The organism is Streptomyces omiyaensis (genome assembly GCF_014650895.1).
In the GTDB taxonomy this organism is placed as follows: Bacteria; Actinomycetota; Actinomycetes; order Streptomycetales; family Streptomycetaceae; genus Streptomyces; species Streptomyces omiyaensis.
On sequence record NZ_BMVV01000006.1, the window covers coordinates 167,784 to 280,638 of the forward strand.

Genomic DNA, 112,855 nt, shown 5'->3' on the forward strand with positions numbered 1-112,855 from the left:
TGCATGAGAACCTGCTGGGCGGACCCGCGCCCACCCTGCTGCCCGACGACCCCGAGCCGCGGGAGCTCCTCGCGCAGGGGACCGCGCCGACCGAGGTCGCCGCGAAGTACCCGACCTCCTCGCTCGCGTGGGCGCAGCTCGCGGACGACGCCTTCGAGGCGGGGCGCGTGGTGGAGTCGTACGCCTACGCCCGCACCGGCTACCACCGGGCGCTGGACGCGCTGCGGCGCAACGGGTGGAAGGGCCACGGCCCCGTGCCGTGGGAGCACGAGCCGAACCGCGGCTTCCTGCGGGCCCTGCACGCGCTGGCCCGGGCCGCGGGGGAGATCGGCGAGCAGGCCGAGTACGAGCGGTGCACCACCTTCCTGCGGGACTCGTCGGAGACGGCCGCGGAGACGCTGGGCTGATCCTTTCCCCCCGGCCGGTACGATCCCCGGACCGGCCTGAACAGGGGGGAACTGTCGTGGGCAAGCGGGGGGCGCCCGACCGGCGCCGACAGAACCGACGGAGCGGGGGGAGCCGCCGCGGGGGGACGCGTGTCACGCGCCGCGGGCGGCTCGTCCTGTCGACCCTGGTCCTGATGGGCGTCTCGCTCGGCGCGGGCGTGGCGCTCGCGCAGTTCCGGGGCGGTGGCGGGGGCACCCCCGACACCGCCCGCGCCCCGGCGTCCGAGGCGCCGCCGGCGCCCGAGCCGACGACGCCCCCGCCCTCCCCGACCCGGGCGGCCGCGCAGAAGCCGGAGCCCGCCCCGAAGCCCACCGTCAAGCCGAAACCGAAGCCGACCGCGACGAAGAAGAAACCCGCGGCCGTGCCGCAGTCCGGCAAGGGCACCTTCACCACGGCCTCCGCCTCCGGCAGGATCACGGGCGCGAGCGGCACGCTGCGCCGCTACCGGGTGCAGATAGAGGAGGGGGTCGACCTGTCGGCCCGGGCGACGGCCGAGGAGATCGAGGCGATCCTCGCCCATCCGAGGAGCTGGGCCGCGCACGGCCGGGGCCGCTTCCAGCTGGTCGACGCGAACGCCGACTTCGTCATACGGATCGCGACCCCCGACACCGCGGACGCGCTCTGCGCCCGGCAGGGCCTCGACACCCACGGCGAGCTGAACTGCGAGACCACCGAGGGCGTGGTGGTGAACCTCAAACGGTGGATCCTGGGCTCGCCGACCTTCGCGGGGCCTCCGGAGCAGTACCGGCACCTGATCATCAACCACGAGGTCGGTCACGAGATCGGCATCCGGCAGCACCTGGGCTGCGGCGGCCCGGGCAGACCGGCACCCGCGATGATGCAGCAGATCAAGGGCCTCGACGGCTGTCGGTCGAACGCTTTTCCGTATGACGAAGACGGGGTCTACATCACCGGTCCGATCGTGTCATGATGCGCTTGGGACGGCGCGCGACGCAGCACGCCTCCTGAGGGGACCGGGGCTCCCGTGGCGCCTTCCGCACACCGCGGACGGACGCACGCGGTGGAGCAGACCGCTACCCGGTAGTTCGTATCGAGGAGACAGAAATGTCGACCTTCCCAGGTTCCCCCGATGCCACCGGAGTCGATGCCGTCACCGACGCGCCGAACCTCGACTTCGCCGGCACCACCCCGTACGAGGACTACGTCCAGGCGGACGTCCTGACCCACCTCCAGCACCTCCGCTCGGACGACCCCGGCGAGATGGTCTTCCTGGTCACCACCCAGGTCATGGAGCTGTGGTTCACCGTCATCGTCCACGAGTGGGAGACCGCGGGCCGCGCCCTGCGCGAGGACCGGATGCCCGTCGCCGTCGACGCGCTGAAGCGCTCGGTGCGCGAGCTGGAGGCGCTCAACCACTCCTGGCGCCCGCTCTCCCAGCTCACCCCCGCCCAGTTCAACTCCTACCGCGGCGCGCTCGGCGAGGGCTCCGGCTTCCAGTCGGCGATGTACCGCCGCATGGAGTTCCTGCTCGGCGAGAAGTCGGCGTCCATGCTCGTCCCGCACCGGGGCGCGCCCCGCGTCCACGCCGAGCTGGAGAAGGCGCTCCACGAGCCGAGCCTGTACGACGAGGTGCTCGCCCTCCTCGCCCGGCGCGGCCTGCCCGTCCCGCCCTCCGTCCTCGCCCGCGACCTCACCCGGCGCTACGAGCCGTCGCCGCAGGTCGAGGCCGTGTGGGCGGGGCTCTACGCGGAGCCCGAGGCCGAGGGCAACGCCGAGCTCGTCCGGCTCGGCGAGGCGCTCAGCGACGTCGCCGAGCTGGTGTGGCGCTGGCGCAACGACCACCTGGTGGCGACCCGCCGCGCGATGGGCTCCAAGACCGGCACCGGCGGCTCCGCGGGCGTGGCCTGGCTGGAGAAGCGTGCCCAGAAGAACGTGTTCCCCGAGCTCTGGACGGCCCGCAGCCATGTCTGACCTTCAGCAGGAGGCCCCGCGCCTCGACGCCGCGTCCTCCCTCCGCGAGGAGGCCCTGCGCCTCGACGCCGCCGACCCGCTCGCCGGCCACCGGGCGCGCTTCGCCCTCGACGACGACACCGTCTACCTCGACGGCAACTCGCTCGGCGCGCTCCCCGCCCACGTCCCCGCCCGGATGGCCGACGTCATCGGGCGACAGTGGGGCGAGCTGCGGATCCGGTCCTGGGACGAGTCGGGCTGGTGGACCGCCCCGGAGCGGATCGGCGACCGGATCGCGCCGCTGGTCGGCGCCGCCCCCGGACAGATCGTGGTCGGCGACTCGACCAGCGTGAACGTCTTCAAGGCGGTCGTCGCGGCGGCCCGGCTCGCGGGGGAGGGACGCGACGAGATCCTGGTGGACGGTTCGACCTTTCCCACGGACGGGTACATCGCCGAGTCCGCCGCGCGGATGACCGGTCACCGGATCGTGGCGCTCGACCCGGCCGACATCCCCGCCGCGGCGGGGGAGCGGACCGCGCTCGCGCTCGTCAACCACATCGACTACCTCTCCGGGCGGCTCCACGACCTGCCCGGCACCACCGCCGCCCTCCACGCGGCGGGCGCGCTGGCCGTCTGGGACCTCTGCCACAGCGCCGGCGCGCTGCCGGTCGGCCTCGACGAGCACGGGGTGGACCTGGCCGTCGGCTGCACCTACAAGTACCTGAACGGCGGCCCCGGTTCGCCCGCGTACCTGTACGTCGCCGAGCGCCACCAGGACCGCTTCGACTCGCCGCTGCCGGGCTGGACCTCGCACGCCGACCCCTTCGGCATGGACCCCGGCTACCGGGCCGCGTCCGGCGCCGTCCGGGGCCGCGTCGGCACCCCGGACATCCTGTCCATGCTGGCCCTGGAAGCGGCCCTGGACGTCTGGGACGGGGTCACGATCGAGGCCGTCCGCGCCAAGTCCCTCGCCCTCACGGACTTCTTCCTGGAGTGCGTGCGGGCGTACGTCCCCGAGGGCCGGGTCACCCCGGTCACCCCCGAGGCGCACGGCGAGCGCGGCAGCCAGGTCGGCCTGCGGTGCGCGGACGCCCCCGCCGTCATGCCCGAGCTCATCAGGCGCGGGGTCGTCGGCGACCTGCGCCCGGGCCTCCTGCGGTTCGGCTTCACCCCGCTCTACGTCGGCTTCGCGGACGCGGAGAAGGCGGCCCGCGTCCTCGCCGAGGTGCTCGCCGGCACGCCGGCCGGCCGGTAGCCGGCCACCGGCGCCGGCGGCCGGATCCGCCGGTGGGACGGCGGCCGGTCGGCCGGTGGCAGACGTCCGGTGACCGGCCGTCAGGTCGGATCATCGGCTGATCTGCGGGGCCCGGGACCCTGATACGGTCCCCGCAGGTCAGGGCCGATTCGGCCCCGTCACCGAGAGGTTGGAACCCATGCCGGACCCCGCCGCGCGCGACGCCGCCGAAGAGGCGTCGGCCTTCTCGCACCCGGCCGTCCCCCCGGACGCCACCGCCGCGTACGGCGAACACCCCGACCAGATCGTCGACTTCCACGCACCCCGGGACGGGGGCGACGGGCGCGTCCCGCTCGTCGTCGTCCTGCACGGCGGCGCCTGGCGGGCCCCCTACGACCGGCAGCACATCAGCCCCTTCGCCGGCTTCCTCGCCCGCCGCGGCTTCGCCGTCGCCAGCGTCGAGTACCGGCGCGGCCCCGGCCTCCCCCACCAGGGCGGCACCGCCCCGGTCGCCGGCCGCTGGCCGGAGACCTTCGACGACGTGGCCGCCGCCCTCGACGCCCTGCCGGAGCTCGCCGCGGCGCACCTGCCGCGGGCCGACCCGCTCCGCACGGTCCTCACCGGGCACTCGGCGGGCGGCCAGCTCGCCCTGTGGGCCGCGGCCCGGCACGTGCTGCCGGCCGGCTCCCCGTGGCGGCTGCCCGCCCCGCCCGCGCTGCGCGGGGTCGTCGCCCTCGCCCCGATCGGGCACTTCGAGCGGGCCCGCGAGCTGGACGTGTGCGGCGGCGCGGTGGACCAGCTGCTCGGCGGCGCGGAGGCGTACGAGGAGCGGGCCGCCGCCGCCGACCCGGCGCGGCTGCTGCCCACCGGCATCGCCACCGCCCTCGTCCAGGGCCGCGAGGACCTCACCGTCCCCGCCGAGGTCGCCGACGCCTTCGTGGAGGCGGCGGCGAAGGCGGGCGAGACGGTCGGGCTGACGCTCCTGGAGGACATCGGCCACTTCCCGCTGATCGACCCCGCGGCCGACGCGTGCGCGGTGGTGGCGGAGGAGATCGCCCAGCTCGCCTTCTAGGCGGCTCGCCCTCCGGGCCCGGCTCGTCTTCCAGGCGGGCTCGCCCTCCGGCCCGCCTCGCCTTCCGGGCCCGCCTCGTCTTCCGGGCCCGGTCCGGCTTTCCGGGCCAGGTCCGCGCTTCGGGCCCGGTCCGCGCTCCGGGCCGGTTCGCCCCCCCGGGGGGGCCGGTCCGTCCTCCGGCCCCGGCGCGGGCCCCGTAGTACTCAAGGGGGACGGTCCGGGATCCGTATCCAGCCGGACGCGGGCCTCCCCGGGCCTTCCGTACCGTGGTCGGCGTGAACCCGACACAGACCCCCGACACGGGCAGCCGCAGCCCCGAGCTCCGCATCGCGCTGGACGCGCTCGCGGGTCTTCGCGCGGACCTCGTGGAAGACGCCTCCGTCTACCGCCCGCTGCCCCGGCTCGCGCCGGACAGCCCCGCCCTGCGCTTCCTGCCGAAGTGGATACGCCGGCACAGCGGACTCCTGCCGCACGCCGTGGTGGGATTCCTCGCCTTCGTGACCTTCCTCCTCGGCTTCGACGGCATCAACGGCTCCGCCGGCCCGGTCGCGCTCTTCTACTGCGCGGTCCCGACCGCGGCCGTCCTGCTCACCCTGATCCGGCCGGCGCTCGCCTTCTGGCTCTCGCTCCTGTCGACGCCGTTCGTCGCCTACCTCGGCGGATACGACGGCTGGCCGTGGGCGCCGAACTCCTTCCTCGCGCACCTCGTCGTGCTGGTGGCCGTCGCCCTGCGGACCCGGCCCCGCACCTCCGGCTGGATGTGGGCGCTCACCGCGGCCTACGCGGGCTTCACCTCGTTCTTCCTCGGCATGCGGGGCTACTACAGCTTCAACGGCGCCGAGATGCTGTTCTTCTCGGCCCTCCTCCTGCTGGCCGTGTCGATGTTCCAGATCCGCCGCCAGGCGGCCCGGGAGGTCACCGCCCAGCAGACCGTGACCGCCGTCGAGCGCTCGAAGCGGACCCTCCTGGAGGAGCGGACCACCATCGCCCGGGAGCTGCACGACGTCGTGGCCCACCACATGTCGGTGGTCGCCATCCAGGCCGAGGCCGCGCCCTACCGGGTCGAGAACCCGCCGCCGGAGCTGGAGCAGGCCTTCCGCACCATCCGGGAGAACGCCGTCGCCGCCCTCACCGAGCTGCGCCGCATCCTCGGCGTCGTCCGCGCGGAGGACTACGAGGCCCCCGACGCCCCGCAGCCGACCCTCGCCGACCTCGACGGGCTCGTCGCCAACGTCCGGGAGGCCGGACTCGACGTGGGCCTGACGGTGACCGGCGCGGTGCGCGAGCTGCCGCAGGGCGTGGAGCTGTCCGCGTACCGGATCGTCCAGGAGGCCCTGTCCAACGTGCTCCGGCACGCGCCCGGCGCCGCCGCGAAGGTCGAGCTCGGGTACGTCCTCGGCGGCCTCGGCCTGCGGGTGGTCAACGGACCGGCGCGCGGCCCGGTGAAGCCGTCGCCGGGGGCGGGCCACGGCATCACCGGCATGCGGGAGCGTGTCACGATGCTCGGCGGGGAGATGACCGACGGACCGACGGAGGAGAGCGGCTACGAGGTCGCCGTCTTCGTCCCCGTCCAGCGCGAAGGGACCGACCAGTGATCAGGGTGCTGATCGTCGACGACCAGATCATGGTCCGCGAGGGCTTCTCGGTGCTGCTCGGCGCGATGCCGGACATCGAGGTCGTCGGCGAGGCCGTCAACGGCCGGGAGGCGGTGACCCAGGTCGCCCTCCTCCGCCCGGACGTCGTCCTCATGGACATCCGGATGCCCGAGCTGAACGGCATCGAGGCCACCCGCGAGATCGTCGCCGCCGACGAGGACGCCAAGGTGCTCGTCCTGACCACCTTCGACCTCGACGAGTACGTCTACCAGGCGCTGCGCGCCGGGGCCTCGGGCTTCCTCCTCAAGGACGCCTCCGCCCGGCAGCTCGCCGAGGGCGTCCGGGTCGTCGCCGCCGGGGAGGCGCTGCTCGCGCCGACCGTGACGAAGCGGCTCATCACCGAGTTCGCGAAGTCCGCCGACTCCGCGCCGAAGGCCCCCGCCGTCGCCCAGATCGGCGAACTGACCGAGCGCGAGACGGAGGTCCTGGTGCTGATCGCCCAGGGCCTGTCCAACCAGGAGATCGCCGACCACCTGGTCGTCGCCGAGTCCACGATCAAGACGCACGTCAGCCGCATCCTGGTGAAGCTGGGGCTGCGCGACCGGACGCAGGCGGCGGTCTTCGCCTACGAGGCGCGCCTGGTGCAGGTCGGCCGCTGACGCCGCCGCGGCGGTAGCGTCGGTCCATGGACGCCGCCACCGCCGCCGCCGCTTTCGACCCCTGGTCCCCGGAGTTCGTCGCCGACCCCTACCCGGCCTACGCGCGACTGCGCGCCGCGGGCCGCGCCCACTGGTACGGGCCGACCCGGCAGTGGCTGGTCCCGCACCACGCGGACGTGTCGGCGCTGCTGCGGGACCGGCGGCTGGGCCGGACGTACACCCACCGCTTCGGCCACGAGGAGTTCGGGCGCGAGGCCCCCGACCCCCGGCACGAGCCCTTCCACACCCTCAACGACCACGGGCTGCTCGACCTGGAGGGCGCCGACCACACCCGCATCCGGCGGCTGGTGTCGAAGGCCTTCACCCCGAGGACGGTGGAGCGGCTGGCGCCGAGGGTACGGGAGCTGGCCGCCGGCCTGGTCGGCGGCCTGGTCGCGGAGGGCGGCGGCGACCTCCAGGCGGCGGTCGCCGAACCGCTGCCGGTCGCGGTCATCGCCGCGATGCTGGGCGTCCCCGAGGAGGACGAGGAGCGGGCGATGCTGCGGCCCTGGTCGGCGGCGATCTGCGGGATGTTCGAGCCGGACCCGTCGGAGGAGACGGCCCGGCGGGCGGTCCGCGCGTCGGTCGAGTTCTCCGGCTACCTGCGGGAGCTGATCGCGCGGCGGCGGGCCGACCCCGGCGACGACCTGATCTCGGCGCTGATCGGGGTCGAGGAGCTGACCGAGCAGGAGAGGATCTCCACCTGCGTGCTGCTGCTCAACGCGGGACACGAGGCGACGGTCAACACCACGGTCGGCGGGGTGTGGACGCTGCTGCGGCACGGGCGGTGGGACGCCGTGTCCCCGGAGCCGGAGGAGTTGTCCACAGCTGTGGACGAACTGCTCCGGTACGACACGCCGCTCCAGATGTTCGAACGCTGGGTCCTCGACGACATCGAGCTCGGCGGGACGGTGATCCCCCGCGGCTCGGAGGTGGCGCTCCTCTTCGGCTCCGCCAACCGCGACCCGGACCGCTTCGGCCCCACCGCGGACCTGCTCGACCTCACCCGCGCGGACAACCCGCACGTCACCTTCGGCGCCGGCATCCACTACTGCCTGGGCGCGCCGCTGGCCCGCCTCGAACTGACCGCCGTCTTCGCCGAGCTGCTCCGGCAGGCTCCCGGACTGCGGCTCGCCGCGGACCCCGTCCGGAAACCCGGTTACGTGATCCGCGGCTTCGAGTCCCTCCTCGTGGAGGTGTGAGCCCGCCTCGGCCCGTCGGGCCCCCGCGCCCCGGCCCGTCGGGGTGCGGCCGGCGCCGGCGGGGGCGGCGGCGGGGGCGAAGGACCCGAAAGGGCGGGGTCAGGCCGGTGGGACCGGCTCCCGGGGCAGGGTCAGCCCCCAGCCGTCCGCCCGGACCGTCCAGGTGCGCCGGCGCACCGGGCCGGTGACGCGCCCGTCGGCGCGGTAGCGGAAGTCGGGGCCCGAGACCGTCAGGATCCCGGCGGCGGCGCGCCGCGGCGGGGCGGCCGCCGCGGCCGGGTGCACGGTCACCTCCGCCGTGCCGCCGTCCGCCGGGCGGGCCGTCACGGCCGACACCGGCGCGTCCACGTCGGCCAGCAGCACCCCGTCCGCCTCCACCCGCAGCCGGTGCGTCCCCGCCACCGGCAGCGGCGGCGCGGGCCGCACCAGGGTGCGGACCAGGGAGCGGCAGGTGCCCCAGACGGAGGGGGCGGTGCCGGCGGCGGGGACGGGCACCGCGGGCACCCGCAGGTCGCCCAGGACCACCCCGTCGCTGTCGTCCACCAGCAGGTCCAGACGGCGCACCGCCCCGTCCAGGACCGTCCTGGCGGCCTCCACCGCCGAGCGCGGCACGCCGAGGCCGTACGCGACCTCCAGGGCGTCCGGCGGGCCGATCGGGACCAGCGCGAGCGGCGCCCGGTCCCGGTGCAGCAGGGTCACCGCGCGCAGCAGCGCCCGGTCGTCGCCGAGCACGACGGGGCGGCGGGAGCCGCGCCGGGACAGGGCCCGGGAGAATTCCTCGGGGGAGTCCGGCAGGCAGATCTTCGCTTCCGCGCCCGCGGACAACACATCCTTCGCGATCCGTACGGACTCGCCGTCGCTTCGGCGGGCGACCGGGTCGACGATGACCAGCAGCTGGTCGTGATCCGACACCTCGGTCCTTCCTCGGGTAGTCTCTTTGTGCAAGAGCCCCTTGCGCTATTGCGCCAGGGGCTTCGTCTATTCCGGGGCACACCGGTGAGGCGGCGTAGGCCCCCTGACCTTGGAATGCCCCCTCCGGAAGGGGTGTACGCCTGTGCCCGCACTTGTGCTGCTCGGTGCTCAGTGGGGTGACGAGGGCAAGGGGAAGGCCACCGACCTCCTCGGTGGCTCCGTCGACTACGTGGTGCGCTATCAGGGTGGCAACAACGCCGGCCACACGGTGGTCGTCGGCGACCAGAAGTATGCGCTCCACCTGCTTCCCTCCGGAATCCTCTCGCCGGGGTGCACCCCGGTCATCGGCAACGGCGTCGTCGTCGACCCCGCGGTCCTGCTCTCCGAGCTGAGTGGGCTGAACGACCGCGGCGTGGACACGTCGAAGCTCCTGATCAGCGGCAACGCCCACCTGATCACCCCGTACAACGTCACCCTCGACAAGGTGACGGAACGGTTCCTCGGCAAGCGCAAGATCGGCACCACCGGTCGCGGCATCGGCCCCACCTACGCCGACAAGATCAACCGCGTCGGCATCCGGGTCCAGGACCTCTACGACGAGTCGATCCTGGAGCAGAAGGTCGAGGCGGCCCTGGAGCAGAAGAACCAGCTCCTCGCCAAGGTCTTCAACCGCCGCGCGATCGAGTCCGGCCGGATCGTGGAGGAGATGCTCCAGTACGCGGAGCAGATCCGCCCGTACGTCGCCGACACCACCCTGATCCTCAACGACGCCATCGACGAGGGCAAGGTCGTCCTCTTCGAGGGCGGCCAGGGCACCCTCCTGGACGTGGACCACGGCACGTACCCCTTCGTCACCTCCTCGAACCCGACCGCCGGCGGTGCCTGCACCGGCGCGGGCGTCGGCCCGACGAAGATCAACCGGGTCATCGGCATCCTCAAGGCCTACACGACCCGCGTCGGCGCCGGCCCGTTCCCGACCGAGCTCTTCGACGCGGACGGCGAGGCCCTGCGCCGCATCGGCGGCGAGCGCGGCGTCACCACCGGCCGCGACCGCCGCTGCGGCTGGTTCGACGCGGTCATCGCCCGCTACGCCACCCGCGTGAACGGCCTGACGGACTTCTTCCTCACCAAGCTGGACGTGCTCACCGGCTGGGAGGAGATCCCGGTCTGCGTCGCGTACGAGATCGACGGCAAGCGCGTCGAGGAGCTCCCGTACTCCCAGACCGACTTCCACCACGCGAAGCCGATCTACGAGACCCTGCCCGGCTGGTCGGAGGACATCACGAAGGCCAAGACCTTCGCGGACCTCCCGAAGAACGCGCAGAACTACGTGAAGGCGCTGGAGGAGATGTCCGGCGCCCCGATCTCCGCGATCGGCGTCGGCCCCGGCCGCACCGAGACGATCGAGATCAACTCCTTCCTGTAGGACGCGCCCGCAGGACGCGCGCGAAGGGCCCGCACCCCCGGGGGGTGCGGGCCCTTCGCGCGCGTCCTGCGGGAAGCGAGTGAGGCCGGAACTCCCCTTGCGCATCAAGGGAGTCGGCCCGCTAATGAGTCTCCCCGCACGCATCCGTGCCCATCCGTCACAGGGGGATCCATGACAGAGAACGGACCGCCGAGACCGCCCGTCCCGCCCGCGCCTCCGCCGGCCCCGCCGCCCGGCGCCGGCCCGCTCGAACTGCGGGTGGAGCGGAGACTGCTCTGGATCGGCGGGGCCTTCTACCCGCTGGAGAACGTCGTCCGCGTCTACACCTTCGTCCTGCGGCCCCGGCGCGCGGAGGCCGTGAAGCGCTTCGTCAAGCGCCTCGGCCTGCTCATGCTGGCCTCCCTCCTCGTCGTCCTGCTCGGCGAGCTGGGGGCGTTCGGCCGCCCCTCGTACGACGCCTACGGGAACGAGTCCGGCGGGAGCGGGCTCCAGGCCCTCGTCTGGGTGGTGCTCCTGGGCGCCCTGGCCTACTCCTTCGTCGAGATGATGACCGTCGTCGGGTCGACCTCCCACCTCACGCTGGCCATCGAGACCAACGGGGCGTCCACCGCGCTCGTCGGCGGCTCCCCGGAGCTGCTCCACCGGCTCGTCCACCGGATCGCGCACGCGGTCGAGCACCCGGACGCCGAACTCCTGGAGCGCGTCGGAGCGCTGGCGATCGGCAACCCGAGCAACTACTACTTCGGCGACACCGTCAACATGTACGGCGGCACCGGCAACAGGGGGATCTCGCGATGAGCGGCGACACCGTGAACATGTACGGCGGGGAGCGCAACACCGGCATCGTCCACCACCACGCCCCCGTCCCCGCGACCACCCCGGAGCAGGCGCTCGCGGCTGTCCGGGAGCTGGCGGAGGCGCTGCGCGCGCAGCTGCCCGACGCCGACCGGGAGGCACTCGACGAGGGCCTGGCCGAGCTCGACGGGGCCGCCCCCGGCCCCTCCCGGCGCCGGACGCTGCTCGCCCTCGCCGGGATCGCCGCGACCGTCGGCGCCGTCGGGCAGCCGCTGCTCGACGCGGTGCGGGCCGCCCTGGAGCTCCTGGCGGCCTGACCCCGGCGGTCAGTCCGCGCGGTGGTACTCGCCCGGCTCCGTGTCGTACATCGGGTAGACCTGGAGGATCTCCCTGCCCTTGTACGTCGTCAGCGTCAGGTAGCCGCCGGGGTCGTCGCGGACGCACTCCCGGTCCGCGCCGGGTTCCAGGTCCATGGGGCCGAGGACGTACGGGGGCGTGGTGCTCGCCAGGATCGCCGTCCAGGAGCAGTTGACCGCGTCGGCGAGCTGGTTGCCCTCCGCGTCCGTGCGCGGGTAGACGCTCAGCACGCGGAGGACGGCCGCGCCGACCGCGCCCTGGGTGACCGTCACCTCGTCGGTGTAGCGGTCCGCCTCCGGGCCCTCGACCAGCGGCTTCATCCTCCACCGGCCGAGGTACTCCGCGGGCAGGATCTCCGCGCCGGTGCGGGCCTTGCGGAAGGTGGCCTTCGCGGTGCCCGAGGACCATTCGAGGACCTCGGGGGAGCGCAGGGTGAGCGTCTGGTGGGCGGCGGCCATGCACCGCCGGGCGGGCACGCTGGTGGTGACGTCGGACTCGCCGAGGACGACCTTGTCCTCGTCGGCGGAGACGAGCCGCGAGCGGCCCATGCACAGCCGGTTGTCGCCGACGTGGGTGTAGACGGCGGTCTTGGTGCCGGTGGCGCCCTGGACGAGCTCGATGCGGACGGTCTCGCGGGGGTGCTCCTCGGTGCCCCGGAGGATCCCCTCCCAGGCGCCGAGGAAGGCGGCGGGCACGGCCCCGGCCGGCCGGGCGGAGGCCGATGACGGTCCGGTACCGGTGCCCCTGCCGTCGCCGCCGGGGGTGCCGCCCGCTCCGCCGAGCGGCCAGAAGGCGTAGCCGGCGCCCGCGGCGGCCGCGACGGCGGCGGTCGCGAGCGCGGCGGTCAGCACCCGCCGCCGGGAGCGCGGCCGGGGCGGCGAGGGCTCCGGTGCGGGCGCGGGCGCGGGCGTCGGGTCGCCGGGCGCCGCGCCGCCCGTCGTGCGCTCGGGGGCGGGCGCGGTGCCGGTGGCGCCCGCGCCGCCCCCGGCGGTCCCCTCCGTCGAGCCCTCCGCCTCCAGCAGGCGCGCCGCGTGCCGCCCGAGGCGGGCCAGGACGTCGGCGGGCAGCCACGGATCGGGGACCGGCAGGGTCTCGGCGATCTCGGCCGCCGTCGGCCGGGCCGCCGGGTCCTTGGCGAGGCAGGCCCGGATCAGTCCGGTCAGCGCGGGCGCCACGTCCGTCAGGTCCGGCTCGTCGTGGGCGATCCGGAACATCAGCGCGTGCACGCCGCTGTCGGAGGTGCCGAAGGGGGAGCGGCCGGTCGCCGCGTAGGCGAGGACCGAGCCCAGGCAGAAGACGTCGGAGGCGGGGCCGAGCTTCTCGCCGCGGACCTGTTCGGGCGACATGAAGCCGGGGGAGCCGACGACGGCGCCGGTGCTGGTGAGTCCGCCGTCGGTGACGGTGTCGACGGCCCGGGCGATGCCGAAGTCGATGATCCGGGGCCCGTCGACGGTCAGCAGCACGTTGGAGGGCTTGAGGTCGCGGTGGACGAGCCCGGCCCGGTGGATGTGGTCGAGCGCCCGGCCGAGGCCGGCGCCCAGGGCGCGGACGGTGGCGGGCGGCAGCGGCCCGTACTCGTCGCCGACGACCGCCCGCAGCGACGGCCCGGGCACGTACCCGATGGCCACCCACGGGGAGGCGGAGGTGGTGTCGGAGCCGAGGACGGGCGCGGTGCCGGTGCCGCCGACCCGCTCCAGCGCCTCGACCTCGCGGGCGAAGCGGCGCCGGAACTCGTCCTGGGCGGCCAGTTCGGCGTGCACCACCTTCACGGCGACGGTCCGCCCGCCGGCCGAACGCGCCAGGAACACCCGGCCCATGCCGCCGACCCCGAGCCGGCCGATGAGTCGGAACGGGCCGATGCTGACCGGGTCTTCCGCGTTCAATGGCTCCACGTGGCAAGAGGATGCCAGACCCGGCACGGCGGAGGGGGTCACGGTCCGGTGTCGGCCTCCCCGCAGATCCGCAGTCCCTTCGGGGTGGAACAGGGCAGGTGTCCGCGGGCGCGGACGACGTCCTGGCCCCGGCCGCGGGAGAGGTAGGCGAGGAAGCTCGCGGTGAGGGAGTCGGCCGGGGGATCGCCCCAGGTGTAGGCGTACTCGATCTCCCGGTAGGGGTACGGGGAGGTGCCCAGCTCCTCCAGGACCGGGCCGCGTCCGTCGAGGTCGACGCGGTGCAGGCCCTTCGCAGGGGCGACGGCGCCGATCTCGGCGTAGCCGAGGGCGCCGGGGAGGCGGCCGACGGCGGACAGCACCTGGGCGGTGGAGTCGAGTTCGCAGCGGACGGCCTTCGCCTCCGGGTCGTCGACGGTGGCGCAGTCGCGGGAGGACTGGGCGGCCTCGTTGCGGCCGAGGACGCGGCGCTGGAAGACCTCCCGGGTGCCGGAGTCGGCGTCGCGGCTGACGAGGAGGACCGGCAGGTCGGGGAGGTCCGCCGGCAGGCCGGGGCCCTCCAGCCGGTTCCAGCGGGTGACGTCGCCGCGGTGGAGGGCGCGGACCTGCTCCAGGGTGAGGGAGCGGACGGGGACGGAGTCGTGGACGACGAGGGTGAAGAGGGAGACGGCGACCGTGTGGGCGCGGAGCCGGGGGTCGGAGTCCGGGCCCCGGCCGTCGGAGAGGGCGACGACGGCGGGGGAGCCCTTCGTGCGGGCGCCGGTCTCGGCGAGCTCGCGGACGCCGGAGGTGGAGCCGTCGGCGTCGACGGTGACGGTGGCGCCCGGGCAGTCCTTCCCGTACGCCTTCGCCGCCTCCCGGACGACCGGCGCGAAGGCGGTGGAGCCGGTGACGGTGAGGCTGCCGCGGGCGCAGCCGATCGGGGGCGGGGTCCGCTCGCGGACGATGATCGCGGCGAGCGCGACCACGCAGGCGGTGAGGACGACGGTGACGGTGCGGGCGGTGGGGCTGAAGCGGCCGGCCTGGTCGTCGGGGGTGGTGGAGCGGTTGCGCCGGATGGAGCCGCCCGCGAGGGTGCCGTGGAGCTTGATGTCCCGGTCGGCGACGGGCCCGGAGAGCTGGACGAGCAGCTTGAAGTACTGGCCGGTGTCGAGGGCGACCCGGGGGACGAGGACGGCGTTTCCGGACCGGCCCAGCCGGGGGGCGGCGTCGAGGTCGTCGCGGACGCCGTTCCAGCCCGCCGGGACGGTGGCGACGACGCCCCGGACGGTCACCGCGGGGGTGCCGAAGGTGATGCGGAGGGCGTGCTCGGCGGGGACGACGCCGTAGTCGTCGATGCCGATGTCGAGGTCGCGGTCGTTCTCGATGCGGAGCAGGACGAGGGTGGCGCCGGCGGCGGCGCTGCCGAGGACCTCGCCGTCGCGGACGGTCATCACCCCGCCGTCCCGGTCGTCGCCCTCCTTGTGCAGCGGGGTGTTGAGCTGCACCCGGTAGCCGAGCCGCTTGCGCTGTGGCTTGAAGCGGTCGATCCAGACGGCGCCGAGCGAGACGAGGACGCCGAGCAGGGCGGTGGCGACGGCGACCACGTTCTCCGCGGTTATCCACTCCATGGCCGGGACGGTACGGACGGGTGTGCGAGTGCGGGGGCGGCGTAGCGGTCCGACACCTGGATTTCGCCGCTCGTTCAGCCGGGGCCGAGAGGGGGGTCGGCCGGGGTCGTCCGGGTGGCCCGGCAGGGGTTGCCCGGTCCGGAAGAGCGTGGATGTAATGGCCGTGAGGGGGCCTTCCGGAGGAGGAACCCCATGCGTGTCGTCGAAGTGACCGCCTACGGCGGACCCGAGGTCCTCAGGACGGCCACCCGTCCCGAGCCGGATCCCGCGGACGCCCCCGGCCGGGTCCGGGTGCGGCTCAGGGCGGCCGGGGTGAACCAGGCGGACCTCAAGATCCGCTCCGGCCGGCTCGCCCCGGTGCTCGGCGGCCTGAACCCGCCCTTCGTGCTGGGATACGACTTCGCCGGGACCCTGGTGGACCCGGCGCCCGGCCTTCCCGCCGGCACCCGGGTGGCCGGTTTCGTGCCCTGGGTGGCGGAGGGGACCGGCACCGGCACGTACGCGGAGACGATCCTGGCGGAGCCGGAGTGGCTGGCGCCGGTCCCGGACGAGGTGGACTTCACGGCGGCGGCCTCGCTGCCGCTCTCCGCGCTGACCGCCGCGCAGGCGCTGGACCTGCTGGCGCTGCCGGAGGGATCGACGGTGCTGGTCACCGGCGCGAGCGGGGTGGTGGGCCGGTTCGCGGTGCAGCTGGCGGCCCGGGCGGGCCACCGGGTGATCGCCCTCGGCGACGCCGGCGACGCGCACGAGCTGCGGGTCCTCGGGGCCGACGCGGTGGTGGCGCGCGGGGCGCCCGCGGAGGAGGTCGCCGGGGTGCTCGGCTTCGCGCCGGACCGGGTGGACGGCGTGTTCGACGCGGCCCTGATCGCCGGTCCGCTGATGGCGGTGGTCAAGGACGGCGGGGCCTTCGTCTCCGCCTCCGGCGAGCGGGTGCCGGGGCCCGAGCGGGGCGTCCGGGTGGACGCGGTGGTGGGCCGACCGGACCGGGCGCGGCTGGAGGAGCTCCTGCAACTGCTCGGCGCGGGCGGCCTCGCGACCCGGGTGGCCGACGTGCTGCCGCTGGAGGGGGCGGCGGAGGCGCACCGGCGGGTGGAGGCGGGGCACCGGCCGGGCCGGATCGTCCTGATGATCTGAGCCCCCGGCCCGGGGTCCGCACCCCGGCCGCCATGTCCTGACGCGTCCTCAATCTCCCTTTCCCCGCCCCCTGGTGGTCCGGCCACCCGGGGGCGGAATTCTGGTCTAGACCTTGACAGGTACAGACCAGTGCCGCTTCGCTGGCCTTCCCCCCACCGGAAGGACGACAGCGCATGCGACGTCTTCTCGCCCTGATCGCCGCCCTCTGTACGGCGGTCGGGCTCGCCATCCTGCTCCCCGCCACCGCCGGCGCGGCCCCCGCCTGCGTCACCGCCTGGAACTCGGGCCAGGTCTACACCGGCGGCATGACCGCCTCGTACAACGGCCGCAACTGGTACGCGAAGTGGTGGACGCAGAACGAGCGTCCCGGCTCCAGTGACGTCTGGCGTGACGAGGGCGCCTGCGGCACCGGCGGCGGCGGCACCCCCGACCCCTCCGGATTCGTGGTCACCGAGGCCCAGTTCAACCAGATGTTCCCGAACCGGAACCCCTTCTACACGTACGCCGGCCTGGTCGCCGCCACCAAGAAGTACCCGGCCTTCGCCGGCACCGGCAGCGACACCGTGAAGAAGCAGGAGGCCGCGGCCTTCCTCGCCAACGTCTCCCACGAGACCGGCGGACTGGTCCACATCGTGGAGCAGAACACCGCCAACTACCCGCACTACTGCGACGCCGGCCAGCCCTACGGCTGCCCCGCCGGCCAGGCCGCCTACTACGGCCGCGGCCCCATCCAGCTCTCCTGGAACTTCAACTACAAGGCCGCCGGCGACGCCCTCGGCATCGACCTCCTGAACAACCCCTGGCGGGTCGAGCGCGAGCCGGACGTCGCCATGATGACCGGCCTCTGGTACTGGAACACCCAGAACGGCCCCGGCACGATGACCGCGCACAACGCCATGGTCAACGGCGCCGGCTTCGGCCAGACGATCTGGGCGATCAACGGCAGCCTGGAGTGCAACGGCCGCAACCCGGCCCAGGTCCAGAGCCGCGTCACCAAGTACCAGCAGTTCACCCAGATCCTCGGCGTCCCGACCGGACCGAACCTGTACTGCTGATCCCGCACCACCCTCCTCAGCTCGCCCTGACCACCCAGGTCAGGGCGAGCGCGGGCGTGAACGAGGCGAGGAACGCGGGCAGCTGGTCGTACCCCGCCACCGAGAAGCCCAGCGCCATCGGCAGCAGCAGCACGAGCCCGGTGAGCAGGATGCCGAGCGCGGGCAGGTGGACCGCGGGCCGGAAGCGGCGCAGCCGGCGCAGGTCGGACGGCTCCATCTGCGACTTCATGATCACCCCGGCGATGACCACCCACGGCCAGACCCAGACGGCCAGCCCGAAGTTCAGGAACAGCGCGCCCTCCTCCACCTGGTCGTGCTCGGTCACCGGCCCGTCCGGCGCCCCCGGTGCGTAGTGCACCGCCACCTCGTCGCCCGGCGAGGGCGGCTCGGGCGCGGAGTACAGCTTCCGCACGACGGCCTCGCGGGGCCCGGCGGTGAAGGGCACCCGCACCACGACGTCGGTGAGGTAGTACGCGTCGTTGTCCTGGCTCTCGGGCACGAGCTCCGGCTCCCCGGCCAGCCGCACCACCGGCACCTCGAACTCCCCGTACCCGGCCGCCAGCATCCGCTCCTCCCACTGCCCCCGGGCGGTGCTCGGGGTGAAGACCGTCAGGAACGCGGCGATGGTGGCCAGCGCGACCCCGAAGCCGAAGACGTACGGCAGCGCGGCGTCGGTCCCGCGGGGTCCGGGCGGCCCGCCGGATCCGGATCCGCGGGGCCTGCGGTCCTTGCGCGGCCGGTCGGCGAAGAGGTCCCGTTCCTTCGGCCGGCGGCACGAGGCCCCCGCCCAGGCGACCGCGAAGAGCGCCGACGTCCCCGCGAGCGCCACCTCCGGCACCAGCGGCGGGTACGGCGAGACCCCGCCCAGCGAACACGCCAGCGCCGCGCCCGCGCTGACGACCATCCCCCACCCGCAGACCGTGGTGGCGGCCCTTCCCCCCGACGTGTACATGGCGCGCAGCATAGGCGGCCGGGGCGGCCGGATAGCCACCCTCCGGACGGCGGGCGGCTATCCGTCCCGCCCGGAGGCCTCCTCGACCGCCTCCAGCGCCGCCGACAGCCGGTCCAGCACCCGGACCGTCTCGTCGAAGGCGTCCTGGCCCCCGAGCGCGGCGGCCAGCCGGCCGGCCAGCTCCGCGTGGCCCGGGTCGATGCGGGCGATCGCCGCGAGGCCGGCCTCCGTGGGGGCGAGCAGCTTGGCGCGGCGGTGCGCCGGGTTGGGGGCGTAGACGGCCAGGCCGTCGCGGACGAGCAGGTCCGCGATCCGCTGGACGCTCTGCCGGGTGATGCCCATGGCCCGGGCGATCCCGGCCACCGGCAGCGGCTCGCGGAGCACCGCCCCGAGCACCTGCCACCACGCGGCGGTCAGTCCGGCGGGCTCGGCCAGCCTCTCGGAGACGGCGAGGAACTGCCCGTTGAGCCGGAAGACGCCGAGGGCGGTCCGGCTCAGGGCGTCCTGGGGGGCGCGGCTCATCCGTTCAGCTCGGCGAAGGCCGCCGGGTCGGAGTGGTGGAAGAGCCGGTACCAGGCGTCCCGCTTCCCCTCGTAGGCGCCGAGGCGGGCGAAGATCTCGCGGGCGAAGGCGACGGGCTCGGTCGGCCCGGCGGTGACGAGGTCCCCGTCGGTGACGGCGTCCGCCTCGACGTACCGCCCGCCGCCCGCGTACCCGGTCGCGGCGAGGTAGAAGGAGGCGGCGCTGGTGTGCGCCCGGTCGTCGAGCAGGCCCTCGCGGGCCAGTCCGGCGGTCGCGCCGCAGATGGCGGCGACCGGCACCCCGGCGTCGAGGAAGCCCCGGGCGGCGGCGGCGAAGGGGGCGAGCTCGTCGCCCTCGTCGTACTTCTCGGCGCCGGGGAGGATCAGCAGCGCGCTGTCCCCGGGGCGCAGCCCGTCCAGCGAGAGGTCGGGCACGATCCGGATCCCGGCGAGCGTGGTGACGGGCTTCCCGGCGTCGGCGCCCACGGTCCGCACGGTGAATCCGGCCCGGGCGAGCCACGCGGTGGCGTGCCCCGTCTCCCAGTCGGCGAGCGTGTCGTACACGGCGAGGTGAACGGTCCTGGAGGTCATGACAAGAGACTGTCATGATGACAGCATGCTGTCAATAAGGGGCGTGCGGCGCCGACGACGGAATCCGCAGCCGCCCGTCCCGTGGGGCGGGTCGCCGCGTCCCGCAGAGCAAGGTGTCGCGTCCGACGCGCTCTCGGTGGACAAGATGGTGATGGCCGTCCCACCTGGGGTTCCTTACCCTTCGGTGCATGACCCCTCATGTCGTACCCGACCCCCAGGCCGGCGCCGCCGTCAAGGCCGCGGACCGCGCGCACGTCTTCCACAGCTGGTCCGCCCAGGGCCTGATCGACCCGCTCGCCGTGGCCGGCGCGGAGGGGTCGTACTTCTGGGACTACGACGGCAACCGCTACCTCGACTTCACCAGCGGCCTCGTCTACACGAACATCGGCTACCAGCACCCCAAGGTGGTCGCCGCCATCCAGGAGCAGGCCGCGAAGCTCACCACCTTCGCGCCCGCCTTCGCCGTCGACGTCCGCTCCGAGGCCGCACGCCTCATCGCCGAGCGCACCCCCGGCGACCTGAACAAGATCTTCTTCACCAACGGCGGCGCCGAGGCCGTCGAGAACGCCGTCCGGATGGCCCGGCTGCACACCGGCCGCCACAAGGTGCTCTCCGCCTTCCGCTCGTACCACGGCGCCACCTCCACCGCGATCAACCTCACCGGCGACCCCCGCCGCTGGGCCTCCGACACCGGCTCCGCCGGCGTGGTGCGCTTCTGGGCGCCCTTCCTCTACCGCTCGGCGTTCTACGCCGAGACCGAGCAGCAGGAGTGCGAGCGCGCCCTCGCGCACCTGGAGGACACCATCGCCTTCGAGGGTCCCGGCACCGTCGCCGCGATCATCCTGGAGACCGTCCCCGGCACCGCCGGCATCATGACCCCGCCGCCCGGCTACCTCACCGGCGTCCGCGAGATCTGCGACAAGTACGGCATCGTCTTCGTCCTCGACGAGGTCATGGCCGGCTTCGGCCGCACCGGCGCGTGGTTCGCCGCCGAGCACTTCGACGTCGTCCCCGACCTGATGACCTTCGCCAAGGGCGTCAACTCCGGCTACGTGCCGCTCGGCGGCGTCGCCATCAGCGAGGAGATCGCCGCCACCTTCGAGACCCGCCCCTACCCCGGCGGCCTCACCTACTCCGGCCACCCGCTGGCCTGCGCCGCCGCCGTCGCCACCATTCGGGTGATGGAGGACGAGCAGGTCGTCCAGCACGCGGCCCGCATCGGCGAGACCGTCCTCGGCCCCGGCCTGCGCGAGCTCGCCGAGCGCCACCCCTCCGTCGGCGAGGTCCGCGGCATGGGCGTCTTCTGGGCGCTCGACCTGGTGAAGAACAAGGAGACGCGCGAGCCGCTCGTCCCCTACAACGCGGCCGGCGAGGCCAACGCCCCGATGGCCGCCTTCGGCGCCGCGGCGAAGAAGAACGGCCTGTGGCCCTTCGTCAACATGAACCGCACCCACGCCGTCCCGGCCTGCAACGTCTCCGAGGACGAGGTCAAGGAGGGCCTCGCGGCCCTCGACGCGGCGCTCACCGTCGCCGACGAGCACACGGTCTGACGCCGCCCGACGACGGCACGGCGCCGGCGTCACCCGTGTGACGGGGGCCTCCTCCCGGGGGACCAGGTCTGGACTAGAGTCTTCCGGAACCTCATGGAGGGGGCCCCGCCCGCATGCCCGGCACGTCCGCGAACAGCGCCGTCACCCGCAGCACCCTCAGCCGGCAGATCGCGGACGCGCTCCGTGACGAGGTCCTCGCGGGGCGTCTCCACCCCGGCCAGGAATTCACCGTCAAGCAGATCGCCGAGCAGTACGGCGTCTCCGCCACCCCGGTCCGCGAGGCCCTCGTCGAGCTCTGCGCCCAGGGCCTGCTCGACTCCGACCAGCACCGCGGCTTCCGCGTCCACCGGTTCACGGTGGCCGACTACCGGGACATGGTCGAGGCCCGGATGCTCGTCGTCGACGGCGTCTTCCGCCGCCACACCCCCCGCGAGCAGGCCGCGCTCCCCGAGCCGGACCCCGGCATCGGGGTGGTGCTGGTGTCGATACGCCGCCGCGGCGAGGCCGCCGCCCGCGCCGCCCGCGCCGGCGACCTGGACGTCCTCATCGGCTACGACATCCGCTACTGGCGCGAGCTGGGCCGGCTCATCGCCCGCAACGACCACATCGCCGACTTCCTGCACCGGCTCCGCGTCCAGGCCTGGGCCTTCTCCGTCCCCTACCTGCGGGCCGAGCGCGAGCTGCACGGCTGGCTCTGGGCCGGGCACGTGGAGCTCGTCGACGCGGTCACCCGCGGCGACGCCGAGGCCGCGGTGGCGGTCGTCCGGGCCTACAACGCCCACTCCCTGGAATGGGCCGACCGCCTGGAGGCCCGCCTCACCCGGTGACCCGCCGCCGGGTTGAGGCCCCCCTTCCCGGGGCAGGCCTCCCACGGGTGGGCGTCGTCGGCCCCGCCGACTACCCTGGCCCTCCCCGGAACTGACGGAGAGCGAGCCTCCCTTGGCCTGTGACCTGTGGCTGGTCCCCCTCGTCGACGTGCTGTGCCACAGCCCCGACAACCCCTTCGCCGAAGACCTCGCCGCCTACGACGCCGTGCTCAGCGCCTCGGGGCTGCCGACCGTGCCCGTGTACGCGTACATGCCCGGACTCTCCGGGGACGTGGCCCCGGTCGCGGGCTTCGACTACGAGGCCCTGCACTTCCTGCGCCGCGCCTACCTGCTGGCGATCTGCGGACTGCCGGTCGAGCCGGTGGGCGAGCTCGGCGGGGACTACGAGCAGCTCCTGGAGATGTTCGAGGCCACCGCCCAGCAGTCCCACCTGGTCTGGCACTACGACCACGCGGGCGCCTACGTGCCGGTCGACTTCCCGGTCCCGCTCTCCAGCGACGAACTGCTGGAGGGCGGCGGCCCGCTCGGCTCCTCGTACGGGCTGCTGAGGGAACTGGAGTTCGTCGCCCCGGCGCTCGGCATCGACCCGGCCAACCCGCCGGCCGCCCCGGCGCCGCCCGCCCGGCCCACCGAGCTGGAGGAGCCGGCCGCCCCGGCGCCGTACGACGACGGCCCCTTCGCCCGCGAGCGCCACGTCTGGCTGGGCCTCCACGCGGCGGCGACCCGCAGCCTCGCCCAGGGCTCGATGATCATGCTCAGCTGACCGGGTCCCGCCCGGAGCGGCCCCCGGAGAGCCGGGGGCCGCCTTCGGAAGCCCCCGGCGGGCCCGGAAAGGCCCCGACCGCCTCGGGAAGGCCCGGCGGGCCCGGAAAGGCCCCGGCCCGCCTCCGGAAGGCCCGGCGGGCCCGGAAGGCCCCGGCCGTGCGGTGGGCCCCGGCAGGCCCCGGGCCGGGGTCAGCGGGTCCCGGACCGGGGGCCGGGCGTCAGCGGGTCTCCGGAGGCCGCTGGCGCGGCATGTTCGGGCGGGTGCCCGGCGGCAGCGGGAAGCGGCCGGACGGATGGGCCGCCTCCGACCGGGCCGGCACGACCCCGACCGACTGGAGCGCCAGCGGCGCCGGGCCCGAGCGGAACTCGACCATCCAGTCCGCCGTCTCCGCCCGCACCAGCTCCGTGACGTCCTCCGAGAAGCGGCGCAGCACCCCGAGGCACCGCTCGGCGGCCTCGCTGGCGGTCCCCTCCGTCGGGCCGAGGACCTCCCGCACGCTCTCCGACGCCCAGTCGAACTGGAGCGCCTGGAGCCGCCGCTGCACGGCCTGGGCGGTCGCCACGTCCCTTATCCATCCCGAGGTCAGCCCGAAGTAGCGGTCGCAGGCCATGCAGGCCGCGCCGAGCAGCAGCGAGAGGTAGCCCCAGCCGGCCGTTCCCTCGGCCACCCCGGTCAGGTCGAGCAGCGGCAGCGCGGCCCCGGCGATGACGCCGAGCGCGGTGCCCATCCGCAGCGCCCGGGCGCAGCGGCGCTTCCACACCCGGTCCGAGAGGTACCACTCGGCGGTGCGCAGGGCATTGGCCTCCACCCACCGGTAGAGCTCGTCGAGGCGTTCGGCGGGCTCGCCCCAGTCGCCCAGGGGGAAGGGCTTCCCCGTCAGATCTCTCTCGACGTCTTCCCCGGGAGGCCCCGGCGGCTGCATCTCCGGCTGGTGGCTCACCGGGGGACTCCTCTGCTCAGCCCAGCGTTCGTGTCGCTCGTGTCCTTCTGTGACGTGCGGTGCACGTGGTGCCTGCCCTTCCTACCGCCGAATGGTGGGCGGCGGGCCCGGAATCCCGGGATTTCCGCCCGCAAGAGGGTCTTGATCAGGTAGAGGAGCCCGCAGTTTCTCACTCGAAAGAGTTGTCGCGGCAGTGCGGTCCACGACCACGTAGGCTCGGAACACCGGCACCAGACGTGACGGACCGAAGCTTCAACCACGAGGAGTGACCTTGATTCCCGGTGGCGGCCAGCCCAACATGCAGCAGATCCTCCAGCAGGCGCAGAAGATGCAGCAGGACCTCGCCCGCGCCCAGCAGGAGCTCGCCGCGACCGAGGTCGAGGGCCAGGCCGGCGGCGGCCTGGTCAAGGCCACCGTGACCGGCTCGGGAGAGCTGCGCGGCCTGGTCATCGACCCGAAGGCGGTCGACCCGGAGGACACCGAGACCCTGGCGGACCTGGTGATCGCCGCGGTCCAGGCCGCGAACGACAACGCGCAGCAGCTCCAGCAGGCCAAGCTGGGCCCGCTGGCACAGGGTCTGGGCGGAATGCCGGGCCTGGGCTTCTAGCGGGCACTTCCAGCCACTACCGTAAGAGGGCAAGAGCACACCCGGAAAGGGCGTTCCGTTGTACGAAGGCGTGGTCCAGGACCTGATCGACGAGCTGGGCAGGCTGCCCGGCGTCGGTCCCAAGAGCGCGCAGCGGATCGCCTTCCACGTCCTCCAGGCCGAGCCGACGGACGTGCGCCGTCTCGCCCACGCCCTCCTGGAGGTCAAGGAGAAGGTCCGGTTCTGCGCGGTCTGCGGGAACGTGGCGCAGCAGGAGCAGTGCAACATCTGCCGCGACCCGCGCCGGGACCTGACCGTCATCTGCGTGGTCGAGGAGCCGAAGGACGTCGTCGCGATCGAGCGGACGCGCGAGTTCCGGGGGCGGTACCACGTCCTCGGCGGCGCGATCAGTCCGATCGAGGGCGTCGGCCCCGACGACCTGCGGATCCGGGAGCTGCTCGCCCGCCTCGCGGACGGTGCGGTCACCGAGCTGATCCTGGCGACCGACCCCAACCTGGAGGGCGAGGCGACCGCCACCTACCTGGCGCGGATGATCAAGCCCATGGGGCTGAGGGTGACCCGCCTCGCGAGCGGCCTCCCGGTCGGCGGCGACCTGGAGTACGCCGACGAGGTGACGCTCGGCCGTGCCTTCGAGGGGCGGAGGCTGCTAGATGTATGACGACCGGGCGCGGGAGGACCGGGCCGGTGCCGGTGAGCTCTCAGGGAGGCTCCTCGATGTCTGACCCCACGCTCCACTCCATCACGCAGAGTCCCGACGACTTCGCGGTCCAGATCGCCGACTCCGTCGAGAGCTTCATCGTCGCCACGACCGAGGTCGCCAGAGGCGACGAGCCGGACAGCGCGGTGCCCTTCCTCCTCCTGGAGATCTCCCAGCTGCTCCTCGCCGGGGGCCGGCTGGGCGCGCACGAGGACATCCTCCCGGACGAGCGGTACGAGCCCGACACGGGCCCGGAGCCGGACGTGGACGAGCTGCGGGAGCGGTTCGCGGCCATGCTGGAGCCGGTCGACGTCTTCTCCGAGGTCTTCGACCCGTACGAGCCCCGCAAGGCGCCCGTCCCGGCCCGGATCTCGGACAACCTCGCCGACATCGTCGCCGACCTCCGCCACGGCCTCGCCCACTACCGGGCCGGCCGCACCTCCGAGGCCCTGTGGTGGTGGCAGTTCTCCTACTTCTCCAACTGGGGACCCACCGCCTCGGCCACCCTCCGCGCCCTCCAGTCCCTGGTCGCCCACGTCCGCCTCGACCAGCCCCTCGCCGCCCTCGACGGCCTCGACACCGACGAGGACCTGACCGAGGACGACCTCGCCGAGGAGGCCGGCCGCGTGATGATCCAGGAGATCGCGGGCCCGCTGGGGATGAAGGGCCTCTAGGTCCCGTCCTGATCATTCTCTGAACACCGCGTCTCAGGATGTGATAGCAGGTCGGCGTTTTTCGGTCGCTCGTTAGACTGAGCCGACCGCAGCGCGGGCTGCGGCACCGACCGAGCGAGGAGCGCACGTGGGCCTTGTCGTGCAGAAGTACGGGGGTTCCTCCGTTGCCGATGCCGAAGGCATCAAGCGCGTCGCCAAGCGGATCGTGGAAGCCAAGAAGAACGGCCACCAGGTGGTCGTCGTGGTCTCCGCGATGGGCGACACGACGGACGAGCTGATCGATCTCGCCGAGCAGGTTTCTCCGATGCCTGCCGGACGCGAGTTCGACATGCTGCTGACCGCCGGAGAGCGGATCTCCATGGCCCTGTTGGCGATGGCGATCAAAAACCTGGGCCACGAGGCCCAGTCGTTCACCGGCAGCCAGGCAGGTGTCATCACCGACTCGGTCCACAACAAAGCGCGCATCATCGATGTCACGCCGGGCCGCATCCGCACCGCCCTCGACGAGGGCAACATCGCCATCGTCGCCGGCTTCCAGGGCGTGTCCCAGGACAAGAAGGACATCACCACCCTGGGCCGCGGCGGCTCCGACACCACGGCCGTGGCGCTCGCCGCCGCGCTCGACGCCGAGGTGTGCGAGATCTACACCGACGTCGACGGCGTCTTCACCGCCGACCCGCGTGTGGTGAAGAAGGCGAAGAAGATCGACTGGATCTCCTTCGAGGACATGCTGGAGCTCGCCGCCTCCGGCTCCAAGGTGCTGCTGCACCGCTGCGTCGAGTACGCACGCCGCTACAACATCCCGATCCACGTCCGCTCGTCCTTCTCCGGACTCCAGGGCACGTGGGTCAGCAACGAACCGACAGGGGACAAGGTGGAGCAGGCCATCATCTCCGGTGTCGCCCACGACACCTCCGAGGCGAAGATCACCGTCGTCGGCGTGCCGGACAAGCCGGGCGAGGCCGCGGCCATCTTCCGGGCCGTCGCGGACGCCGAGATCAACATCGACATGATCGTGCAGAACGTGTCGGCGGCCTCCACCGGTCTCACCGACATCTCCTTCACCCTTCCGAAGGCCGAGGGCCGCCGGGCCATCGACGCCCTGGAGAAGGCGAAGGAGGCCATCGGCTTCGACTCGCTGCGCTACGACGACCAGATCGGCAAGATCTCCCTCGTCGGCGCCGGCATGAAGACCAACCCGGGCGTGACCGCGGACTTCTTCCGCGCCCTGTCCGACGCGGGCGTGAACATCGAGCTCATCTCGACCTCCGAGATCCGCATCTCGGTCGTCACCCGCGCCGACGACGTCAACGAGGCCGTCACCGCCGTCCACTCCGCCTTCGGTCTGGACAGCGACTCGGACGAGGCCGTCGTCTACGGCGGCACCGGGCGCTGACCCGCCGTCCCGCCCCACCGACCGCGCCCGGCCGCTCCCCAGCGGCCGGGCGCGGTCGTCGCATCCGAATAGGGCGACTTCGCGGGATCTGTGAACATCCTGTGAGAAATTCGGCGCCGGAACCCCCTTGAACTGCGGTGATGCAGTGTCGGACGATGCTCTCCCCCCTTCCTGCAACTAGTAGTTGGGTGGGGCGCGTCTCCGCGTTCACCCACGAGGTGACACGAGGTACGTGATGAAACGGGGCAATGGGGGAGAACGGTTACGGATGACGACGATCTGCGCACCGCTGAGAACGGCGGCGACGGCGTACAACCATTCCGGGGGAACACGAGTCAAACAGGCGTGGCAGACGTACTCGACATCCCTGTGCTCCCCCCGCTCCGCGCGGTCCGCACGGCCGTCCTCCCGCTCCGGGGGTCCGGCGGCGGCGCCGCCGCGCCCGGGCACGGCACCGCGGTCCGTCCGTCCGGGCGCCCGCGGCCTCTCGACGGGGCCGCGGTGACCACCGTCGTGCCCACCGAATCCCGCGTGAGCGGAGTCAGCGGCATCCCCGCCCCGCGCAAGGCCGCCGAAGCCACCGGCACCGGCACCACCGTCGACCACCTCACCGAGACCTACCGCGCCCACTACCGGTCGCTGCTCGGCCTCGCCGCCCTCCTCCTCGACGACACCGCCTCCTGCGAGGACGTCGTCCAGGAGGCCTTCATCCGCGTCCACTCGGCCCGCCGCCGCGTCCGCGACCCCGAGAAGACCCTCGCCTACCTCCGGCAGACCGTGGTCAACCTCTCCCGGTCCGCGCTGCGCCGCCGCATCCTCGGCCTCAAGCTGCTGTCGAAGCCGATGCCGGACATGGCCAGCGCCGAGGAGGGGGCGTACGACCAGCTGGAGCGCGACGCCCTCATCAAGGCGATGAAGGGCCTCCAGCGCCGCCAGCGCGAGGTCCTCGTCCTGCGCTACTTCGCCGACATGACGGAGGCTCAGGTCGCCGAGACCCTCGGGATCTCGCTCGGCTCGGTGAAGGCGTACGGTTCCCGGGGCATAGCCGCCCTGCGCGTCGTCATGGAGGCCAAGGCATGAGCGACCAGCGCGACGAGCAGCGCGACGACGAGCAGCGCGACGACCGCGCCGAGGGCGAGGAGCGCCACGACCCCGACGAACGCAGTGGACGCGCCCCCGTGGAGGGGCGCGGCGGACGTGACGACCTGAGTGGACGACTGATGACGGACTTCGAGCGCGGCCCCGGCGAGGACGACGGGGAGGACGAGCTCGCACTGCGGCGGCTGCTCCACGGCGCCGTCTCGGGAATCGAACCCTCCACCCGCTCCCTCGACCACCTGCGGCGCGCCGTCCCGGCCCGCCGCGCCCGCAAGCGGCAGGCGCTCATCGGCGCCGCGGCCGCCGTGGTCCTCGTCGGCACCGCCGTCCCCGCCCTCGTCCACGTCGCGGGGTCCCCCGGCCTCACCGCCGCCAACCCGGCCCTGGCCGGCCACGGCGAGCAGGCCCAGGGCGGCACCGGGAGCGACGCGGGGTCCGGCGACCCGTCCTCCACCAAGGCCCCCTCCGTCCGGGTCTCGCCCACCACCGACCCCACCCGCGGCGCCCCCGACAAGAACGGCGACCGCCCCGGAGACCCCAAGGGCGACCGTCCCGGCGGCGGCACCGCCGACGACGGCTCCGGCACCGTCCGGAGCTGCGGCCGCGGCATGCTGCGCTCCGCGGGCGCGTACAACAGCGGCCCCGACGCCACCGGCGTCGTCTACGGCGGCTTCACCATCGTCAACGCCTCCGACCGGACCTGCGTGGTCGACGGCGACGGCCTGGTCGGCGTCTCGACCGGCGGCGCGGCCGACCCCGGCCGGATCGCCGTCGTCCGGCACAGCAGCGGCGACCCGGCCTCCGGCCTGCCCGACCCCTCGTCGGAGTCCTCCTCGGTGCGGCTCAAGCCGGGCGGCTCGTACCAGGTGAAGTTCGCCTGGGTGCCGAGCGAGACCTGCCCGGTCGACGGCGGTGGCGGCGGCACCCCGACGCCGACCGAGCCGACGCCGGTCCCGACCGAGCCGACGCCCACGCCGACCGAGCCGACGCCGGTCCCGACCGAGCCCACGCCCACCCCCACCGAGGGCGGCGAGGGCACCCTCCCGGGCGGCGCCGACGTGGGCGGCGGCAGCGGGGGCGGCACCGGAGCCGGCACCGAGTCCGGCGTGACCACCCAGCTCCTGCGCGCCGAACCGGCGCAGGGCAGCGTCTCCGTCAGCCACACCGCGGAGCCCGGCGACCCCACCGTCACCACGGTGCTCACCGACGCCTGCGCGGGCACGGTCTACCGGACGGGCCTGCTCAAGGGCTGAGGCCCAGGCACGGGGGCCCGGTGCCCGGGATTCAGGCGCCGAGGCCCAAGAGCTGAGACTCAGGCGCCCAGGCTCACGGGCCGGGGCTCACGGGCCCAGGCCTCACGGTCCGGGCCTCGGGACGACGACGCGGACGACGTGCGGCGAGGGGGCCGGAGGAGAGATCCTCCGGCCCCCTCGCCGCACGTGTCCCGCCGGGCTTCCGGTGCTCGCGGCACGCGTCGCCCCGCGTCGTCCCGCGTCGCCCGTCGCCCCGCCCCGTCAGCTCCCGGACAGTCCCAGCGCCTCGTCCCTGGCCGCCTCCGCCTCCCGGCGGAGCAGCCGGAACCACATGAAGACGACGAAGCCCGCGAAGACGAACCACTCCGCCGTGTAACCGAGGTTCTGGAAGGCCTTCGCGTCCAGCCCCGTGCCCGCCGCCGCGGCCGCCGGCACCGGCGTGAGGCCGGCGGGCGAGTCCGTGAGGGTCACCCACGCGTCGAACACGTCGTCGTCCACCACGTTCACCAGCGAGGCCGCGCTGATCATGCCGAGCTGCCCCTCGGGCAGCCCGCCGGCCGTCCGCACGCCCTTCGTGCCCTGGTTCTCCGAGGCCTGGAGCGCACCCACGACCGTCACCTCGCCGGACGGCGGCGCCGGGGCACGCCCGCCCTCCGGCAGCCAGCCCCGGACGACCGGCAGCGACCGCCCCCCGTCCGTCCGCAGCAGCGTCAGCACGTACGAGCCCTGCCTGCCGTCGAGCGCGCGGTCCGGCACCAGGAACTGCTCCCCGTACCGGCCGGTGGCCTCGGCGGCCCGGCCCGAGGTCTCCTTGTCCACCGGCAGCAGCGACTCCAGCGGTTCGGCCCGCTGCGTGCTCGCGGCGGGCTGCCGCCCGGCCTCCTCGTGGGAGTCGACGCGATCCTCGAACTTGCCCAGCTGCCAGGTTCCCATGAAGACGCAGAACGGGATGGCGAGCACGACGAAGAGATTGATCCCCCACCAGCGGGGGGTCCTCAGGAACCGGTACACGCCCCCCACGGTACGGGGACGGGCCGGGCGCCCCGCCGGGAGGGCACCCGAATAACCGCGAGCGCCCTCCCGGCCCGCTGGCTAGCCTCGCCGCATGTACTCACCGATCCCCGAGGACTGGCACGAGGCGAACCGCGCCCGCTGGGACGAGCGCGTGCCGATCCACGTCGCCAGCGCGTTCTACGACCTCGCCTCCTTCCGCGCCGGCAAGGACGCCCTGCGCGACTTCGAGCGCGCGGAGGTCGGCGACGTCACGGGCCGCAGCCTCCTGCACCTCCAGTGCCACTTCGGCCTCGACACGCTCTCCTGGGCCCGGCACGGCGCCTCGCGCGTCGTCGGCCTGGACTTCTCCGAGCCGGCCGTCGACACCGCCCGCTCGCTCGCCGCCGAGCTCGGCCTCGGACCCGACCGGGCCGCGTTCGTCGCCGCCGACGTGTACGACGCCGTCGAGGCCGTCCCCGACCGGGCGTACGACATCGTCTACACGGGCGGCGGGGCACTGTGCTGGCTGCCCGACATCGACCGCTGGGCCGAGACCGCCGCCGCGCTCGTCGCTCCCGGCGGCTTCGTCTACGTCTCCGAGTTCCACCCGATCGCCGACTCCCTCGACGACGAGACCGGCGGCAGGGTCGTGCACGACTACTTCGTCCGCGACCCGTGGGTGGACACCACCCCCGGCACCTACACCGACGCCGACGCCCCCACCGTCCACAACCGCAGCGTCGAGTGGCTGCACCCGGTCGGCGAGGTCGTCACCGCGCTCGCGAAGGCGGGACTCCGCATCGAGTTCCTGCACGAGCACGACGCCACGCTCTTCCCCCGCTACGCGGAGCTGGAGCGCCACGAGGACGGCTACCACCGCTTCCCGGCCGGCCGCCCCCGGATCCCGCTGATGTACTCGGTCAAGGCCTCGCGTCCGGCCTGAGCCGGACCACCGCGCGCCCGCCCGCCAGATCCACCGTGGTCCGGTGCGGCGGGGCGCCGTCCTCCTCGTCGTCGCGGAGCAGCAGGGCGCTCTGCCGCTCCTTGAGCTCGCTCCGCTTGCCGGGCGAGAAGGTGGCGTGCAGCTGCTCGAAGCCGGTCGAGGAGACCGTGCCCCGGCGCCTGCCGCGGCCGGTCATGCGCAGGAACTGGTCGGCGAAGGCGACCACGGTCAGCAGGATGACGAGGCCGGGCAGCGTCACGAACACGGCGAACTCCATGCCCTCAGGAGACCACGCGGACCCGTGAGGCCGGAAGGACGGGCGGACCCTGTGCAGCGGCACCGGTCAGGCCTCCGGGCGCACGTGATGCGTCCGGCGCCCGTCCGGGCCGAGCACCTGCGCCCCGATCTTGTACGTGCGGAGGCTGAACGCCGTCCCCGTGATCCGCAGGGCCGGGGCGGCCCGGACGAGCCCCGCCGTGATCTCGTGCAGCTCGTCGACCGAGCCCAGCCACATCGCCAGTGCCAGGTTGTGCGGCCCGGTCACCGAGGTGATCACCTGGGTGCGGCGCACCCGGGTCAGCGCCGCCACCGTCGCCGGCTCGTCCAGCGGCGCCACCTGGGCCGTCACCATGGCCCACACGGGGCGCCCGGAGAACCGGGGCGCCGGCTGACAGTGGTGGTGGAGCGCGCCGCCGCCCGTCAGGACCTCCAGACGGCGCCGCACCGTCGACTCGCTGGTGCCGCACTGCCGGGCCAGCTCGGCGGCGGTCCTGCGGGCGTCCCCGGCCAGCTCCGCGACGAGCCGCCGGTCCAGGTCCGTCACCTGCGGGGCCACGCGCGCGCGTGGCCCGTCCCGCCGCTCCAGGGCGGTGACCTCGGTGAGCAGCCGGGCCTGCGCGGGGGTGAGGTGCTCGATCCGGGAGCGGTAGGGACGGTTGTGCAGGCGGGTGACGACCTGGGTGCGGGCCCGGAGCACGCCCGGGAGCCGGCGCACCCGGCCGGTGACGTAGGCCTCCAGGGCGGGCAGGTCGGGCGCGATCAGCAGGAGCACCAGGTCGGCGCCGCCGGTCACCGCGTGGACGCCGAGGGTGCCGGGGTCGCCGGAGAGGGCGGTGGCGGTCGACTCGGTGCGGTCGGCGGCGCACTCCAGCTCGACCCAGGCGTACAGCGCGGCGTCGTCGCCGCGGCGGGCGACGAGGAGCGAGGTCCAGGCGTAGCCGTTGGCGGTGAGGTGCTCCCAGCGGCGCGCGAGGGTGTCGGGTCCGGCGGCGAGGACGGTGGACAGCTGGGTCCAGCTGGCCCGCGGCAGGATCTGGAGCGCGTGGATCAGCGACATGTCCGCCTCTCCCAGGACGGATTCCCCCGTACGCATTTCCCTCCTTGGCCGATCCCCGGAAAACCTTGGCCGTGGCTCCGGGCACACCCCAGGATGTGGACCAGGGCATAGGCATTCAAGCCGTCTCGATGCCCGACGGCCACGGAATCGGCCGAACGTCACGGCGACGACATCCGGCGGCCTGCTGTATCCAGGGAAACGGGCACGCGCGGGGGACGAGGACCATGGGGCGAGTGGCGGGGGAACCACCCGAGTACGAGGTGCTGTGGGGCGAACCGGTCGGATCCGGCCAGCTCGCCGCCGCCGAGGAGGGGTACCGGGCGGCCGGCCCGGCCGAGCGGCTCCTCTGGGAGCGGCTCTCGGTCTTCGAGGGCGCCTTCGACCGGCGGGCGGTGGAGGAGGTCTGCGGGTACGGGACGCTGGCCTCCGCGGACGTCGGGGCCGTCCTGGACCGGCTCGCGCACCTGGCGCTGCTGCCGGTGGACGACCTGTTCGACGGGGAGGACGGCGGGCCGCGCCACTGGATGCCGCACGCGATGCGGGCGGTCGGAGCCCGGCGGCTCACCGCCCGGGGCGACCGCTGGGCGGTGGTCACGCACCACCGGAGGTGGTGCGTGAAGGTGGCCCGGCGGGCCGCCGAGTGGTGGCAGCGGGGCCGTCAGGTGGACGCCCGGGACCTGGCCCTGCGCGAACTCCCCGACCTGGCGGCCGCCATGGATCCGACGACGGCGCCGCTCGGGCCCGGCGACGAGGCCGGCGCGGCCCTGGAGATCGCCGTCTCGCTGTGGTTCCTGTGGCTGTCCTGCGGGCGGATCACCGAGGGCAGGACCCGGCTGCGGCACGCGCTCTCGCTGCACCCGGGGCCGCCGCCCGCCCGCGCGCTGTGGCTCGCCGCCTTCCTGGAGCTGGAGTCGGGCCGTCCCGAGGACGCCGATCCGCTGCTCGTGCAGGCGTGGGCGAGCGCGGTACGGGACGGGGACGAGCGGTGCCTGGGGCTGCTGGCCCATCTGCGCGGCTCCATCGCCCTCTACCAGGGCCGTGCCAGGGCGGCTGCGGAGGAGTTCCGGGCGGCGCTGGCCCGGATCGGGGACGCGCCCGACTTCGGCCCGACCCGGGAGGCGTGCTGGGCGGCGCTGGCGCTCTGCTTCAGCCGCACCGACCCGGAGGCCGCCCAGGAGGCGCTGGACCAGCTGGAGCGGGACGGGGCGGGACGGCGGACCTGGGCGGGCCGCGACCTCTTCGCCGACGCCTGGGCGGACCACGCCAGGGCCGAACTCCTCGCCTGGGACGGGGAGCGGGAGCGGGCCGCCGAGCACGCCCGCCGGGCGCTCCGGGAGCACCTGCGGCTCGGTTCCGCCGTCGGCGCCTCCTGCGCGGCCGAACTCCTCGCCCGGATCCGGCTGCTCGACGGCAGCCCCGACCGCGCGGCCCATCTCCTGGGCGCCGTCGACCTGTTGCGCACCTCGGTCTTCGACACCTCCTACGAACCGGCGCGGTACTGCACGGCGGTGCGGTCCCGGAGCGACGCGGCGCTGAGCGCGCTGCTCGACGATCCGGCGCTGCGGGAGGCGTACGAAGAGGGGGCGCGCAAGGGCCTGTTCGCGCTGTCGAAGGAGCGGTGAGGCTCACCCGCGGGGGTGGGGACGACCGGCCGGAAGGGGAGTCGTCCACAGCTTCGTCCGGCGCCCTTCCGGCGCGGGGCGCGATGTCTACGATGACGGCATGATCGCTTTCGCGGTGTCCGGTCTGTTCCTCCTCCTCTTCGGGGTCGGCGTGCTGCGCGACCGCCGCCGCTTCGGGAACGCGGTGTACCTCGGTCTCGCCGTCACCTTCCTCGGCCTCGGCCTGCTCTCGGCCGTCGACGACCTGCCGCACGGCCTGACGGAGACGGTCCTCGTGCTGCTCCTGCTGGTGCTCGGGCTCGGTCCGGTGGTCCTCGCGGGCCTGCTGTGCGCCAACGGCGTCAAGATGGTCCGCAAGGAGGGCAGACGCCCGGCGAACCTGCTCTCGCTCCTCGCCGGGCTCGGCATCCTCGGCGTGCTCGGGCTGACGGCGGTCGCGGTCCTCACCCGCTCCCGGGTCCTCGGCGTGGTCGCCGTCACCCTCCTCCTCGTCCTCGGATACGTCTCCTTCCTCTTCCTCTGCTTCGTGGGGTACGCGTTCCTGTACGGCAGCATGCGGCTGCGCCGGGACGCGGGCTTCGTGGTCGTGCTGGGCTCCGGGCTGATCGGCGGCCGGCGGGTGCCGCCGCTGCTGGCGAGCCGGCTGGACCGGGGGCGGGAGGTGTACGAGCGGCTGGCGGCGCGCGGCGGGGCGGTGCCGCCGCTGCTGGTCACCTCCGGCGGCCGGGGCCCGGACGAGGAGCTGCCGGAGTCCCACGCCATGGCCGCGTACCTGGTGGAGCGGGGCTTCCCGGAGGACCGGATCGTGCGGGAGGACCGGTCCCGCAGCACCGAGGAGAACCTGCTGTTCAGCAGGGAGCTGATGGAGGCGGAGCGGCCGGGAGCGGGCTGCGTGATCGTCACCAACAACTTCCACGCCTTCCGGGCCGCGCTGATGGCGCGGAAGGCGGGGGTGGACGGCCAGGTGGTGGGCTCGCCGACGGCCGCGTACTTCTGGCCGAGCGCCACCATCCGCGAGTTCGCCGCGGTCTTCCTGGAGTACCGGGCGGTGAACCTGACGGTCTGCGCGGTGCTGGTGGGCATCGGCTGCCTGGGCCTGGCGGTCACGGGGTGACGGGCGGGCCGGAGGGCGGTCCGGGCCCGGCGTCCCTACGCTGGAGGGGGACGGAGGTGTCCGCAGGCGCCGGTGGCGGTGCCCGGAGCCGTCCGCGGAGGTGACCCCATGAGGCGACGCCACCACTTCCACATCGACTACCGGGGCCATTCGGTCTCGGCGACCGTGGAGACCGGGCTGCGGCCCGTGGTCGAGGTGCTGGTCGACGGCAAGGAGACCGGACACGAGACGCCCCGGGGCGACCGCCCGGTGGCCGTCCCGATCGAGCTGCCCACGGATCCCCCGACCCCGGCGACGGTGCGCGCCACCCTGGGGCCCGGCGTGCCCCGCTGCCTCCTCGTCGCCGAGGACGGCACCGATCCGCACGTCATGCCGTCCCGGCCCTACTGAGCGGCACGGGGCGCAGAGCGGCGCGGCCGGCTCAGGAGAGCCAGGCCATGCCGATGAAGAGGAAGACGACGAAGGCGACGACCCCGGCGACGGCGGCCGTCTTGCGCGGTCTGCGGCGGGACAGCTCGGCGAGCGCGCCCCCGGCGGACCCGGAGCCCCCGGACCGCTCGGGCGCCCGCCGCCGGGACCCGCCCGCGGGGGCGACCGCGGACGTCGGCGCGGAGGCGGGCCCACGGGACCGCGAGGGGCCGGGAGAGGGGGCGGGGGGACGGGAGGCGGGCAGGGCTGCCGAAGACGCCACGGGCCCCGTGTGCGCCCCCTGGGACGGCGGTGCGTGCACGGCTCCGGGCATGGCGGCCGCGGCGGGCCGGGGGGCGTACTCCCGCCAGGCGCCGGAGCCGAACCAGTCGGCGATGGCCTGGGCCGGCGGGCGCTGCTCGGGCTGCTTGGCGAGCAGGCTCAGCAGGTACGCCTCGAAGCCGGGCGTGAGGACGACCCCGAGCCGGCTCGGCGGCGTCGGCGCGCTGTCGATGTGCTGGTACAGCAGGGCGGTCGCGGTGTCGGCGCGGAACGGCGGGTGCCCGGTGAGCAGCTGGTAGAGGACGCAGCCCAGCGAGTACACGTCGGAGGCGGGCGAGGCGGGCTTGCCGAGGGCGCGCTCCGGTGCCAGGTAGAGCCCGGTGCCGACGATCTGGCCGGTCGTCGTGAGGCCCGCCGAGGGGTCGTCGACGAAGCGGGCGATGCCGAAGTCGGCCAGCTTGACCGTGCCCTCGGCGTCCATGAGGAGGTTGCCGGGCTTGATGTCGCGGTGGACCACGCCCTGCCGGTGGGCGGCGGCGAGGCCGGCGGCGGCGTGCGCGGCGACCACGGCGACCCGTTCGGCGGGCAGCACCAGGGGCTGGGAGGCGGGGGAGGCGAGGCTGTCGCCCTCGACCAGCTCCATCACGAGGAAGAGCTTGTTGTCCCAGGTGCCGAAGTCGAAGACGCCGACGACGTGCGGGTGGCTGAGCCGGGCGGCGGTCTGCGCCTCCAGGCGGAAGCGGTCGGCGCCCGAGGGATCGGTGGACTGCGCCAGCATCAGCTTCACGGCGACGGGCCGGCCCAGGACCTCGTCGGTGGCCTGCCACACCTCGCCCATGCCGCCACGGCCGATACACCCGTGAAGCCGATATCGGTCCGCGACCAGCACCAGGAGACGCCCTTTCGACAATCGATCACTTGACGGCAGAGGACCAGGGTAGAGCCGCCGCCCGTGCGGCCTCGCCGCGCTCCCCCCGAAGCGGAACCGCCGCCGTACGCACGGACGTACGGGAGGGCCCCGGGGGTTCCGCCGCGCGCCCGCCGGGCCCTCCGGGTTCCTTCCGGGTTCCTTCGGGGTTCCGGGAGGGTGAACAATGGGTGCCGTGGGGTCGGCGTGCGTCGGCCCGTACGCGAGACCCGACCCCGACCTGGAACGGAGTGGACCGTGGCGCGACCGCGAGTGGGCGTGGCGGTACTGACGATGGGCACCCGCCCCGCGGAGCTGGGCGCGCTGCTCGACTCGGTGGCGCGGCAGGACGAGCCCGCCGCCCGGGTCGTCGTCGTCGGCAACGGCACGGGTTCGCTGCCCGCGCTCCCCGACGGCGTGACCGGCGTGGAGCTGCCCGAGAACCGGGGGGTCACCGGCGGGCGGAACGTGGCCATCGACACCCTCCGCTCCTTCGGTGACGTGGACGTCCTGGTCGACCTCGACGACGACGGCCTGCTGATCGACACGGACGTCTTCCGCCGCCTGGTCGACCTGTACGAGACCGAGCCGGAGCTCGGCGTGGTCTCCTTCCGGATCGCCGACGAGACGGGCGAGACCCAGCGCCGGCACATCCCCCGGCTCGGCGCGAAGGACCCGATGCGCGGCGGCGAGGTCACCACCTTCCTCGGGGGCGGCCACGGCCTGTCGATGCCGATGCTCGACCGGATCGGCGGCTGGCCGGAGGACTTCTTCTTCGCGCACGAGGAGACCGACCTGGCCTGGCGGGCCCTCGACGCGGGCTGGCGGATCCGGTACGAGCCGGAGCTGCTGCTCCAGCACCCGAAGACCAGCCCGGCCCGGCACGACGTCTACTACCGGATGACCGCCCGCAACCGCGTGTGGCTGGCGAAGCGGAATCTGCCGGCCCCGCTGGTCCCGCTCTACCTGGTGGTCTGGGTCCTCCTGACCGTCGCCCGCACCCGCTCGGTGCGCGGCCTGCGCTCCTGGTTCGCCGGCTTCGGCGAGGGCCTGCGGGCCCCGGCCGGTCCGCGCCGCCCGATGCGGTGGTCGACGGTGCTGCGCATGACGAGGCTGGGCCGCCCGCCGATCATCTGACGCCGGCTCCGGTCCGGGCCGCCATCCGGCGCCGGCTCCGGTCCGGGCTCTCGTCCGGCACCGGCCCGGTCCGGGCCGTCATCCGACCCCGGCTCCGGTCCGGGTCGTCAGGAAGCCCTCGACCAGGTCCGCCCAGCCCTCCGGGTCCTCCCAGAACGGCAGGTGTCCGGTGGCGAGTTCGGCGGTCCGGGCGCCCGGGACGGCGGCGGCGAGCGCGCGCTGCCGGACCGGGGAGACGAGCGGATCCTCGGCGGTGACGACGACCAGCGTCGGCACCGCGAGCCGCCCCAGGTCCTCCCGCACGTCGATCCGCCCGGCGAGCCCCAGCTGGGCGGGGATCCCGGCGGGCGGGGCGGGCGCGAGCATCAGCATGGCCCGCAGCCGGGCCGGGTCGGTCCGGTCCAGATAGCTCCCGCCGAGCCCGGTCAGCGCCAGGTACTCGGCGAGGAGCCGGTGGTTCCCGCTCTCGTGCAGCCCCCGCCACAGGGAGAGGCCCAGGCGCATCCGGTGGTCGGCGCGGGCGAAGGGCGCGGTGAGCACGAGGGCGGTGACCCGCTCCGGGTGCCGGACCGCGAGCCGTACGGCCAGCGGGGCGCCGAGCGAGTACCCGCAGACGGCGAAGGTGCCGGTCCCGGCGGCGTCCGCGGCGGCCACCAGGCCGTCCACGACCTCGTCCGCCCCCGGCCCGTCCTTGTCGGGCAACTCCCCCGGCACGCAGCGGAACCGGTCTCCGAGCCGGCGCATCACCCCGCCGAAGTGGCCCTCGACGGTTCCCCCGGCCCCGTGTACCAGCAGCAGCCCTGTCACTCCGACTCCCCACCCGTGACGACGACTCGGCCCCGCCCCTGCCTATCACGGCGGGAGCGGGGCCGGGCGTCCGGGTCAGTCGGTGATCTCGACCCTGCCGTTCACCGGCGGGGTCTGCGCCGGGACCGTCCTGGAGGTGAGGCCCTGGAGCAGCGCGCCGAGGTCGACTCCCGTGGTGGAGCTGAGGAGTTCCATGCCCTGGGCGACGTTGTCGGCGACCGCGCGGGGCAGCTTGGCGGCGCCGTCGGTGGAGATGACCGTCATCTTGTCGACGGCGGCGAGGGGCTCCGCGGCCTTGGCGACGACCTGCGGCAGGACCTCGACCAGCATCTGGAGGACGGCCGCGTCGCCGTACCGCTCGAAGGCGTCGGCCCGCTTGTGCATGGCCTCGGCCTCGGCGGCGCCCTTCACCGCGATGGCGCCGGCCTCCGCGTCGCCCTCCAGCCGGACGGCCTCCGCGATGGCGGCACGCCGGGCCCGCTCGGCCTCACCGCGCTTGGCGCCCTCGATGGCCTCGGCCTCCGCCAGGGCCTGACGGCGCTGCTTCTCGCCCTCGCCGGTGAGGCGGGCCCGCTCGGCCTCGGCCTCGGCGGCCGCGATGGCCGCCATCCGCTCGGCCTCGGCCTGCTTGACCCGGGCGGTGCGCTGGGCCTCGGCCTGCTGCTCGGCCTCGTACCGCTTGGCGTCGGCGGGCTTGCGGACCTGGGTGTCGAGCTGGCGGTCGGTCAGGGCGGCCTGCCGGGCGGCGACCTTCTCCTGCTCGGCGAGGATGTCCTGCTGGCGGGCGGCCTCGGCGAGCGGGCCCGCGGCGTTGGCCTGGGCGGCGGCCTCGTCGGTCTGCGCCTTGATCTCGGCCTGCTTCAGGTACAGCGTCCGCTGGGCGACGGCGATCTCCTCCTCGGCCTTCAGCCGGGCCTGCTCGGCGGCGCGCCGGGCCTCGGCCTCGGCGATGTCGGCCTCCTGCTTGGCGCGGGCGGCCTCGGGCCGGCCGAGGTCCTCCAGGTAGGAGCCCTCGGTGGTGATGTCCTGGATCTGGAAGGCGTCGAGGACCAGGCCCTGCCCGGAGAGGCTCGCCTCGGCCTCCTCGGCGACCTGCCCGGCGAAGGCGGCCCGGTCGCGGATGATGTCCTCCACGGACATCCGGCCGACGATGGAGCGCAGCGCTCCGGAGAGCACCTCCTGGGTGAAGCCGACGATGCCGTCCTGCTGCATCAGGAAGCGCTGGGCGGCGGCGCGGATGGAGTCCTCGGTGCCGCCGACCTTGACGATGGCGACGCCCTCCAGGTTGGCCTTCACGCCGCGCAGGGTGACGGCGCCGCGGACGGCGATGGGGATGTGCCGGCTGGAGAGGTCGAGGGTGAACTTCTGCTGCACGAACGGCACGACGAAGACCCCGCCGCCGACGACGACCTTCTGGCCGCTGTTGTCCGTGTAGACGCGGCCGGTCGCCGGATCGGTGGCCTTCTGGCCGCGCCGGCCGGTGATGATGAACGCCTCGCTCGGGCCCGCGACCTTGTAGCGGGTGACGACGGCGAGGGCGAGCAGGACGACGAGGACGACGATGCCCACCACGGCGGTGAGGACAGGGCTCATGACGAAACCCCCTTCGATCGGGTACGGCGGAGAGGACGGCGGCCGGCGGGCGGCCGGCGCGCGCCGGCGGTCGGTGCGGTGCGCGCGGGGACGGCGGTCAGCGTTCGACGGGCCGGACGTGGACGGAGGTGGCCGAGAGGACCGACTCGACCCACACCTCGGTGCCGCGCGGCACGGGCCCGGAGGCCTTGGCCGCGTACTTCACGGGCTGGCCGGCGAGGTACAGCAGCACCTCGCCGTAGCCGTCCGCCGGGACGGCGGTGACCACGGAGCCGGCGCTGCCGGTCAGCTCCTCGCCGCGCGGGGCGGCCGCGGTCGTGTCGCGGAGCAGGACCCGGCTGAAGCGCCAGGTCACCCATCCCACGCCGATCCCCGCGGCCGCGCCCGCGCCGGTGGCGGCCCCGGCCCCCGTGCCGGTCGTGCCGAGCACGAGCGCCCCCGTGAAGCCGAGCGCCGAGAGGAACCCGGCGACCACCGGCAGCGACAGGAGCCCGTCCAGCCCCCCGAAGCCGTCGAAGAGTCCTTCCAGGACCCCGTCGAAGACCAGGCTCAGGACGAGCAGCAGCAGACCGCCGATGCCGAGACCGAGAAACCAGACCATGTCCCCGCACCTCCGGAAGCCGTGTCCTGCGCGCCGTCCGGTGCATCGTTCCACCACGGGCGTCCCGCCCGCATTGCCGGTGACCGGCAATCTTTACGCGTTCTTGATGCCGGGCTTCCCGGCCCCGCTCACAGCTCCTCCTCCGGCCAGCCGAGCAGCCGGGCCCCGATCGCGGCGGTCTGCAGCGTGTACCGCTGGGTGGGGTCCCCGGGGTCGGCGCCGGTGAGCCGGTGGATGCGGTCGAGCCGGTACGTGACCGCCCGCACGCTCAGCGCGAGCCGGCGGGCCGCCTCGGTGGTGACGCAGCCCGCGTCGAAGTAGGCGTGCAGGGTGTCGAGCAGCGGCCGCGCGCCGCCCCGGGCCGTGGCGAGCGGCCCGAGCACGGTCCCGACGAGATCGGACATGGCCTGCCGGTCCCGCCCGAGGACCGGGTAGACGAGCAGGTCGGCGGCGTGGAGCACCGGCCCGTCGAGTCCGATGCGCCCGGCGAGGTCGAGCGCGCCCAGCGCCTCCTCGTAGGAGTGGACGACCCCGCCGGCCCCCGGGTGCGGCCGGCCCACCGCGACGAGTATGCCGTCGGCGGCCGCGTAGGCCTGCTTGGCGAAGTGGGTGAGGACCTCGGGCTCGTCGGCCGGGGCGACGCAGATCAGCCGCCCGTCCTTGGTGGTGAGCAGGATCCGGCGGGTGCCGAAGCGGGTGAGCAGCGAGGACTCGACGCTCCGCGAGGCGGGATACCCGTCCCCGAACGGCTCCGGCCCCTGCGCCACCGCCACCGCGTGGGCGTGCGCGAGCAGCAGTCCGAACCGCTCGGCCCGCTGGGCCAGCCGCCCGAGGTCGCTGCGCCCGTACAGCAGGTCGTCGACGAACTCGCGCCGCGCGGCCTCCTCCTGGCGGACCGCCATCGTCTGGGCCCGCTCGTGGCCCTCGGCGAAGGCGTCGACGGCCTGCTCGACGGCGGCGAGCAGCAGGTCAGGGTCGGCTCCCGGGCCCAGCCGGCCCCGCACCTCGCGCGCGGCGGCGAGGTGCGCCCGCACCAGCTCCCGCAGCCCGATCCCGGCCTCGGCGGCCCGCTCCCCGCGCTCCCGCAGCCCCTCCAGCTCCGGGCGGCTCAGCCGCCGCCCGGTCGCGCAGACGCCGGCCAGGATCGAGGCGTAGCCGTCGAGGTGGGCCTCGTACGCCCGCTGTTCCGTCACGGCCCACTCCCCACCCGGTCCGGTTCCTCCGGAAACGACTCAGGGCCCGATCCGCTTGCGCGAATCAGGCCCTGAACCTTCTGGCTGTCGGGGTGGCGGGATTTGAACCCACGACCTCTTCGTCCCGAACGAAGCGCGCTGCCAAGCTGCGCTACACCCCGATGTCGCTGTTTCGTTCTTCACGTCGCGGCGACATCGATTACTTTAGCCCACCCGCGCCCAGAGATGAAATCCGGTTTCGGCGCCCCGCCACCGCAGGTCGGAAGCGGTCCGCCGCGACGAGGAGGAGACCGACGGCGAGGAAGACGGCGCCGAGGACGAGGGCGTTGACCAGGACCCCGGCGTAGCCGTGGGCGGCGACGTCGAGGAAGGGGTAGGTGTAGCGGGTCCGGGCGCCGGCGGGGAGCAGCGCGCCGCGGACGAGGGCGAAGAGCAGGTACGCGCCGGGCGCGGCGAGCCACAGCACGGCGTGGCGGGGCCGGAAGGCGCCGGGCGGGGTGAGCAGCAGCCACTCCAGGGCGACGCCGATCGGCGTGACGGTGTGCAGGAGCTGGTTGGCGACGGCCCGGGCGCCGGAGAGGCGGGCGATGTCGGCGGCCTGGTTGAAGGAGCTGCCCGGGTTGTCGAGGACCAGGTGGAAGACGAGGCCGACGACCGTGATGCAGAGGAGCACCCCGCCGGTCCACACCGCGGGCACCGGCGGCCTGCCGGTCCAGGCGCGGGCGGCGCCCAGACCGAGGACGACGGCGACCGCGGTGTTGGTCCAGACGGTGAAGAAGCCGAGGACGACCAGGGGGTTCCCCTCGGCGCACTCGATCGCGATGCCGGTGGCCGCGGCCAGGGCGATCAGACCGCGGACGAGGGCGGCGGGGCGGTTCGGCATGGCCTCACGGTACGGGGGCGGGTCCGCCCCCGTGCGGAGGTCAGGCGCGTGCCGTCAGGGTGAGCAGCGTCGCCTCGGGCGGGCAGGCGAAGCGGACCGGGGTGAACCGGTTGGCGCCGCATCCCGCGGAGACGTGCAGGTAGGAGGTGTGGCCGCCGGCGGTGTGGGTCGAGAGGCCCTTCACGCGGTCGGTGTCGAGGTCGCAGTTGGTGACGAGCGCCCCGTAGAAGGGGATGCACAGCTGTCCGCCGTGGGTGTGCCCGGCGAGGACCAGCTCGTAGCCGTCGGCGGTGAAGGCGTCGAGGGCGCGCAGGTAGGGGGCGTGGACGATGCCCAGCGAGAAGTCGGCCGAGGCGTCGGGGCCGCCGGCCACCCGCTCGTACCGGTCCCGCTTGATGTGCGGGTCGTCGAGGCCGGTGAAGGCCAGGTCGCCCTGGGGCAGCTTGAGCCCGCCGCGGGTGTTGGTGAGGTCGACCCAGCCGGCCGCGTCGAAGGCGTCCTTGATGCCCTCCCACGGGTTGTGCACGGCGCCGACGACCGGCTTGTTGCCGTTGAGCCCGTGCCGGCCCTGGGCCTTCTCCAGCAGGTAGAGGGCGGGGTTGCGCAGCCGGGGGCCGTAGTAGTCGTTGGAGCCGAAGACGTAGACGCCGGGGAACTCCATCAGCGGGCCCAGGGCGTCGAGCAGCTCCGGCACGGCCTCCGTGTCGGAGAGGTTGTCGCCGGTGTTCACGACGAAGTCGGGGCGGAGCCCGGCGAGCTTCTGCAGCCAGGCGCGCTTCTTGTCCTGCCCGCACACCATGTGGATGTCGGAGACCTGGAGGACCCGCAGGTCGGCCATGCCGGGGGGCAGGACGGGGACGGTGATCCGGCGGAGCCGGAAGGAGCGGGGCTCGATGCCCGCCGCGTAGACGAGTCCGGCGGCGGCCGTGGCCGCGACGCCTGCCGTGATCTTCAGGGGGAGCCCGTACCGTGCGCGCATCCCCCCATCGTTCCAGACCCGCGGGGTGGAAATGGACGGGCGGTGGGCGGTGCGCACCTGCGACACTGGGTGCCATGACCACGCTCAAGGCACGACTGAAGGACGACCTCAACGCCGCGATCAAGGACCGCGACGAACTGCGCTCCTCGACCCTGCGGCTGACCATCGCCGCGATCACCAAGGAGGAGGTCGCGGGCAAGACCAAGCGCGAGCTCTCCGAGGACGAGGTGCAGAAGGTGATCGCCAAGGAGGCGAAGAAGCGGCGCGAGGCCGCCGACGCCTTCGAGCAGGGCGGTCGCCACGAGTCGGCCGAGCGCGAGCGGGCGGAGGGAGTCCTCCTCGACGCGTACCTGCCGAAGCAGCTCTCGGACGAGGAGCTGGAGGGGATCGTCGCCGCCGCCGTCGAGGAGGCGAAGGCGGCCGGTGCCGAGGGCCCGCGCGCGATGGGCGCCGTCATGAAGATCGTGAACCCGAAGGTCGCGGGGCAGGCCGAGGGCGGCCGCGTGGCCGCCGCGGTGAAGAAGCTGCTCGCGGGCTGAGGGCCCGACACGCGAAGGGGCGCCCCCACCGGACCGGTGGGGGCGCCCCTTCGCGTGTCCGTCCGCGTCAGCGGTTGCCGCGGCCGCCGTTGCCCCGGCCGGCGTCCCCGCCGGTCAGGTCCGGGAGCGTGATGCCGGGGAACGGGTCGGTCGGCTGGCCGGCCGGCTTGTCGTCCTCGTCGCGGTCGCGGTCGCGCGGCTTGCCGTCCTCCTCCGGCTTCTCCTTCGGCTTCGGCTTCTCGGCCCGGGGGACCTTGACCGGGACGAAGGAGGGGGCGTCCGAGCCGAGCGCCCCGGTCATGGCGATCCGCCAGATCGGACCGGGGAGGCAGCCGCCGCAGACCTTGTCGTAGTAGACGCCGCCGATGGTGATGTCGAACATCTCGTCGCGCTTGCCGACGTCGTCGCCGACCCAGACGGCGGTGGACAGGTTCGGGGTGTAGCCGACGAACCAGGCGTCCTTGCGGCCCTCGGTGGTACCGGTCTTGCCCGCGTTGTCGCGGTCGCTCAGGCCCGCCCGGGTACCGGTTCCGTCCTCGACCACGCCCTTCAGCATCTGGTTGATGGTGTCGGCGGTGCGGTCGGACATCGCGCGCGTGCACTTGGTCTGCGGCACGTTCAGCTTGTCGCCGTTGGCGGCCTTGATGGAGTCGATGATCACCGGTGCGCAGTAGATGCCGCGGTTGGCGAAGGTCGCGTAGACGTTGGCCATGTCGAGCGGGGTGCTCTCCAGGCTGCCGAGGGTGGCGGACGGGCTCTGCCGGATCGACTTGCCGAGCTCGCGCTCGTAGCCGACCTTCTTGGCCATCGTCAGCGTCTCGCAGAGGCCGGCCGCCTGCTCCAGCTTGGCGAAGTAGGTGTTGATGGACTTGCCGAGGGCGCTCGTCATGTCGTACGCCCCCTTCTCCGACTCGAGCTCGTTCTGGACGGACCAGTCCGCGTAGCCCGAGGGCTTGCCGTCGCAGCGCGTGTAGTCGCTCTCCTTCATGGAGATCTTCCACGGCGTGTCGTAGCTCGTCGCCGGGGACAGCCCCTTCTCCAGGGCGGCGGCGGCGGTGATCGGCTTGAAGGTCGAGCCGACCGGGAAGCCGTACGTGGTGCCGCCCATCTTGCTGCCGACGGCCAGGTTGAGCGTGGTCTGGTGCTGCTTCTGGTCCAGGCCGTAGGGGCGGGACTGGCTCATCGACAGGATCCGGCCGGTGCCGGGCTGGACCTGGACGACGGCGGTCGCGACCCCGTCGTCCTTGTTGACCTTGGCCACGGCCGCCTCGTTCGCCGCCGCCTGCGCCTTCGGGTCCAGCGTGGTCCGGACGGTCAGGCCGCCCAGGTTCCACAGCTTCTGGCGCTCCTCGGCGGTCTTGCCGAAGACGGGGTCGCTGAGGATCGTCTTGCGGACGTAGTCGCAGAAGAAGCCGGCGCCGTCGACGGCGGTGATGCAGCCGTTCCTCGGCGTCTTCACCTTCAGCTTGATCGGGGTGGCCTTGGCCTTGTCGAACTCGGCCTGGCTGATGTCGCCGACGTCCGCCATGCGCTGGAGGACGATGTTCCGGCGCTTGGTGGCTTCCTCGAGGTCGTTGATCGGGTCGAAGCGGCTCGGCGACTGCACCAGACCGGCCATCATCGCGGCCTCGCCCAGGCTGAGCTTGGCCGCGGGCTTGGAGAAGTAGCGCTGCGAGGCGGCCTCGATGCCGTACGCCTGCTGCCCGAAGAACGTGATGTTGAGGTAGTTCTCCAGGATCTTCTTCTTGCCCAGCTCCTCCTCGACCTGGATCGCGTACTTCAGCTCGCGGACCTTGCGGCCGATCGTCTGCTGGGTGGCCTGCGCGACCTTCTCCGGGTCGTCGCCCGCCTCCTCGACGAAGACGTTCTTCACGTACTGCTGGGTCAGGGTGGAGGCGCCCTCGGAGACCCCGCCCGACTGGGCGTTCTTGTTGATCGCGCGCAGCACGCCCTTGAGGTCGATCGCGCCGTGCTCGTAGAAGCGCGCGTCCTCGATCGCGACGATCGCCTTCTGCATGTAGGGGGAGATCTTCTCCAGCGGCACCACCTTGCGGTCCCGCGAGTAGACCGTGGCGATCAGCCCGCCCTTGGAGTCCAGGATCGTGGTGCGCTGACTGAGCGGCGGGGTCTTCAGGTTCGCGGGGATCTCGTCGAACCCCTCGACCGTGCCCTTCGCCGCCAGACCCAGTGCGCCGGCCGCGGGCAGGGCGATGCCCGCCAGCACGGCTCCGGAGAGCACACTGACACCGAGGAACTTGGCGGCCTGCTGGGTCCCGGTCAGACCACCGCCCGAGCGCTTCTTTGCCATGGGGGCAGCCTACGTTCTCAATCGCCGGACACACGTATATGCCTTGGCCTAAGCTGCTCCCAACTGTCACAGGAGTACGGCCCGGCATCAACCCCCGTGCGTGACATTCGCCTGATTTCCGGCATGTGTTCCCGCGTCCCCGAATGCGCGGCAAGGGCATGTCCGATTCCGGCGCGTGTGTCGTGAGGTGTCCCATAACACACGCATGTCCTTCGCTCACTCCCCTGGGTGATCTGACGCGCACGCATAGTCCGTTCGGACCATTCAAGATTGGGCCCGAAGGGGGTGTTGCGCTGTCCCCGCCTTCCGTAACGTCCCAACTGGCAGCGGTGAATATGCCGCTGCCGCCGTGGGGGAGCCTCGATTCGGGAGAGGACGGCGCCGGTATGGGCTGGGTAGCTGACTGGAGTGCGCAGGCGGCCTGCCGCACTACCGATCCGGATGAACTTTTCGTGCAGGGAGCGGCACAGAACAGGGCAAAGGCGGTGTGCACCGGCTGCCCGGTGCGCACCGAGTGCCTGGCCGACGCCCTGGACAACCGTGTGGAGTTCGGTGTGTGGGGCGGCATGACGGAGCGCGAGCGCCGTGCCCTGCTGCGCCGGCGCCCCACGGTCACCTCGTGGCGGCGGCTCCTGGAGACCGCGCGCACCGAGTACGAGCGCGGCGCGGGCCTGCTGCCCGTGGCCATGGAGGACGACGCGACGTACGAGGAGTACGCCGCGGTCGGCTAGTCCCGCTCGCCCCGTGAGGTCCCGTCAGGACCGGTCGCGCGGGGTGGAGAGGCGCTCACCGATGGCCCGCAGCCCGGCGAGGTCGTGCACATCGCCGGGCAGGGCGGCCACCTCGGTCACCGCCACCTCCGGGTGGAGCGCCGTGAAGCGGTCCCGTGTGTGCTGCTCGCGCGCGAGCACCCGCATCCGCTCGGCGTGGAGCCGGAGCAGGCCCGCGGTGAGCCGCGCGAGCTCCGGGTCGGTGTCCGGGCCCGTGCTGTCCGGACCGGTGTCCGGGTCCGTGGTGCTGTCCTGACCGGTGTCCGGTCCGGTGCTGTCCGGACCGGTGTCCCTGCTGCTGTGCTCTTCGGACGCGTCGGCTGTGGGGGCAGCCTCGGATGCGGAGGGGCGTGCGGGGGAGACGGCGGCGGTGGCGGGGTGCGACGGCTCGGACGACGTGGCCGGGGCGCCACGCTGTCCAGTCTTCCCGGGCCCCTGATCCACAATGCGGCCCTCGTCAAGATTTTCCGCGGCCGCCCGCGCCCGCTCGGCCGAGAGCCGCGCCGCCCCGCTGCCGTGGACCCGGTTGAGGACGAGACCGGCCAGCGGCATGCCCTCGGCGGCCAGCCGCTCCACGAAGTACGCCGCCTCCCGCAGCGCGTCCCGCTCGGGCGCCGCGACCACCAGGAAGGCCGTGCCCGGCGCCTGGAGCAGCCGGTAGGTGGCGTCCGCCCGGGTCCGGAAGCCGCCGAACATCGTGTCCATCGCGGCCACGAAGGTCTGCACGTCGCCCAGGAACTGACCCCCCAGCAGCTTCCCCAGCGTCCCCGTCATCATCGACATGCCGACGTTGAGGAACTTCATCCCGGCCCGGCCGCCCACCTTCGCCGGCGCCATCAGCAGCTTGATGAACTTCCCGTCGAGGAAGGACCCCAGCCGCTTCGGCGCGTCCAGGAAGTCCAGCGCCGAACGCGACGGCGGGGTGTCGACGACGATGAGGTCCCACTCGTCCCGGGCCCGCAGCTGGCCCAGCTTCTCCATCGCCATGTACTCCTGCGTACCGGCGAACCCGGCCGACAGGGACTGGTAGAAGGGGTTCTCCAGGATCGCCCGCGCCCGTGCCGGGTCCGCGTGCGCCTCGACGATCTCGTCGAAGGTCCGCTTCATGTCCAGCATCATCGCGTGCAGCTCACCGCCGTCGGAGCCCTTGATGCCGTCGACCCTGCGCGGGGTGTTGTCCAGCGCGTCGATGCCCATCGACTGGGCCAGCCGGCGGGCCGGGTCGATGGTGAGGACCACCACCCGCCGGCCCCGCTCCGCCGCCCGCACGCCCAGCGCCGCCGCCGTGGTCGTCTTGCCGACCCCGCCCGCGCCGCAGCAGACGATGATCCGGGTCCCCCGGTCGTCGAGGACCGGATCGATGTCCAGGAAGGGCACCGCGTCCAGGCCGGCCCCCGCCGGGGGCACCGGCCCGCCGTCCGCCGGGCCCGGGGTCTTCTCCGTCACGCCGCACCCACCCCTTGCTTCCGCAGTTCCTTCGCCAGGCGGTAGAGGCCCGCGATGTCCGCCCCGTCGCCCAGGTAGGGCAGCTCGTACGCGGGCAGGCCGATGCCGTCCAGGACGGCGCGCTGGTCCCGCTCCAGCTCCACCCGGCGGGCGTGCTCGGCGGCCTGGTCGAGCAGCGGCTCCACGAGGCCCGCGGCGCCCGCGACCCCGGCGCCCGCCAGCGTCCGCGCGATCGCCTCGCGGTGGTCGCCGGAGGCGGCCCGCACCGCCGCCTCGTCCAGGACCTGCGGGCGGACCATGTTGACCACCACCCGGCCCACCGGCAGCCCCGCCGCGCGCAGTTCGGCGACGCCGTCCGCCGTCTCCTGGACCGGCATCTCCTCCAGGAGGGTCACCAGGTGCACGGCCGTGTCCGGGGACTTGAGGACGCCCATCACCGCCTGCGCCTGGTGGTGTATCGGGCCGATCCGGGCCAGCCCGGCCACCTCGTCGTTCACGTTGAGGAAGCGGGTGATGCGGCCGGTCGGCGGCGCGTCCATCACCACGTGGTCGTAGACCGGCCGGCCGTCGCGCTCCCGCCGCCGGACCGCCTCGCACGCCTTCCCGGTGAGCAGGACGTCCCGCACCCCCGGGGCGATCGTCGTCGCGAAGTCGATCGCGCCGAGCTTCTTCAGGGCCCGGCCCGCGCCGCCCAGTTTGTAGAACATCTGGAGGTAGTCGAGGAGGGCGCGCTCGGCGTCGATCGCCAGCGCGTACACCTCGCCGCCGCCCGGAGCCACGGCGATCTTGCGCTCCTCGTAGGGAAGCGCCTCCGTCTCGAAGAGCTGTGCGATGCCCTGTCTGCCTTCGACCTCGACGAGGAGCGTGCGCTTCCCCTCCGTCGCGAGGGCGAGGGCGAGGGCGGCGGCGACCGTCGTCTTACCGGTACCGCCCTTGCCGCTGACGACCTGGAGCCTGCTCACGCTGTCGAGCCTAACCACTGGCGGGCCCGCGCAATCAGCGGACCGCCCCGGAGAAGTCCCCTGGGGGGAGAGCCTCGGCGGAGCATCCCCCCGCAGCGGCTACAGTCGCCTCCATGACCAAGTGGGAGTACGTCACGGTGCCGCTTCTGGTGCACGCGACCAAGCAGATTCTCGACAACTGGGGCCAGGACGGCTGGGAGCTCGTCCAGGTCGTGCCCGGACCCAACCCGGAGCAGCTCGTGGCCTACATGAAGCGGCCGCAGTCGTGAGCGGGGCCGTCGAGGCGCGGATCGCCGAGCTGGGGCTGAAGCTGCCCGAGGTCGTCCCGCCGCTCGCCGCCTACCAGCCCGCCGTGCAGTCCGGCGTGTACGTCTACACCTCGGGCCAGCTCCCGATGGTGGACGGCAAGCTCCCGGTGACCGGCAAGGTCGGCGCCGAGGTGACCGCCGAGGAGGCCAAGGCCCTCGCCGCCACCTGCGCGCTGAACGCCCTCGCCGCCGTGAAGTCGGTCGCCGGCGACCTCGACCGGATCAAGCGGGTCGTGAAGGTCGTGGGCTTCGTCGCCTCCGCCGCCGACTTCACCGGCCAGCCCGGTGTCGTCAACGGCGCCAGCGAGCTGCTCGGCGAGATCCTCGGCGAGAAGGGCGTCCACGCCCGCAGCGCCGTCGGCGTCACCGTCCTCCCGCTCGACGCCCCCGTCGAGGTCGAGGTCCAGGTCGAGCTGACCGAGGCCTGACCGGGGCCCGGACCGGCCGCCACGCGCGCGTGGCGCCGGCCCGCGGGACCCGTACCCGGATCGTCCGCGCGCGGAGCCGGCCGCCCCTTCCCCGGGGCGGCCGGCTCTCGTGCATTCCGTTCGTTGCGCATAGCATCCGGCCATGTCGAATGGTCAGTGGTACCCGCCGGAATGGCCCGACCGCATCCGCGCCCTCGCCGCCGGCGAGCTGGTGCCGGTGACGCCCCGGCGCGCCGCCACCGTGCTCCTGCTGCGCGACGCCGGCGCCGGGCCCGAGGTCCACATGCTGCGCCGCCGCACCTCCATGGCCTTCGCCGGGGGCGCGTACGCCTACCCCGGCGGCGGCGTCGACCCGCGCGACGAGCAGCCGGTGCGCTGGGCCGGGCCCTCCCGGGAGGAGTGGGCCGGCCGGCTGGGTCTGGACGATCCCGCGCAGGCCCAGGCAGTGGTCTGCGCCGCCGTCCGCGAGACCTTCGAGGAGGCGGGCGTGCTGCTCGCCGGCGAGACCCCGGACACCGTCGTCGGCGACACCACCGGGGACGACTGGGAGCGGGACCGGGCGGCGCTGGTCGCCCACGAGCTGTCCTTCGCGGACTTCCTGGACCGGCGCGGCCTCGTGCTCCGCTCCGACCTGCTCGGGGCGTGGGCCCGCTGGATCACCCCCGAGTTCGAGCAGCGCCGGTACGACACCTGGTTCTTCGTGGCCGTCCTCCCGGAGGGGCAGCGCACCCGGGACGTCTCCGGGGAGGCCGACCGGACCGTCTGGACCCGTCCGGCCGACGCCGCCGACGGCTACGACCGGGGCGAGCTGACGATGATGCCGCCCACGATCGCGACCCTGCGGTCCCTCCGGCCCTGCTCCACGGCCGCGGAGGCCCTGGCGGCGGCCGGGAAGCAGTCCCTGACGCCGGTACTGGCCCAGGCGCGTGTGGAGGGCGGCCAGGTGGTCCTGACCTGGCCGGGGCACGACGAGTTCACCAAGCGGGTCGGAGGCACCCCGTGACCGACGCCGCCGCCCTGCCGGGCCGGCCGCGCGGGCTCGTCGCCTCCGGGCCCGCGACCGACCGGGCCGTGAACGTGCTCGCGCCCAACCCGTCCGCGATGACCCTGGACGGCACCAACACCTGGCTGCTCTCCGAGCCCGGCTCCGGCCTGGCGGTCGTCGTCGACCCCGGCCCGCTCGACGAGGGCCACCTCCGGCGCGTGATCGACACGGCACAGGAGCTGGGCAAGCGGATCGCGCTGACCCTGCTGACGCACGGCCACCCGGACCACGCCGAGGGCGCGGGCCGCTTCGCGGAGCTGACCGGGACGCACGTCCGCGCGCTCGACCCGGCGCTCCGCCTCGGCGAGGAGGGGCTCGGCGAGGGCGACGTGGTCGCGGTCGGCGGCCTGGAGCTGCGGGTGGTGCCGACGCCCGGCCACACCTCCGACTCGCTCTCCTTCCACCTCCCCGCCGACCGCGCGGTGCTGACCGGCGACACGATCCTGGGGCGCGGCACGACGATGGTGGCGCATCCGGACGGGCGCCTCGGCGACTACCTGGACTCGCTGCGCCGGCTGCGCTCGCTGACCGTGGACGACGGCGTGCACACGGTCCTGCCGGGCCACGGTCCGGTCCTGGAGGACGCCCAGGGGGCCGTCGACTACTACCTGGCGCACCGGGCGAGCCGGCTCGCCCAGGTGGAGACCGCGGTGGAGCGGGGGCACCGGACGGCGGCGGACGTCGTGGCGCACGTCTACGCGGACGTCCACCGCTCGCTGTGGCCGGCCGCCGAGCTGTCGGTCCGGGCACAGCTGGAGTACCTGCGGGAACGTGGCCTGATCTGACCGGGCACCCCGGGAACCCCGGAGCCTCCCCACGTGTCTTACGCTCCGCTTACATCAGGCTGTAGCTCTCGGGGGGAATGCCCATGTTCGTCATATCCATCCTGCTGGTCATCGCCGCGGTGGTGCTCTGGTTCGTCGGCCGTGCGCAGGACTCGACCGGCTGGAAGCTGGGCGCCGGCGGCACCCTGCTGGCCGGCGTCTTCTCGTTGATCGTGAGCATGACGTACGTGATCAGCGCGTACGAGGTCGGCGTGCCGGTCGCCTTCGGCAAGGTCGGGACGCCGATGACCTCCGGCATGCACGTGAAGTCGCCCTTCACCGACGTCACGACCTTCTCCACCCGCCCGGTCGACCTCAACCTCTCCGACAAGGACGTGGTCGAGGTCCGCTCCTCGCAGGGCGGTGTCATGTACGCCGAGGTCACGGTGAAGTGGGCCGTGGTCCCGTCGAAGGCCGTCGAGCTGTACAAGCTCGCGGGCAGCGAGGACGCCATCCAGCAGCGGCTGGTCTACCCGGACAGCCGTGAGATCGTCCGGAACGTCTTCGCCCGCTACACCAGCGAGCAGGGGTACGCCTCCGACCGGGAGAAGATCAACGCCGAGATCGCCGCCCTGATCACGGAGCGCCTGAACCCGCGCGGCATCGTGGTGACCACGGTCAACCTGCGGAACGTGAAGCCCTCGGACGCGCTCCAGGGTCAGATCGACCGCAAGATCCAGCAGCAGCAGGCCACCGAGCGGGCCCTGGAGGCCGCCCGCACCGCCAAGGCGGACGCGGACCGGCGCCGCATCGAGGCGGAGGGCATCGCCCGCGCCAACAAGATCCTCAACGACTCGCTGACCGACAAGGTCCTGGCGAACCAGTGCATCGACGCCTTCAAGGAGGCCGCGGCCAAGAACCCGGTCTACGCGGTCCCCTGCGGCTCCGGCGGCGGCTCCGCCCCGGTGATCGTGGACGGCACCAAGCGCTGACCGACCGCCCGCACGGCACGCGGAAGGGGGCCGCCCGGTCGAACCGGGCGGCCCCCTTCTCGTCCGTACGGGCTCCGCTAGCGCGAGCGCTTCGCGAGGCGCTCCACGTCCAGCAGGATCACGGCACGGGCCTCCAGGCGGAGCCAGCCGCGCTGGGCGAAGTCGGCGAGCGCCTTGTTCACGGTCTCGCGGGAGGCGCCGACCAGCTGGGCCAGCTCCTCCTGGGTGAGGTCGTGGACGACGTGGATGCCCTCCTCCGACTGCACGCCGAAGCGGCGCGACAGGTCGAGGAGCGCCCGGGCGACGCGGCCCGGCACGTCGGAGAAGACCAGGTCGGACATCTGGTCGTTGGTCTTGCGCAGGCGGCGGGCGACGGCCCGCAGCAGGGCGCCGGCCACCTCGGGGCGGGCGTTCAGCCAGGGCTGGAGGTCGCCGTGGCCGAGTCCGAGCAGCTTGACCTCGGTCAGCGCCGTCGCGGTCGCGGTGCGCGGACCCGGGTCGAAGAGGGACAGCTCGCCGATGAGCTCGCCGGGGCCGAGGACGGCCAGCATGTTCTCCCGCCCGTCGGGGGAGGTGCGGTGCAGCTTCACCTTGCCCTCGGTGACCACGTACAGGCGGTCGCCGGGGTCGCCCTCGTGGAAGAGCGCGTCGCCACGGGCGAGCGTCACCTCACTCATCGAGGCGCGCAGCTCGGCGGCCTGCTCGTCATCGAGCGCCGCGAAGAGCGGGGCGCGCCGCAGAACGTCGTCCACGAGTTCACTCCTACTGTCGACCTGCTCACGGGACCTGGCTCCCATGATGCCGGACGTGCCAAACAGTGCGATCAATCACAACAAGTTTGACGCACCGGACGCCATTGCCGAACGTCAGGGGCCCGATCGGGGTCCGATCGGCGGCGGGCGGGGCGGATGTCGGCCCCGGCCCCTAGGCTGGCCGGGTGTCCAACTCGCCGGTGAGAACGCAGGCCAAGGGGGCTGGAAGAGTGTCGGCCGAAGGGAATTCCGCTGTGGGCGAACACGGCGCGTCGAAGCGGTCGAATGGGGCGAATCGGGATGATTCGTCCCCGCGGGCGGTGACGGGGAAGAAGCCCGTGACGGCCGGGAGGAAGTCCGGGGCGGTCGCGAAGGCGCCCGCGAGGACCTCGGCGAAGGCGCCCGCCGGGACCTCCGCGAAGGCGCCCGCGAAGTCCGCGGCCAAGACCACCGTCAAGGCGTCCCCCAAGGCCGAGTCGCGGCTCGGCATGGTGCGGCGGGCGCGGCGGATCAACCGGGAGCTCGCGGAGGTGTTCCCGTACGCCCATCCCGAGCTCGACTTCCGCGACCCCTTCGAGCTCCTGGTCGCCACCGTGCTCTCCGCGCAGACCACCGACCTGCGGGTGAACCAGACGACCCCCGCGCTCTTCGCCCGGTACCCCACCCCCGAGGACCTGGCCGCGGCCGTCCCCGAGGAGGTCGAGGAACTCATCCGGCCGACCGGCTTCTTCCGCGCCAAGACCAGGTCGATCATGGGCCTGGCCGCGGCCCTCAGGGACGAGCACGGCGGTGAGGTCCCCGGCCGCCTGGAGGACCTGGTGAAGCTCCCCGGCGTCGGCCGCAAGACCGCCTTCGTCGTGCTCGGCAACGCCTTCGGCGTCCCCGGCATCACCGTCGACACCCACTTCATGCGGCTCGCCCGCCGCTGGCGGTGGACCGAGTCCGACGACCCGGTCAAGATCGAGGCCGAGATCGCCGGGATCTTCCCGAAGAGCGACTGGACGATGCTCTCGCACCGGGTGATCTTCCAGGGCCGCCGCATCTGCCACGCCCGCAGACCCGCCTGCGGGGCCTGCCCCATCACCCACCTCTGCCCGGCCTACGGGGAGGGCGAGACCGACCCCGAGAAGGCGCGGAAGCTGCTCAAGTACGAGAAGGGCGGCTACCCCGGCCAGCGCCTCAACCCGCCCGCCGACTACCCCGGCCGCCCCGCGCCTCCCGCGCCCGGCGTGGCCCCCGGGGCCGTACAGCGTCCCTCCGGGGCGGAGTGAGCACGGGACGGACCTCCGGGAACGCGGAGGCACGACGACGGCGTTGGACGACACGGGGGTGCCCATGACGCGCACGGACGAAGAGACCTACGACCCCGGCACCGGCGGCCTGCTGGACCGGGAAGGCCTGCCCGACTGGCTCGCGCCGGTCGACCGGGCCGCGCGCACGGTCGCGCCCGAGCAGCTGAGCCGCTTCCTGCCGCCCGAGAGCGGCGCCGGCCGCCAGTCCGCCGTCCTCGTCCTCTTCGGCGACGGCGAGCGCGGCCCCGAACTGCTCCTCATGGAGCGGGCCGGCAGCCTCCGCTCGCACGCCGGGCAGCCCTCCTTCCCCGGCGGCGCCCTCGACCCCGAGGACGGCGACCCGGCCGACGGCGGACTGCTGCGGGCCGCCCTGCGCGAGGCCGAGGAGGAGACCGGCCTCGACCCGGCCGGCGTCCAGCTCTTCGGCGTGCTGCCCCGGCTCTACATCCCGGTCAGCGGCTTCGTCGTCACCCCCGTCCTCGGCTGGTGGCGCGAACCGAGCCCGGTCGGCGCCGTCGACCCCGCCGAGACCGCCCGGGTCTTCACGGTGCCCGTGGCGGATCTCACGGATCCGGCCAACCGCGCCACCGCCGTCCACCCGGCCGGTCACGCGGGCCCCGCCTTCCTCGTCGCGTCCGCCCTGGTCTGGGGTTTCACCGCCGGAGTGATCGACAGACTGCTGCACTTCGCGGGCTGGGAGCGCCCCTGGGACACCTCCCGTAAGGTCCCGCTCGACTGGCGGTCATGACAGGCTGGCTCCCCGGGCGACCGGAGAAGAATCGGCGACCGGAACCGAACCTGCGAGGCTGACGACCGTGAACGTGCTGGACATCCTGCTGCTGCTCGCGGCCGTGTGGTTCGCGATCATCGGCTACCGCCAGGGCTTCGTGGTCGGCATCCTCTCGGTGGTGGGCTTCCTCGGCGGCGGACTGGTGGCCATGTGGCTGCTGCCGATCCTGTGGGACCAGCTCACCGACAAGAGCGAGGTCTCCACCTCGGTGACCGTCATCTTCGTGATGGCGGTGATCGTCTGCGCCTCCGTCGGCCAGGCCTTCACCACCCACCTCGGCAACAAGCTCCGCCGCCACATCACCTGGTCCCCGGCCCGCGCCCTCGACGCCACCGGCGGCGCGCTGGTCAACGTGGTCGCCATGCTCCTCGTGGCCTGGCTGATCGGCTCGGCCCTCGCCGGCACCTCGATGCCCACCCTGGGCAAGGAGGTGCGCGGCTCCAAGGTGCTCCAGGGCGCCTCCCGGGTGATGCCCGATCAGGTCGGCGCCTGGTTCGCCGACTTCAGCTCCACCCTCGCCCGCAGCGGCTTCCCCCAGGTCTTCAGCCCCTTCGCCAACGAGCCCATCACCGAGGTGCTGCCCCCCGACCCCCGGCTCGCCGGCAGCCCCGTCGCGACCCTCGCCCAGCGCTCGATCGTCAAGGTCGTCGGTACCGCCCCGAGCTGCGGCAAGGTCCTGGAGGGCACCGGCTTCGTCTTCTCCGACCGCCGGGTGATGACCAACGCGCACGTGGTCGGCGGCGTCGACGAGCCCACCGTGCAGATCGGCGGCGTGGGCCGGCTGTACGACGCCAAGGTCGTGCTCTACGACTGGCGCCGGGACATCGCCGTCCTCGACGTGCCGGACCTGGAGGCCGCCCCGCTGCGCTTCACCGACCAGGAGGCGCACAGCGGGGACGACGCCATCGTCGCCGGCTTCCCCGAGAACGGCTCGTACGACGTCCGCTCCGCCCGCGTGCGCGGCCGGATCAGCGCCGACGGCCCCGACATCTACCACCGGGGCGAGGTGCGCAGGGAGGTCTACTCGCTGTACACGACGGTCCGTCAGGGCAACTCCGGAGGCCCGCTCCTCACCGAGGACGGCACGGTCTCGGGCGTGATCTTCGCCCGCTCCCGCGACGACGCCAACACGGGGTACGCGCTGACGGTCGACGAGATCCGCGAGGACATCGAGCGCGGCCGCACCGCGAACCAGCAGGTGGACACCGACGGCTGCGCCCTCTGACCCCGGACGGCCGGGAGCCCGGCGGTCCGGGCATCCGGTGACCCGGGCGCCGGGCGGGCCGGGCCCGGTGGTCTAGGGGGTGTCGCGGGGGTGGCGGAGCCGGGCGGAGACCCAGCGGGCGCGCCGCCTGAGGATGCGTGAGATCCCGACCTGCCCGCCGGGAGCGCGGCCCTGGTCCGGCGGACCTCCCCGCTCGCGGGAGCCCGGCCCGGAGGCGGAGCGGCGGTCGCGTGCCGTGTCACTGAAGTCGTGCGTCCAGCCCATACCGGGACGTGTGCCCGGGCTCCGGGCTCGGTAACCGCTCGGGGGCCCGCCAATCGGAGTATGCGCGGGGCACATGGCCGTTCGACGCAAACCCGTGCGGGCGGGGCCCGCGGCGGGGTCAGCGGTCCGGCTCGGGGTCCTTCAGCCAGTTCACGAGCTCCGTCGTGAAGGCGACCGGGTCCTCCTCGTGGGGGAAGTGACCGAGGCCGTCGAAGAGCCGCCAGCGGTAGGGGGCCTCCACGTACTCGCCCGAGCCCGCGGCGCTGCGGGTGCGCATCACCGGGTCCAGCGAGCCGTGCAGGTGCAGCGTCGGCACCCGGACCGGCCGCTTCATGCGCCGGTTGAACTGGATGCCGTCGGGGCGGGCCAGCGAGCGGACCAGCCAGCGGTACGGCTCGATCGAGCAGTGCGCGGTGGACGGGACGAGCATCGCCCGCCGGTACGCCTCGACCGCCTCGTCCTCGACGGGGCGCGGCCCCGACCACTCCCGGATCAGACGGCCCACCAGCTCGGCGTCCTCGGCGACCAGCTGACGCTCCGGCAGCCACGGCCGCTGGAAGCCCCAGATGTGCGAACCGGCCCGGGACTGCGCGAAGTCGGAGAGCATCGCCGAGCGCCAGCGGCGCGGGTGCGGCATCGAGGAGACCACCAGGCGGCGGACCAGCTTGGGCCGCATGACCGCGGCCGTCCAGGCCAGGTAGCCGCCCAGGTCGTGGCCGACGAGCGCGGCGTCCGGCTCGCCGAGCGAGCGGACCACGCCGGTGATGTCGAGGGCCAGGTTGGCGGGGTCGTAGCCCCGGGGGGTGCGGTCGCTGCCGCCGACCCCGCGCAGGTCCATCGCGACCGCCCGGAAGCCCGCCTCGGCGAGCGCCGGCAGCTGGTGGCGCCAGGTCCACCAGAACTGCGGGAAGCCGTGCAGCAGCAGCACGAGGGGGCCGTCGCCCATCTCGGCGATGTGGAAGCGGGCGCCGTTGGCCGCGACGTCACGGTGGGTCCACGGACCGTCGAGGCGTACGGGCCCGCCGCCGGGGGTGCTGCTCTCGGGGAGGGTCATACGGACGAGCGTGCCACAGACTGGGCCTTGGCCATCGTCACCTCGGCGGCCGGGACACCCTCCGGACGGGGGTGCGGCTTCACGTTCTCCATGATCGCTGCGGTCTGCTTCGCCGACGCGATGGACTTCTCCGGCGGCTTCACCTTCTTGAACTTGGAGACCGCGACGAAGCCGAGGATGCCGGCGACGATCACGTTGAAGGCGAAGGACAGCAGGAAGCACCAGACGAGGTTCCAGCCGCCGTTGCCGTTGTGCCCGCCGGTCCAGGTGTTGATGGCGTACGCCAGCGCGAAGCTCAGCATCGGCAGCGAGAACAGCAGCACCACGGCGGCGGTGATGCCCGCGGCACCGCCGATCGCGCCGCGCTTGACGTCCTGCCGGAGCTCGGCCTTGGCCAGGGCGATCTCGTCGTGCACCAGTGCGGACATCTCGGCGGTCGCCGAGGCGACCAGCTGGCCGAGGCTGCGCTCGGTTCCGTCGAACGGGTCGCTCATCGCTCTCCCTCTCCTTTTGTACGGTCCGAGTCAGATCATGCCGGACGGTCGGCCCCGTCGCGCGGTGCCCCCGCCAGTCGGGCGCGCTCGCGGTGCTCCGCGGCCCTCCGCTCCAGGATCTCCGCCATCCGGAGGTGGTACGCCTCGGTGCCCTCCTCGTACACGTCGGGAATGCCGTCCTGGTCGTCGTCCCGGTCCTCCTCGGCGACGAGCAGCTGGTACTTCCGGACGCGCAGCTTGAGCAGGAGCGTGGCCACGGCCGCGGCGATGAGCGAGCCCATGAGGACGGCGGCCTTGACCTCCTCGGTGAGGGCCGCGTCGCCCTCGAAGGCGAGTTCGCCGATGAGGAGGGAGACGGTGAAGCCGATCCCGGCGAGGGAGGCGACGGCGAAGACGTCCGGCCAGGACAGCTCGGGGTTGAGCTCCGCCCTGGTGAAGCGGGCCGCCAGCCAGGTGCCGCCGAAGATGCCGATCGCCTTGCCGACAACCAGGCCGAGGACGACGCCGAGGGTGACGGGCTGGGTGAAGACGTCCCGGAGAGCCTCGCTGGACATGGTCACGCCCGCCGAGAAGAGCGCGAAGAGGGGGACGGCGAGGCCGGCCGAGAGCGGGCGGACCAGGTGCTCGACGTGCTCGCCGGGGGAGTGCGACTCGCCCTCGCGGGTGGTGCAGCGGAGCATCAGGCCCATGGCGACGCCGGCGATGGTGGCGTGCACGCCGCTGTTGTACATCAGGGCCCAGACGACCAGGGCCAGCGGGACGTAGACGTACCAGCCGCGGACCTCCTTGCGGAGCAGGTACCAGAAGAGGGCGAGGCCGGCGAAGGCGCCGCCGAGGGCGGCGAAGTCCAGGTCGCTGGTGAAGAAGACCGCGATGATCAGGATCGCGAAGAGGTCGTCGACGACGGCGAGGGTGAGCAGGAAGGCGCGCAGCGCCGAGGGGAGCGAGGTGCCGATGACGGCGAGGACGGCCAGCGCGAAGGCGATGTCGGTGGCGGTGGGGACCGCCCAGCCGTCCATGGAGCCGCCGCCGACGGCGTTGACCAGGACGTAGACGAGGGCCGGGGTGGCCATGCCGCAGATCGCCGCGATGACGGGGAGGGCGGCGGCCTTGGGGTCGCGCAGCTCGCCGGCGACCAGCTCGCGCTTGAGCTCGATGCCGGCGACGAAGAAGAAGACCGCCAGGAGGCCGTCGGCCGCCCAGTGCGCGATCGAGAGGTCGAGGCCGAGGGCGGCGGGGCCCAGGTGGAAGCCGGAGACGGCCTCGTAGCTGCCGGGGGCGGTGTTGGCCCAGACGAGCGCGGCGACGGCGGCGACGAGGAGCAGGACACCACCGACGGTCTCGGTGCGCAGGGCGTCGGCGAGGTGGCGGCGCTCCGGGAGGGAGAGCCTGCCGAGGAAGTTGCGGTCGGTGGACACGGGGGGCCTCCGGTCGGGTGGGCAGCACACAGCACATGCCGACCAGACTTCCCGGCGCACCTAGGTCTTTCTGTCGCGTTCCTGACGCGGTCCTTACTTTACCTAACGAGCCCGAGGTGTGTCCGGCGAGGATCACTTTAGGGGGGTACGGGGCTTTCGGCGCCCCGGAGCGGGGAAGCGGAAGGGCCCGCCCCGGCACCCGGGGCGGGCCCTTCCGCGAGCGGCTGCGGGGCTCAGTCCTCGCTGGAGGCGGCGGGCAGCTGCGTCTGGATGAGCGACATGACCGAGGAGTCGGTCAGCGTGGTGACGTCGCCCAGCTCGCGGTTCTCCGCCACGTCGCGCAGCAGCCGGCGCATGATCTTGCCGGAGCGGGTCTTCGGCAGCTCGGCGACCGGGAGGATCCGCTTCGGCTTGGCGATCGGGCCGAGCGTGGCGCCCACGTGGTTGCGCAGCTCGGCGACGAGGGACTCGTCCTCGCTCGCGGTGCCGCGCAGGATGACGAAGGCGACGATCGCCTGGCCGGTGGTCTCGTCGGCGGCGCCGACGACGGCCGCCTCGGCCACCGACGGGTGGGAGACGAGCGCCGACTCGACCTCGGTGGTCGAGATGTTGTGGCCGGAGACGAGCATGACGTCGTCGACGCGGCCGAGCAGCCAGATGTCGCCGTCGTCGTCCTTCTTGGCGCCGTCACCGGCGAAGTACTTGCCCGCGAAGCGGGACCAGTAGGTGTCGATGAAGCGCTGGTCGTCGCCCCAGATGGTGCGGAGCATCGACGGCCACGGCTCGGTGAGCACCAGGTAGCCCCCGCCGCCGTTCGGCACCTCGTTCGCCTCGTCGTCGACGACGGTGGCGGAGATGCCGGGCAGCGGGCGCTGGGCGGAGCCCGGCTTGGTCTCGGTGACGCCGGGGAGCGGGCTGATCATCATCGCGCCCGTCTCGGTCTGCCACCACGTGTCCACGATCGGGCAGCGGTCGCCGCCGATGTGCTTGCGGTACCAGACCCACGCCTCGGGGTTGATCGGCTCGCCGACCGAGCCCAGCACGCGCAGGCTCGACAGGTCGAACTTCGCGGGGATGTCGTCGCCCCACTTCATGAAGGTGCGGATCGCGGTCGGCGCCGTGTAGAGGATGGTGACGCCGTACTTCTGCACGATCTCCCAGAACCGGCCCTGGTGCGGGGTGTCCGGGGTGCCCTCGTACATGACCTGCGTCGCGCCGTTGGCCAGCGGGCCGTAGACGATGTACGAGTGGCCGGTGACCCAGCCGATGTCGGCGGTGCACCAGTAGACGTCGGTCTCCGGCTTGAGGTCGAAGACGGCGTGGTGGGTGTAGGCGGCCTGGGTGAGGTAGCCGCCGGAGGTGTGCAGGATGCCCTTCGGCTTCCCCGTGGTGCCCGAGGTGTAGAGGATGAAGAGCGGGTGCTCGGCCGGGAAGGCCTCCGGGGCGTGCTCGGTGGACTGGCGGGCGACGATGTCGTCCCACCAGACGTCCCGGCCCTCGGTGAAGGCGGTGTCCTGGCCCGTGCGGCGGACCACCAGGACGTGCTCGACCTGCGGACACTTGGTGACGGCCTCGTCGATCGCCGGCTTGAGGGCGGACGGCTTGCCGCGGCGGTAGCCGCCGTCGGCGGTCACGACCAGCTTGGCGTCGGCGTCCTGGATCCGGGAGGCGACGGCGTCGGCGGAGAAGCCGCCGAAGACGACGGAGTGGGCGGCGCCGACGCGGGCGCAGGCCAGCATCGTGATCGCGGCCTCGGGGATCATCGGCAGGTAGACGGCGACCCGGTCGCCCTTGCGGACGCCCAGCTCGGTCAGGGCGTTGGCGGCCCGGGAGACCTCGTCCTTGAGCTCGGCGTAGGTGATCGCGCGGCTGTCGCCCGGCTCGCCCTCGAAGTGGATGGCGACCCGGTCGCCGTGTCCGGCCTCGACGTGCCGGTCGACGCAGTTGTACGCCACGTTGAGCTCGCCGTCGGCGAACCACTTGGCGAACGGCGGGTTCGACCAGTCGAGGGTCTCGGTCGGCTCGGTGGCCCAGGTCAGGCGCTTGGCCTGCTCGGCCCAGAAGCCCAGCCTGTCCGTCTCGGCCTGCTCGTACGCCTCCGCCGTCACGTTGGCGTGCGCGGCCAGCTCGGCGGGCGGCGCGAAACGGCGCTCTTCCCGGAGCAGATTGGCCAGGCTCTCGTTGCTCACGACATCTCCCTTTCCCAGGGCGTCCTCTGTGCGTATGTGTCCCGTGTCATAGCTCATCAGCCCGAAGCCCCGGGTGACAAGAGGCTCAGGCGAATTGGTTTAGACCTGTGAGTGGCTTGACGGACGGGGGCCCCTTCGTCCCGAGCGGAGGGAGAAGGGGCCACACAGTCTCACGGACGCGTGCCGGGAAAGGTTCAGGACGCGCGGCGGGAGGGCGCCGGTGCGGTGTCCGGGCCCCGCCGGGACGGGCCCGGCGGGGCCCGGACGGGCGCGGGCCGTCAGGAGGCCCGGGCCGCCAGGACCGCCGGAGGGACGCTGTCGAAGACGTCGTCGTAGCCGCGCACCTCGTCCCCGGAGAGCAGGTACGCCTGCGCCTCGCCCACGTGGAAGTACATGCCGTGGAGCGTGAGGCTGCCGTCCGCGAGGCGCCGCGCCACCGACTCGTACGCCCGCAGGTGCTCCAGCTGCTGGACCACGTTGGTGAGGCACAGCTGCTCGACCGCGTCCGCCGGCAGCCGGCCGGAGATCCGCGCCCACGCGTGCCGCCGGCTCGCCATCCGCTCCAGGCTGGGCCGGCCGTGCCGCAGCCAGCGGCGCAGCGGGGTGGCCGGCTCGTCGGGTCCGGCGCCGAGCAGGGCCTGCATGGCGCCGCAGCCGGAGTGGCCGCAGACGGTGATCGACTGCACCCGCAGCACGTCCACCGCGTACTCGATCGCCGCCGCCACCGAGTCGTCCCCGCTCTCCTCGCCGGGCAGCGGCACCAGATTGCCGACGTTGCGCACGGTGAAGAGGTCGCCCGGACCGCTGGACGTGATCATGCTGGTGACGAGCCGGGAGTCGGCGCAGGTGAGGAAGAGCTGCGAGGGGCTCTGGCCCTCCCGGGCGAGCCGGGCCAGCTCGTCGCGGACCAGCGGAGCGGTGTTCCGCTGGAACTTGCCGATGCCGTGGGCCAGCTGATGACCGGTCGGGCGCGGCGCCCGCTCGGCGGGGACGGCCGGCGGCGCGGGGCGCTCGGCGCACTGGTGGTTGTGCCAGGGGGTCCAGGGGCGGCAGCAGGCGTGCGGGGAGGCCGCCCGGACGGCGTCCGGGCCGGCGGGCTCCGTGACGTCCGGCGCGGTGTCCGCGGCGGACGTCACGGCGGGGGAGCCGGTGATGCGGCCCCCGGAGGGGCCGGTCATCTCGACCGTGCCGCCGTGCGCCAGATGGCCGGTCGTCCAGTCGTTCAGCGCCTCGTACGCGGCATGGTCCATGAACGAACCGTCCAGCTCCACGGTCACCTCCGAGCCTGTGGGGATCTGGTGCAGCGCGCGGCTCAGCCGCGGCACCGCGAGGAAGGTCAACTGGCCGCGCACGCGGAGGAACTGGTGCCCCCCGCGGTCCTCCCGGGTGATCCGGGTGCGGGCCAGGCGCTGCATCGCGACCGCGACCGCGACCGCGATGCCGAGGGCGACGCCCTCCAGGATGCCGACCAGGACGACCCCGGTCAGCGTCACCACGTACACCACGACCTCGCGGTGGCGGGTGACCGTACGGATGTGGGTGATGCTCACCATCTGGATGCCGACCACCATGACGAGGGCGGCGAGGGCGGCCAGCGGGATCAGGTCGATCGCGGGCACCAGGAACAGCGCGGCCAGCACGATCCACAGGCCGTGCAGCATCGTGGAGGCGCGGCTGACCGCGCCCGCCGACACGTTGGCCACGCTGCGGACCGCGACCCCGGCGACCGGGAGGCCGCCGAGCGCCCCCGAGACCATGTTGGCCACGCCCTGGCCGGCCAGCTCGCGGTCCAGGTCGGAGCGCGGGACGCCCCGGCCCCGGTCCTCGCGGGCGGCGACGAGCTTGTCGACGGCGACGGCGGAGAGCAGCGACTGCACGCTGGTCACCAGGGTGATGGTGAGCACCCCGGCGGCGATCCCGAGGACCGGCCCCTCGGGGAGGCCCGGCAGCGCGTGGCTGCTCCAGGACGGCAGGTCGACGCGGGGCACGGTGAGCCCGGTGGCGACCGCGAGCAGGGTCGCGCCGCCGACGGCGACCAGCGCGGCCGGTGCCTTGCGCGCCCACCGGCCCGCGCGGCCGGGCAGCCGGGGCCAGCAGAGCAGGACGGCGACGGTCAGCGCGCTGATGGTGAGCGCGGCGGGCCGGGCGTGCGCCAACTGCGCGGGCAGGCCGAGGGCGTTGGCCACCGCGGAGCTCTGCGGGGTGCCGCCGAGGACGATGTGGAGCTGGGCCAGGGCGATGGTGACACCGATGCCGCCCAGCATGCCGTGCACGATCGCGGGCGAGACGGCGAGCGCCGAGCGGGCCACCTTCAGGGTGGCGAGGGCGAGTTGGGCGAGTCCGGCGAGGACCGTGATGGCGCAGGTGGTGCGCCAGCCGTACCGCTGGATCAGCTCGGCGGTGACGACGGTGAGGCCGGCGGCCGGTCCGCTCACCTGGAGCGGGGAGCCGCCGAGCCGGCCGGCGACGAGTCCGCCGACGGCGGCGGCGACCAGTCCGGCCTGGAGCGGGGCTCCGGTGGCGAGGGCGATGCCGAGCGAGAGCGGCAGCGCGATCAGGAAGACGGCGATCGACGCGGAGACGTCCGCGCCGGCGGGGCGGAGGCGGCGACGGCCTCCGGGCGGGCTGTGGGGCCGCTGGACGCGCGGCCGGTTGGGGGTGCGGGCAGGGGTGCAGAGGGTCATCCGGTCTCCTCCGGGGCCGAACGGGTACCTCAACTCTGAGTAAACGAATCGTAATGGAGAGTAAAGTCTCCGGCATTATTTTCGGGGCAAACAGGGCAATGGTTCACCGGTTCCGGTGATTGGGGAACGAATTACCGCTTGTCGTTTCATCGCTCCGACGGCTGCGGTGCGACGTTGACGCGGCCGGCAGCTCGTGGCCCGCGGTCCTTCGGTCCGCGGCCCGTGGCCGCGCGGCTCGTGTCCGTGCTCGGGGAAGTCGGAGAAGAGAGGTGGGCGGATGTCAGCCGCCGTGCGAGGAAGTACGTTCCGGAGGAAGGCGCTGGCCGCCGGCGCGCTGGCCGTCGCCCTGATCGGCGGTCTGGCGGGCTGCTCGGAGCCGGCCGGCCCGGCCGCCGGGGGCACCAAGGGAGCCGGCGCGGACGCCGCGAAGAAGCCCGCGGCCGCGCCGGAGAGCCCCGTCCGGCTGATCGGCGACGGCTCCACCGCCTACACCGGCGCCCAGCCCCACCAGCCGACGTGGACGAAGCTCAAGCCGGGCGAGACCCCGCCGCAGTTCGTCGTCTTCTCCTGGGACGGCGCCGGCGAGGACAGCCAGAAGCTCTTCTCCCACTTCCGCGGCGTCGGAAGGAAGTACGGCGCCACCATGACGTACTTCCTCAGCGGCGTGTACCTCCTGCCGGAGGAGAAGCGGGCGATGTACGACCCGCCCAAGCACTCCGCCGGCCGCTCCGACATCGGCTTCAACGACGCCGGGGGCATCCGCGACACCGTCCGCGAACTGCGCGGCGCGTGGCTGGAGGGCAACGAGATCGGCACCCACTTCAACGGGCACTTCTGCGGCGCCGAGGGCGGCGTCGGCACCTGGTCCGTGGAGGAGTGGAAGAGCGAGATCCGGCAGGCCAAGTCCTTCGTCAAGAACTGGAAGACCAACGCGGGCCTGCGTGCCGAGCAGCCGCTCCCGTTCGACTACGACAAGGAGCTCGTCGGGGCCCGCACCCCCTGTCTGGAGGGCCGGACGAACTTCGTGAAGGCCGCCTCCGAGCTGGGCTTCCGCTACGACACCAGCGGCGTCAACGACCAGATCTGGCCGAAGAAGGACCAGGGCCTCTGGGACCTGTCCATGCACCTCGTCCCGGTCCCCGGCCGCGCCTTCCAGACGCTCTCCATGGACTACAACTTCATGGTCAACCAGTCGCCCGGCACCACCCAGGGCGACCCGAACATGCACCGGTACTGGGGCGACCAGATGCGGGACGGCCTCGTCCAGGCCTTCGAGCGCTCCTACCGGGGCAACCGGGCGCCGGTCGTCATCGGCAACCACTTCGAGTCCTGGAACGGCGGCACCTACATGCGCGCCATCGAGGAGACCATCGCCACCGTCTGCGTCCAGAAGGACGTCAAGTGCGTCTCCTTCCGCCAGCTCGCGGACTGGCTGGACGCCCAGGACCCCGCCGTCGTCGCCAAGATGCGCACCCTGAACGTCGGCGAGGCCCCCGCCGGCGGCTGGCCCGCCTTCCTCGCCGCCCCGCCGGCCCCCGCCGCCCCGGCGACGAAGCCGGCCGCCCAGAGCTGACCCGAGACCGGGAACCCGGTTCGGGAACCCGGCCCGAGAGCCCGGTTCGGGAATCCGGCCCGAGAACCCGGTTCGGGAATCCGGCCCGAGAACCCGCCCCCGGAGCCCGCCATGCGGACTCCGGGGGCGGGCGCACGTCGGGGGGTGGGCGGCCGCCCCCGGGGCGGGCGGCATTTCGGGGCGGGGCACACCCGGAGCGGGCGGCATTTCGGGACGGGGCGCACCCGGGGGCGCGCTCGTCTGTCGGTGGGGTGGCCGTGCCCGCCGGTGGCGGCGGGGAGCCGGTGGGCGGGTGGCGGTGCCCGCCGGTGGGTGTGGCCGTGGCCGCGGGTGGTGGTGGCGGGGGTGTCGGTGGGCGGGTGGCGGTGCCCGCCGCCGGCGGTGTCAGCGGGCGGCCGCGGTGGCCGGTTCGCCGAGGACGTAGTCGGGGTCGACCTGCGCCGCCAGGTCCGCGCCCGTCTTCGCGTTGCCCCAGCTCTCCGCGTTGCGGAGGTGGAAGTGGACCATCTGGCTCGTGTAGCGGCGCCGGTCGCGGTGCGCGTACGTGTCGTCCGCCGCCTCCCGCAGGGCCCGCAGCGCGCCGTGGTTCTCCGGCTCCAGCTCCTCGAAGCGCGGGGGCCGGCCCTTCTCCATCGCGCGGACCCAGTCCGAGTGGCCGACCGTGACGAGCAGGTCCTCGCCGACCTCCTGGCGCAGGAAGTCCAGGTCGTCCGGGCCCTGCACCTTGTTCCCGACGACCTTCAGCGCGACGCCGAAGTCCCGCGCGTACTCCTTGTACTGGCGGTACACCGACACCCCCTTGCGGGTCGGCTCGGCGACCAGGAAGGTCATGTCGAAGCGGGTGAACATGCCCGACGCGAACGAGTCCGAGCCCGCCGTCATGTCGACGACCACGTACTCGCCGGCCCCGTCCACCAGGTGGTTCAGGCACAGCTCCACCGCGCCGACCTTCGAGTGGTAGCAGGCCACGCCGAGGTCCGCCTCGGTGAACGGGCCCGTCGCCATCAGCCGCACCTCACCGGGGTCGAGCCGCACCCGCCGCGCGCACGCCTCGTACACCGGGTTCTCCTCGCGGACCCGCAGCAGCCGCGACCCCGAGCCGGGCGGCGTCGTCTTGATCATCGTCTCGGCCGAGACGATCCGCGGGTTGCTGCCGCGCAGGTACTCCTTGATGAGGGGCAGCTGCGCCCCCATCGCGGGCAGCGCGGCCGCCTCCGCCTCGGTGAGGCCGAGCGCGGCGCCCAGGTGCTGGTTGATGTCCGCGTCGACGGCGACGACGGGCGAATCGGTGGCGGCGAGGTGGCGGACGAAGAGCGAGGACAGCGTCGTCTTGCCGCTGCCGCCCTTCCCGACGAAAGCGATCTTCATGTTCACCTAGCGTAGTGGCATGAACGCGCTTAGTGGTCAAGGTCTATGAAGAAGACCACTCCTTCGTGGGGCGGGCCTCCGGGGCGCGTAGCCTCCCTACCTATGAGTACGCACGCCTCTGACCCCTTGGCCGCCCTCGGTGCCCTGCCGGGCGTCGCCGATGCGGTGGACTCCGTACGCAAGGCCGTCGACCGGGTCTACGGCCACCGCGTGATGCGCCGCCGCAGCAACGAGATCGCCCATGAGGCCGCGCTGCGCGGCGCCCGCGGCTCGGCCGCGCTGGCCGGTGCCGACTGGGCGCTGGAGGAGGTCCGCCGCCGGACCGACTTCAGCGCCGATCCCGAGGCCCGCACCGTCGGCGCCGCCCTGCGCCTGAGCGCCGAGGCGGGCGAGCTGCTCTCCATCTGGCGTCAGTCGCCGCTCCGGGTGCTGGCCCGGCTGCACCTGGTCGCGTCGGGCGAGCACCAGGACTCGGTGGGCCGCCCCCGCCAGGCCGGCGAGACGGTGGCCGAGCCGCTGATCGAGGCCCCCCTGCCGGACCCCGACGAGGTCGCCGCCCGCCTCGACGGCCTCGCGGAGCTCGTCGTCGCGGGCAGCGAGGCCCCGGCCCTGGTCGTCTCCGCGGTGGTCCACGGCGAACTGCTCGCCCTGCGCCCCTTCACCTCGCACAACGGCCTGGTCGCCCGGACCGCGGAGCGGATCGTCCTGGAGGGCAGCGGGCTCGACCCGAAGGGCATCTGCCCGGCGGAGGTCGGCCACGCGGAGCAGGGCCGGGCCGCCTACCTGGCGGCCTTCGAGGGGTACCTGACCGGTACCCCGGAGGGTGTCGGTGCGTGGATCGCGCACTGCGGCCGCGCGGTAGAGCTCGGCGTCCGCGAGTCGACGGCGGTCTGCGAGGCGCTCCAGCGCGGAGCGGCCTGAGTCACGCCGGGCCGAGTCGCGCCGGCCTGAGTCACGCCGGGGGGAGGGGCCGGGAGGCCTGTGGCCCCCCGGACATGGGTTGCGGCGGTACCAAGGAGCGGTACCGCCGCTGGCACGTCCACCCAGTTACCAAGCGTCCTCGATATGTGCCCATCAGGCGGGGTACTTTGCCCTTCGCCTGGTGCGGCTGGCCCGTAATCGACGGGTCGACGTCGCGTGGGTGCCAGGTTTTTGTGCGTCAGGTCCGTGGGGCCTTGATGCTCAACAGGTGATCCTCTCGGATGTCCCAGGTCTCGCGGGCCTGATTCCTTTCTACTCCTGTCCGCGGGGAAGCGAAAGTGGTGGCTCCGCTTCTTTGCGCGTGGCTCCCGCCGGCGTCACCGTCCGGCGAGGGCGGCCGCCGCCGCGGCCCGGCGACGCCGGCGGGTGGCGTACCAGACCAGCCCGGCCGTGGCCGCCGCCGCTCCCACGGCCGCCGCGGCCATGAGCGCGGGGCGGGGCGGCATCCGGAAGTCCGGCAGCCGCTGCTTGAGCCGCACCGGCCGGTCGAAGGCGAGCACCGGCCACTCCCGGGCGACCGCCTCGCGGCGCAGCGTCCGGTCCGGGTTGACCGCGTACGGGTGTCCGACGGCCTCCAGCATGGGGATGTCGGTGGCCGAGTCGCTGTAGGCGTAGCAGCGGGAGAGGTCGTACCCCTCGGACTTCGCCAGCTCGCGGACCGCCTCGGCCTTGGTCGGGCCGTAGGCGTAGTACTCCACCTCGCCGGTGAAGCACCCGTCCTCGCCGACCACCATCCGGGTGGCGACGACCCGGTCCGCCCCGAGCATCTCCCCGATCGGCTCGACCACCTCGGCGCCGGAGGTGGAGACGATCACGACGTCGCGGCCGGCGGCGTGGTGCTCCTCGATGAGGGAGGCGGCCTCGTCGTAGATGATCGGGTCGATCAGGTCGTGCAGGGTCTCGGCGACGAGCTCCTTGACCTGGGCCACGTTCCAGCCTTTGCAGAGCGCGGAAAGATATTCGCGCATCCGCTCCATCTGGTCGTGATCGGCTCCGCCGACGAGGAACACGAACTGGATGTACGCGGTCCGCAGGGCGGCACGGCGGCTGATCAGCCCGCCCCGGTAGAAGGACTTGCTGAAGGTCAGCGTCGAGGACTTCGCAATGACCGTCTTGTCCAGGTCAAAGAAGGCGGCTGTGCGCGGCAAGGAGTGGTTTTCCACAACGCTGAGCATAGGTGCCCGCCATTCGGCGTACGCTCGGGCGCGTGGGTTTGCCTGAGAAGGCTCTCGGGTACACCATGGAAGTCACGGATCGTTCGCGACCGTGCTAACCCGGTCCGGCTCCTCCCCCCCCGAGTCGGCCGGAGAGACGACCCCCGCTCTCCCCCCCGGCGGGGGTCGTCGCATGTCCGGACCCGTTTTCTCCCGCTGAGCCATCGCTCGCTCCCCTCTCTCGTGCGGTCCGGCGCCCGACCGTCCTCAGGGCCGCCGCCCCTCGTTTCGTCACTCAGCGTAGTCGAGGGACTGCGATCCGGGGAGGCCCCGGGGGAGTGGCCGAGATATTCACAGGCGGTGGATTGTCCACAGTTTTTCGGTGGACTCCGCACGATTTCCACGGCGCCCTCACCGTGATTCCCGTCGCGAAGTTCGCGGCCGACGGGAATCACGAGAGGGGTGTGCGCGATGCGGGAACGCACGGCTTCCGGCAGGGGCGGCGGCACGGAGCACGGGCACGCGGCCCGGTCGGGGAAAGCGGCCCGGGACCGGCACGAGGCGCCGTACGAGGACACGGACCGGTACGACGAAGGGGCCCGGTACGGCGAAGGAGCGCGGGATCGGGACGGGGCGCGGGATCGGGAAGGGGGGCGCGGGCCCGGTCCGCTGATCCTCACCGAGGACGTCCTCCTCCTCGACGACCTGCTGCGGCTGTGCGCCGCGGCCGGCGTCGAGCCCGAGGTGCACCACCGGGTGCCCGAGCGGCGGTCCGACTGGACCGACCCCCCGCTCGTGCTGCTCGGACAGGACGTGGCGGCCCGCTGCCGCGGCGCCGCGCGCAGGCCCGGCGTCGTCCTCGTCGGACGGGCCCAGGACGACCCGGAGGAGTGGCGGCTCGCCGTCGAGATCGGCGCGGACAGCGTCCTGCGGCTGCCGGAGGCCGAGTCCCTCCTCGTCGACCGGATCGCCGACGCCGCCGAAGGCGTCGGGCGGACGGCGCTGACCGTCGGCGTGGTCGGCGGCCGGGGCGGTGCCGGCGCCTCCACCCTCGCCTGCGGGCTCGCGCTCGCCGCCGCCCGCACCGGCCTGCGGACCCTGCTCGTCGACGGCGACCCGCTCGGCGGAGGCCTCGACGTGCTCCTCGGCGCCGAGCGGGAGCGGGGCCGGCGGTGGGGCGACTTCGCCGCCTCGAAGGGGCGGCTGGCCGGCGGAGCCCTGGAGGAGTCGCTGCCCGCCGCCCGGGGCGTGCGGGTGCTCAGCTGGGGACGGGAACCCACCGGCGCCGTGCCGCCCGAGGCGGTCCGGTCCGTGCTCGCCGCGGCCCGCCGCCGGGGAGGGGTCGTCGTGGTCGACCTGCCGCGCGCCGTCGACGAGGCCGTCGCGGAGACGCTGGCCCAGCTCGACCTCGGCCTCCTCGTCGTCCCCGGCGAGCTGCGGGCCGTCGCGGCCGCGCACCGCATCGCCGGCACCCTCTCCCTGGGCGTGCGCGACCTGCGGGCCGTCGTCCGCGGACCCTACGCGGCCGGGCTCGACGAGCGCTGGGTCGCCGACGCGCTGCGGCTCCCGCTCGCCGGCGAACTCCCCTACGACCCCGGCCTCGCCACCGCCCAGGACGCGGGCGACCCGCCGGGTGCCGAGGTCCGGGGCCCGCTCGGCCGCTTCTGCGCCGCCTTCTGGGAGCGCGCGCTGCCCGCCGGAGGTGCGGCATGACGGGCGCGGGCGCGGTCGGCACCGATCCGGCCGTCCCGCGCGCCGGCGGCCAGGGCCCGCGCGCCGGCGGCGCCGGACTCCTCGACGCCGTGCGACAGCGGCTCGCGGCGAGCGGCGCCGAGCCGACCCCGGCCCGGGTGGCGGCCGCCCTGCGCGCCCAGGGCCGGCTCCTCGGGGACGCCGAGGTGCTGGGCGCCGCCGAGGAGCTGCGGTCCGAGCTGACCGGCGCGGGCCCGCTGGAGGCCCTGCTCGCCGACCCCGACGTCACCGACGTGCTCGTCTCGGCGCCCGACCGGGTGTGGGTCGACCGGGGCGCCGGACTGGAGCGGGCGCCCGTCGTCTTCCCCGACGCCCCCGCCGTGCGCAGGCTCGCCCAGCGGCTCGCCGCGGTGGCCGGACGCCGCCTGGACGACGCCCGGCCCTGGGTGGACGCCCGTCTGCCCGACGGCACCCGCATGCACGCCGTCCTCCCGCCGGTCGCCGTCGGCTCCACCTGCCTCTCGCTGCGGGTGCTGCGGCCCCGGGCCTTCACCCTGGAGGAGCTGACCGCCGCCGGGACCGTCCCGCCCGGCGGTGACCGGGTCCTGCGCGCGCTGATCGAGGCCCGGGTGTCCTACCTGGTCAGCGGGGGGACCGGGAGCGGGAAGACGACCCTCCTCGCCACCCTCCTCGGGCTGGTCGGGGAGCGGGAGCGGATCGTCCTCGCCGAGGACTCGGCCGAGCTGCGCCCGGACCACCCCCACGTGGTGCGCCTGGAGGCCCGGCCGCCGAACCAGGAGGGCGCCGGGCTCGTCACCCTCCGGGACCTGGTCCGCCAGGCGCTGCGGATGCGGCCCGACCGGCTGGTGGTCGGCGAGGTCCGCGGCGGCGAGGCCGTCGACCTCCTGGCGGCCCTCAACACGGGACACGAGGGCGGTTCGGGGACCCTCCACGCCAACACCGCCGCCGACGTCCCCGCCCGGCTGGAGGCGCTCGGCACCGCCGCGGGGCTCGACCGGGCCGCTCTGCACAGCCAGTTGGGTGCCGGTCTGTCCGCCGTGCTGCACGTGGTGCGGGACGCCGACGGGAGGCGCCGGATCGCCGAGGTCCACGTCCTGGAGCGGGACCGGGCCGGGTTGGTGCGGACGGTGCCCGCGCTCCGCTGGGACCCGGCCGGTTTCGAGCGCGAGCGGGGCTGGGCCCGGCTGCGCGCGCTGCTGGGAGGTGCCCTGTGACGGCCGCCCGGCTCTCCGCGGTCTTCCTCTGTGCCGGTGTCCTCGTCGCCCTCTGGCAGGCGGCAGAGCGTCGTCGGGCGGTCCGGCGGGCGGCGGAGCTGCTGGCCGGCCCGGGTGCGCCGGGCGGCGGCCGGACCGCCGGCCGGGAGGCCGTGGCGCGCCGGTGGGCGGCGGTCCGGGCCCGGCCCGAGTGGCTCTGCCTGCCCGCCGCGGGAGCGGTCGCGCTGCTGGGGGAGTCGCCCCTGCCGCTGCTGGCCGGTGCCCTGGCCGTCCCGCTGGTGCGGCGCCGGCTGCGGACGGTCGCCCGGCACGCCGGGCGCGAGGCGGTCGCCGGGCGTGTGGTGGCGCTGTGCGAGGCCGCGGGGGGCGAGCTGCGGGCGGGCGGGCGGCCCGGCCCCGCCCTCGCCCACGCGGCCCGCCGCACCGGCGCCCTCGGCCCCGAGGAGGCACGGGTGCTCGCCGCGATCGGCTTCGGCGGCGACGTGCCGCAGGCCCTGCGGACCGCGGCCCGGCGGGAGGGTGCCGAAGGGCTCGCGGGGCTGGCCGCCTGCTGGCAGGTGGCCGTCGACGGCGGGGCGGGACTCGCCGCGGGGCTCGACCGGCTGGAGACGGCCCTCCGCGAGCAGCACGCGCGGCGCGAGGAGCTCCGGGCCGAACTGGCAGGGGCCTGGGCGACGGTGGCGGTGCTCGCGGCCCTTCCCCTGGCCGGGATCGGCATGGGCGCGGCCCTGGGCGCCGAACCGCTGAGGGTGCTGCTCCACACGCCCGCCGGAGGGGCCTGCCTCCTCCTCGGCTGCGGGCTGGAGGCGGTCGGCCTGTGGTGGGCCGCGCGGATCGTCCGGGGAGGTGGCGGCGGTGTGGCGTGAACCCGCGGGGGCGGCACCGCTGTCGCTCCTGGGGTGCTGGCTGCTCGGTCTGGCCTGGCTCCGGCTGGGGAGGGCGCGAAGGGAGCGGGCGGTCCGGCGCCGGCTCGGCGGGTTGGCGGCGGGCGGAGGGGCCGGGCGCTCCGGGAGGCCGTCCGGCGGGCGAGGGCACGGGGCGCGGGCGCCGGCCTGGCTGCGGGAGACGCCGGTGCCGGTGCGGGCCGGGGTCGCCGGTGCCGTGCTCTGCGCGGGGGTGTTCCTCGGGTGGGCTGCGGTGCCCGTCGCGGGCGTCGGCGGTGTCCTCGGCGCCCGATGGTGGCTGCGCCGTGCCGGGGCCGCCCGGGAGACCGCGGAGGAGCGCGAGGCGGTGCGGCAACTGCCCTTGGCGGCGGATCTGCTGGCGGCCTGCTCCTCGGCCGGGGCCGGACCGGCGGAGGCGGCCGAGGCCGTCGGGCACTCGCTGGGCGGGCCGCTCGGCGCGCGGCTGCTGCGGACGGCCGCCGAGCTCCGGCTCGGCGGCGAACCGGCGGGGGTGTGGGGGAGGTTCGGCGCGATACCGGGCGCGGAGGGGCTCGCCCGCTGCATGGAGCGGGCCGGCGCCACCGGGGCGCCCGCCGCGGACGCGGTGGCCCGGCACGCCGCCGGGCTGCGGGCGGCGAGCGCCCGCACCGCCGCCGCGCGGGCGCGCCGGGCCCAGGTGCTGATTAGCGCCCCCGTGGGCCTGTGCTTCCTGCCGGCGTTCCTCGCGGTCGGAGTGGCCCCCGTGGTGATCGGCCTGGCATCGGGGCTGCTCGGCCCCTGAACGACGACCTGACAGAGAACCAGAGAAATCAGAGAAACCAGAGAAAGCCAGAGAACCCGCACGCGCGACCGATGCGCGTGCGGGAGCACACGAGAGAAGGGACGAGGGAGAGATGGGGAAGACGTGCGGGTGGGTGCGGAAGGCGCTGGGGGAGTTCCTCCGGACACGGCGGGCGGCGCTGCGGACCGACACCGGGATGAGCACCGTCGAGTACGCGCTGGGGCTGCTCACGGCCGCGGGCGTCGCCGCGATGTTCTACAAGGTCATGTCGAGCGGGAGCGTCACCGGCGCCCTGCAGTCGCTGGTCACGAAGGCCCTCGATGCGCCGTTCTGAACGGGACCGGGGCGCCGTGACCGTGGAGGCGGCGATCGTGCTCCCGGTGCTCGCGCTCTTCACGATGGCCCTGCTGTGGGCGCTGGCCGCGTCCGCCGCGCAGATCCGGTGCGTGGACGCGGCCCGGGCCGGCGCGCGGGCGGCGGCCCGGTCGGAGTCCGCGGAGGCGGTGGCCTCCGCGGCCCGTGCCGCCGCGCCCGAGGGGGCCAGGGTCGCGGTGGCACGCGAGGGGGAGTGGTGGCGGGTGACGGTGGAGGCGGCCGCGCCGGGGCCGGGTGGCCTGGGCGTGACCCTGCGCGCCGGAGCCGCGGCGCTCGCCGAGGACGCGGTCGGGGGAGGTGGGCCGGTGTGAGGGGCGGGGCGGCCGGAGACCGGGGTGCCGCGACCGTGTGGACGGCCTTCGCGGCTTGCGCGCTCTGCGTGGTCTTCGCGGCGGTGCTGGCGCTCGGGCAGGCGGTGGCCGTCCGGCACCGGGCGGGCGGCGCCGCCGACCTGGCGGCACTCGCCGCCGCCGACCGGGCGCTGTGGGGCGGGCCGGAGGCGTGCGCGGCGGCCGCCCGGGTGGCCGCCGCGCACGGCGCCGAGCTGGTGCGGTGCGCGGTGACCGGCGTGGAGGCGGAGGTGACGGCACGGGTGGTCCGGGGAGCGTGGACCCCGGAGGTCAGGGCCCGGGCGGGACCGGCCGCTCCGGAGCTGCAAATGCCTCAGGTGTCCCCGGGGCCTCAAGGCCCTTGAGGTCCTTGAGGGCCTTCAGGGCCTCGGGTCAGGGCCCGGGCGGCGGACCCTGCTGCTGCGGCGCCTCAGGCCGTTCCGGGGCTTCGGACGGCGCAGGAGGCGCCGGCGCCCCAGGTGTCTCCGGGGCCTCGCGGAGGAGTTCCGTGAGGAGGCGGACGGCGCCCCGTTTGTGGAGCGGATCGTTGCCGTTGCCGCACTTGGGGGACTGGATGCAGGAGGGGCAGCCCGCCTCGCACTCGCAGGAGGCGATCGCCTCGCGGGTGGCGGTGAGCCAGGCCCGGGCGGTGTGGAAGGCGCGCTCCGCGAACCCGGCGCCGCCGGGATGCCCGTCGTACACGAAGACGGTCGGCAGCAGGGTGTCCGGGTGGAGCGGGACGGAGACGCCGCCGATGTCCCAGCGGTCGCAGGTGGCGAAGAGCGGCAGCATGCCGATGGAGGCGTGCTCGGCGGCGTGCAGCGCGCCGCCGAGGATCTCCGGGGTGATCCGGGCGGAGTCGAGCTGGTCCTCGGTCACCGTCCACCACACGGCTCGGGTGCGCAGGGTGCGGGGCGGCAGGTCGAGCTTGGTCTCGCCCAGCACCTCGCCCGTGATCAGCCGGCGGCGCAGGAAGGAGACGACCTGGTTGGTGACCTCGACGGAGCCGTAGCAGAGGCGGCCCGAGCCCCAGGGGATCTCGGTGTCGGTCTCCAGGACGCGGATCGAGGTGGTGTCGCGGGCGACGGTCGAGTACGGCGGGACGGCCTCCTCGACGAGGGCGACGGAGTCCTCCAGGTCCAGCTTCCTCACCAGGTAGGTGCGGCCCTGGTGGAGGTGGACGGCGCCCTCGTGGACGGCGGTGTGGGAGGCGGCCTCGTCGACCGTGCCGAGGAGCCGGCCGGTGCCCTCCTCGACGATCCGGACGGGGCTGCCGCCGCCGCCCCGGATGTCGGCGAGGTCGGCGGCCCGCTCGCGGCGGGTCCAGTACCAGCCGCCGGTGCGGCGGCGCAGCAGGCCGGCCGCCTCCAGCTGGGGCATGAGGCCGGGCGCGGCGGGGCCGAAGAGGGCCAGGTCGTCCTCGGTGAGGGGGAGTTCGGAGGCGGCGGCGCACAGGTGGGGGGCGAGGACGTAGGGGTTGTCGGGGTCCAGGACGGTCGACTCGACCGGCTGGTCGAAGATCGCCTCGGGGTGGTGGACGAGGAAGGTGTCCAGCGGGTCGTCGCGGGCGATCATGACGGCGAGGGCGCCCTCGCCGGAGCGGCCCGCCCGGCCGGCCTGCTGCCACAGCGAGGCACGGGTGCCGGGGTAGCCGGCGATGAGGACGGCGTCGAGGCCCGAGACGTCCACGCCCAGTTCCAGGGCGGTGGTGGCGGCGAGGCCGAGGAGTTCCCCGGAGTGCAGCGCCCGCTCCAGGGCGCGCCGCTCCTCGGGCAGGTAGCCGCCCCGGTAGGCGGCGACCCGCCGGGCGAGCGCCCGGTCGGTCTCGGCGAGGCGTTCCTGGGCGATCACCGAGATCAGCTCGGCGCCGCGCCGGGAGCGGACGAAGGCGACCGTGCGGACGCCCTGCCGGGTGAGGTCGGTGAGCAGGTCGGCGGTCTCGGCGGTGGCGGTCCGGCGGACCGGCGCGCCGCGCTCGCCCTGGAGCTCGGTGAGGGGCGGCTCCCACAGGGCGAAGACCAGCTCGCCGCGCGGGGAGGCGTCGTCGGAGACCTCGGTGACGGGCAGGCCGGTGAGCCGGGCGGCGGCGCGGGCCGGGTCGGCGGAGGTGGCGGAGGCGAGGAGGAAGACCGGATCGGAGCCGTACCGGGCGCAGACCCGGCGCAGCCGGCGCAGGACCTGGGCGACGTGGGAGCCGAAGACGCCCCGGTAGGTGTGGCACTCGTCGATGACGACGTACCGCAGGGAGCGGAGGAAGGAGGACCACCTGGGGTGGGACGGGAGGATGCCCCGGTGCAGCATGTCGGGGTTGGTGAGGACGTAGTTCGCGTACTGGCGGACCCACTCGCGTTCCTCGAACGGGGTGTCGCCGTCGTAGACGGCGGGCCGGATCCGGTTGCCGAGCGGGGCGGCCAGCTCCCGGACGGCGCGGCGCTGGTCGGCGGCGAGGGCCTTGGTGGGGGAGAGGTAGAGCGCGGTCGTGCCGCGCCCGTTCGCGGCCTCCGCGCCGTCCAGGAGGGTGGAGAGGACGGGGGCGAGGTAGGCGAGCGACTTGCCCGAGGCGGTTCCCGTGGCGATCACCACGGACGCGCCGTCGAGGGCGTGCTCGGTGGCCTCGGCCTGATGGGCCCAGGGGTGCTCGATGCCGGCCGCCCGGACCGCCGCGATCACCTCGGACCGGATGCGGTCGGGCCAGACCGCATGGCGGCCCGTCCGGGCGGGCATGTGCTCCATATGAGTGATGCGCGCGGCCCGGCTCTCGCCGGAGGTGAGCCGTTCGAGGACCCGGTGCGGGGAGGGGCGGCTGCCCGTGTCTCCGGCGGGTCGAGCGGTGTGGTGATTCGTGGCCATCGGCACCGAGTGTGTCACCGGCGTGACGGACAATGCTTCCAAGGCGTCGTGCATGGTTGCTGGTAAGTGATTGAATGCCATTGCGGCTGGCGATTCGTTCTCCGACTCCGCCCGGGAGATCCGAGGGGGCGAACGCCCGATAGCAAGGTGCTGGAGGATCCGTGGACCTGTCCCTGTCGACTCGCACTGTGCCCGGAGCTGGCGGCGACCGTACGGTCGTCGAGGTCGGTGGCGAGATTGATGTTTATACCGCGCCCAAGCTGCGCGAGCAGTTGGTCGAGTTGGTGAACGACGGCAGTTACCACCTGGTCGTCGACATGGAGGGAGTGGACTTCCTCGACTCCACCGGTCTCGGCGTGCTCGTGGGCGGCTTGAAGCGGGTGCGTGCCCATGAGGGCTCGCTGCGCCTGGTCTGCAACCAGGAGCGCATTCTCAAGATCTTCCGGATCACGGGCCTCACCAAGGTCTTCCCGATCCACACCTCGGTCGACGAGGCCGTCAACGCGGTCGACTGACCGGGGGGATCCCATGGCCACCGTGGAACTCCGCTTCAGCGCCCAGCCCGAGCACGTCCGTACGGCCCGCCTGGTGGCGGCCGCGGTCGCCCGCCGGGCCGGGGTGGACGAGGCGGTTCTCGACGAGGTGCGTCTCGCCGTCGGCGAGGCGTGTTCCCGCGCGGTCGGGCTGCACCGCGGCAACGGCGTCGCCACGCCCATCAGGGTCGTGCTGACCGACGAGGAGAAGACGTTCTCCATCGAGGTCGGTGACGAGGTGCCCGGTGCGGGTGCGGCCGGCGGTGTTCCCGGCGCGCGCGCCGGGGCTCCGGCGGAGGCCGCGGACGAGGCCGACGGCGAGGACGAGATGGGTCTCGCGGTGATCCGCGGGCTCGTCGACGACGTCGAGGTGACCGCCGGCGACGACGGCGGCACCATCCGGATGACCTGGCCCACCGCTCTGGCGGAGACGGACGCGGACGTCCTGTCCTGACTCCGCGGCCCCCGCGCGCTCCGCGCCCCGGGGGACGGACACGTGGGGGAAGGGGCCCCGCCGCACGGCGGGGCCCCTTCCCGTGCGCGGGGTGCCCGGAGCGGTCCTTCGCGCGCACTCCCCGGGGCAATCGATGGATTCCGGCGGAGTGCCGCCTACGGAAGGCGTTTTGTCCGGCTTCGGCTGCCTATGATCCGTGCCCATGCACCCGGAACCGGAAATGGCCCAGGCCTCCGCCGCCCTCGCCGCGGCGGTGCTCACCAGCGGGAACCGGACGATCGTCGCCGTCATCGCCGGGGTCGCCCTCGCCGCACTGGTCACCGCCCGGCTCTTCGGCCGCCAGGTGCTCAGGGCCGACGAGGGCACCCCGGCGATGCGGCGGATCGCCGCCGCCGTGCAGGAGGGCGCCAACGCCTACCTCGCCCGCCAGCTGCGGACCATCGCCCTCTTCGCCGTCGTCGTCTTCCTCCTGCTCATGGCGCTGCCCGCCGATTCCTGGTCGCAGCGGGTCGGCCGGTCGCTGTTCTTCCTGGTCGGGGCGTTGTTCTCGGCCGCCACCGGATACGTCGGGATGCGGCTCGCCGTCCGCGCCAACGTCCGGGTCGCGGCGGCCGCCCGGGAGGCCGCCCCGGCCCCCGGCGAACCCGGCCGGGACCCCGCCGAGGCGGCCCGCCGGGCCATGCGGATCGCCTTCCGCACCGGCGGGACCGTCGGCATGTCCACGGTCGGCCTCGGGCTGCTCGGTGCGGCCTGCGTCGTCCTCGTCTACGCCGCCGACGCGCCCAAGGTCCTGGAGGGCTTCGGCCTCGGCGCCGCCCTCATCGCCATGTTCATGCGGGTCGGCGGCGGCATCTTCACCAAGGCCGCCGACGTCGGCGCCGACCTGGTCGGCAAGGTCGAGCAGGGCATCCCCGAGGACGACCCGCGCAACGCCGCCACCATCGCCGACAACGTGGGCGACAACGTCGGCGACTGCGCGGGCATGGCCGCCGACCTCTTCGAGTCGTACGCCGTCACCCTGGTCGCGGCCCTCATCCTCGGCAAGGCCGCCTTCGGCGACCACGGTCTGGTCTTCCCGCTGGTCGTGCCCGCGATCGGCGTCCTCACCGCCGTCGTCGGCATCCTCGCCGTCGCGCCCCGGCGCTCCGACCGGGGCGGGATGCGCGCCGTCGACCGGGGCTTCTTCCTCTCCGCGGTCGTCTCCCTCGTCCTCGTCGCGGTCGCCGCCTTCGTCTACCTGCCGTCGACCTACGCCGGGCTGGCCGGCGTCACCGAGCCCGGCCTGACCGCACACGACGGCGACCCCCGGGTCCTCGCCCTCGTCGCCGTCGCCATCGGGATCCTGCTCGCCGCGCTCATCCAGCGGCTCACCGGCTACTTCACCGAGACCGGCCGGCGTCCCGTCCAGGACATCGGCCGCTCCGCGCTCACCGGCCCCGCCACCGTCGTCCTCGCCGGCGTCGCCATCGGCCTGGAGTCCGCCGTCTACGCGGCGCTCCTCATCGCCCTCGCCGTCTACGGCGCCTTCCTCCTCGGCGGCGCCTCCGTGATGCTGGCGCTCTTCGCGGTCGCACTCGCCGGGACGGGGCTGCTCACCACGGTCGGCGTGATCGTCGCCATGGACACCTTCGGCCCGGTCTCCGACAACGCGCAGGGCATCGCGGAGATGTCGGGGGACGTGCGGGGCGCCGGCGCGCAGGTCCTCACCGAGCTGGACGCGGTCGGCAACACCACCAAGGCGATCACCAAGGGCATCGCGATCGCGACCGCCGTCCTCGCCGCCGCCGCGCTCTTCGGCTCCTACCGGGACGCCATCGCCACCTCGGTCGCCGAGGTCGGCGCGAGGGCGGGCGAGCTGACCCTCTCCATGGACGTCTCCCAGCCCAACAACCTCGTCGGCCTGATCCTCGGCGCGGCCGTCGTCTTCCTCTTCTCCGGACTGGCCGTCAACGCCGTCTCGCGGTCGGCCGGTTCGGTGGTGTACGAGGTGCGCAGGCAGTTCCGCGAGCACCCGGGGATCATGGACGGCAGCGAGACCCCCGAGTACGGGCGGGTCGTCGACATCTGCACCAGGGACGCGCTCCGCGAACTCGCCACGCCCGGGCTGCTCGCCGTCACCGCCCCGGTCGCCGTCGGCTTCGCGCTCGGCGTCGGACCGCTCGGCGCGTACCTGGCCGGGGCGATCGGCACCGGCGCGCTGATGGCGGTCTTCCTCGCCAACTCGGGCGGCGCCTGGGACAACGCGAAGAAGCTGGTCGAGGACGGCCACCACGGCGGCAAGGGGAGCCCCGCGCACGAGGCGACGGTGATCGGCGACACCGTGGGCGACCCGTTCAAGGACACCGCCGGTCCGGCGATCAACCCGCTCCTGAAGGTGATGAACCTGGTGGCGCTGCTGATCGCCCCGGCCGTGGTGCGCTTCGGCTACGGCGATGACGCGAACGCGTGGGCGCGGGCCGGGATCGCGGTCCTGGCGCTGCTCGTGGTGGCCGTCGCTGTCCGCGCCTCCAAGCGGCGCACGGTGGCCGTCGCCTGACGTGGCGTCCGTCTCATTTCCGGGACGGCGCGCGTGCCCGGAGGCCCTGTCCCGCTTGGGTCAAACGGATTCAACACGGGATGAATCACTCGTACGAAAGGTGGAAGTCGCCCGCGCGCCGTGTATGTTCCGGGGCCGAGAGTCTTGGAAGGGACCGATCCGGTGAACAAGAAGCTTGCGGCAGCGCTGTCCGGCGGTGCGGTACTGGTGCTCGTGCTGTCCGGTTGCAGCGAGGACGAGGGCGACAAGGTCAACGACTGGGCCAAGTCGTTCTGCGACCAGGCGAAGCCGCAGATCCAGAAGCGGGCCGACGCCCACCAGATCATCATCTCGACCGCGGCGGACAGCCGTCCGGCGGAGATCCAGGCCGCCGACTCCAAGGCGTTCAAGGACATCGCGGACGCCGACCGGGCGCTGGCCAAGGCCGTGGAGAGCGCCGGCGTCCCGCCGGTCGAGAACGGCGAGAAGGTCCAGAAGGACGTCATCGCGGAGCTCAACGCGACCGCCGTCGCCTACGACGGGCTGAAGAAGCAGGTCGACGCGCTCGACCCGACCAACCAGCAGAAGTTCGCCGAGGGGCTGAAGGACGTCGCCGACGGCCTCACCAAGATCGAGAAGATGGACCAGAACGCGCTGGCCAACCTGGAGGACGGCGAACTGGGCCAGGCCATGGCCAAGCAGCCGGGCTGCCAGAAGCCGACCCCGTCGGCGCCGAAGACGCCGACCGGCTCCGCCGCGCCCGAGGCGGGCACCACGGCCGCGCCGACCGCCTCCGCCGCGCCGAAGGCGAAGGCCTCCGCCTCCGCGGAGTCGTAGTCCCCGCACGGTGACCCGGCCGTCCGGGCGGCGTCCGTGCCGCCCGGCCGTCGGCGCCAGGGCCACCGGTGTCCGTGCCGCCCGGCCGCCTGTGGCCGTGCCGCCGGGCTTCCCACGGCCGTGTCGCCGGGCTTCCGGAGGCAGGGGCTTCGGGCTGTGGGCGGCCGGGGCGTCGGGCTGTCGGTGTGCGGGGCGTCGGGCTTGTCGGTGTCCGGATCGTCGGTGGCGGCCGTCACAATGGAGCGCGTGAGTACGACCAGCCTGACCACCAGCCTTCCGGTGCCCGCGCACGCCGCCCGACTGCGCGAGGCCCTGCTCGCCGCGGACTTCACCGCCGACGGTCTGCTCGACCTGCTCGGCGCCCCCGCCTACGCGGCGCTCGCCCGCAGCGAGACCGTGCCCGCCCTGCGCGCCACCCGCGGCGACTCCCCGCTGGAGACCCTCGTCCGGCTCTTCCTGCTCCAGGAGGCCGTCGGGTCCGACCGGGCCGCCGCCGCCCTCCCGCTCGACGAGGCCCTGGCCGGCGGCTGGGTGGTCCGGGAGGACGGCACCGTGCGCGCCACCGTCGACGTCCGGCCGTACGGCGGCCCGGACGGCGAGGACTGGTTCATCGTCTCCGACCTGGGCTGTGCCGTCGGCGGCGCCGGCGGCATCGGCCGCAAGGAGGAGGGCGTCGTCCTCGGCGTCGGCGGGGCCTCCACCACCCTCGCCGGCATCACCGTCCGCACCCCGGTCGCCACCGCGCTCGACCTCGGCACCGGCTCCGGCATCCAGGCCCTGCACGCCGCCCGGCACGCCACCCTGGTCACCGCCACCGACCTGAACCCCCGGGCGCTGGACTTCACGCGGCTCACGCTCGCCCTCTCCGGGGCCCGCGAGGCCGAGCTCCTGGAGGGCTCGCTCTACGAGCCGGTCGACGGCGACACGTACGACCTGATCGTCTCCAACCCGCCCTTCGTGATCTCCCCCGGCGCCGGCCTCACCTACCGGGACGGCGGGATGAGCGGCGACGACCTGTGCCGCACCCTCGTCCAGCAGGCCGGCGAGCGGCTGAACGACGGCGGGTACGCCCAGTTCCTCGCCAACTGGCAGCACGTCGACGGCGAGGAGTGGCAGGACCGGCTCCGCTCCTGGGTGCCCCGTGGCTGCGACGCCTGGATCGTCCAGCGCGAGGTGCAGGACGTCACCCAGTACACCGAGCTGTGGCTGCGCGACAGCGGCGACCACCGCGGCGGCCCCGAGGCGTACCGGGAGGCGTACGACCGCTGGCTGGACGCCTTCGCGGCGAGCGGGACGAGGGCGATCGGCTTCGGCTGGATCACCCTGCGCCGCGACCCGGCGGTGGCCGCCGGGAAGGCCGAGCCGTCGATCGTGGTCGAGGAGTGGCCGCACCCGGTGGAGCAGCCGCTCGGCCCCGCCGTCCGCGCCCACTTCGAGCGCCAGGAGTACCTCCGGACCCACGACGACGCCGCCCTGCTCGCGGACAGCTTCACCCTCGCCCCCGAGGTCGTCCAGGAGCAGGTCGGGCTGCCCGGCGCGGAGGACCCCGAGCACGTCGTCCTCCGGCAGAACCGGGGCATGCGCCGCGCCACCCGGGTCGACCACGTGGGCGCCGGCTTCGCGGGCGTCTGCGACGGCAGCCTCAGCGCCGGCCGGATCCTCGACGCGATCGCCCAGCTGACGGGCGAGGACCCGGTGGTGCTGCGGGACCGCACCCCGCAGTCCATCCGGCTCCTCGTCGAGGAGGGCTTCCTCACCCCGGAGTCCCTGCTTCCGGCGGAGGGCGGGGTTCCGGCCGGGGAGGAGTAAGGAGCGGAGCGGGCACGCGGGGGACGGAGTAGTGGGGCACTACCGGCCATCTTCGTGAAACCGGACGGCCCCGCCCGCGTCGTTCACCCGGAATTCGCGTCCCTGACGCCGTGGGGTGTCAGCCTCCCTTCCAGGACACCTCAGGAAGACGGCCACCGCGCGGGCGCACCGCCGGGACGGGAAGCGGGTACGGGCATGGAGAGCGGGCCGGCGATCTTCGCGGGAACGGCGTTCGCGCTGTTCGGGGGCGCGCTGCTGCTGTGGACCACGGTCCGCGTCCGGCAGGGCGAGCCGGTCGCGCTCGGCGTCGCCCCGCGCGCCGCCGCCGTCGTCACGGGCCTCACCGGGGCGCTCCTCCTCGGCCTCGGCCTCTGGTGCTTCGGCCGCCTCTGAGCCGCGCCCCGCGCCCCCGCTGAGACGCGCTCCACACCCGGCCGCCCCGCCGGTCCGACGGTCCGGGCGGCAGGAAGGGCAGGAGTCGGGTTACCGTTCGAGTGGCCGTTGCGGGCTTTCGCCGTTTGACACGGGGGCGGGTTGTACCGTCACACTCCGCAGCGACGGGAGCGTCACCGTCCGTGGCGCTGCCGTGCGCGCCCAGCGTCGTACCGGCGCTGAGGTGGCGCTGCCAGCGCCGTACAGGCCAGTCCCCTGGCCCGCACGGGCCCGCACGGGCCTGGAGAGTGTCGACCGGAGAGAAGAGCGAAGTTGTCCCCGACCAGCGAGACCGCACACGGCGGCCGCCGACTCGTCATCGTCGAGTCGCCTGCCAAGGCGAAGACGATCAAGGGCTACCTCGGCCCCGGCTACGTCGTCGAGGCGAGCGTCGGGCACATCCGTGACCTTCCCAGCGGCGCCGCCGAGGTGCCGGAGAAGTACACCGGCGAGGTCCGCCGCCTCGGCGTGGACGTCGAGCACGACTTCCAGCCCATCTACGTCGTCAACGCCGACAAGAGGGCCCAGGTCAAGAAGTTGAAGGACCTGCTGGCCGAGTCGGACGAGCTCTTCCTCGCCACCGATGAGGACCGCGAGGGCGAGGCCATCGCGTGGCACCTCCAGGAAGTCCTCAAGCCCAAGGTCCCCGTCCACCGGATGGTCTTCCACGAGATCACCAAGGACGCCATCCAGGCCGCCGTCGCCAACCCGCGCGAACTGAACAAGCGCATGGTCGACGCCCAGGAGACCCGCCGCATCCTCGACCGCCTCTACGGCTACGAGGTCTCGCCGGTCCTGTGGAAGAAGGTCATGCGCGGCCTCTCCGCCGGCCGCGTGCAGTCCGTCGCCACCCGGCTCGTCGTCGAGCGCGAGCGCGAGCGCATCGCCTTCCGCTCCGCCGAGTACTGGGACCTCACCGGCACCTTCTCCACCGGTCGCCCCGGCGACCCCAGCGACCCCTCCTCCCTCACCGCCCGCCTCGCCGCGGTCGACGGCAAGCGCGTCGCACAGGGCCGTGACTTCGGCGCCGACGGCCGCCTGAAGAGCGAGAGCGTGCTCCACCTCGACGAGGAGAGGGCCCGCGCGCTCGCCGCCTCCCTCGCCGACACCCGCTTCACCGTCCGCTCGGTCGAGTCGAAGCCGTACCGCCGTTCCCCGTACGCGCCCTTCCGCACCACCACCCTCCAGCAGGAGGCCAGCCGCAAGCTCGGCTTCGGTGCCAAGGCGACGATGCAGGTGGCGCAGAAGCTGTACGAGAACGGCTTCATCACCTACATGCGTACGGACTCCACCGTGCTCTCCGACACCGCCGTCGCCGCGGCCCGCGCCCAGGTGACGCAGCTGTACGGCGCCGACTACCTGCCGGAGAAGCCGCGCGTCTACGCCGGCAAGGTCAAGAACGCGCAGGAGGCGCACGAGGCGATCCGGCCTTCGGGTGATCGTTTCCGCACCCCGGCCGAGACCGGCCTCAGCGGCGACCAGTTCCGCCTCTACGAGCTCATCTGGAAGCGGACCGTCGCCTCCCAGATGAAGGACGCCACCGGCAACTCCGTCACCGTGAAGATCGGCGGCACCTCCGCCGACGGCCGCGACGCCGAGTTCTCGGCCTCCGGCAAGACGATCACCTTCCACGGCTTCATGAAGGCCTACGTGGAGGGCGCCGACGACCCGAACGCGGAGCTCGACGACCGCGAGCGGCGCCTCCCGCAGGTCGCCGAGGGCGACGCGCTCGGCGCCGAGGAGATCACCGCCGACGGCCACGCCACCAAGCCGCCCGCCCGCTACACCGAGGCCACCCTGGTCAAGGAGCTGGAGGAGCGCGAGATCGGCCGCCCGTCGACCTACGCCTCGATCATCGGCACCATCCTCGACCGCGGCTACGTCTTCAAGAAGGGCACGGCCCTCGTGCCGTCCTTCCTCTCCTTCGCCGTCGTCAACCTGCTGGAGAAGCACTTCGGCCGGCTCGTCGACTACGACTTCACCGCCCGCATGGAGGACGACCTCGACCGCATCGCGCGCGGCGAGGCCCAGTCCGTGCCGTGGCTGAAGCGCTTCTACTTCGGCGAGGGCGAGGGCTCCGGCGGCGCCGCCGACGCGGGCAACGGCGACGGCGACCACCTCGGCGGCCTCAAGGAGCTCGTCACCGACCTCGGCGCCATCGACGCCCGCGAGATCTCCTCCTTCCCCGTCGGCGACGGCATCGTGCTGCGCGTCGGCCGCTACGGCCCCTACGTCGAGCGCGGCGAGAAGGACCAGGAGGGCCACCAGCGGGCCGACGTCCCCGAGGACCTCGCCCCCGACGAGCTGACCGTCGCCTACGCGGAGGAGCTGCTGGCCAAGCCCAGCGGCGACTTCGAGCTCGGCGCCGACCCCGTCAGCGGCAACCAGATCATCGCCAGGGACGGCCGCTACGGCCCCTACGTCACCGAGGTCCTCCCGGAGTCCGCCCCGAAGACCGGCAAGAACGCGGTCAAGCCGCGCACCGCCTCCCTCTTCAAGTCGATGTCCCTGGACACCGTCACCCTGGAGGACGCGCTCCGGCTGATGTCGCTGCCGCGCGTCGTCGGCGCCGACGCCGAGGGCGTCGAGATCACCGCGCAGAACGGCCGCTACGGCCCCTACCTCAAGAAGGGCACCGACTCCCGGTCCCTGACCAGCGAGGACCAGCTCTTCAGCATCACGCTGGAGGAGGCGCTGGCGATCTACTCCCAGCCCAAGCAGCGGGGCCGCGCCGCCGCCAAGCCGCCGCTGAAGGAACTCGGCACCGACCCCGTCAGCGAGAAGCCCGTCGTCGTCAAGGACGGCCGCTTCGGCCCGTACGTCACCGACGGCGAGACCAACGCGACCCTGCGCACCGGTGACAGCGTCGAGACGATCACGCCCGAGCGCGGCTACGAGCTCCTCGCCGAGAAGCGCGCCAAGGGACCGGCCAAGAAGACCGCCAAGAAGGCCCCGGCGAAGAAGACCGCGGCCAAGAAGACGGCCGCGAAGAAGACCACCGCGGCCAAGACCACCGCCGCCAAGAAGACGGCGGCCAAGAAGACGACGGCGACGGCGGCGAAGAAGACCACCGCGGCGAAGAAGACCGCGGCGGTCGAGCCGGAGTAGTCCACCGGTACGCGACACCGGGGAAGGGCGGGAGCGGAGGCTCCCGCCCTTCCTACGTTTGTTCGGCTGTGGACCCGTCGAGCCAGACCGTCCGGATAGGGTGGACGGATGACGCGAGCAGAGCAGCCAGAGCTTCTGGGCGACTCCGAAGCACCCGCCCCCGGCGCCGCCCCCGTCTCCGACGCGGCCCTCGTCGCGGACTCCCGGGAGCGCGCCGTACGGGCCCTCGTCCGCCACCAGCCACTGCGCCGGCTGTGGAGCGCCCAGGTCGTCGGCGGGGTCGGCGACGCACTCGGCCTCCTCGTCCTCGTCCTCCTCGGCCTCCAGGCCGCGCTGGCCGAGGGCGCCTTCGGAGGCGGCTACCGGGGCGCCGCCTTCGCCGTGGCCGCCGTCGTCGGCACCCGGCTGCTCGCCACCGTCCTGTTCGGCGCCGTCCTGCTCGGCCCGCTCACCACCCTGACCGCGCCCGGCGCCGCCCTCGACCGGCGGTGGACCATGCTCGGCGCCGACGGCCTGCGGATCGCGCTGCTCGTCGTCGCACCCCTGTGGATCGACTGGACCCCCGGCAACGCCCTGTGGTTCCTGCTCGGCACCGTCTTCCTCACCGGCGCCGCCGAACGCCTGTGGACCGTCTGCCGCGACGGCGCCGCCCCCGCGCTGCTGCCCGCCGCGCCCGTCGAGGGCGACGCCGTGCGGCCGCTTCCCGACCACCTCGGCGCCCTGCGCACCCTCACCCAGCGCACCGCCTTCCTCGCCGTCCCGGCCGCCGCCGCCGTCCTGCTCGCCGCGACCCTCGTCGGCAACCTGCTGGGCTCCGGCATCGACTGGTTCTCGCTCCACCAGGCCGCCCTCGGCGCCTACGTCGCCGCCGGCCTCTTCGCCGCCTCCGTCAGCGTCCTCGCCGCGATGACCCTGCCCGGCGGACAGACCCCGCGCCCTCGCTCGCCGCTGGAGGGGCTGCGCCGCCCCGCCGCCGAGAAGGGCCGCACCGGAGCCGTACCGCTGCTCGTCCTGGCCTGCGCCACCGTCGCCGGCGCCATCGGCGCGGCCGCCTCGCTCGCCGCCCTGCACGCCTACGACCTCGGCGGCGGCCCCGTCACCTACGCCCTGCTGGTGCTCGCGCTCAGCGGCGGCACCGCCGTCGGCATCCGCACCGCCCGCTCCGTGCTGCCGGTGCTCTCCCGGCGCCGGTTCCTCGCCCTCGCCGTCGCCGTCACCGGCGTCGCCCTGATCGCCGTCGGCCTCGTGCCCGACACCGCGACCGTACTCCTCCTCGCCGCCCTCGCCGGGTACGCCGCCGGGGTCGCCGCCCACACCGGGCACGTCCTCATCGACCAGGAGACCGAGGAGCCGCGCCGCGAGCGCACCACCGCGCACCTCCAGGCCACCGCCCGCGTGGGCATCGCCCTCGGCGCGCTCGCCGCTCCGCTGCTCGCCGCCGCGATCGGCCCCCACCGCTTCGTCTCCGACTCCGGGAAGTTCGTCTTCGACCACGGCGGCGCCGCCTTCACCCTCGCCCTCGTCGGCGCGCTGCTGCTGCCCGTCGCCGCGCTCGTCCTCGCGAAGACCGACGACCGCGCGGGCGTACCGCTCCGCCGCGACCTGCGCGACGCGCTGCGCGGCGCCGACCCCGCCCAGGCCCCGGCCGCCACCGGCTTCTTCATCGCCCTGGAGGGCGGCGACGGCGCCGGCAAGTCCACCCAGGTCCAGGCGCTCGCCGACTGGATCCGCGCCAAGGGCCACGAGGTCGTCGTCACCCGCGAGCCCGGCGCCACCCCCATCGGCAAGCGGCTCCGCTCGATCCTGCTCGACGTCTCCTCGGCCGGCCTGTCCAACCGGGCGGAGGCGCTGCTGTACGCCGCCGACCGCGCCGAGCACGTCGACTCGCTGGTCCGGCCCGCCCTGGAGCGCGGCGCCATCGTCCTCACCGACCGGTACATCGACTCGTCCGTCGCCTACCAGGGCGCCGGCCGGGACCTCTCCCCGACCGAGATCGCCCGCATCTCCCGCTGGGCGACCGGCGGCCTCGTACCGCACCTGACCGTCCTCCTCGACGTCTCCCCGGAGACCGCCCGGGAGCGGTTCACCGAGGCGCCGGACCGGCTGGAGTCGGAGCCGCCGGAGTTCCACGCGCGCGTGCGGGCCGGTTTCCTCGCCCTCGCCGCCGCCGACCCGAGCCGCTACCTCGTCGTCGACGCGGGCCAGGAGCCCGAGGCCGTCACCACCGTCGTCCGCCACCGCCTCGACCGGATGCTGCCCCTCTCCGAGGCCGAGGTGAAGGCCGCCGAGGAGGCCCGCCGCAAGGCCGAGGAGGAGGCCCGCAGGAAGGCCGAGGAAGAGGCCGCCCGCAAGGCCGAGGAGGAGCGCCTGGAGCGCGAGCGCCAGGCCCAGCTCGCCAAACTGCGCGCCGAGGAGGAGGAGCGCAAGCGGCGCGAGGAGGAGGAGGCCCGCCGCCTCGAGGCCGAGCGGCAGGCGGAGGAGGCCCGGCGCAAGGCCGAGGAGGCCCGGATCGCCGCCGAGGAGGAGGCCCGCCGGATCGCCGCCGAGGAGAAGGCCCGCCGCGAGGAGGAGGAACGACTCCGCAAGCAGGCCGAGGAGGAGGCCCGGCTCCGCGCCGAGGCCGAGGCGCTCCGCCAGGAGAAGCAGCGCAAGGCCGAGGAGGCCCTGCTCCGCGCGGAGGAGGCCCGCCGGCTCGCGGAGGCGGCCGCCGCCGCGAAGGCGGCCGAGGAGGCCGCGGCCGCGGCAGCCGCGGAGCGGGCCGCCAAGGCCGCCGCGGCGGAGGCCGCCGAGCGGGCCGCAGCCGAGCGCGCGGCGGCGGAACGACGCGCCGCCGCCGAGCGGGCCGCCGCCGAGAAGGCCGCCCGGGAGAAGGCGGAGGCCGAGCGTGCCGCGGCCGAGGAGCGTGCGGCCGTCGAGCGCGCCGCCGCCGAGGAGCGTGCCGCGGCCGCCCGGCGGGCCGCCGAGGAGTCGGCCTCCGAGGTGACCGTCCAGACGCCCGTCGTGAAGCTCGGCAAGGCCGGCGGCGCGGCCCCGGCCCCCGCGGCGGACGGCGGCGCCCCCGGCGTCTCGCCGGACGAGATCACCGTGCCGACCCCGGTGGTCCGCGCGGAGGACCCGCGCCGCCCCGAGGCCGAGACGGCGGTCCTCCCGCAGGTGGGCGCCGGTTCCCCGGCGGACGAGACCGCGGTCCTGCCGCAGATCCGGGACACGGCCCCGGACGAGACGGCCGTGCTGCCGCCGGTGCGGGACGCCGCCCCGGACGAGACCGCCGTGCCGCCGCCCGTGCGGGACGGGCGGCGGGCCGACCCGGTGGACCGGGTGCCGCAGGACTTCTTCCGGGACGAGCCGGAGGCCGGCGGGCCCGAGACCGGGGGAGCGGGGGCGAACGACGTCACCCGCGAGCTGCCCCAGCTCGACGAGCGGGGCCGGCCGCGCCGCCGCTCGGACTGGGCCGAGGAGACCCCGCTGGACGACCTGCCGACCCTCGCGGACGAGCTGTTCGGCGGATACGACGACGGGGACGACGGCACCGGGCCCCAGGACGGCGGCCGCAAGCGCCGCTGAGGCGCCGCGGAAGGAACGGGCGGCGCGCGGCCCCGGCCGCGTGCGGCCCGTTTCGCGTGCGGCCCGTTTCGCGTGCGGCCCGTTTCGCGTGCGGCCCGTTTCGCGTACGGCCGGTTCCGCGTACGGCCGGTTCCGCGTACCGCCGGGACCGCGTGTCGCCGAGCCGCGGTCGGTCCGGTCCGGTTCGGTCCGGTTCGGTGGCGGGACCGGTTGTCGGTCGGCTGCCCCACAATGGGGGACGTACCTTCAGGAGGGGCAGACATGGCCGTATGGGACGACCTGGTCGGACAGGAGCGGGTCGAGGAGCAGCTCGCCGCCGCCGCGCGGGACGCCGACGCGCTGGTCACCGCCCAGGCCTCCGGCGGGCCCGAGCCCGAGGCGTCGAAGATGACGCACGCCTGGCTCTTCACCGGCCCGCCCGGCGCGGGCCGGGTCGACGCCGCCCGCGCGTTCGCCGCGGCCCTCCAGTGCGTGAGCCCCGACCGGGCGCTCGGCGGGGCGCCGGGCTGCGGCTTCTGCACCGGGTGCCACACGGTGCTGGTCGGCACCCACGCCGACGTGACGACGGTCTCCGCGGTCGGCACCGAGATCCTCGTCAGGGACATGCGGGACACCGTCCGCAAGTCGTTCACCTCGCCGGCCAACGGCCGGTGGCAGGTCATCCTCGTCACCGACGCCGAGCGGCTCAACGAGAAGTCGGCCAACGCCGTCCTGAAGGCCGTCGAGGAACCCGCCCCGCGCACGGTCTGGCTGCTCTGCGCCCCCTCGGTCGAGGACGTCCTGCCGACGATCCGCTCCCGCTGCCGCCACCTCACCCTGCGCACCCCGTCCGTCGAGGCGGTGGCCGACGTGCTGATCCGGCGCGACGGCATCGAGCCGGAGCGGGCCCACGCGGCGGCCCGGGCCACCCAGGGACACGTCGACCGGGCCCGCCGGCTCGCCACCGACGAGCGGGCCCGTGCCCGCCGCGCCGTCGTCCTGAAGCTGCCCACCCGGGTGGGTGACATCGGCGGCTGCCTCAAGGCGGCCCAGGAGCTGGTCGACGCGGCGGCGGAGGACGCGAAGCAGGTCGCCGAGGAGATCGACGCCAAGGAGACCGAGGAGCTGAAGGCGGCCCTCGGCGCCGTGCAGGGCGGGCGGATGCCGCGCGGCACGGCCGGGATGATGAAGGAGCTGGAGGAGAAGCAGAAGCGCCGCGGCCGGCGGACCCAGCTGGACAGCCTGGACCTCGCGCTCACCGACCTCACCGGCTTCTACCGCGACGTGCTCACGCTCCAGCTGGGCACCCGCTCCGCGCTGGCCAACGAGGACGTGCGGGACGCGGTGGAGCAGATCGCCCGGGCGTCCACCCCCGAGTTCACCCTGCGCCGCGTCGAGGCGGTCCTCGCCTGCCGCGAGGCCCTCGACCGGAACGTGGCCCCGCTCCTCGCGGTGGAGGCGATGACGATGGCCCTGCGCGGCTGACCCCGGTCCGGGCCGACGCGCGATTGGACACGGAGTGTACCCGTCCGGATACGCTCCGGCCATGGACTCCAGGCGTCTCCTCCGTACCTCCGCCACGGCGCTCGCCGCCGCCGGGCTGATCCTCTCCGGCTGTACGGGCGGGAGCGACGCGGCGGCGCCCGCGGCGTCCCGGATGGCGTCGGCGCGGCCGGCCGCCACCCCGGCGCCCTCGCCCGAGACGCTGAGGAAGTACTACGGGCAGAAGCTTTCCTGGCGCGAGTGCGGCGTCGAGGGGTTCCAGTGCGCGACGCTGCTCGCCCCCCTCGACTACGCGGAGCCGGACGGCCCCGCGATCGAGCTGGCGGTCTCGCGGGTGCGGGCGAGCGGCCCCGGCGCCCGGATCGGCTCCCTGCTGGTGAACCCGGGCGGGCCGGGCGGCTCGGCCGTCGACTACCTCCAGGGGTACGCGGGCATCGGCTACCCCCAGCCGGTGCGGGCCCGCTACGACATGGTCGCGGTCGACCCGCGCGGGGTCGGCCGCAGCGAGCCGGTCGCCTGCCTGACGGGCCCCGAGATGGACGCGTACACCCAGGTCGACCAGACCCCGGACGACACGGCGGAGGTCAACGCGCTGGCGGCCTCGTTCAAGGAGTTCGCGGCGGGGTGCGAGCGGCGCGCCGGCGAGGTCCTGCCGCACGTCTCCACGGTCGAGACGGCCCGGGACATGGACATCCTGCGGGCGGTGCTCGGCGACGAGAAGCTGCACTACGTCGGCGCCTCGTACGGCACCTTCCTCGGCGCCACCTACGCCGAGCTGTTCCCGGCACGGGTCGGCCGGCTCGTCCTCGACGGGGCGATGGACCCGTCCCTCTCGGCGCTCGAACTCAACCGGGACCAGACGGCCGGCTTCGAGACCGCCTTCCGGGCCTTCGCCGCCGACTGCGTCGCCCAGCCCGACTGCCCGCTGGGCACCGGTTCCGTCGAGGAGGCCGGGGAGGCCCTGCGGAGCTTCTTCCGCGCCGCCGACGCCGATCCCGTCCCCACCGGGGAGACCCGCGCGCTCGGCGAGTCCCTGGCCACCACCGGCGTCATCGCGGCCATGTACGACGAGGGCGCCTGGCCCCAGCTGCGGGAGGCCCTCACCCGGGCCGTCGGCGGCGAGGGCTCGGCCCTCCTCGCGCTGGCCGACAGCTACTACGAGCGGGAGCCGGACGGCTCCTACGCCAACCTCATGTTCGCCAACGCCGCCGTGAACTGCCTCGACCTGCCGCCGGCCTACCAGGGTCCGGCCGCCGCGCGGGCCGCCGCCCCGTCCTTCGACAAGGCGTCCCCCGTCTTCGGCACCGGCCTCGCCTGGGCCGCCCTGAACTGCACCTACTGGCCGTCCCCGGCCACCGGCCGCCCGCACCGCATCACCGCCGACGGCGCCGCCCCCATCCTCGTCGTCGGCACCACCCGCGACCCCGCCACCCCCTACAAGTGGGCCGAGTCCCTCGCGGACCAGCTCTCCTCCGGCACCCTCCTCACCTACGAGGGCGACGGCCACACCGCCTACGGCCGCGGCAGCGACTGCGTCGACACCGCGATCAACGCCTACCTCCTGGAAGGCACCCCGCCCGCCGAGGGAAAGCGCTGCTCATAGCCCCCGGACCGGCCCGCTCCGCCCGTGGTCGGAGCACCCCCGGAAACTGTGTAGACTTGGCCACGCTGCTGCACCCACCATGGTGTCGCGCAGCGCGCCGCCTTAGCTCAGTTGGCCAGAGCAACGCACTCGTAATGCGTAGGTCTCGGGTTCGAATCCCGAAGGCGGCTCAGTTGGAACCCCAGGTCGGATCTTCTCCGGCCTGGGGTTCTTCTGTTGTCCGGAGGGGGCGTCGCCCCTCGGCCGGGCACGCCGGGAGGGTGCCGGGCCTGGAGGGGCCCGGCACGGTTCCGGGGTCAGGCGGTCGGGTCCGCCGGGGTGAGGGGGGTGACGCGTATGGAGGCGAAGGCGTCGGAGAGGAAGCGGGTGAGCTCCTCCGAGGTGCCGGGGCCGACCACGCCGGCCAGCGGGATGTCGGTGTCCGCGTAGCTGAGCACCGTCTTGATCGGCTCGTCCTCGGTCCGCTGGCTCCACCGGTACACCAGCGGGCTCTCGCGGAACTCGTCCGCGCCCTCGATCCGGCAGCGCTCGGCGCCCAGTCGGTGGCTCGGCCAGCAGAACCAGCCGTAGCGGGACCCGTCGGACTCGGGCCAGGTCAGGTCCTCGGCGGCCACGCCGCCGGTGACCAGCTGGAGGTACCGGGAAGGCATGTGCACCCCGGTGGCGAGCTCGAAGGTGTCCACCACGTCCGCGCCGCCGAAGCGGGCACCGACCTCCAGGAAGACCAGCCCGTCCGGGGTCTCGATGCCCTCCAGGTGGAAGAGGCTGGTGGTGATGGAGACGGCGGCGAGGCAGTCGGCGGTCCAGCGGCTCAGCTCCGGCGTCATCTCGATCTGCACCGAGCCCAGCGGCGTGCCCTCCGCGAAGCCCAGACAGGTGCCGACGTAGCGGCTGGCCTGGATCGCCATGGGCTTGCCGTCGATCAGCATGCCGTCCACGTGGACGATCGGGCCGGTGACGAACTCCTCGACCTCGAAGCCGTCCCACGGGGCGCCGTCGGGGGCCGCTCCGCCCTCGCGGACCGCCGCCAGGGCCTCGTCCGGCGTCGGGTAGACGCGCACGTCCAGGCTGGCCGCGCCGTCGAGCGGCTTCAGCACCGTCCCGCCGGTCCAGGGGATCTCCCCGGGGCCGGCCGCGAGGGCTTCGGTCAGGGACAGGAAGCGGGGGACCCGCAGCCCGGCCGCGGCGACCATCGACTTCATGACCACCTTGTCGCGCCAGGGCGCGATGTCCTCCTCCCGGTCGCCGGGCACCCCGAGGGCCGCGCGCACCCGGGCGCCGGCGATCAGGTCGAACTCGGAGAGCGCGAGCACCATGTCGAAGGCGGGCAGCCCGTCGACCGCGGCCAGCACCTCCTCCGTCAGGTCGCCGGTGTCGGGACGCTCGATGCGCGTGCAGCGGAGGTCGGACGGCAGGGTGGCCAGCCGGTCCGCGGGGCCCACGTAGGTGACGTCGTGGGCCGCGTGGTCAATCCCCGTCGCGTGCCGGATCATTTTGTCCGTGACTCGGTGCAGGATCAGGATGCGCATGGTGGGTCCTCAGGCGTGCGAGTAGCGGAATGAGCAGGACGACGGCACAGGCCGAGCCGATGACGGAGCCCAGGACGATGCTCTGGGGGCTGAAGGACTGGGTGAAGAGGGCGACCAGGAGTCCGGCCGCGGGCAGGGACAGCTGGTGCAGGAGGATGATGATGGCGATCGTCTTCGCGAAGTGCTCGCGCGGAACCCTCCGGACGCGTTCCGTGCGGATGACGACGTTGAAGAACCCGACGGTTCCGAGCAGCACCGCGTAGCCCACCGCGTACTGGGTGAAGGTCTCCGCCAGGCCCACGCCGACGCCGCCCAGGCAGATGAGGGAGTAGGACGTCATCAGGGCGGCGAAAGGATTCATCAACTTCGTCAGCCACGGGACGACGAAGAGCGTCAGAACGCCGACGATTCCCGCCGCCGTGCTCAAGGCGCCGTAGAGAGTGTCAGGTTGGCGGAAGACGCCCACGGTGGTGGCGGCGCTGGTGGCCATGCCGACACCGACCATCAGGTTGACCGTCATGGTCAGTCCGACCAGGCCGAGGACCGCGGGCAGCTTCCGCAGGGTCGTCACGCCCTCGGCGATGCCGGCGACCACCGAGCGGACCGTGGTGCGCTCCCCGGCGGCCACCGAGAGCTTCTCGGTGCGCAGCCAGCGCCTCAGGGAGAGGGTGTTGAGCGTGGTCAGGGCGTACACCACGCCGATGACCGCGAGGAGGCTGGTCGTGGGGAGCGCCGAGGTGAGCAGCGCGGCCAGCACCGGGCCGATGACCTCGCTGGTCTGCTCCGTGCCCTGGATGATCGACTGCGCCCGGACCATCTGGTCCATGGGGACGAACCGGGGGAGCGTGGCCTCCAGGGCGATGTACGACTGCGCGCCGGCCACCGACATGCCGGCGGCGAGCACGCACAGGGTGAGGAACTGGCCGTCGGGCACCAGGAACATCAGGGCGAACGCGGTGAGCCCGAGGGCCGAGCGTATGAAGTCCGAGCCGATGTACAGGACGTAGCTGCGGATGCGGTCCGCGAACACCCCGGCCACCGGCAGGAACAGCACGCGGGGCAGCCATTCGACCAGGAAGATGAGACCGGTCTGCGACGCGCTGCCGGTCAGTTTGTAGGTCAGCAGCGGAATGGCGAAGAGGAGGAACTGGTCGCCGAGCGCGGCCAGTCCGCGACCGGCGACGAAGCGCGCCACCTGGGGGCCGGGCATGTAGGCGTGCGGCGCTTCGGGCGGGGTGCCGTCCCCGCCCCCGGCGGGCGCATCGGCCGTTCTCCTGCTCGCTTCGTGGCTCATGCTCCCCCGTCGTTCGTGTCACCGAGTCCGTCGGACAGGCTCTCCGCGGCCGTGGTCCGCCGGAGGGCGGGCGCATCCCCGCGTCCGCGTTCCGAAGGCCGGGCGAGGGGCTCACCCGCAGGGCAGGGCCAGAGTATAAGCACTCCGCGGCCGGCCGCGGTCGATGCGCGGACATCGCCGTTCGCTCGGGAGGGCGGTCACGCGGAAGACGCCGCGCCAGGATTCGAACACCCCTTGTCTGCACGGGAGTACGAGACTAGCTTTCCAGATCGAATGGCTCGGATGAGGCGCTGACCATGTGCGCGTCCCCTGGGGGAGCCGTCCGAGGGCTACTTGACGGGGGTACTGTGCGGGCGCGTGCCGTTGCCACACTTCTGGAGTTCGAACGACACGTCGTTCCCGCGGTCGACGCCCTGCGGGAGCTGCGCGGCAGACGCCACGACACCGGGCGGGCGGACGGAGCGCCGGCCGTCTCCGCCGAGGAGATCCACCGCGCCGTCGATGCCGTCGTCACGGCCGTCGAGAAGCTCCGGGGCCTGATGCCCGAGGCGCAGATCGCGTCCACCCGCCGGGAGTTGAGGGCGTGGCAGGAGGCGGGCTGCGAGGGCGTCCCGCACTTCGACGGCACCCGTGACGCGGTGCCCGCCCCCGAGGACGGCGAGGCCGCCGCGTTCGTGGGGCCGGTGACGCTTCCCAACAGCGACCGGCACGACGTCCACATCGAGGCGTTCTCGGTGGTCCGGGAGGACCCGGAGAGCACGCCCCGGCTCCAGGCGGACTACCCGCACCCCAAGGCCGTCTTCCAGTCCACCCGGCTGCTGTCCGCCTCCCGGGGCCTGCGCGAGGGCAACTGCGTGGTCTTCTTCCCGGAGAACATCCCGGCCGCCACCCGATGTACCGACCAGAACTTCGCCTGGTTCTTCTTCAACCGGCACACCGAGATCTACGCCCAGACCCTGGCGATCACGGAGCGGCTGTGCGGACCGGGTTCGCCCTTCGCGGGCGAGACGGCGCTCGTCTCGGCGGACGTGGACCCCGAGACCACCTACCAGGCGCGCTGCGTCTGGGGGTACATGCACGACTACTTCCACCACACCGGCCCGCGCCCCCTCGACCGGCACCTGGCCGTCAAGACGACGTGGCGGCCCGGGCTCCTGGAGGAGCTCAAGGTCGACATGAAGTCGGCCATCGCCTGCTTCGAGGAGGACGTGCCCCACGGCCCGCTCGTCTTCGAGTACATCATCCTGGAACGCCTCTTCCGCTACCCGGCGCAGCCCGAGCCGCTGCGCAACTTCGACGCCGGCACCGGCTTCGCCCTGGGCACCTGGCTCGCGTCGAAGGGGCTGTTCACCCAGGACGGGCAGGGCCGCCGGGCCCTGGGCCCGAAGGCCGACATCGTGGAGTCGGTGCGCGAACTCGTGGGACTGATCGAGGAGATCGAGCGCAACGAGGACGACGCGGTCTACAAGGCGGGCGCCGTGGACTTCCTCTTCGGGACGCTGCTCCGCCGCCCGGAGGCCAAACCCGACCGCTACGGCGGGCCCCTCGCGCCGCTCGCGCTGTGGGGTGACGAAGTCCGTGTCTGACTCCCGCGACGCGCCCGAGCTCGAAGCGATCCTCAAGGATCCCGGCTTCTGCCGTCACTCCACCCCGCACACCGCCGTCGTCGACTGGGACGCGGAGACCGGCTGGTCGGAGCCGCGGATCGAGTCCTGGACCGACCTGGCGATGAACCCGGCCACGCTCGGACTCCACTACGGGCAGGCGGTGTTCGAGGGCCTGAAGGCCTTCAGGGCCGCGGACGGGTCGGTGCACCTGTTCCGCCCCGAGGACCACGGGCGCCGGCTGGCCCGCTCCGCCGCCAGGCTCGCGATGGCCGAGATGCCCCCCGCGCTGTTCGTCCGGGCGTGCGCGGAGCTGGTCGCGGCCGACCGGGCGTGGGTGCCGGGCGGTCACGGGCAGAGCCTCTACCTGCGGCCGCTCCTCATCGCCACGGAGGCGGACCTCGGGCTCCGGCCCTCCCGGCGCTACCGGTGCGTGATCCTCGCCTACCCGGCGGACCCGTGCTTCGGCGCGGACTTCCGGCCGCTGTCGGTGACCACCGCGACCGAGACGGTGCGCGCCGTGCGCGGCGGGACCGGCGAGTCCAAGTGCGCGGGCAACTACGCCGCCGGCCTGCTCACCCGCACCGAGGCGCAGGCCGCCGGGTACGACGAGGTGCTGTGGCTCGACGGGATCGGGCGGAGCCGGATCGAGGAGCTCAGCACCATGAACCTCTTCCTCGTCTGGCGCGACGGGGACGGGGTGCGGGTGACGACCCCGCCGTGCGACGGGACCATCGTCCGGGGTCTGACCCGCGACTCGCTCCTGACCCTGGCGCGGGACCGCGGGATCGCGGCCGCCGAGGAGCACACCACGATCGACGCCGTCCGGGACGGTCTGCGCTCCGGCCGGCTGGCCGAGGTGTTCGCCTGCGGCACGGCCGGCGTCGTGGTTCCGGTGGGCCGGCTCGGCATCGGTGCCGAGGACCTGACGGTGGGCGACGGAGGAGAGGGACCGATGACCGCGGCTCTGCGCGGCAGCCTGCTGGACGTCCAGCACGGACGTGTGCCCGACGCGCACGGCTGGCTGCGGCCCGTCCCGCGGGCCGACGAGAACGGGGGACGACGCGCATGAACGACGACCACGCGACCGCGAAGGACGACCGGGAGGCCGTCCTGTCGAGGGTCACCGTCATCCACACCCTGGGGCCCTCGGGCACCAACCTGGAGAAGGCCGCCCACCACTGGCTCGCGGAGCGGGGGACCGCCGGCACGGTGGTGCTCCACGCCGAGGTGGAGGACGGCCTCGACGCCATGGCCTTCGACCGCACCGAGGCCATCCTCGCCTGCGCCGTCTACCCCCGGCTGCACGACCTCGTCTTCCGGAACCTGCACCGGCTGGAGATGGCCGACAGCTTCATCCTCGACACCCACGACATGGTGCTGGCCGGTCGCCCGGACCACGCCGCCGTGTCCACGATCGTCAGCCACCCGGCCCCCAGCAGCCTGGTCGCGGAGCGCGGCGAGATCACCCTGACCAGCAGCAACTCGCGCGCCGCCGCGCTGTGCGCGTCCGGGCAGTACGACGCCTGCGTCACCACCGGGCCCGCGGCGGCGGCGGAGGGGCTCCGGCTGATCGAGAACTTCGGCCCGGTACCGATGATCTTCACGCTGCACATCGGCCGGACCCTCGGCGAAGACGGCGGAGCGGGGAGCGGACGCACGTGTTGATCATCGTCCAGCCCCTGTCGGCCGGCGTCCGGCTCACCGCCCGGATGGTCGCGGCCGGGGTGCCCTGCCTCGTCCCCACCCAGTTCCCCGAGCTGCTGCCGCCCGGGGTCCACGCCGGCGCCACCGTCGTCGACTGGCACCCCGACGCGGGGGTGGCCGGACTGCTCCGCCTGGTGGAGAAGGCCTGCGCGGCGACCGGCACCGCCCCCACCGGGGTGATCGCCGGCTTCGAGTACGCGGTGCCGGAGGCCGCCGAGCTGGCCCGGACCCTCGGGCTGCCCGCGCTCGGCGCGGAGGCGGCCGAGGCCGTGCGGCAGAAGGACGTCATGCGCCGCCGGTGCGAGGAGCGCGGCGTCGCCTACCCGCGCTCGGTCCCCGTCGGCCCCGAGGAGACCGGCCCCTGTCCGCTGCCCTTCCCGGTCGTGGTCAAGCCCGTCGACTGCGGCGGCAGCCTGATGGTGAGCCTCTGCCGCGACGAGGAGGAGTACGCGCGGGCCTGCGCGGCCGTCCACGACCCCGGCGAGGAGGTGAAGTTCCATCCGAACCCGCGCCGGACCGCCCTGGTCGAGGAGTACGTGGAGGGCCCCGAGTTCTCCCTCGACGGCTGGGTCGACGCCGACGGGCCGCACCTCGCGAGCGTCACCACCAAGTTCCTCTCCGCCCCACCGGACTTCTTCGAGATGGGCCACATCGCCACCGCGCCGGAGCGCTCGCCGCACGGCGAGGTCCTGGAGCGGTTCGCCCGCGGGGTCGTGGCCGCCTTCGACCTCACCGTGGGCCCGTTCCACATCGAGACCCGGATCGTCCGCGACCGCGGCCCCGTACTGATCGAGGTCGGGGCCCGGCTCGCCGGCGACAACATCCCCGAGCTGGTGCTCGCCGGACCCGGCGTGGACCTGTGCGCCGCCACGGCGGACGCCGCGCGCGGGCTGTCCCACGATCCCGGCGCGCCGGCGCCGGTGAGCGCGGGTCTCGCGTTCGTCACCACCGACCGGCCCGGCACCTTCGCCGGAACGCTCTCCGGCATCGACGCCTTCACGGAGGCGGCCGAGTTCCGCGGCCTCCTGCCGGAGGCGGAGCCGGGGGCGGAGCTCGACCCGGGCGACATCTTCAGCAACCGCGTCGCCCGTATCCACTTCGAGGGCGACCTCGACCGGGTCGAGCGCCTCGTCGCCTCGGTCCTCTCAGAGGTCAGGGTCGACGTCGAAGGCGTCGGCCACCAGGACAAGAAGGGTGCCCCCGCATGAGCAACGAACTGACCGTCACCCCCACGACCACCCCCCGCCCGCGGCCCGAGGCGGACGGACCGGCCGGGGCCGTCCTCACCGACCACGCGTTCTTCATGCGGACCGGCAAGCGGCGCACCTGGCAGGGACTGACCGTGGCGGACCGGGACGGCATCCCGGCGCTGCGCCCCACGGCCGCCGCCGTGCTCGCCGGGCAGACCGTGGTCGACGAGTTCGCCGCGTACCGGCTCGCGGACGGCACGGTCGCCGTCTTCCGCCCCGACAGCCACATCAAGCGGCTCAACAACGGGGCCCGCCGGCTCGCGATGCCGCAGGTCGACTTCGACCGGGTCTGGAGCTCGGTACGGGCGATGGTCGAGCTCGACGAGGGCTGGCTGCCGCGGGAGGCGGGCGCGTCGCTGCGGCTGCGCGCGGTGCTCGCCGCGGACGGCACGGAGCTGACCGCCGGGCCCGCGGACGCCTGCCTCTTCTACGTGCTCGGCTCGGTGCCGGCCGCCGCGGCGCCCAGGCCGCTGAAGGCCATGACGCTGGACGGGTACGTGCGGGCCTGGCCCGGCGGCACGGGCGACCTGAACACGGCGGGCGGGCTGGCGGCCGGCGTGGTGCCCACCGAGATCGCCGCCAACTACGGCAACGACCACGTGCTGTGGCTCGACGGCGAGGGCCGCTTCGTCCAGCAGATCGGCGAGCTGAACGCGTTCTTCGTGATCGACGGCGTCCTGACCACGCCCGCGCTCGACCGCACCGTGCTGCCCGGCGTCACCCGCGACTCCGTCGTGAAGCTCGCCCGGGACGCCGGGACCGCCGTGGCCGAGCGGCGCGTGGAGCTCGCCGAGGTCCTCAAGGGCATCGCCGACGGCTCCGTCACCGAGTGCTTCGCCACCGGCACGGCCGCCGGGGTGGCGCCGGTGGTCTCCCTCGGCCACCGGGGCGAGGAGTACCGGCTCGCCTCGGAGGAGGCCGGTCCGGTGACCGCCCGCTTCCGGGACCTGCTGGACGGGATCCACCGGGGAGAGTCCGTCGACCGGTTCGGCTGGATGCGGCGGACCACCGAAGTGGCGCCCGTCCACGCCTGAGGGAGGAGAGAACCATGGCGTATGTCGTCACCGACGAATGCGTGGGATGCAAGTACACGGACTGCGTGGACGTCTGCCCCGTGAGCTGTTTCCACGAGGGCCCCGACATGCTCTACATCAACCCCGAGGAATGCATCGACTGCAACGCGTGCGTCTCCGAGTGTCCGCCCGAGGCGATCTGGGCGGACGTCGACCTGCCGGAAGACAAGTTCCAGTGGATCGAGATCAACGGCGAGATGAGCAACAAGTACCCGGTCATCCACGAGAGCCGGGGCACCAAGGGCGAGCCCACCGAGGCCCCCGCCGAGCCCTCCAGCCAGCCTTCCTGACCCAAAGAGCGGGAGCCTAGGTCATGACGACCCACGTCGAGAACCCCTTCATGCTGGGCCTCGACTCGAACTTCTATCTGAAGGACGAGTTCGAGAGCCCCGAGAAGCGCACCAACGTCACCTGGTTCTACCCGAAGATCTGCGCCTTCCAGGACGCCCTCGACTCCGAGGACAAGAAGGCGGAGTACTTCTCCTTCCTGGACCGTCAGTCCCACCCGGAGCAGACCGACATCCTGCTCTACTTCCACATCCCGTTCTGCGAGGCCTTCTGCAACTTCTGCGCCTGCTTCAAGGAGTCGGCGGCGAAGTACCAGGGCGAGCGGCAGAAGCGCTTCGTCCAGGCGATGGTCAAGGAGATCCAGCGCAACGCCCGCTCGAAGTACTTCCAGGGCACCAAGGTCAAGTACGTCCAGTTCGGCGGCGGTACGCCCTCCGCCCTGGAGCAGGAGTCGATGGCCGCCATCCTGGAGGCCGTCCACCGCGAGTTCGACCTGAGCGAGGTCGACGGCATCTCCCTGGAGGGCAGCCCGCTCGGCCTCTCCAAGGACGGCTACATCGAGATGCTGAAGTCCCTGGGCATCACCCGCATCTCCTTCGGCGTGCAGACGCTCGACCCGGAGATCCGCAAGAAGCTCACCATCAAGGCGACCGTCGACCAGGTCCACCAGACCGCCGAGAACATCCGCAAGGCAGGCATCCGCACCTTCGCCCTGGACCTCATGTACAACCTGCCGGGGCAGGACGACGAGGTCCTCGCCAAGGACCTGGCGGGCATCTGCGGCGAGCTGCGCCCCAGCTTCGTGCAGACGTACCGCTTCAACCAGTGGGAGGGCACCCGCCTCGACCAGCAGATCAGGGCGGGCAAGGTCGCCGACGTCAAGCCGTCGGGGGCCATCGAGCGCGAGCAGTACCGGCAGATCAAGGAGGGCCTGGCCGGGTACGGCTACGACAAGCAGCTCCTGATCAACTTCTTCACCCACCTCGACGACTCGGGCGAGATCGGCCTCAACCACGCCTGCGGCGGCAACGGCTACCGCGCCAGCTACACCCTCGGCATCGGCCCGGCCGCCGAGAACTACATGGGCGAGCGCAGCTACCGCAACCACACCGACGTCGAGCGGTGGATGCGCGAGGTCGAGGAAGGCATCATCCCGATCGAGCAGGGCCGCATCTGCTCCGAGGACGAGGTCGAGAACCGGGTCATGGTCTTCTTCCCGGTCTTCGGCAGCGTCCGCAAGGCCGACGTCGCCAACTTCGAGAAGTACCGCCGCGAGGTCGACTGGCTGGTCGCGGGCGACTACGCGATCGAGACCGACGAGGAGCTGACCCTCACCGAGATCGGCCGGGAGAACGCCGGCAACATCGCGTTCCTCTTCTACTCGGACGAGGAGAAGGCCCGCGCCCGGCGCACGATGTACCTGTCCCTGAAGAACAAGCGCAACCCCTTCCACCAGGACGCGCAGAACATCCCGCGCACCCCGCTCTTCCTCCAGACCCGCCCGAAGTCGGCGGAGGAGACCGCCGCGGGGACCGCCGCGGACACCGGCTCCGCGAAGACCGAGGGGAGCTGAACCACCGGTGGAGAACCGCAGGACCCAGAAGGAGATCGAGGACGATCTCCGCGCGGTGATAGCCCAGATCTTCCCGGGGCACCGGGTGGAGCTCGACTCCGACACGCCCCTGTTCAACGGAGGGCTGTCGCTCAACTCGACCCAGATGATCGAACTGACCCTGGCCTTCGAGACGTTCTACGACATCGAGCTCGAACCCGAGCTGCTGACGACGGAGAACTTCGCGACCCTGGGGTCCCTCGCCGGCCTCCTGGAGGAACTCCTGGAGGAGGAGGTGTCCCCTGTCTGAGATCCGTTCGGACGTGCGCGTGGTGCTGATCCACGGGAACGCCGGAGCGACGGTCGAGGGCATCTGGTTCCCCTACCTCAAGCGGGAACTGGAGGCCCTCGGCGCGCAGGTGGTGGCCGAGACCTTCCCCGACCCCATCAAGGGCCGGATGCGCTACTGGCTGCCCTACCTCAGCGACGTCATCCGCCCGGACGAACGGACGATCATCGTCGGCCACTCGTCCGGCGCGCTGGCCGCGTTCCGGTACGCCGAGAAGGCGCCGCTCCTCGGCACCTTCGCCGTGGCCGGCCACCACCACGACTGCGGATTCGAACTGGAACGGCGCAGCGGCTTCTTCGACACCCCGTGGGACTGGGACGCCGTCCGCGCCAACCAGTCCTTCATCGAGCAGTTCCACTCGAAGGACGACCCCTGGGTGCCCTTCGAGGTCGCCGAGGAACTGCACGAGCTCACGGGGAGCACCTTCCACCCCATGCACGGCATGGGCCACTTCGGCTCGTACGACCAGCGGATGGACACCTTCCCGGAGCTGCTGGAGGCGATCCGCCGCCGCCTCGACGGGACGCACCCGGAGGAACGATGAACGTCACGCTCGCCGACGAGCTGCTCGAACGACGGCGGGACAGCACGGCCGTCGCCGTCGTGGACCTCCAGACCGGCGAGCAGGTGTCCTACCGGACCCTCGCCCGGCGCGTCCAGGCCCTGACCGACCTGCTGGCCGGGCTCGGCGTCGGCCGGGGCGGGACCGTCGCCCTGGTGATGGACAAGTCCGCCGCCTCGGTGGCCGTCATGTGGGCCGCGCTGCGGCTCGGCGCCCGCTACGCACCGCTGGACGAGTCGCTGCCGGCGGCCCGCGTCGGGCTGCTGCTCGGGAAGTGCGCGCCCACGGTCACCCTGGTCCAGCCCGCCCACCGCGCGCTGCTCGACGGCGCGCCGGCCGGGAAGGTGGTCACGGTCGGCGCGGACCCGGCGGACGGCGGCCTCGGCTGGGACCCCTCGGCCGAGGCCGAGCCCCGGCCGGCCGGGGTGCCCGGCCGGAGCCCCGAGGACCACGCGTACGTCGTCTTCACCTCCGGCTCGACCGGCTCGCCCAAGGGCGTGGTGATCAGCCACCGGTCGATGTGCGCCCTGCTGGCCGGGGTGCAGGAGACCGTCGGCTTCGAGGAGGGCATGCGCTTCCTCAACGTGGCGCCGCTCTTCTTCGACGCCTCCGTCGTGGACCTGTGGTCGACCTTCCTGGTCGGAGGCACCGTCCACCTCCTGCCCCGGCTGCGCATGCCCACCCAGGTCACCCGCGCGATCGAGGAGTGGCGCATCACCGACACGCTGCTGGTGCCGTCCGTGATCCGGATGCTGGTCGGCCGCTTCAGCGACGCCGCCCGGCGCGACCTCGGCTCGCTGCGGCGGCTGTGGTTCGGCGGCGAGTCGTGCCCGGTCTCGGTCCTGGAGGCGTTCTCCGCCCTCGTCCCCGGCCTGCGGTACGTGCACGGGTACGGACCCACCGAGACCACCCACAGCGCCACGCTCTTCCTCACCGACGCCCCGGGCGAGGACGGCGGGGAGTTCCTCCCCATCGGCCGTCCGCTGCCGGCCGTCGACGTCCTCGTCGTGGACGACGCGCTGCGGCCGGTGGACGACGGCGACACCGGCGAACTGCTCATCGGCGGGCCGCAGGTGATGGTCGGTTACTGCGGCGAGCCGGAGCGCACCGCCCGCTCCGTGGTCGAGCTTCCGGCCGGCTCGGGGAAGCGGTACTACCGGTCGGGCGACTACGTCCGCCGACGGCCGGAGGACGGGGCGCTGGTCTTCCTGGGGCGCCGCGACGACGCCCTGAAGATCAACGGCAACCTCGTCCACCTCTCCGAGGTCGAGGCCGCGACACTGGCCGCGGCCGGGGTGACGGACTGCTGCGCGGTGCCGGTGGCGCACCCCCTGACCGGCCGGGCGATCGTGCTCTTCGTCCTGGGCGCGCGGGACGGCGACACGGGCCCGCGCGAGGAGGAGCTGCGCCGCGAGCTGGCGCTGCGGCTGCCCGACTACATGATGCCGGCCAGGATCGAGTTCCCGGCCGACGGGGACGTGGGCCTGACGCCGACCGGGAAGCTCGACCGGGACCGGCTGCGGGAGACGGCGGACGCGGCCGGGGACGGGACGGGGGCGAGCCGGTGAGCGAGGCGGTGAGCGGGGCGGAGGCGGCCCGCTTCGCGCGGTGCGGTGTGGTGACGGTGGTACCCCGGTCGGCCGGCGGTGCGGCGCTCGGCGACGATCCCGCGCTGCTCCTGCGGCACGGGGTGGAGGAGTTCCTGCCGGCCCCCGGCACCGTGGACCGGCTGGCCGACGCGTATGCCCGCGAGGGCCTCGCCGTCGAGGCCAGGACCGGGGTGGGCCTCACCGTCTCGGGCCCCCCGGAGCTGCTCGCGGAGGTCTTCGGCCACCCGGTGCGGCCGGTGCGGAACAAGTACATCAGGGAGACCGTCCGCCACGAGTTCGCCGCCGCGGGCCCGCTCCGCTCCCGGCCCCACCCCGAGCTGGTCGCGGAGGTGCGGGTGCCCCGCGCGGGCTTCGAACTGGGCGCCGGGGCGCCGCCCCCGCCCCGGGCCGCCCCGCCGCTGCCCCCCGACCCCCGCCGTCTGCGCCTGCCCGAGGACGCGGTGCGCCTGGCGGGCGCCGGCCGGGCGCACGAGGCCGGGAACCGCGGCGACGGGGTCCGGGTGGTGATGGTCGACACCGGCCTGTACGCCCACCCGCACCACCGCGCCCACGGCTACCGCACGTCGGTCGTCCCCGCGCTGTCCGCCCTCGATCCCGCCGTGGACGAGCGCGGCCACGGCACCGCCATGTCCGCCCTGCTGCTCGCGGTCGCCCCGGCGGCCGAGCTCACCATGGTCAAGATGGCCTGCGAGAGCTTCTCCTTCCCGGTGGCCGCCTTCCAGCGGGCGGTGGAGCTGGCCCCGGACGTCATCTCGTGCAGCTGGGGCACCCTGCGCGCCGAACCCCACCTCCACCTGGAGGTCGCCGACGCGGTGCGGCGCGGGATCACGGTCCTGTTCGCCGCCGGGAACGGGTCCACGGACCGGCGCACCGCCATGTTCCAGTCGGTGGCGACTCCGGGCGCGATCACCGTCGGCGGCGTCCACGTCGCGCCGGACGGCCGCAGGCGCGCCGCGGACCTGGCGTCCAGCTACCGCTCGGACGTCTTCCCGGGCCGCCGGGTCCCCGACCTCTCCGGGCCGTGCGGCATGCTGCCCCACGGCGACTACGTGGTGTTCCCGACCCAGCCGGGATGCATGTTCGACCGCCGCAACAGCGCCTACGACGACACCGCCCCGGACGACGGCTGGCTGGTCTCCAGCGGGACGTCCGGGGCGACGGCCTACGCGGCCGGGGTGGTGGCGCTCGCCGTGCAGCGGGGCGTCGGCAAGGGGCGGGCGCTGACCGCGGCGGACCTGGCGGACGCCTGTCTGCCGGTGACGGAGGGGCGGACCCAGACCGGCGACGCGTGCGGCGGGGTCTGCCCGAACGAGGCGGTGGGCCTCGGCCTGCTCACGGCCCCGGCCTGACCGGGCCGGGAGGGGAGTGCCCGCCCCCGGCCGGGCCGGGGGCGGGCCCGCTCAGACGAGGCGCCGCATCCAGCCGTAGGGGTCCTCGGCGCGCCCGAACTGGATGTCCACCAGCTGACGGCGCAGCTTCATGGTGACCGAGTCCTCGGCGGCGGTGTCCGGGGCGGTCACCTCGCCGTCCTCCCAGACGAGGCGGCCGACGGGGGTGACGACGGCGCCGGTGCCGCAGGCGAACACCTCGCGGATCTCGCCGGTGCGGGCGCCCTCCTGCCACTCGCGGATGTCGACCTGCCGCTCCTCGACGTCGAGGCCGAGCTCCTTGGCGAGGGTGAGGATGGAGGCCCGGGTGACGCCCTCCAGGATGGTGCCGAGCTCCGGGGTGAGGAGCCGGCCGTCGCGGGTGACGAAGTACAGGTTCATGCCGCCGAGTTCCTCGACGTACCGCCCCTCGGCGGCGTCCAGGAAGCAGACCTGGTCGCAGCCGTGTTCGCCGGCCTCCAGCATGGGCGCGAGGCTGGCCGCGTAGTTGCCGCCGCACTTCGCCGCGCCGGTGCCGCCGCGTCCGGCCCGGGTGTACTGGCCGGAGAGCCAGATGGAGACGGGCTTCACGCCGCCGGAGAAGTACGGGCCGACCGGCGAGGCGATGACCATGTACGTCACCTCGGCCGCGGGCCGCACCCCGAGGAACGCCTCGGAGGCGAACATGAACGGCCGCAGGTAGAGGCTCTGTTCGCCCTGGTCGGGCACCCAGTCGCGGTCCGCGCGCACCAGCTGCGTGACGGACTCGAGGAAGACCTCGACGGGCAGCTCCGGCAGGGCGAGCCGGCGGGCGGAGCGGTTGAAGCGCTCGGCGTTGGCCTCGGGCCGGAAGGTCCACACCGAACCGTCCGCGTGCCGGTAGGCCTTCATGCCCTCGAAGATCTCCTGCGCGTAGTGCAGGACGGCGGCGGCCGGGTGCATCGGGATGGGGGCGAACGGCACGACGGCCGCGTCCCGCCAGCCGCCGTCCTTCGTCCAGACGACGCGGGCCATGTGATCGGTGAAGTACTGCCCGAACCGGGGGTCCTGGAGGATCTCGTCGCGACGGGCGCGGCTCGCAGGTGTGGGGTTGGCCTCGATCGTGAACCGCACACTCATCGCGGTGGCCCTCTCGCTACTGTGGTGCTCTGTCGGGTGGCGGCAGGCACCCTAGTCCTGAGGGCGGTTGCGCGGCAAGGAGACGGATCGCGAGTGGGACCCCGCACGGAGTGGACGGAAGGCCTGGTCGGCAGGCGGGTCCTGTGCGTCGGGACGGACCTGGTGGACGTGGCCGACATCCGGGCCGCCCTGACCCGGCAACCACGCTTCCGGACCAAGGTGTTCACCGATGCGGAGCGCGCCTACTGCGACGTCCTCGGCGACCCGGCGGAGCGGTACGCGGTCCGGTTCGCGGCGAAGGAAGCGGTGCTGAAGGCCCTGGGAACCGGCCTCTCCGGTGCGGCCCTCACCGAGATAGAGGTCCTGCGGGCCCCCGGGGGCGCGCCCTCCCTCCTCCTCTCCGGCCGCGCGGCGGCCCTGGCGGAGGCGGCGGGCGTCCGCTCCTGGCTGGTCAGCCTCACCCACACGGCGACACGGGCGCACGCCCTGGTGGCGGGGGTCGGCGCCGAAGACCCGTGCCAGTTCCGGCCGTTCCGCTGACCCGGGTCGATCACGGCCCGCCGGAGCTGCATGATGGCAGCGACGATTCCGAGGAAGTGGGGGAAGCATGGGCCGGGACGAGCTCGGGGTGACCGAGCGGACGCGGTTGCGCCGGATGAGGGAGAAGGGGTCGCACCGGCGGGAGGACCTGGACGCCGTGCTGGCCGCCGGGTGGCTCTGCCACCTGGGGGTGACCGTGGACGGCGTGCCGATGGTGGTGCCGACCGCGTACGGCGTCGACGGCGACCGGCTGTACGTGCACGGGTCGGTGGCCAGCCGGAGCCTCGTCCAGGCGCCGGGGAGCACGGTCTGCGTGACGGTGACCCACGTGGACGGGCTGGTGCTGGCCCGGTCGGTGTTCGAGCACGGGGTGAACTACCGGTGCGCCATGGTCTACGGCGTCCCCGAGCTGGTGACCGACCCGGAGGAGAAGCTGCGGGGCCTGCGGGCGCTGACCGAGCAGAGCAGCCCGGGCCAGTGGGAGTACGTGCGCCGGCCCAGCCGGAAGGAGCTGGCGGCCACCTCGCTGCTCGCGCTCGACCTCACCGAGGCGTCGGTGAAGACGCGGAGCGGGCCGCCGGACGACGGCGACTCCGAGGACGCGGAGCTCGGGCTGTGGGCGGGGGTGCTGCCGGTGGTGACCACCTTCGGCACGCCGGTCCCCGACCCCGCCCTGCCGGAGGCCCTCGCCGGGGCCGTGCCCGGGCACATCGCCGACCGGGCGGGCCGCCGGGCCGACGTCGCGGTCCCGCGGGCCGCCGCGGAGGCCGGCGAGCGCTGACGGCGGGGGCCCGTGCCGCGGTGGTGCGCGTGCCGCGGCGGGCGGGTGGCCCGCGGGCCGCGAGACCCGTCCCCCCGGCGGGGCGGCGGGCCGGTCACGGCGTGATCGCGAGGCGGTTCACGTGGGACGGGTCGGCCAGGACGTCGATCGAGGTGATCGGGCCGGCCGGGGCGGTGAAGCGGTAGACCGCGTCCGGGGCCGCGACGAGGCCCGGGGCGCCGTTCACCAGGACCGGGCGGCCCAGCGGCGCGCGGGCCGCCAGGACCCGGGCGACCGCCGGGGCGCCGTGGGCGGGCCGGACCCCGCCGCGTACGGCTCCGGGGTCGGCCCGCAGGACCGCGTCCGGGTCGAGCAGGGCGCGGAGGGCCGCCGTGTCGCCGTCCCGGGCGGCGGCGAGGACCGCCTCGACGGCCGCCCCGAGGCGCACCGGATCGGGGGCGGGCATCTCCTCGGTGCCCCGGGCCCGGGCCCGGGCGCGGGCGCCGATCTGGCGGACCGCCGCCGGGGCGCGCTCCAGCGCGGGGGCGAGCTCCTCGTAGGGGACGCCGAAGTCGTCGTGGAGGACGAGGACGAGCCGCTCCGCCGGGGTGGGGTCCGGCGCGTCCGAGACGCCGGACCACGGGTCCCAGGGGTCGGTGCGGCGGGCCTCCCGGGCCCTGAGCCGGCCGAGGCAGACCCGGGCGAGGACGGCCTCCGGGGAGGGGCCGGGATCGGGCACGGGGCCGGGGCCCCGGCGCGTGCGGGGGCCGGGGCCGTACGGGGCGAGGACGCGTTCCGCGGTCCGCACCGCCCCGTCCGCCTCGGGGACGGAGCCGAGCAGGGCGCGGGCCATGACCCGCAGCCGGGCGCGCGAGGCGGTGTCCACGTCAGTCGCCGTGTCCGGTGCCTCCGCTGCCGAAGCCACCGCTGGAGATGCCGCCCCACTTGCGCTTCTCCTCGC

104 protein-coding genes and 2 tRNA genes (2 of these 106 only partly in view) are annotated in these 112,855 nt (G+C 74.0%); 70 read left to right on the forward strand and 36 right to left on the reverse strand.

Annotated elements, in window-relative coordinates:
- From IE287_RS12520 to IE287_RS12555, 8 genes are all read left to right on the forward strand, one after another.
- Positions 1 to 407, forward strand: partial view of a DUF3151 domain-containing protein gene (locus tag IE287_RS12520; protein WP_189849062.1) — the 3' portion only. Its footprint begins 7 nt before the window's first position; only the last 407 of its 414 coding nucleotides appear in the window; the start codon falls outside the window, past its left edge; the stop codon is at positions 405 to 407.
- 173 nt (positions 408 to 580) lie between these two features.
- Positions 581 to 1,378 carry a DUF3152 domain-containing protein gene (locus tag IE287_RS12525; RefSeq protein ID WP_189849063.1) on the forward strand — a complete coding sequence of 266 codons (798 nt, stop codon included), beginning with the start codon at positions 581 to 583 and terminating at the stop codon, positions 1,376 to 1,378.
- Between the two features lie 134 nt (positions 1,379 to 1,512).
- Positions 1,513 to 2,379: a tryptophan 2,3-dioxygenase family protein gene (locus IE287_RS12530; RefSeq protein WP_189849064.1), complete on the forward strand. Its 867-nt coding sequence runs from the start codon at positions 1,513 to 1,515 to the stop codon at positions 2,377 to 2,379.
- Positions 2,372 to 3,613 (forward strand): kynureninase, encoded by a 1,242-nt coding sequence (gene kynU, locus IE287_RS12535; protein WP_189849065.1) that lies wholly within the window; start codon positions 2,372 to 2,374, stop codon positions 3,611 to 3,613. The genes IE287_RS12530 and kynU overlap by 8 nt, the downstream gene beginning before the upstream one ends.
- A gap of 178 nt (positions 3,614 to 3,791) precedes the next feature.
- The gene (locus IE287_RS12540) at positions 3,792 to 4,664 is read left to right on the forward strand and encodes an alpha/beta hydrolase family protein (protein WP_189849066.1); all 873 of its coding nucleotides are present in this window, start codon (positions 3,792 to 3,794) and stop codon (positions 4,662 to 4,664) included.
- A gap of 266 nt (positions 4,665 to 4,930) precedes the next feature.
- Positions 4,931 to 6,259: a sensor histidine kinase gene (locus tag IE287_RS12545; protein WP_189849067.1), complete on the forward strand. Its 1,329-nt coding sequence runs from the start codon at positions 4,931 to 4,933 to the stop codon at positions 6,257 to 6,259.
- Positions 6,256 to 6,918: a response regulator gene (locus tag IE287_RS12550; protein ID WP_189849068.1), complete on the forward strand. Its 663-nt coding sequence runs from the start codon at positions 6,256 to 6,258 to the stop codon at positions 6,916 to 6,918. Before IE287_RS12545 ends, IE287_RS12550 begins: the two co-directional genes overlap by 4 nt.
- A gap of 26 nt (positions 6,919 to 6,944) precedes the next feature.
- Positions 6,945 to 8,159 (forward strand): cytochrome P450, encoded by a 1,215-nt coding sequence (locus IE287_RS12555; protein ID WP_189849069.1) that lies wholly within the window; start codon positions 6,945 to 6,947, stop codon positions 8,157 to 8,159.
- Between the two features lie 99 nt (positions 8,160 to 8,258).
- On the opposite strand, the gene IE287_RS12560 is transcribed toward IE287_RS12555, so the two are convergent.
- Positions 8,259 to 9,071: a diacylglycerol kinase family protein gene (locus IE287_RS12560; RefSeq protein ID WP_229883437.1), complete on the reverse strand. Its 813-nt coding sequence runs from the start codon at positions 9,069 to 9,071 to the stop codon at positions 8,259 to 8,261.
- 142 nt (positions 9,072 to 9,213) lie between these two features.
- Between IE287_RS12560 and IE287_RS12565 the strand changes: the two genes are divergently transcribed.
- The 3 genes from IE287_RS12565 (at position 9,214) to IE287_RS12575 (ending at position 11,609) form a co-directional block, all read left to right on the forward strand.
- The gene (locus tag IE287_RS12565) at positions 9,214 to 10,497 is read left to right on the forward strand and encodes an adenylosuccinate synthase (RefSeq protein ID WP_189849071.1); all 1,284 of its coding nucleotides are present in this window, start codon (positions 9,214 to 9,216) and stop codon (positions 10,495 to 10,497) included.
- 171 nt (positions 10,498 to 10,668) lie between these two features.
- Positions 10,669 to 11,295 (forward strand): DUF6232 family protein, encoded by a 627-nt coding sequence (locus IE287_RS12570; protein WP_229883438.1) that lies wholly within the window; start codon positions 10,669 to 10,671, stop codon positions 11,293 to 11,295.
- A complete protein-coding gene (locus IE287_RS12575; protein WP_189849072.1) occupies positions 11,292 to 11,609 on the forward strand; it encodes a hypothetical protein in 318 nt (105 codons plus the stop codon). Before IE287_RS12570 ends, IE287_RS12575 begins: the two co-directional genes overlap by 4 nt.
- Before the next feature lie 9 nt (positions 11,610 to 11,618).
- On the opposite strand, the gene IE287_RS12580 is transcribed toward IE287_RS12575, so the two are convergent.
- Positions 11,619 to 13,541 (reverse strand): serine/threonine-protein kinase, encoded by a 1,923-nt coding sequence (locus IE287_RS12580; RefSeq protein ID WP_189849073.1) that lies wholly within the window; start codon positions 13,539 to 13,541, stop codon positions 11,619 to 11,621.
- Between the two features lie 38 nt (positions 13,542 to 13,579).
- Entirely contained in the window at positions 13,580 to 15,148 is a 1,569-nt protein-coding gene (locus IE287_RS12585) for a PstS family phosphate ABC transporter substrate-binding protein (RefSeq protein WP_189849074.1), read from the reverse strand.
- A 192-nt stretch (positions 15,149 to 15,340) separates the two neighbouring features.
- On the opposite strand from IE287_RS12585, the gene IE287_RS12590 reads away from it, so the two are divergent.
- Entirely contained in the window at positions 15,341 to 16,282 is a 942-nt protein-coding gene (locus tag IE287_RS12590) for an NADP-dependent oxidoreductase (protein ID WP_189849075.1), read from the forward strand.
- Between the two features lie 173 nt (positions 16,283 to 16,455).
- Positions 16,456 to 17,337, forward strand: coding sequence for a glycoside hydrolase family 19 protein (locus tag IE287_RS12595; protein ID WP_189849076.1), 882 nt, complete (start codon positions 16,456 to 16,458; stop codon positions 17,335 to 17,337).
- A gap of 16 nt (positions 17,338 to 17,353) precedes the next feature.
- Here the strand turns inward: IE287_RS12595 and IE287_RS12600 are convergent, their stop codons facing one another.
- The 3 genes from IE287_RS12600 to IE287_RS12610 are packed head-to-tail and all read right to left on the reverse strand — an operon-like array spanning position 17,354 to position 19,401.
- Positions 17,354 to 18,289, reverse strand: a complete 936-nt coding sequence (locus IE287_RS12600) for a hypothetical protein (RefSeq protein WP_189849077.1) — start codon at positions 18,287 to 18,289, stop codon at positions 17,354 to 17,356.
- 57 nt (positions 18,290 to 18,346) lie between these two features.
- Positions 18,347 to 18,811, reverse strand: a complete 465-nt coding sequence (locus IE287_RS12605; protein WP_189849078.1) for a MarR family winged helix-turn-helix transcriptional regulator — start codon at positions 18,809 to 18,811, stop codon at positions 18,347 to 18,349.
- The gene (locus tag IE287_RS12610) at positions 18,808 to 19,401 is read right to left on the reverse strand and encodes a DJ-1/PfpI family protein (protein ID WP_189849079.1); all 594 of its coding nucleotides are present in this window, start codon (positions 19,399 to 19,401) and stop codon (positions 18,808 to 18,810) included. The genes IE287_RS12605 and IE287_RS12610 overlap by 4 nt, the downstream gene beginning before the upstream one ends.
- A gap of 188 nt (positions 19,402 to 19,589) precedes the next feature.
- Between IE287_RS12610 and IE287_RS12615 the strand changes: the two genes are divergently transcribed.
- From IE287_RS12615 to IE287_RS12625, 3 genes are all read left to right on the forward strand, one after another.
- Complete coding sequence (locus IE287_RS12615; RefSeq protein ID WP_189849080.1) at positions 19,590 to 20,951, forward strand: aspartate aminotransferase family protein; 1,362 nt, start codon at positions 19,590 to 19,592, stop codon at positions 20,949 to 20,951.
- Positions 20,952 to 21,064: 113 nt separating this feature from the next.
- Positions 21,065 to 21,778 (forward strand): GntR family transcriptional regulator, encoded by a 714-nt coding sequence (locus tag IE287_RS12620; RefSeq protein ID WP_189849081.1) that lies wholly within the window; start codon positions 21,065 to 21,067, stop codon positions 21,776 to 21,778.
- Between the two features lie 112 nt (positions 21,779 to 21,890).
- Positions 21,891 to 22,541 carry a putative DNA-mimic protein gene (locus IE287_RS12625; protein ID WP_189849082.1) on the forward strand — a complete coding sequence of 217 codons (651 nt, stop codon included), beginning with the start codon at positions 21,891 to 21,893 and terminating at the stop codon, positions 22,539 to 22,541.
- Between the two features lie 220 nt (positions 22,542 to 22,761).
- Here IE287_RS12625 and IE287_RS12630 read toward each other — a convergent pair whose 3' ends face one another.
- On the reverse strand, positions 22,762 to 23,466 hold the full coding sequence (locus IE287_RS12630; protein ID WP_229883464.1) for an SLATT domain-containing protein: 705 nt from the start codon (positions 23,464 to 23,466) through the stop codon (positions 22,762 to 22,764).
- Between the two features lie 289 nt (positions 23,467 to 23,755).
- Here IE287_RS12630 and IE287_RS12635 point away from each other — a divergent pair, with 289 nt between their 5' ends.
- The 6 genes from IE287_RS12635 (at position 23,756) to IE287_RS12660 (ending at position 29,209) form a co-directional block, all read left to right on the forward strand.
- Complete coding sequence (locus IE287_RS12635) at positions 23,756 to 24,091, forward strand: YbaB/EbfC family nucleoid-associated protein (RefSeq protein ID WP_189849084.1); 336 nt, start codon at positions 23,756 to 23,758, stop codon at positions 24,089 to 24,091.
- A gap of 58 nt (positions 24,092 to 24,149) precedes the next feature.
- Positions 24,150 to 24,749, forward strand: a complete 600-nt coding sequence (recR, locus tag IE287_RS12640) for a recombination mediator RecR (protein WP_053641350.1) — start codon at positions 24,150 to 24,152, stop codon at positions 24,747 to 24,749.
- A gap of 56 nt (positions 24,750 to 24,805) precedes the next feature.
- On the forward strand, positions 24,806 to 25,462 hold the full coding sequence (locus tag IE287_RS12645; RefSeq protein ID WP_189849085.1) for a DUF5063 domain-containing protein: 657 nt from the start codon (positions 24,806 to 24,808) through the stop codon (positions 25,460 to 25,462).
- Between the two features lie 127 nt (positions 25,463 to 25,589).
- Positions 25,590 to 26,858 (forward strand): aspartate kinase, encoded by a 1,269-nt coding sequence (locus IE287_RS12650; RefSeq protein WP_189849086.1) that lies wholly within the window; start codon positions 25,590 to 25,592, stop codon positions 26,856 to 26,858.
- A gap of 531 nt (positions 26,859 to 27,389) precedes the next feature.
- Complete coding sequence (locus IE287_RS12655; protein WP_229883439.1) at positions 27,390 to 27,938, forward strand: SigE family RNA polymerase sigma factor; 549 nt, start codon at positions 27,390 to 27,392, stop codon at positions 27,936 to 27,938.
- The gene (locus IE287_RS12660) at positions 27,935 to 29,209 is read left to right on the forward strand and encodes a hypothetical protein (RefSeq protein ID WP_229883440.1); all 1,275 of its coding nucleotides are present in this window, start codon (positions 27,935 to 27,937) and stop codon (positions 29,207 to 29,209) included. Before IE287_RS12655 ends, IE287_RS12660 begins: the two co-directional genes overlap by 4 nt.
- A 261-nt stretch (positions 29,210 to 29,470) precedes the next feature.
- Here the strand turns inward: IE287_RS12660 and IE287_RS12665 are convergent, their stop codons facing one another.
- Complete coding sequence (locus IE287_RS12665) at positions 29,471 to 30,220, reverse strand: SURF1 family protein (RefSeq protein WP_189849088.1); 750 nt, start codon at positions 30,218 to 30,220, stop codon at positions 29,471 to 29,473.
- A 94-nt stretch (positions 30,221 to 30,314) separates the two neighbouring features.
- Between IE287_RS12665 and IE287_RS12670 the strand changes: the two genes are divergently transcribed.
- Positions 30,315 to 31,145: a class I SAM-dependent methyltransferase gene (locus tag IE287_RS12670; protein ID WP_189849089.1), complete on the forward strand. Its 831-nt coding sequence runs from the start codon at positions 30,315 to 30,317 to the stop codon at positions 31,143 to 31,145.
- Here the strand turns inward: IE287_RS12670 and IE287_RS12675 are convergent.
- Both IE287_RS12675 and IE287_RS12680 read right to left on the reverse strand, forming a co-directional pair.
- Complete coding sequence (locus IE287_RS12675; RefSeq protein WP_189849090.1) at positions 31,123 to 31,422, reverse strand: DUF6191 domain-containing protein; 300 nt, start codon at positions 31,420 to 31,422, stop codon at positions 31,123 to 31,125. The genes IE287_RS12670 and IE287_RS12675 overlap by 23 nt on opposite strands.
- Before the next feature lie 66 nt (positions 31,423 to 31,488).
- Positions 31,489 to 32,517: an Lrp/AsnC family transcriptional regulator gene (locus IE287_RS12680; protein WP_189849091.1), complete on the reverse strand. Its 1,029-nt coding sequence runs from the start codon at positions 32,515 to 32,517 to the stop codon at positions 31,489 to 31,491.
- Between the two features lie 197 nt (positions 32,518 to 32,714).
- On the opposite strand from IE287_RS12680, the gene IE287_RS12685 reads away from it, so the two are divergent.
- The 3 genes from IE287_RS12685 to IE287_RS12695 all read left to right on the forward strand — a co-directional run bounded on the left by IE287_RS12685 (position 32,715) and on the right by IE287_RS12695 (position 35,607).
- Positions 32,715 to 34,103: a tetratricopeptide repeat protein gene (locus tag IE287_RS12685; RefSeq protein WP_229883441.1), complete on the forward strand. Its 1,389-nt coding sequence runs from the start codon at positions 32,715 to 32,717 to the stop codon at positions 34,101 to 34,103.
- Positions 34,104 to 34,203: 100 nt separating this feature from the next.
- The gene (locus IE287_RS12690) at positions 34,204 to 35,217 is read left to right on the forward strand and encodes a YdcF family protein (protein ID WP_189849093.1); all 1,014 of its coding nucleotides are present in this window, start codon (positions 34,204 to 34,206) and stop codon (positions 35,215 to 35,217) included.
- Positions 35,218 to 35,325: 108 nt separating this feature from the next.
- The gene (locus tag IE287_RS12695) at positions 35,326 to 35,607 is read left to right on the forward strand and encodes a hypothetical protein (protein WP_189849094.1); all 282 of its coding nucleotides are present in this window, start codon (positions 35,326 to 35,328) and stop codon (positions 35,605 to 35,607) included.
- Positions 35,608 to 35,638: 31 nt separating this feature from the next.
- On the opposite strand, the gene IE287_RS12700 is transcribed toward IE287_RS12695, so the two are convergent.
- Positions 35,639 to 36,745: a serine/threonine-protein kinase gene (locus tag IE287_RS12700; RefSeq protein ID WP_506004971.1), complete on the reverse strand. Its 1,107-nt coding sequence runs from the start codon at positions 36,743 to 36,745 to the stop codon at positions 35,639 to 35,641.
- Positions 36,746 to 37,072: 327 nt separating this feature from the next.
- On the opposite strand from IE287_RS12700, the gene IE287_RS12705 reads away from it, so the two are divergent.
- Complete coding sequence (locus IE287_RS12705; RefSeq protein ID WP_189849096.1) at positions 37,073 to 37,951, forward strand: glycosyltransferase family 2 protein; 879 nt, start codon at positions 37,073 to 37,075, stop codon at positions 37,949 to 37,951.
- A 78-nt stretch (positions 37,952 to 38,029) separates the two neighbouring features.
- Here IE287_RS12705 and IE287_RS12710 read toward each other — a convergent pair whose 3' ends face one another.
- The 7 genes from IE287_RS12710 to IE287_RS12740 form a co-directional block, all read right to left on the reverse strand.
- Entirely contained in the window at positions 38,030 to 38,758 is a 729-nt protein-coding gene (locus IE287_RS12710; RefSeq protein WP_189849097.1) for an alpha/beta fold hydrolase, read from the reverse strand.
- Between the two features lie 75 nt (positions 38,759 to 38,833).
- Complete coding sequence (locus IE287_RS12715; protein WP_189849098.1) at positions 38,834 to 40,351, reverse strand: flotillin family protein; 1,518 nt, start codon at positions 40,349 to 40,351, stop codon at positions 38,834 to 38,836.
- Positions 40,352 to 40,448: 97 nt separating this feature from the next.
- Positions 40,449 to 40,952: an NfeD C-terminal domain-containing protein gene (locus IE287_RS12720; RefSeq protein WP_189849099.1), complete on the reverse strand. Its 504-nt coding sequence runs from the start codon at positions 40,950 to 40,952 to the stop codon at positions 40,449 to 40,451.
- A gap of 128 nt (positions 40,953 to 41,080) precedes the next feature.
- Positions 41,081 to 42,145, reverse strand: coding sequence for a PucR family transcriptional regulator (locus IE287_RS12725; RefSeq protein WP_189849100.1), 1,065 nt, complete (start codon positions 42,143 to 42,145; stop codon positions 41,081 to 41,083).
- A gap of 87 nt (positions 42,146 to 42,232) precedes the next feature.
- Positions 42,233 to 42,306: transfer RNA gene (locus tag IE287_RS12730), tRNA-Pro, on the reverse strand.
- 38 nt (positions 42,307 to 42,344) lie between these two features.
- The gene (locus tag IE287_RS12735; protein ID WP_189849101.1) at positions 42,345 to 43,028 is read right to left on the reverse strand and encodes a Pr6Pr family membrane protein; all 684 of its coding nucleotides are present in this window, start codon (positions 43,026 to 43,028) and stop codon (positions 42,345 to 42,347) included.
- A 40-nt stretch (positions 43,029 to 43,068) separates the two neighbouring features.
- Complete coding sequence (locus IE287_RS12740; protein ID WP_189849102.1) at positions 43,069 to 44,007, reverse strand: metallophosphoesterase; 939 nt, start codon at positions 44,005 to 44,007, stop codon at positions 43,069 to 43,071.
- A gap of 74 nt (positions 44,008 to 44,081) precedes the next feature.
- Here IE287_RS12740 and IE287_RS12745 point away from each other — a divergent pair, with 74 nt between their 5' ends.
- Complete coding sequence (locus tag IE287_RS12745; protein ID WP_189849103.1) at positions 44,082 to 44,546, forward strand: GatB/YqeY domain-containing protein; 465 nt, start codon at positions 44,082 to 44,084, stop codon at positions 44,544 to 44,546.
- A 67-nt stretch (positions 44,547 to 44,613) separates the two neighbouring features.
- On the opposite strand, the gene IE287_RS12750 is transcribed toward IE287_RS12745, so the two are convergent.
- On the reverse strand, positions 44,614 to 46,854 hold the full coding sequence (locus IE287_RS12750; RefSeq protein WP_189849104.1) for a transglycosylase domain-containing protein: 2,241 nt from the start codon (positions 46,852 to 46,854) through the stop codon (positions 44,614 to 44,616).
- Between the two features lie 386 nt (positions 46,855 to 47,240).
- On the opposite strand from IE287_RS12750, the gene IE287_RS12755 reads away from it, so the two are divergent.
- Positions 47,241 to 47,585, forward strand: a complete 345-nt coding sequence (locus IE287_RS12755) for a WhiB family transcriptional regulator (RefSeq protein WP_030495795.1) — start codon at positions 47,241 to 47,243, stop codon at positions 47,583 to 47,585.
- 24 nt (positions 47,586 to 47,609) lie between these two features.
- Here IE287_RS12755 and bagB read toward each other — a convergent pair whose 3' ends face one another.
- Both bagB and bagA read right to left on the reverse strand, forming a co-directional pair.
- The gene (bagB, locus tag IE287_RS12760) at positions 47,610 to 49,070 is read right to left on the reverse strand and encodes an ATPase BagB (RefSeq protein ID WP_373307842.1); all 1,461 of its coding nucleotides are present in this window, start codon (positions 49,068 to 49,070) and stop codon (positions 47,610 to 47,612) included.
- Positions 49,067 to 50,032, reverse strand: a complete 966-nt coding sequence (gene bagA, locus IE287_RS12765; RefSeq protein ID WP_189849105.1) for an ATPase BagA — start codon at positions 50,030 to 50,032, stop codon at positions 49,067 to 49,069. Before bagA ends, bagB begins: the two co-directional genes overlap by 4 nt.
- 113 nt (positions 50,033 to 50,145) lie before the next feature.
- On the opposite strand from bagA, the gene sp36 reads away from it, so the two are divergent.
- From sp36 to IE287_RS12790, 5 genes are all read left to right on the forward strand, one after another.
- The gene (sp36, locus tag IE287_RS12770) at positions 50,146 to 50,301 is read left to right on the forward strand and encodes a Sp36 family protein (RefSeq protein ID WP_158821993.1); all 156 of its coding nucleotides are present in this window, start codon (positions 50,146 to 50,148) and stop codon (positions 50,299 to 50,301) included.
- Positions 50,298 to 50,768: a RidA family protein gene (locus IE287_RS12775; protein ID WP_189849106.1), complete on the forward strand. Its 471-nt coding sequence runs from the start codon at positions 50,298 to 50,300 to the stop codon at positions 50,766 to 50,768. The genes sp36 and IE287_RS12775 overlap by 4 nt, the downstream gene beginning before the upstream one ends.
- Before the next feature lie 142 nt (positions 50,769 to 50,910).
- Positions 50,911 to 51,771 carry an NUDIX hydrolase gene (locus tag IE287_RS12780; protein ID WP_189849107.1) on the forward strand — a complete coding sequence of 287 codons (861 nt, stop codon included), beginning with the start codon at positions 50,911 to 50,913 and terminating at the stop codon, positions 51,769 to 51,771.
- Positions 51,768 to 52,598, forward strand: a complete 831-nt coding sequence (locus tag IE287_RS12785; RefSeq protein ID WP_189849108.1) for an MBL fold metallo-hydrolase — start codon at positions 51,768 to 51,770, stop codon at positions 52,596 to 52,598. Before IE287_RS12780 ends, IE287_RS12785 begins: the two co-directional genes overlap by 4 nt.
- An 83-nt stretch (positions 52,599 to 52,681) precedes the next feature.
- A complete protein-coding gene (locus IE287_RS12790) occupies positions 52,682 to 53,569 on the forward strand; it encodes a prohibitin family protein (protein WP_189849109.1) in 888 nt (295 codons plus the stop codon).
- Positions 53,570 to 53,646: 77 nt separating this feature from the next.
- On the opposite strand, the gene IE287_RS12795 is transcribed toward IE287_RS12790, so the two are convergent.
- Complete coding sequence (locus tag IE287_RS12795; RefSeq protein WP_030495802.1) at positions 53,647 to 54,321, reverse strand: Crp/Fnr family transcriptional regulator; 675 nt, start codon at positions 54,319 to 54,321, stop codon at positions 53,647 to 53,649.
- A gap of 185 nt (positions 54,322 to 54,506) precedes the next feature.
- Between IE287_RS12795 and nth the strand changes: the two genes are divergently transcribed.
- The 3 genes from nth to IE287_RS12810 all read left to right on the forward strand — a co-directional run bounded on the left by nth (position 54,507) and on the right by IE287_RS12810 (position 57,628).
- On the forward strand, positions 54,507 to 55,592 hold the full coding sequence (gene nth, locus IE287_RS12800) for an endonuclease III (RefSeq protein ID WP_229883442.1): 1,086 nt from the start codon (positions 54,507 to 54,509) through the stop codon (positions 55,590 to 55,592).
- A gap of 64 nt (positions 55,593 to 55,656) precedes the next feature.
- The gene (locus tag IE287_RS12805; protein ID WP_189849110.1) at positions 55,657 to 56,361 is read left to right on the forward strand and encodes an NUDIX hydrolase; all 705 of its coding nucleotides are present in this window, start codon (positions 55,657 to 55,659) and stop codon (positions 56,359 to 56,361) included.
- A 67-nt stretch (positions 56,362 to 56,428) separates the two neighbouring features.
- Positions 56,429 to 57,628, forward strand: a complete 1,200-nt coding sequence (locus tag IE287_RS12810) for a MarP family serine protease (protein WP_189849111.1) — start codon at positions 56,429 to 56,431, stop codon at positions 57,626 to 57,628.
- Between the two features lie 72 nt (positions 57,629 to 57,700).
- Here IE287_RS12810 and IE287_RS38480 read toward each other — a convergent pair whose 3' ends face one another.
- From IE287_RS38480 to IE287_RS12835, 6 genes are all read right to left on the reverse strand, one after another.
- Entirely contained in the window at positions 57,701 to 57,892 is a 192-nt protein-coding gene (locus tag IE287_RS38480) for a hypothetical protein (protein WP_229883443.1), read from the reverse strand.
- Positions 57,893 to 58,010: 118 nt separating this feature from the next.
- The gene (locus tag IE287_RS12815) at positions 58,011 to 58,946 is read right to left on the reverse strand and encodes an alpha/beta fold hydrolase (RefSeq protein WP_189849112.1); all 936 of its coding nucleotides are present in this window, start codon (positions 58,944 to 58,946) and stop codon (positions 58,011 to 58,013) included.
- Positions 58,943 to 59,440 carry a phage holin family protein gene (locus IE287_RS12820; protein ID WP_189849113.1) on the reverse strand — a complete coding sequence of 166 codons (498 nt, stop codon included), beginning with the start codon at positions 59,438 to 59,440 and terminating at the stop codon, positions 58,943 to 58,945. Before IE287_RS12820 ends, IE287_RS12815 begins: the two co-directional genes overlap by 4 nt.
- A 35-nt stretch (positions 59,441 to 59,475) precedes the next feature.
- Positions 59,476 to 60,858, reverse strand: a complete 1,383-nt coding sequence (nhaA, locus tag IE287_RS12825; protein WP_229883444.1) for a Na+/H+ antiporter NhaA — start codon at positions 60,856 to 60,858, stop codon at positions 59,476 to 59,478.
- A 233-nt stretch (positions 60,859 to 61,091) separates the two neighbouring features.
- A complete protein-coding gene (acs, locus tag IE287_RS12830) occupies positions 61,092 to 63,047 on the reverse strand; it encodes an acetate--CoA ligase (protein WP_189849115.1) in 1,956 nt (651 codons plus the stop codon).
- A gap of 278 nt (positions 63,048 to 63,325) precedes the next feature.
- A complete protein-coding gene (locus tag IE287_RS12835; protein ID WP_189849116.1) occupies positions 63,326 to 65,731 on the reverse strand; it encodes a SulP family inorganic anion transporter in 2,406 nt (801 codons plus the stop codon).
- Between the two features lie 277 nt (positions 65,732 to 66,008).
- Here IE287_RS12835 and IE287_RS12840 point away from each other — a divergent pair, with 277 nt between their 5' ends.
- Positions 66,009 to 67,304 (forward strand): polysaccharide deacetylase family protein, encoded by a 1,296-nt coding sequence (locus IE287_RS12840; protein WP_189849117.1) that lies wholly within the window; start codon positions 66,009 to 66,011, stop codon positions 67,302 to 67,304.
- 384 nt (positions 67,305 to 67,688) lie between these two features.
- Here IE287_RS12840 and IE287_RS12845 read toward each other — a convergent pair whose 3' ends face one another.
- On the reverse strand, positions 67,689 to 68,672 hold the full coding sequence (locus IE287_RS12845) for an ATP-binding protein (protein ID WP_189849118.1): 984 nt from the start codon (positions 68,670 to 68,672) through the stop codon (positions 67,689 to 67,691).
- A gap of 102 nt (positions 68,673 to 68,774) precedes the next feature.
- On the opposite strand from IE287_RS12845, the gene IE287_RS12850 reads away from it, so the two are divergent.
- Positions 68,775 to 69,593: a Fic family protein gene (locus IE287_RS12850; protein ID WP_189849119.1), complete on the forward strand. Its 819-nt coding sequence runs from the start codon at positions 68,775 to 68,777 to the stop codon at positions 69,591 to 69,593.
- Between the two features lie 377 nt (positions 69,594 to 69,970).
- Here the strand turns inward: IE287_RS12850 and IE287_RS12855 are convergent, their stop codons facing one another.
- Positions 69,971 to 70,828: an HAD family hydrolase gene (locus IE287_RS12855; RefSeq protein WP_189849120.1), complete on the reverse strand. Its 858-nt coding sequence runs from the start codon at positions 70,826 to 70,828 to the stop codon at positions 69,971 to 69,973.
- 450 nt (positions 70,829 to 71,278) lie between these two features.
- Here IE287_RS12855 and ssd point away from each other — a divergent pair, with 450 nt between their 5' ends.
- The 7 genes from ssd to IE287_RS12890 all read left to right on the forward strand — a co-directional run bounded on the left by ssd (position 71,279) and on the right by IE287_RS12890 (position 76,468).
- Positions 71,279 to 72,520 (forward strand): septum site-determining protein Ssd, encoded by a 1,242-nt coding sequence (gene ssd / locus IE287_RS12860; protein WP_229883445.1) that lies wholly within the window; start codon positions 71,279 to 71,281, stop codon positions 72,518 to 72,520.
- Entirely contained in the window at positions 72,517 to 73,734 is a 1,218-nt protein-coding gene (locus tag IE287_RS12865) for a TadA family conjugal transfer-associated ATPase (RefSeq protein WP_229883446.1), read from the forward strand. Before ssd ends, IE287_RS12865 begins: the two co-directional genes overlap by 4 nt.
- Positions 73,731 to 74,600 carry a type II secretion system F family protein gene (locus tag IE287_RS12870; protein WP_229883447.1) on the forward strand — a complete coding sequence of 290 codons (870 nt, stop codon included), beginning with the start codon at positions 73,731 to 73,733 and terminating at the stop codon, positions 74,598 to 74,600. Before IE287_RS12865 ends, IE287_RS12870 begins: the two co-directional genes overlap by 4 nt.
- Positions 74,601 to 74,619: 19 nt before the next feature.
- Positions 74,620 to 75,399 carry a type II secretion system F family protein gene (locus IE287_RS12875; protein WP_194690233.1) on the forward strand — a complete coding sequence of 260 codons (780 nt, stop codon included), beginning with the start codon at positions 74,620 to 74,622 and terminating at the stop codon, positions 75,397 to 75,399.
- Positions 75,400 to 75,511: 112 nt separating this feature from the next.
- Positions 75,512 to 75,733: a DUF4244 domain-containing protein gene (locus tag IE287_RS12880; protein ID WP_189849121.1), complete on the forward strand. Its 222-nt coding sequence runs from the start codon at positions 75,512 to 75,514 to the stop codon at positions 75,731 to 75,733.
- The gene (locus IE287_RS12885) at positions 75,720 to 76,085 is read left to right on the forward strand and encodes a TadE family type IV pilus minor pilin (RefSeq protein ID WP_189849122.1); all 366 of its coding nucleotides are present in this window, start codon (positions 75,720 to 75,722) and stop codon (positions 76,083 to 76,085) included. The genes IE287_RS12880 and IE287_RS12885 overlap by 14 nt, the downstream gene beginning before the upstream one ends.
- Positions 76,082 to 76,468, forward strand: coding sequence for an Rv3654c family TadE-like protein (locus tag IE287_RS12890; protein ID WP_189849123.1), 387 nt, complete (start codon positions 76,082 to 76,084; stop codon positions 76,466 to 76,468). The genes IE287_RS12885 and IE287_RS12890 overlap by 4 nt, the downstream gene beginning before the upstream one ends.
- Positions 76,469 to 76,496: 28 nt before the next feature.
- On the opposite strand, the gene sftH is transcribed toward IE287_RS12890, so the two are convergent.
- Complete coding sequence (gene sftH / locus IE287_RS12895; protein ID WP_229883449.1) at positions 76,497 to 79,034, reverse strand: DEAD/DEAH box helicase; 2,538 nt, start codon at positions 79,032 to 79,034, stop codon at positions 76,497 to 76,499.
- 80 nt (positions 79,035 to 79,114) lie between these two features.
- On the opposite strand from sftH, the gene IE287_RS12900 reads away from it, so the two are divergent.
- From IE287_RS12900 to IE287_RS12950, 11 genes are all read left to right on the forward strand, one after another.
- Positions 79,115 to 79,468 carry an STAS domain-containing protein gene (locus IE287_RS12900; RefSeq protein WP_030749286.1) on the forward strand — a complete coding sequence of 118 codons (354 nt, stop codon included), beginning with the start codon at positions 79,115 to 79,117 and terminating at the stop codon, positions 79,466 to 79,468.
- Positions 79,469 to 79,481: 13 nt separating this feature from the next.
- On the forward strand, positions 79,482 to 79,940 hold the full coding sequence (locus IE287_RS12905; RefSeq protein ID WP_189849125.1) for an ATP-binding protein: 459 nt from the start codon (positions 79,482 to 79,484) through the stop codon (positions 79,938 to 79,940).
- A 202-nt stretch (positions 79,941 to 80,142) separates the two neighbouring features.
- The gene (locus IE287_RS12910; protein WP_189849126.1) at positions 80,143 to 82,476 is read left to right on the forward strand and encodes a sodium-translocating pyrophosphatase; all 2,334 of its coding nucleotides are present in this window, start codon (positions 80,143 to 80,145) and stop codon (positions 82,474 to 82,476) included.
- A gap of 162 nt (positions 82,477 to 82,638) precedes the next feature.
- Positions 82,639 to 83,292 carry a small secreted protein gene (locus IE287_RS12915; protein ID WP_189849127.1) on the forward strand — a complete coding sequence of 218 codons (654 nt, stop codon included), beginning with the start codon at positions 82,639 to 82,641 and terminating at the stop codon, positions 83,290 to 83,292.
- A 237-nt stretch (positions 83,293 to 83,529) separates the two neighbouring features.
- Positions 83,530 to 85,101 carry a DUF7059 domain-containing protein gene (locus IE287_RS12920; RefSeq protein WP_189849128.1) on the forward strand — a complete coding sequence of 524 codons (1,572 nt, stop codon included), beginning with the start codon at positions 83,530 to 83,532 and terminating at the stop codon, positions 85,099 to 85,101.
- A gap of 195 nt (positions 85,102 to 85,296) precedes the next feature.
- Positions 85,297 to 85,494 carry a hypothetical protein gene (locus tag IE287_RS12925; RefSeq protein ID WP_189849129.1) on the forward strand — a complete coding sequence of 66 codons (198 nt, stop codon included), beginning with the start codon at positions 85,297 to 85,299 and terminating at the stop codon, positions 85,492 to 85,494.
- A gap of 312 nt (positions 85,495 to 85,806) precedes the next feature.
- Positions 85,807 to 88,641, forward strand: coding sequence for a type I DNA topoisomerase (gene topA / locus IE287_RS12930; RefSeq protein ID WP_189849130.1), 2,835 nt, complete (start codon positions 85,807 to 85,809; stop codon positions 88,639 to 88,641).
- Between the two features lie 108 nt (positions 88,642 to 88,749).
- Positions 88,750 to 92,205 (forward strand): dTMP kinase, encoded by a 3,456-nt coding sequence (tmk, locus tag IE287_RS12935; protein WP_189849131.1) that lies wholly within the window; start codon positions 88,750 to 88,752, stop codon positions 92,203 to 92,205.
- A 261-nt stretch (positions 92,206 to 92,466) separates the two neighbouring features.
- Entirely contained in the window at positions 92,467 to 93,669 is a 1,203-nt protein-coding gene (locus IE287_RS12940; protein WP_189849132.1) for a DNA polymerase III subunit delta', read from the forward strand.
- A 61-nt stretch (positions 93,670 to 93,730) separates the two neighbouring features.
- Complete coding sequence (locus IE287_RS12945; protein ID WP_189849133.1) at positions 93,731 to 95,290, forward strand: alpha/beta hydrolase; 1,560 nt, start codon at positions 93,731 to 93,733, stop codon at positions 95,288 to 95,290.
- A 96-nt stretch (positions 95,291 to 95,386) separates the two neighbouring features.
- A tRNA-Thr gene (locus IE287_RS12950) sits at positions 95,387 to 95,460 on the forward strand.
- 126 nt (positions 95,461 to 95,586) lie between these two features.
- On the opposite strand, the gene IE287_RS12955 is transcribed toward IE287_RS12950, so the two are convergent.
- Entirely contained in the window at positions 95,587 to 96,819 is a 1,233-nt protein-coding gene (locus IE287_RS12955; RefSeq protein ID WP_229883451.1) for an ATP-grasp domain-containing protein, read from the reverse strand.
- On the reverse strand, positions 96,758 to 98,113 hold the full coding sequence (locus IE287_RS12960) for an MFS transporter (protein WP_229883452.1): 1,356 nt from the start codon (positions 98,111 to 98,113) through the stop codon (positions 96,758 to 96,760). Before IE287_RS12960 ends, IE287_RS12955 begins: the two co-directional genes overlap by 62 nt.
- Before the next feature lie 347 nt (positions 98,114 to 98,460).
- Here IE287_RS12960 and IE287_RS12965 point away from each other — a divergent pair, with 347 nt between their 5' ends.
- The 11 genes from IE287_RS12965 to IE287_RS13015 are packed head-to-tail and all read left to right on the forward strand — an operon-like array spanning position 98,461 to position 109,457.
- Complete coding sequence (locus IE287_RS12965) at positions 98,461 to 99,699, forward strand: DUF6421 family protein (RefSeq protein WP_189849134.1); 1,239 nt, start codon at positions 98,461 to 98,463, stop codon at positions 99,697 to 99,699.
- Positions 99,692 to 100,789: a branched-chain amino acid aminotransferase gene (locus IE287_RS12970; protein ID WP_189849135.1), complete on the forward strand. Its 1,098-nt coding sequence runs from the start codon at positions 99,692 to 99,694 to the stop codon at positions 100,787 to 100,789. The genes IE287_RS12965 and IE287_RS12970 overlap by 8 nt, the downstream gene beginning before the upstream one ends.
- A complete protein-coding gene (locus IE287_RS12975) occupies positions 100,786 to 101,385 on the forward strand; it encodes a bacilysin biosynthesis protein BacA (RefSeq protein ID WP_189849136.1) in 600 nt (199 codons plus the stop codon). Before IE287_RS12970 ends, IE287_RS12975 begins: the two co-directional genes overlap by 4 nt.
- Positions 101,379 to 102,632, forward strand: a complete 1,254-nt coding sequence (locus IE287_RS12980; RefSeq protein ID WP_189849137.1) for an ATP-grasp domain-containing protein — start codon at positions 101,379 to 101,381, stop codon at positions 102,630 to 102,632. Before IE287_RS12975 ends, IE287_RS12980 begins: the two co-directional genes overlap by 7 nt.
- Positions 102,629 to 103,708 (forward strand): aminotransferase class IV, encoded by a 1,080-nt coding sequence (locus IE287_RS12985; protein ID WP_189849138.1) that lies wholly within the window; start codon positions 102,629 to 102,631, stop codon positions 103,706 to 103,708. The genes IE287_RS12980 and IE287_RS12985 overlap by 4 nt, the downstream gene beginning before the upstream one ends.
- A 14-nt stretch (positions 103,709 to 103,722) precedes the next feature.
- Positions 103,723 to 104,037, forward strand: a complete 315-nt coding sequence (locus IE287_RS12990; protein ID WP_189849139.1) for a 4Fe-4S dicluster domain-containing protein — start codon at positions 103,723 to 103,725, stop codon at positions 104,035 to 104,037.
- 23 nt (positions 104,038 to 104,060) lie between these two features.
- Positions 104,061 to 105,608, forward strand: a complete 1,548-nt coding sequence (locus IE287_RS12995) for a coproporphyrinogen-III oxidase family protein (RefSeq protein WP_189849140.1) — start codon at positions 104,061 to 104,063, stop codon at positions 105,606 to 105,608.
- Positions 105,609 to 105,615: 7 nt separating this feature from the next.
- Entirely contained in the window at positions 105,616 to 105,897 is a 282-nt protein-coding gene (locus IE287_RS13000; RefSeq protein WP_189849141.1) for an acyl carrier protein, read from the forward strand.
- Positions 105,898 to 105,910: 13 nt separating this feature from the next.
- Complete coding sequence (locus IE287_RS13005) at positions 105,911 to 106,480, forward strand: RBBP9/YdeN family alpha/beta hydrolase (RefSeq protein WP_189849142.1); 570 nt, start codon at positions 105,911 to 105,913, stop codon at positions 106,478 to 106,480.
- On the forward strand, positions 106,477 to 108,066 hold the full coding sequence (locus tag IE287_RS13010) for an amino acid adenylation domain-containing protein (protein WP_189849143.1): 1,590 nt from the start codon (positions 106,477 to 106,479) through the stop codon (positions 108,064 to 108,066). The genes IE287_RS13005 and IE287_RS13010 overlap by 4 nt, the downstream gene beginning before the upstream one ends.
- Positions 108,063 to 109,457, forward strand: a complete 1,395-nt coding sequence (locus tag IE287_RS13015) for a S8 family serine peptidase (RefSeq protein ID WP_229883453.1) — start codon at positions 108,063 to 108,065, stop codon at positions 109,455 to 109,457. Before IE287_RS13010 ends, IE287_RS13015 begins: the two co-directional genes overlap by 4 nt.
- A 51-nt stretch (positions 109,458 to 109,508) precedes the next feature.
- On the opposite strand, the gene IE287_RS13020 is transcribed toward IE287_RS13015, so the two are convergent.
- Entirely contained in the window at positions 109,509 to 110,594 is a 1,086-nt protein-coding gene (locus IE287_RS13020; RefSeq protein WP_189849144.1) for a branched-chain amino acid aminotransferase, read from the reverse strand.
- A gap of 93 nt (positions 110,595 to 110,687) precedes the next feature.
- Here IE287_RS13020 and acpS point away from each other — a divergent pair, with 93 nt between their 5' ends.
- Both acpS and IE287_RS13030 read left to right on the forward strand, forming a co-directional pair.
- Positions 110,688 to 111,134: a holo-ACP synthase gene (gene acpS, locus IE287_RS13025; protein ID WP_189849145.1), complete on the forward strand. Its 447-nt coding sequence runs from the start codon at positions 110,688 to 110,690 to the stop codon at positions 111,132 to 111,134.
- 67 nt (positions 111,135 to 111,201) lie between these two features.
- Positions 111,202 to 111,915, forward strand: coding sequence for a pyridoxamine 5'-phosphate oxidase family protein (locus IE287_RS13030; RefSeq protein ID WP_189849146.1), 714 nt, complete (start codon positions 111,202 to 111,204; stop codon positions 111,913 to 111,915).
- A 94-nt stretch (positions 111,916 to 112,009) separates the two neighbouring features.
- Here IE287_RS13030 and IE287_RS13035 read toward each other — a convergent pair whose 3' ends face one another.
- Together IE287_RS13035 and IE287_RS13040 are read right to left on the reverse strand one after the other, a co-directional pair.
- Positions 112,010 to 112,780 (reverse strand): sigma-70 family RNA polymerase sigma factor family protein, encoded by a 771-nt coding sequence (locus IE287_RS13035; RefSeq protein ID WP_229883454.1) that lies wholly within the window; start codon positions 112,778 to 112,780, stop codon positions 112,010 to 112,012.
- 1 nt (position 112,781) lies between these two features.
- Positions 112,782 to 112,855, reverse strand: partial view of a DUF6479 family protein gene (locus IE287_RS13040; RefSeq protein ID WP_189849147.1) — the final stretch only. Its footprint extends 310 nt past the window's final position; only the last 74 of its 384 coding nucleotides appear in the window; its start codon lies beyond the right edge, outside the window; its stop codon occupies positions 112,782 to 112,784.

What these genes read in the sequence shown, in the direction of transcription:
- IE287_RS12525 (WP_189849063.1), top strand. Translation starts at nt 581, where the DNA reads ATGGGCGTCTCGCTCGGCGCGGGCGTGGCGCTCGCGCAGTTCCGGGGC.
- IE287_RS12530 (WP_189849064.1), top strand. Translation starts at nt 1,513, where the DNA reads ATGTCGACCTTCCCAGGTTCCCCCGATGCCACCGGAGTCGATGCCGTC.
- kynU (WP_189849065.1), top strand. Translation starts at nt 2,372, where the DNA reads ATGTCTGACCTTCAGCAGGAGGCCCCGCGCCTCGACGCCGCGTCCTCC.
- IE287_RS12540 (WP_189849066.1), top strand. Translation starts at nt 3,792, where the DNA reads ATGCCGGACCCCGCCGCGCGCGACGCCGCCGAAGAGGCGTCGGCCTTC.
- IE287_RS12555 (WP_189849069.1), top strand. Translation starts at nt 6,945, where the DNA reads ATGGACGCCGCCACCGCCGCCGCCGCTTTCGACCCCTGGTCCCCGGAG.
- IE287_RS12570 (WP_229883438.1), top strand. Translation starts at nt 10,669, where the DNA reads ATGACAGAGAACGGACCGCCGAGACCGCCCGTCCCGCCCGCGCCTCCG.
- IE287_RS12575 (WP_189849072.1), top strand. Translation starts at nt 11,292, where the DNA reads ATGAGCGGCGACACCGTGAACATGTACGGCGGGGAGCGCAACACCGGC.
- IE287_RS12585 (WP_189849074.1), bottom strand. Translation starts at nt 15,148, where the DNA reads ATGGAGTGGATAACCGCGGAGAACGTGGTCGCCGTCGCCACCGCCCTG.
- IE287_RS12590 (WP_189849075.1), top strand. Translation starts at nt 15,341, where the DNA reads ATGCGTGTCGTCGAAGTGACCGCCTACGGCGGACCCGAGGTCCTCAGG.
- IE287_RS12595 (WP_189849076.1), top strand. Translation starts at nt 16,456, where the DNA reads ATGCGACGTCTTCTCGCCCTGATCGCCGCCCTCTGTACGGCGGTCGGG.
- IE287_RS12600 (WP_189849077.1), bottom strand. Translation starts at nt 18,289, where the DNA reads ATGTACACGTCGGGGGGAAGGGCCGCCACCACGGTCTGCGGGTGGGGG.
- IE287_RS12605 (WP_189849078.1), bottom strand. Translation starts at nt 18,811, where the DNA reads ATGAGCCGCGCCCCCCAGGACGCCCTGAGCCGGACCGCCCTCGGCGTC.
- IE287_RS12610 (WP_189849079.1), bottom strand. Translation starts at nt 19,401, where the DNA reads ATGACCTCCAGGACCGTTCACCTCGCCGTGTACGACACGCTCGCCGAC.
- IE287_RS12615 (WP_189849080.1), top strand. Translation starts at nt 19,590, where the DNA reads ATGACCCCTCATGTCGTACCCGACCCCCAGGCCGGCGCCGCCGTCAAG.
- IE287_RS12620 (WP_189849081.1), top strand. Translation starts at nt 21,065, where the DNA reads ATGCCCGGCACGTCCGCGAACAGCGCCGTCACCCGCAGCACCCTCAGC.
- IE287_RS12630 (WP_229883464.1), bottom strand. Translation starts at nt 23,466, where the DNA reads ATGCAGCCGCCGGGGCCTCCCGGGGAAGACGTCGAGAGAGATCTGACG.
- IE287_RS12645 (WP_189849085.1), top strand. Translation starts at nt 24,806, where the DNA reads ATGTCTGACCCCACGCTCCACTCCATCACGCAGAGTCCCGACGACTTC.
- IE287_RS12660 (WP_229883440.1), top strand. Translation starts at nt 27,935, where the DNA reads ATGAGCGACCAGCGCGACGAGCAGCGCGACGACGAGCAGCGCGACGAC.
- IE287_RS12670 (WP_189849089.1), top strand. Translation starts at nt 30,315, where the DNA reads ATGTACTCACCGATCCCCGAGGACTGGCACGAGGCGAACCGCGCCCGC.
- IE287_RS12675 (WP_189849090.1), bottom strand. Translation starts at nt 31,422, where the DNA reads ATGGAGTTCGCCGTGTTCGTGACGCTGCCCGGCCTCGTCATCCTGCTG.
- IE287_RS12680 (WP_189849091.1), bottom strand. Translation starts at nt 32,517, where the DNA reads ATGCGTACGGGGGAATCCGTCCTGGGAGAGGCGGACATGTCGCTGATC.
- IE287_RS12690 (WP_189849093.1), top strand. Translation starts at nt 34,204, where the DNA reads ATGATCGCTTTCGCGGTGTCCGGTCTGTTCCTCCTCCTCTTCGGGGTC.
- IE287_RS12695 (WP_189849094.1), top strand. Translation starts at nt 35,326, where the DNA reads ATGAGGCGACGCCACCACTTCCACATCGACTACCGGGGCCATTCGGTC.
- IE287_RS12700 (WP_506004971.1), bottom strand. Translation starts at nt 36,745, where the DNA reads ATGGGCGAGGTGTGGCAGGCCACCGACGAGGTCCTGGGCCGGCCCGTC.
- IE287_RS12715 (WP_189849098.1), bottom strand. Translation starts at nt 40,351, where the DNA reads ATGAGCCCTGTCCTCACCGCCGTGGTGGGCATCGTCGTCCTCGTCGTC.
- IE287_RS12720 (WP_189849099.1), bottom strand. Translation starts at nt 40,952, where the DNA reads ATGGTCTGGTTTCTCGGTCTCGGCATCGGCGGTCTGCTGCTGCTCGTC.
- IE287_RS12735 (WP_189849101.1), bottom strand. Translation starts at nt 43,028, where the DNA reads ATGCCGAACCGCCCCGCCGCCCTCGTCCGCGGTCTGATCGCCCTGGCC.
- IE287_RS12740 (WP_189849102.1), bottom strand. Translation starts at nt 44,007, where the DNA reads ATGCGCGCACGGTACGGGCTCCCCCTGAAGATCACGGCAGGCGTCGCG.
- IE287_RS12745 (WP_189849103.1), top strand. Translation starts at nt 44,082, where the DNA reads ATGACCACGCTCAAGGCACGACTGAAGGACGACCTCAACGCCGCGATC.
- IE287_RS12750 (WP_189849104.1), bottom strand. Translation starts at nt 46,854, where the DNA reads ATGGCAAAGAAGCGCTCGGGCGGTGGTCTGACCGGGACCCAGCAGGCC.
- IE287_RS12755 (WP_030495795.1), top strand. Translation starts at nt 47,241, where the DNA reads ATGGGCTGGGTAGCTGACTGGAGTGCGCAGGCGGCCTGCCGCACTACC.
- sp36 (WP_158821993.1), top strand. Translation starts at nt 50,146, where the DNA reads ATGACCAAGTGGGAGTACGTCACGGTGCCGCTTCTGGTGCACGCGACC.
- IE287_RS12780 (WP_189849107.1), top strand. Translation starts at nt 50,911, where the DNA reads ATGTCGAATGGTCAGTGGTACCCGCCGGAATGGCCCGACCGCATCCGC.
- IE287_RS12790 (WP_189849109.1), top strand. Translation starts at nt 52,682, where the DNA reads ATGTTCGTCATATCCATCCTGCTGGTCATCGCCGCGGTGGTGCTCTGG.
- IE287_RS12805 (WP_189849110.1), top strand. Translation starts at nt 55,657, where the DNA reads ATGACGCGCACGGACGAAGAGACCTACGACCCCGGCACCGGCGGCCTG.
- IE287_RS38480 (WP_229883443.1), bottom strand. Translation starts at nt 57,892, where the DNA reads ATGGGCTGGACGCACGACTTCAGTGACACGGCACGCGACCGCCGCTCC.
- IE287_RS12815 (WP_189849112.1), bottom strand. Translation starts at nt 58,946, where the DNA reads ATGACCCTCCCCGAGAGCAGCACCCCCGGCGGCGGGCCCGTACGCCTC.
- IE287_RS12820 (WP_189849113.1), bottom strand. Translation starts at nt 59,440, where the DNA reads ATGAGCGACCCGTTCGACGGAACCGAGCGCAGCCTCGGCCAGCTGGTC.
- IE287_RS12835 (WP_189849116.1), bottom strand. Translation starts at nt 65,731, where the DNA reads ATGACCCTCTGCACCCCTGCCCGCACCCCCAACCGGCCGCGCGTCCAG.
- IE287_RS12840 (WP_189849117.1), top strand. Translation starts at nt 66,009, where the DNA reads ATGTCAGCCGCCGTGCGAGGAAGTACGTTCCGGAGGAAGGCGCTGGCC.
- IE287_RS12845 (WP_189849118.1), bottom strand. Translation starts at nt 68,672, where the DNA reads ATGAAGATCGCTTTCGTCGGGAAGGGCGGCAGCGGCAAGACGACGCTG.
- IE287_RS12850 (WP_189849119.1), top strand. Translation starts at nt 68,775, where the DNA reads ATGAGTACGCACGCCTCTGACCCCTTGGCCGCCCTCGGTGCCCTGCCG.
- IE287_RS12855 (WP_189849120.1), bottom strand. Translation starts at nt 70,828, where the DNA reads ATGCTCAGCGTTGTGGAAAACCACTCCTTGCCGCGCACAGCCGCCTTC.
- ssd (WP_229883445.1), top strand. Translation starts at nt 71,279, where the DNA reads ATGCGGGAACGCACGGCTTCCGGCAGGGGCGGCGGCACGGAGCACGGG.
- IE287_RS12865 (WP_229883446.1), top strand. Translation starts at nt 72,517, where the DNA reads ATGACGGGCGCGGGCGCGGTCGGCACCGATCCGGCCGTCCCGCGCGCC.
- IE287_RS12880 (WP_189849121.1), top strand. Translation starts at nt 75,512, where the DNA reads ATGGGGAAGACGTGCGGGTGGGTGCGGAAGGCGCTGGGGGAGTTCCTC.
- IE287_RS12885 (WP_189849122.1), top strand. Translation starts at nt 75,720, where the DNA reads ATGCGCCGTTCTGAACGGGACCGGGGCGCCGTGACCGTGGAGGCGGCG.
- sftH (WP_229883449.1), bottom strand. Translation starts at nt 79,034, where the DNA reads ATGGCATTCAATCACTTACCAGCAACCATGCACGACGCCTTGGAAGCA.
- IE287_RS12905 (WP_189849125.1), top strand. Translation starts at nt 79,482, where the DNA reads ATGGCCACCGTGGAACTCCGCTTCAGCGCCCAGCCCGAGCACGTCCGT.
- IE287_RS12910 (WP_189849126.1), top strand. Translation starts at nt 80,143, where the DNA reads ATGCACCCGGAACCGGAAATGGCCCAGGCCTCCGCCGCCCTCGCCGCG.
- IE287_RS12920 (WP_189849128.1), top strand. Translation starts at nt 83,530, where the DNA reads ATGGAGCGCGTGAGTACGACCAGCCTGACCACCAGCCTTCCGGTGCCC.
- IE287_RS12925 (WP_189849129.1), top strand. Translation starts at nt 85,297, where the DNA reads ATGGAGAGCGGGCCGGCGATCTTCGCGGGAACGGCGTTCGCGCTGTTC.
- tmk (WP_189849131.1), top strand. Translation starts at nt 88,750, where the DNA reads ATGACGCGAGCAGAGCAGCCAGAGCTTCTGGGCGACTCCGAAGCACCC.
- IE287_RS12940 (WP_189849132.1), top strand. Translation starts at nt 92,467, where the DNA reads ATGGCCGTATGGGACGACCTGGTCGGACAGGAGCGGGTCGAGGAGCAG.
- IE287_RS12945 (WP_189849133.1), top strand. Translation starts at nt 93,731, where the DNA reads ATGGACTCCAGGCGTCTCCTCCGTACCTCCGCCACGGCGCTCGCCGCC.
- IE287_RS12955 (WP_229883451.1), bottom strand. Translation starts at nt 96,819, where the DNA reads ATGCGCATCCTGATCCTGCACCGAGTCACGGACAAAATGATCCGGCAC.
- IE287_RS12960 (WP_229883452.1), bottom strand. Translation starts at nt 98,113, where the DNA reads ATGAGCCACGAAGCGAGCAGGAGAACGGCCGATGCGCCCGCCGGGGGC.
- IE287_RS12975 (WP_189849136.1), top strand. Translation starts at nt 100,786, where the DNA reads ATGAACGACGACCACGCGACCGCGAAGGACGACCGGGAGGCCGTCCTG.
- IE287_RS12985 (WP_189849138.1), top strand. Translation starts at nt 102,629, where the DNA reads ATGAGCAACGAACTGACCGTCACCCCCACGACCACCCCCCGCCCGCGG.
- IE287_RS12990 (WP_189849139.1), top strand. Translation starts at nt 103,723, where the DNA reads ATGGCGTATGTCGTCACCGACGAATGCGTGGGATGCAAGTACACGGAC.
- IE287_RS12995 (WP_189849140.1), top strand. Translation starts at nt 104,061, where the DNA reads ATGACGACCCACGTCGAGAACCCCTTCATGCTGGGCCTCGACTCGAAC.
- IE287_RS13010 (WP_189849143.1), top strand. Translation starts at nt 106,477, where the DNA reads ATGAACGTCACGCTCGCCGACGAGCTGCTCGAACGACGGCGGGACAGC.
- IE287_RS13020 (WP_189849144.1), bottom strand. Translation starts at nt 110,594, where the DNA reads ATGAGTGTGCGGTTCACGATCGAGGCCAACCCCACACCTGCGAGCCGC.
- IE287_RS13030 (WP_189849146.1), top strand. Translation starts at nt 111,202, where the DNA reads ATGGGCCGGGACGAGCTCGGGGTGACCGAGCGGACGCGGTTGCGCCGG.